Here is a 110,517-nt window from a genome sequence, read left to right as displayed (position 1 = left end):
CGTCGTCGCCGGCGATTTTCACCACACCCCGATCGGGGAGAAACGCTGCTTTCATTGGGAAAATCTCGAAAAATCCAATAAACGAGCCAGGAACCGAGGGTGAATCACGGCTGGCGGATATGACAGCTAAAGTTAAGCCGCTAAGATGCCGACAACAAGGCCCGCGCTCATCCTGCGCGCCATTCACAGGCTGTGACGAGACCAGATGACCCAGACATTCGATACGATTTTGAAGAACGGCACCGTCGTCAATCAGGACGGCGAGGGTGTGCGCGATATCGGCATTCGCAATGGCCGAATCGCGGCCATCGGATCGCTCGGTGCGGCCTCGGCCGCTGAAGTGATCGACTGCAAGGGGCTGCACATCCTGCCGGGCGTGATCGACACCCAGGTGCATTTCCGCGAGCCGGGCCTCGAACAGAAGGAAGACCTGGAGACCGGATCACGCAGCGCCGTGATGGGCGGCGTCACCGGCGTGTTCGAAATGCCGAATACCAATCCGCTGACCATCGACGAGGCGACCTTCACCGACAAGGTGAAGCGGGGTCATCATCGCATGCATTGCGATTACGCCTTCTTCATCGGCGGGACCCGCGAGAACGTGCAGGACCTGCCGGAGCTCGAACGCGCGCCCGGCTGCGCCGGCGTGAAAGTATTCATCGGCTCATCCACCGGCGCGCTGCTGGTCGAGGATGACGACAGCCTCCGCCGCATCTTCCAGGTCATCAAGCGCCGCGCCGCCTTCCACGCCGAAGACGAATATCGCCTCAACGAGCGCAAGAACCTGCGTATCGAAGGCGACACCCGTTCGCACCCGGTGTGGCGCGACGAGACTGCGGCGCTGATGGCGACGCAGCGGCTGGTCAACCTTGCGCGCGAGACCGGCAAGCGCATCCATGTTCTGCATATCTCGACGAAAGAAGAGATCGAATATTTGCGCGACCACAAGGACGTCGCGTCCTGCGAGGCGACGCCGCATCATCTGACCATGGCGGCGCCAGAATGCTACGAACGCCTCGGCACGCTGGCGCAGATGAACCCGCCGGTGCGCGATGCCAGCCATCGCGACGGCATCTGGAATGGCATCAGTCAGGGCATCATCGATGTGCTCGGCTCCGACCACGCGCCGCACACGCTCGAGGAAAAGAAGAAAATCTATCCGGCGTCGCCCTCGGGAATGACCGGCGTGCAGACGCTGGTGCCGATCATGCTGGATCACGTCAATGCCGGCCGCCTGTCGCTGGCACGCTTCGTCGATCTGTCGAGTGCAGGTCCCGCGCGGCTGTACAACATCGCCATGAAGGGCCGCATCGCGGCGGGCTATGACGCCGACTTCACCATCGTGGATCTGAAACGCACCGAGACCATCACCAATGACTGGGTAGCCTCGAAGGCCGGCTGGACGCCCTATGACGGTGTGAAAGTCACCGGCTGGCCCGTCGGCACCTTCGTGCGCGGCCGCCGCGTGATGTGGCAGGGCGAACTGGTCACGCCGTCGCAGGGCGAGACGGTGAAGTTCCTGGAGACGTTGAAGGCTTGAACTCTTCACCCTCCCCTGGTGGGGGAGGGTCGATGCGAGCGAAGCTCGCAGCGGGGTGGGGTGAAATCACGAGCGACGTAGTGTGTGGCCTCACCCCACCCCGTCTCGCATCCGCTTCGCGGATTGCTCACCGACCCTCCCCCCTTCAGGGGAGGGTAAGAAATCTTACTGCCGTGCCAGTGTCAGCGAGAACTCGCCATTGCGCACGCGGCCCGGAAGACCCTCGACAAACTTCGCCACGGCGTCTTCGCCATAGGTGCCGACGAGCTCGGCAAAGGCTGCGAACAGGCTGGCCTGCGCGAGGCAATCGCCATCGACGCCGTCATGCCGTGCTTCCGCCCAGGCTTCGTTGAGATAGCTCAGCGCGGCCTGCTTCTGTTCCTGATCCGGTAGCGGATCGCGGGCGGGGCGGTACGACAATGATTCGTTCATGAAATTCCCAAAACGGTCTTCGGTGCGCATCAAAGCGAAGCGCGCCTCGCAAGTTCGAATCGATATTTACCACGCGGAGCAGGTTCCGCGAGCGACATCTTTAAGAAAGGTTAACGACAGTGACTCACATTGTCCGACATTATGTTAACAGCGGGAACCGGTCATCTTGACCGGTTGAGGAAGCCTATGGACGCAAACAGTTTTTCGTCTTTCGCGAGTCCCGGCGACGCTGCGCGCGCAGCAGAGTTGCGACGCGTCAAGGCGATTGCGGCGCTGGTGCTGGCGAGCTGTCTGGTCGTGTTTGTCGGTGCAAAAATCTTGCTGTCGATTCATCCCGCGTTCGGATTCGTTGCGGCCTTCGCGGAAGCGGCCACTATTGGCGGATTGGCGGACTGGTACGCCGTTGTCGCGCTGTTCCGTCGGCCGCTGGGTCTGCCGATTCCGCACACCGCGATCATCCAGGCGAATCAAAATCGCATTGCGGACAAGCTGGGTGAATTCATCGAGGTGCATTTCCTCGAAGCCGGGCCGGTCGAGGCCAAACTACGTGAGGTGGATTTTGCGAGTTTCGTTGCAGACTGGCTGAGCGATAAAAAGCGTAGCGCGGATCTCGCGCGTTTCTTGCTGCGGCTGCTGCCGGAGGCGATGTCGGCGACGGAAACGTCTGGTCTCAAAACCTTCATCACGCGCCGCGTGATGACTCAGCTGCAGTCAGTTGATCTCGCGCCCATCGCTGCCGGCACCATGCGCGGCTTCATTCGCGATGGTCGCCATCAGGGCCTGCTCGACAATCTGCTCGGCGCCATGCATGGCGCGCTGACCGAGCCGGACACGCTGGCTGTCATCAAGAACAAGATTCGCGACGAGCTGCCGACGTTGCTCAAACTCTATCGCGCCGATGCGTTCCTGCTGAAGCGCATCGTCGCGTCGGCCACGACCTTCTTTGACGATGTACGCAAGGATCCAGCGCATCCGTTCCGTGGTGAGTTCGACCGCATGCTGCTCTCCTTCGTCGATCGGCTGGAGACCGAGCCCGGCTTCACCGGCCGCATCGATGGGTTGAAGCGCGATCTGCTGGCGCGCCCCGAGCTTGCCGAACTTGGGCGTAATCTCTGGAACAATGCGCGCAGCTTCATCGAGCGCAGTGCATCAGGTGAAAGCAATGTACTGGCACATCATCTGGCCAATGTGTTCGTCGAGGCCGGTGCAGCGCTGCGCGCCGATGCCGAGATGCGCGGCGAGATCAACCAGGGCATCGTCGTGGTGCTGCGCACGTTCATCGCCGATCAGAAAAGCGGCGTGTCGGGTTTTATCGCCGATCAGGTGAAGGGCTGGGACATGCAGCAGCTGATCGGTGTCATCGAAGTCAATATAGGCCGCGATCTGCAATATATCCGCTTCAACGGTTCGCTGATCGGCGGGCTCGCCGGGCTGGCGTTCTACACGATCGAATATCTGTTGCGACTGCTGTGAGAGCAATTCCGCATTGCGGAAAAGTGAGGCGCCGGGGGTATCGGGATGCGCTTGAACTGCCACAAACCCGACCTTAACTTGAGTGAACTGATATTTGCTTCGGTGCGTTGTGTGATTCCCTCCCTGTGAGGCTGCATTCAAATCAATCGATATGACCGGCCAACGCGCCGGCGAGAGGAAATCAGATGTCGGCTACGGCCCAGGCGCAACGTCCCCCATCGAAAACCCTGATGTTTCTTGAAGGCCGTGCGGTTCACGAATTCGGCGCCTTTCTCGGCGCGCTGCCGCTGCTGAATCTCGCGCCGCGTGGCGATGGTCATCCGGTACTGGTACTGCCGGGCCTTGTGGCTTCGGATGTTTCGACAGGTCCGCTCCGCACGTTCCTTAAGGGCCGCGGATATGCCGTCAGCGGCTGGAAGCAGGGCCGCAATCTCGGCCTGCGCGACGGCGTGCAAGGCAGCATGGTCGAATTACTGAAAGAGATGAACGAGACCCACGGCCGCAAGGTGAGTCTGGTCGGCTGGAGTCTCGGCGGCCTTTACGCACGCCAGCTCGCCAAGATGATGCCGGACCGCGTCCGCTCGGTGATCACGCTGGGTAGCCCGTTTGCCGGCCATCCGAAATCCACCAATGCCTGGCGTGTCTATGAATTCGCCAGCGGCAAACGTGCCGATGACACCGACGACGATTTCGCTGGTTCGCTTGCCGATACGCCGCCGGTCCCGACCACCGCGATCTACAGCCGCACCGACGGTGTCTGTGCCTGGCAGGGCTGCATGGAGAAGCCGACGGCGATGTCCGAGAGCATCGAGGTCGAGAGCAGCCATTGCGGGATGGGGCATCACCCCGCCGTCGTCTATGCAGTGGCGGAGCGTCTCGCGCAAAAGGAAGGTGCGTGGGCGCCGTTCGATCGCTCGGGCTGGCGCAGCCTAGTCTATCCGGACCCTAATAGGTAAAGGCGCGTCAGCGACACGCTCACTCTGCTGCTGTCGTCACGATCCTGATCTCAGATGTCAGTGTCCGGTGTACCGGGCACTTGTCAGCGATCTCCATTAGCTTTGCGCGCTGCTCGGCGTCGAGCTTGCCGTCGATCATGATGACGCGCTCGATCTGGTCGAGCATGCCGTCCTTGGTCTCGCAGTCCTCGCAATCCCTGGCGTAGATCTTCTTGTGGTTCAGCGTCACCGTGACGTGATCCATCGGCAATGCCTTGCGTTCGGCATAGAGCCGCATGGTCATCGCGGTGCAGGCGCCGAGTGCGCTGAGCAGCAGATCATACGGACCGGGTCCGGTGTCCTCGCCGCCGGCGGCGATCGGCTCGTCGGCGAGTATCTGATGCGGGCCGACAGTGATGACCTGCTGGAATTTGCTGGCGCGCGTCTCGCTCACCACCACCTTGCGCGGCTCTTCAGGCAGGCCCGCTACGGGCGTGACGGCGACGGCATCGAGATAGCGCCCGGCCCAGGCGGCGATGACATCGGCGACATAGATCGCGTCATGCTTTTGTGTAAGCAGATGATCGGCGCCGGCCAGCGAGACGAAGCTCTTGGGATGTTTGGCAGCGACGAAAATCTTCGTGGCGTTGTCGATGCCCACTGTGTCGTCGGTGGGCGCATGCATGATCAGCAGCGCCTTGTGCAGCCTGGCGACCTTGGCGATCAGATTGTGCTCGGCGATATCGTCGAGGAATTCGCGCCTGATGCTGAATGGCCGACCGGCGAGCTTGACCTCGACCTCACCCTTTTCGCGGATCGCGTCCACATGTTCGGCGAACATGTCAGTGACGTGAGCGGGATCGGATGGCGCCGCGATGGTGACAACGGCCTTGGCTTCCGGCATCTGTTCAGCGGCGGCGAGGATAGCTGCGCCGCCGAGACTGTGGCCGATCAGGATCGCGGGCGCCTGTCGTATCTCGCGCAAATGGTAGGCAGCCTTTACGAGATCGGCGACATTCGACGAGAACGTGCTATTGGCGAAATCGCCCTCGCTGGAGCCGAGGCCAGTGAAGTCGAAGCGCAGCACGGCGATGCCCTTGAGCGTCAGCGCCGCGGAGATACGCCGCGCCGCGAGCACATCCTTGCCGCAAGTGAAGCAATGCGCGAACAGCGCATATGCATGGACATCGCCATCGGGCAGGTCCAGCGCCGCCGCCAGCATATGGCCGGCCGCGCCGGGGAATTGAAAGCGTTCAGTTGGCACGGTGGGCTCCTGTCGGGACAGATGTCTCTTTCTACACCGATTCCACCCAATCAATCAGCGGGTACCCAACACCCCTGCGAAAATGAGGCCGAGCTGCCGCTCTCTTCGCGTTGCACCTCGGGTTGAACTTTAGTTCTGCGCGGCCGCTCGAGCACGCGCTTGCCGGCTTCCGATGTCGGTGCTAGATGTCGGGTCATCGTACAACTTTTGGGGTGCGCTGTCGATACAAGCTGATGGACGGCGGGCCGGCACGCTCCTAGAATTGTGACAAGATCGACCCCGCAAAGGGGCGAACGAGAATAATGGCCAACGCGCCGCATCGGGAAATTCACAGGGAGGATTTCGTCCATGAAGAGAAGAGATGTCGTCAAAGGCGGACTGGCCGCACTTGCCGTCGGAGCGACCGGCCTCGGGCGGCTTACGCCCGCGCGGGCGCAGACCAAGATGGTTCTGAAGGCTTCCGACGTCCATCCGCTCGGCTATCCCACGGTCGAATCCGTGGTCCGCATGGGCAAGAAGCTGGATGCCGCCACCAGCGGCCGGCTCACGGTCCAGATGTTTCCGTCCATGCAGCTTGGCGGCGAGAAGGAAGCCATCGAGCAGGCCCAGGTCGGCGCTCTGCAGATCGCCCGTATCTCTGTCGGTGCGGTCGGCCCCGTGGTCGATGACGTCAACGTCTTCAACATGCCGTTCGTGTTTCGCGATTCCAAGCACATGGAAGCGGTTCTCGACGGCGAGATCGGCACCGAGCTGCTGAACAAGATCACGGCCAATGAAAAAACCGGCCTGGTCGCGCTTGGCTGGATGAATGCCGGCTCGCGCAACATCTATAACAGCAAACGCCCGATCAAGACGCTCGCCGATCTCAAGGGTCTCAAGATCCGGATGATCGGTAATCCCTTGTTCATCGACACCATGAATGCGCTCGGTGGCAACGGCGTCGCCATGGGCTTCGATCAGGTGTTTAGCGCCATGCAGACCGGCGTCGTCGATGGGGCCGAGAACAACCTGCCATCCTTCGTGGCGCAGAACCACTTCCAGGTCGCCAAGTATTTCTCGATGACAGAGCATCTGATCATTCCGGAATTGCTGGTGTTCTCGAAGGCGTCATGGGCGAAGCTCACGCCGGACGATCAGGCGCTGCTGAAGAAATTCGGCCGGGAAGCGCAGCTCGAACAGCGCGTGCTCTGGTATGAGGCGGAGAAGACCGCGCTCGACAAGATGAAGGAAGTCGGCACCGACATCGTCACGTCCATCGACAAGCAGCCGTTCCGCGATGCCGTCAAACCCGTATGGGACAAATACGGCGCGAAATACGCCGAGATGACCAAGCGCATTGCTGCGGTGAGCTAGCGGCATGTTCTCAATGTGTCGTCCCCGCTTTCGCGGGGACGACAGGATAGGCCTGCGCTTCCGTCGCGTTACCTGAGGTCTTCATGTCTGACGTTGTTTCCAAACTGCCGGCTGCATCCAGTCATCACGCCGATACGGCCAGCCATGGTGCGGCTTACGCATTCCGCCGCGCCATGAACGCACTGTACTGGACCGGTGCCGTGTTTTCTTGCCTTGCGCTTGTGCTGATCTCCGCGATTATCCCTTGGGCGGTTTACACCCGCTACATTTTGAACAGCGCGGCGTCGTGGCCGGAGCCTCTGGCGGTGTTGCTGACGATAGCGGTGACTTTCATCGGCGCTGCCAACTGCTATCGTCAGCGCATCCACATGAACATGACGGTAGGTACCAACCTGCTGCCGCCTCACGCGCGTGTCGTAGCTGCTTTCATCAGCGAGTTGCTGATGGCTGCGGTGGCACTGTTCATGGTGATCTGGGGCATGAAGCTGGTGATGACCACCTGGGGCAATTCGGTAGATGAATTTCCCTGGTTGTCTGTCGGGATCACCTACATGCCGATCCCGGTTTCCGGTGCGATGATGTTTCTGTTTGTCGTCGAACGCTTGACCATCGGCCCGCCGCCGCAGGATGGCAGCGACGCACACATACCCCTCGACTAGCTTCACCGATCAGCTCCAGCCAGAACAAAGAAAATCCGAGATGGACATCGCCGTTCTTCTGCTCAGCATGTGTTTGTTCTTCGCCGTCGGCATGCCGATCGCCTTTGCGCTGGCGCTTTCCGCGCTGGTCGGCGCACTGTGGATTGATCTGCCCGTTGCAGCTGTGATGCAGCAACTCTCCAGCGGCGTCGGCAAGGTGTCGATGCTGACTGTGCCGTTCTTCGTGCTGGCCGGCGCCATCATGGCAGAAGGCGGTATGGCGCGAAGGCTGGTGGATTTTGCAGCCGTCGTGGTCGGCTTCACGCGCATCCGCGGCGGCCTATCCCAGGTCAATATTCTGGCTACGACCATCATGTCCGGAATCTCCGGCTCGTCGGTCGCGGATACGTCGGCGATTGGCTCGGTGATGATCCCGCAGATGGCGGCGAAGGGTTATCCACGGGTGTTCGCCACCAATGTGACCATCTCCGCCTCGGTCCAGGCGATCCTGGTGCCGCCGAGCCACAATGCGGTGATCTATTCGCTGGCGACCGGCGGCGTGGTCTCGATCACCAGCCTGTTCCTTGCAGGTATCGTGCCCGGGCTATTGCTTGGCTTCGCGATCATGTTGTTGTGTCTCTACTTTGCCTATCGCGATGGTCATCCGAAGGGCGAGCCGGTGCCAGTGAAGCAGGCGCTGAAGATGCTGGGGGATGCCACCTGGGGAATCGTCACGCTGGTAATTGTGCTCGGTGGCATTCTCACAGGCGTGTTCACGCCGATCGAGGCTGGCGCTGTGGCGTGCGTCTGGGCCTTCTTCGTCACGATGTTTATCTATCGCGACTACAAATGGTCCGAGCTGCCGATGCTGACCTACCGGACGCTCCAGACGGTGGCGATGGTGTTGACGCTGGTCGCGACCGCGTCATGCTTCGGCTATGTCGCTGCGATGATGCGGATGCCCGCGCATATGACCGAGTTCTTCGTCGCCATCTCGTCGAACAAATACGTGCTATTGATGTGGCTCAATATCATGCTGCTGATCCTCGGCACGGCGCTCGATCTCGCGCCACTGCTGCTGATCTGCACGCCGATCCTGCTGCCGGTGGTGAAGAGTTTCGGGATCGACCCCGTGCATTTCGGCATCGTGATGCTGCTCAATCTCGGCATCGGCCTGCTGACGCCTCCGGTCGGTACCACGCTGTTCGTGGGCTGCGCCATCGGCAAGGTCTCGGTGGACGAGGTGATGCGCGGGATCTGGCCGTTTTACTGGGTGATGTTCGCGGTCTTGATGCTGGTGACTTACGTACCGTGGTTCTCGATGGCGCTGCCGCACGCGTTCGGCTTCAGGTGAGCTACTGGACCGGATCGACTGACAACTGCTTGTAGCGTTCCTTGCCGTTCAGCAAATGCCGGCGCATCGCATCGCGAGCCTTGCGCGGCGAACGGGCGCTGATCGCATTGACGATGACTTGATGCTCCTTCTCGATGCTCTCGAGATAGCGCTTCTGCAATTCGACTTTGCCATCGAAGGTGCGGATGCTCTGGCGCGGGATGATAAGACCGCCAAGGAATTCCAGAAAACCGACAAAGCGCGCATTCTGCGTGGCGACAGCAATGGCGAAGTGGAAGTCAAAGTCCTCCTTCACCGCACGGTCGCCATTGGCGATGGCGCGGCTGAAGGTAGCCGCGGCCTTGGCAATGGCTCGGATCTGGGCAGCGGTGGCGCGCTCGCTGGCTATAGCCGCGGCCTCCATCTCGACGGCCGTGCGCAGTTCAAGAATTTCGATCACGCTGCCAAGCGAGCCCAGGCCGTCGGGGTCGATGGCATAAGGCTGCTGATCGGGCTCGCTGTTGACGAAGGCACCGGCGCCTTGCCGGGTGGTTACAAGACCCCGGGCGCGGAGTGCCGCGATCGCTTCGCGAACGACCGTGCGGCTGACGCCCATGGCCGCCATCATGGCCTGCTCGGTCGGTAGGCGCGCGCCTGCGGGCAAGCGGCCTTCGATGATCTGGGCAGCGATGCGCTCGACGACTTCCTCAGTACGGCGGCGCACGGGATTGAGCGGTCGCAGCAAAGGCGTGCCTGCGGCCCCATTGGTTGTCTTGCGCTTGGTGCGTGGCTTAGCTTGTCCGGTCATCGTACAACCGGGCTATCATCGCCGATGTCGCTGCGCAAGCTTGCGGCACGCGTCATTGCGCTGCACGCTCTTACATTGTTTCGAGTTCGGGCAGCTTGAGATCGCATTCGACCCAGGCGCCGTTAATGGTGAAGCGCTGGAACGGCGAGTCGGGCACCGGTGCCTGCAATGGGGCGAGGAACTGCGCGTCGGCGGGGCTGCGGAGGTGAAACTGGATATGGCTGGCGGAAAGGGCGTTGCGCGACAGCCAGATCATGCCGGAAAACAGCTCGATCAGCAGTTGTCCGTATTTATCGAGACCGGCACTCCCGAAGTCGTAGGCCGGCGACACGGTCATGAAACGGCAACGCAGCACGGGACCTTCGAATTTGGGCATCAGAAGTTTGCTGACCTGACAGAAAGCCTGCGGAACGGTGCCGTCGTAGAGACCGTACAACCCACCCTTGCCGCCCTGCATGACAGGGTCCAGCGCCGCGAAAATACCCTGGGTGTAAGTGGAGAAGTCTTCCTCGGCTGCCTCGGCAGCCTTCCGCCACTGCGACTTCAGTGAAGCCCAGCTTCTGTCGGCGTCGGTGATCGGCACGAGCCGCATCTCGAGGTCCCCCCGCCGATTTACACACGGCCGGATGCAACCCTAGCTATATACCCTCAAGATTTTGATAACGCGGGAACTTGGCGCCAGCGGCGTTTGCGCTCCCGCGGACGTCTACAGAGCGCATTCAGGCGCCAGCGGACTGTAGTCCGGCTGCAGCTGCGGCCACGATCGACGCCACCACCTGCTTCCAGGTCTTCGACGACTGCGGGCGATGAGACGAGGCTTTGAAGCGCATGGTCTTGTCCGGTTTGGCCGCACATATTGCTGCGCAGCCGAGCGTCCTCAGGGACGACATCCGGAAAATCGTGCCTTGCGCGGGGGAAGTCGATCCCCCGGCAAAAATAGCAATACCCGCGCTGCTCTCGTGCCGGACGGCGGTTGGCTTGTTCTCTGCCGGCAATGAACGGCAGTGAATTATTCTCGCTGCCTCAACCCATCGCGGGAGCTTGCTCCTGCACTGCCGCCGGTTCCTGGCAAACATCGACCCAGCTGGCCCCGGTCAGTTCGGCCATCCGTGCCGGGGACATCCGCACCGAACTGTTGACCGAGCCCGCCGCCGGCCACACCTCGGCGAATTCCTTCAGCGACACGTCGCAGTAGACTTGTAATGGCGTTGCCAGGCCGAACGGGCAGACGCCGCCGACCGGATGGCCGGTGAGGGCAACGACCTCGTCGGCCCCCAGCATGCGGGGCTTGCCGCCAAGTGCATCGCGTGCCTTCTTATTGTCGAGCCGCGCTGTACCCTTGGTCACCACCAGCACCACCCGGTCGCCGACCCGCACCGACAGCGTCTTGGCGATTTGGCCGGGTTCGACGCCCAATGCCTCGGCGGCGAGAAGGACCGTGGCCGAGCTTTTGTCGGTGACGGTGACGGATAATTCGGGGGCGTTGGCGGTGAGAAAGGCGCGGACGGACTCAAGGCTCATGATGCGGTCTCGGTGACATACCGCCACGCCCTCTCACATGTCGCCGACAAAGTGAAGTCACATCCGTGCATTGGGGAACTGGGGCGGCGCTGCCGCGCCATTCCCTCGCGCCGGTTTTGACCTTATACGGGCTCTTGTCTGGCTGACCGTGCCGGATGATGTTCTGGAGCCTACCCCTCGATGCTGCCGGCCTATGTGATCCATGCCAAGTCGTTGCCCGAGCGCACGGAGCATATCCAGCGCGAGCTCGACCGCGCGGGCATCAAGTTCGAGTGGGTGCTGGATTTCGATGCCGACGAGATCACCTCCGATGTCGATCGGGCTTATTTCGCCGAAGGCGCCGACCTCACGCTGCGGCAAAAATCCTGCGCGCTGAAACATGTGGTCGCCATGCAGCGCATCCGCGAGCGCGGCCAGGATCTGGCGCTGATCTTCGAGGATGACGCATTGCTGGTGCCGGATTTCTGCGACCAGTTGAAGCGCGTGCTTGATGAAGCCGAAAAGTGGCCGCGGCCGCGCATTCTGCATCTTGGCGCCGCGACCAATTTTTACACCCCGGCGTCGGAGTTGCGCCCGGGCCAGATCGTCTATCCCGGCAATCGCGTGCGCAATATGGAAGCCTATGTGCTGGGCGCGCCGGAGGCCTCGGCGCGACTTGACTGGATCGCGCGGCATCCCATGCACGAGCCTATCGACATCGCCTTTAACACCGGCGATCCTGCCATGGGCATCCCGTTCCTGTGGCCAGAACCGCCGCTGGCCGAGCAAGGCTCGCTTAATGGCGTGTTCAAAAGCTCGCTTGATCGCAAAGGGCATGCGCAATTGCAGCTGCGCATACAGTTTGCCGTGCAGAAATTCAGGCGGCGCTATTTGAAGCGATGGCTGAAGCTGAAGTAATTGGCGGCTTTCGCCCGGTCATCCGAATGCGCATTGCGCACAAGCGCGCCCAGCAGTCCCACTGCCAGACAGTACAGCATCCCTTGCGTCACCGCCGAGATGTGGCTGTTGAATAGAGAGCCAATCACGTTCTGCAACACGACCGCCTGGCCGAGGATGCTTGCATAATCGCGCGCGAGAAAAAGTCGTGCATGCGCGATCCACATGGCCCACAGCAGCAGCCCGCCGATCAGGCCGACCTGCAGCACCGTATGAAGCGTTTGATTGTGCGGATCGGGCGTGGCCTGGCCATAGGGCGACGGCTTCGTCGCCTCCATGCTCTGATACAGCGGCTTGATGCTCCCGGTGCCGTGACCGGCGATGGGCGAGGCCTTCACGAAGCCGACTGCCTTGCTCCAGAAATCCAGTCGCGATGCGGTCGAGATTGTTTCGCCACCGGCGGTCTGCCCGCTATTGGCGTTGATGTCCGAATTGATCTCTGCAATCCGGCGCTGGGCTTGTGGCGAGGTCAGCAGTGCGATGCCGATCACGATCATGGCTGCGACCGCGACCATGGCGGAGCGCCGCCAGCCGCCGGCATGGATGACGAATAGACCGAGCAATGCGGCGGCCATGATTGCGCCGGTCTTCGACACATAGATCAGGAAAATGTCGGCAAAGAACAGAAGCGCGAGCACGATCATCGCGATGGCGCGGCGGGTGTCCTGGACCCAGATGCGCATCGCGCCGATGGCCAGAGCGAAGGCACAAAGTGCGAAGCAGCCGGATTGAACCGCGTTGTCCTTGAAGGGCACGCCGGGCGCCTTGAACCAGCCCCACGGTCCCGTGGGCCACAGGAACGCAGCCCATGACAGGGCGAGAAGACAAATACTGGCGGCAAGAAAGCCATAAGCGATCTGTAATGCTTGTTTCGGCGTAAATGCCGTTGCCATCACCAGTGGGATCAGCAGCAGCTTGGCGTAGGGACCAACCCATCTGATCGCGCCGCTGAGCGGCTGCATCGACCAGAGCACGCCGACCAGGATCAATGCGAACAGCGCGACCGGCAGATAGGCCGCCGGCCTCCGCAACGTGGCGATGAAACGATCGCGGTCGAGTGTCAGCAGCGCGAGCACTGCAAAGATCGACACCGCGATAGCTTGACCGCTGGTTGAGAACGGCAGCGAGAAGCCGGTGGCAATGGCAGCGATCTGCCGGGCATCCGCAAGTTTGCGCGGCAGATCGTTGTTCGTCATATGCCCAGCAGTTTCCGTGCGTTGTTCTTCAGGACCTTCGGACGCACCTCGTCGCGAATGTCGAGCTTGGCGAAATCGGCCATCCAGCGATCCGGCATGATCACTGGCCAGTCGGAGCCGAACAGCATCTTATCCTGCAGGATCGAATTGATGTAGCGCACGAGGATCGGTGGGAAGTATTTCGGCGACCAGCCGGACAAGTCGATATACACGTTGGGCTTGTGGGTCGCGACCGACAGCGCCTCCTCCTGCCAGGGGAAGGAGGGATGCGCCAGAATGATCTTCATGTCGGGAAAGTCGACCGCAACGTCGTCCATATACATCGGGTTGGAATATTTCAGCCGCATTCCCATGCCGCCGGGCATGCCGGAGCCGACGCCTGTCTGGCCGGTGTGGAACAGCGCGATAGCGCCGCCTTCCTGGATCGCCTCATAGAGCGGATAGGCCATGCGGTCGTTGGCGTAGAAGCCCTGCATGGTCGGATGGAACTTGAAACCCTTCACACCGTATTCGGAGATCAGCTTGCGTGCCTCGCGCACGCCGAGCTTGCCCTTGTGCGGATCGATCGACGCGAACGGGATCAGCACGTCGGCGTTCTCTTTGGCGATCTCCAGCATCTCGTAGTTGTTGTAGCGGCGGAAACCGGTCTCGCGCTCGGCGTCGACCGGGAAGATCACCGCGGCAATCTTCTTGTCGCGGTAATAGGCGGCTGTTTCCTGCACTGTCGGCGGATGCTTGTGCGGCGACTTGAAATACTCGGCCATGCGGGCCTGGAAATCGTCATAACCGTCGTCGGCGTGGCAGCCGCATGGCTCTTCCGCATGGGTGTGGATGTCGATGGCGACAAGGTCGTCCGGATTGAGCAATTTCATGTCCCGCGTCTCCCGCACTTTCATCATTATCGTTGGCGGTTGCTCTAGCAAACCGGCCTGCTGAATGAAAGGCGCGGAACGCTGCCGACCTAGCCGGTGGAGAAGGACTGTGTCCGGATATCCTGCGCGGTGCGGCGGAGCGGGATCAGGTATTTCTCCTTTGCCGTCGCCTCGTCCATTGTGCCCGAGATGGCATTCACGCTGATCGCCGCGACGACCCGGCCGCCGTGGTCGCGGACGGGGACGGCGATGCCGCAGATGGCTGGATCGAGTTCACCATCGACCCAGCCATAGCCTTTGGCCTCGACGCGTTCGAGCTCGCGTTCCAGCAGCACGGGATCGGTGATGGTGCGTGGGGTGATATGTTTGAATTCGGTGGTGGCGAGATAGTGCGCGCGCTGGTCCGGTGGGAGGGCCGCCAGCAGGACGCGGCCGAGCGACACCACGTGGGCGGGTAAGCGGCTGCCGACGGCGAGATTGGCCGAGAGAATGCGCTGCGCCGGCAATCGCAGCGCATAGACGATCTCGGTCTCGTCCAGCACGGCCAGCGAGCAGGATTCGCCGATTTCGTTGCGCAGGTCTTCCAAAGCGCGTTGCGCATAACCCCAGTAAGGCAGTGCATTGAGGTAGGACAGGCCAAGCCCCAGCGCCCGCGGGCGTAGGCTGAAATAGCGGCCATCGGCTTCGCAATATTTCATCACGATCAGCGTCGCCAGCATCCGGCGCGCCGTCGCGCGGCTGAGGCCCGCGATCGCGGCGACTTCCGAGAGCGTGTGCCGGCCCGGTGGGCGACCCAGCGCTTCGACGGCCGCAAAACCACGGGCGATTGCCCGAACGAAACCGTCACTGTCTTTGGCCATGCACCATCCTACCGGTTCGGACTTGTCAGTCCCGGGAAACCGCGCCTATAGTTGTTCGTAAGGCGGCCATAAAGTTCGCCTGGTGAACGTTAGTGGAGAAGGCGCTATGGCGCAAGCGGAAGTTTTTGAAACCGATTTCTGGAAGGACGCGAACCTGCGCAAGGTCTGGGACGAGATCGTCCCGGGCGAGCCACGCAAGACGCTGCCTTATGTCCTGACGAAGGAGGCGATCCAGCTTTATTGCCGCTCGGTCGGCGAGAACCACCCATTGTATTTCGACGAGGCTTACGCGAAGGCGTCGCCCTATGGCGGTCTGATCGCGCCGCCATCGATCCACATTCTGCTGATGTTCTCCTGCACGCCGGCCGACGACTGGATGCGCACACCTGGCACCGTCAATGCCGGCCAGTCCTGGAGCTACAACATCCCGGCACGGCCCGGAGACACCGTCACCCTGCAGGCCCGCGCGCTCGACAAGTTCATCAAGCGCGAGCGGCTGTTCGTGGTCCACGACAACGTGTTCTTCAACCAGCGTGGTGACGTCATCTGTTCTGGCCGCGGCCAGACCATCCGCCCGATGTGAGTGTGGCAAGGAGATCAATCATGACAACCAGCTTTGACAAACTCTCCACCGGCGACACCATCGACGGTCCGAGCTTCGCAGTGTCGCGCGAGTCGATCCGGCTCTTCTGCGACGGATCGCTTGACTATAATCCGCTGCATCTCGACGACAACTACATGAAGAACTCGTTCGGCAAGACCAATTTCGGCGGCATCATCATGCATGGCATGAATAATTTCGGGCTGATCACCCGCATGCTGACCGACTGGGCCTATCCTGCGGGTGCAATCCATCGCCGTCTCGAAACGCGCTGGGTCAAGCCGGTGAAGCCTGGCGACACGATCCAGCCGGTTGGCATCATCAAGGCCAAGCAGACCACCGAAAAGTCGCGCTGGGTGCTGATCGACGTGCTGGTGAAGAACCAGGACGACGAGAAGGTCGCTGTCGGCGAGGCGATGGTTGAATTTCCGCTGACGGCCTAGTGGCTCAATGCAACGGCGTGCGGCATAGTCCGCACGCCGGACAAGAACAGGCAAGGGATCGAAATGAAGAAGCTCACGAGGCTCGCCCTGTCGTGTCTGGCGATGACTTTTGTCATGTTGTCGGGGGCGCTGGCGCAGAATTTTCCAGTCAGTCAGATCAAGATCATCGTGCCGTTTCCAGCGGGGGGCACGACGGACATCCTCGCACGGTTCGTTGCGCAATATCTGGGCGAGAAGCTCGGCGTCACTACGATCGTCGAGAACCGGCCCGGCGCATCGGGCACGATCGGTTCGGAAGTTGTCGTGAAGTCGCCCGCCGATGGCAGCGTGTTGTTGGTCACGGCCACGCATCACGTGATCAATCCGAGTCTGCGCAAGAGTTTGCCTTACGAGACACAGAAGGACTTCTCGCCGATCGCCCTGATCGCGACGGCGCCAAATGCGCTTGTTGTAACCAGGGACTTTCCGGCGAAGTCGGTCGCCGAGTTGATCGAACTGGCGAAGAAGCAGCCCGGCAAGCTGTCCTTCGGATCGGCCGGCGTCGGCGGCGCCAATCATCTGTCGGGCGAATTGTTTAAGCAGATGGCTGGAATCAATATCGAGCACATCCCTTACAAGGGGGCCGCGCCGGCGATGAACGACCTGATCGGCGGCCATATTCCGATCATGTTCGATACGTTGCCGACCGTTTTGCCTGCTGCCGAGGCGGGTAACATCCGCGTGCTCGCGGTCACCAGCCTGACCCGAGCGGCCTCGCTCCCCAACGCCCCGACCCTCGATGAGGCCGGCGTAAAGGGGTTCGAGGCGACCGCCTGGTTCGGCATGTACATGCCGCAGGCCAATGGGAGCCCGGCCTATACGAAGCTGGTCGCGGCCATGAGGGAGATCCTGGCGGCACCCGCGACCCGCGAGAAATTCGCCACCCAGGGCGTCGAGCCGGGCAAGCTGACGGGAGCTGAATTCACGGCTTTCGTCGATTCGGAGATCAAGAAGTGGGGGGCAGTGGTAAAAGCCGCGAATGTCCCGCAAGAATGATCCGCACGGGTTTGAGGGTCAGGTGGCTGTTCCCGGACCCTTAAGCCACCAAAATACCTGCAAATATCGATCCGGTGGTCGCCAGATGCCTGGATCGGATTGACAGTCCGGCGCCCGATGGCTTAGAAACCGCGGGTCCCGGGCGACTTGGTCGTCAGCGGGTTCAAGCTCATTTTCGCTGATTTCGGCCTGCTGCGCACGGCCTTTGACGTCAGTATCGCAAGCTATCAGGATTGACCGATGAAAGTCCGTAACTCGTTGAAATCGCTGCGTGGTCGTCACCGCGACAACCGCTTGGTCCGCCGTAAGGGCCGCGTCTACGTGATCAACAAGACCCAGCGCCGTTTCAAGGCTCGCCAGGGTTGAGTTGCTGAGCGGCCGGCATTGTGCCGGCTGGCCTCACGACATCACAGGTGTTTGACGCGCTGCTGCTTTGCAGCGCGTTTTTTCGTGTCTAGACTTGCAGCATGGCATTGAGAATCCCGGCCGCAGGTTTTGGAATTCTGCTGAGCGCATTTCTGGGCGCAGCACCCGTCTATGCGCAGGTGCGAGATCCGCAGGTCGTGACCCCGGATGCGCCGAAGAAGATTCCCGAGCCACCCGCCAAACTGCCGAAGGTCAATGCCGACAAGACGCGCGGCCTTGATTTCCTGTTTGGTGCGCTGAAAGCGGCGCCGGACGAAGCCAGTGCCAAACACGTCGAAGGCCGGATCTGGGCCCTGTGGTCGCAGACCACAAGCGACACGACCGCGCTGCTGATGACCCGCGCCAAGACGGCGCTGGACGCCAAGCAGGTCGATCTGTCGCTGCAATTGTTGAGCGCGGTGGTGAAGCTGCGCCCCGATTACGTCGAGGGCTGGAATCGGCGTGCGACGCTGTACTACCTGCAGAACGATTACACCCGGTCGCTGCAGGATATCGAGCAGGTGCTGATACGCGAACCCCGGCATTTCGGTGCTCTGGCAGGGCTCGGCATGATCATGCAGGAGCTGGGCGACGACAAGCGTGCGCTTGATGCGTTCCGCAAGGCGCTTGCGGTCAATCCGCATCTCGAAAAGGTGCCGGAGCTGGTCAAGACCCTGACCGAAAAGGTCGAAGGCCGCGATATCTGAGATTCCCTGAAAGTTGGGGCGCTTGCGGGACATCGCGGGAACATCGCCCTGCTTTGATGCATCCCTGCTGCCCGCGATGGAAAAACAAGACATCGTCGCCGGGGAACCAAACTTCTGACACAGGAAACGGGCGAAAAGGGCGTTTTCCGAGCCACAGGAAGGGACACCTTTTGGCGCCGAAGTCATTTCCGCTATTCGCTTTGCTATGTGTGTTGATGGCCGCACCGATGGCTGCTGTGACCAGCCCTGCGCTCGCGCAGAAAGCTGATGCGCCGCCGGCGCCTGCAGCTTCGACGCTGTCCCCCGATCAGGCCAAGGCTGCGCTCGACACATTGCAGGACGACGTCAAGCGCAAGGAGATGATCGATACGCTGCGGGCGATCGCCGCGGCGACACCCGCATCGCCCGAGAAGAAGCCTGCCATTCCGCTCGACGCCGACAGTCTTGGCGCGCAATTGCTGGTGACGATTTCCGATCAGCTCGGCGATATTACGCGCGAGGTCTCGACAGCCGTGCAATCGGTCACGCGCTTTCCGGCGCTATGGTACTGGCTACAGCGCAGCGCAAACGATCCCGCCACCTATCATCTCCTGTTCGACATCGCCTGGAAGCTTGTTGTCGTATTCGGCGGTGCGCTGGCGGCGGAATGGCTCATGGTCTGGCTGCTGCGGAGGCCGCAGGCCGCACTCGAGGCGCGCATTCCTTTCGTCGCCCGTGCGCCGTCCTCGCTCATCGAACGTGCCGATCCACCGTCGTCCACGGCCGACTTCACCGAGACGCCTGATCTCAACAAACGGCGGCGCAGCCTGACGCGGGCGTGGCAATCGCTGCTGCGGCTTCCCTATGTGGTCGGGCGTCTTCTCCTCGAATTGTTTCCGATTTTTGTCTTTACCGGCACAGTATCGCTGCTGCTCGGCACCCAGATCGGCGATGCCGGGATCACGCGTCTCGCGATCCTTGCGATCGTAAACAGCTATGTGGTGGCGCGTGCCATCATCTGCGCGATGCGCGCACTGTTCGGGCCGCTCGCTCTGTTCAGGGTGAAGGAGGAGACCGCAGCCTATCTCGAAATCTGGACGCGTCGCATCGTCGGCGTCGGCGCCACGGGCATCGCAATCGCCAATGTCGCCCTGATGATGGGTCTCTATCGCTCGGCGCATTTCGCGCTGATCAAGCTCGTGATGCTGGTCGTGCATCTGTTTGTCGTCGTCATCGTCCTGCAGTGCCGGAAGCCCGTTGCCGATGCACTCCGCGCGCCGATCGGCGCTACGGGCTTCCTGAGCGCGATGCGCAATCGCCTCGCCAGTCTCTGGCATGCGCTGGCGATCGTCGTCGTGATGGCGGCTTGGACCATCTGGGCGCTCAATATCCAGAACGGTTATTCATTGCTGCTGCGATACATCGTCGGCACGGTCATTGTCGCGCTGGTGGCCCGGCTCGTCTCGATGATTGCGCTGAGCCTCATCGATCGCGGTTTCCGCATCAAACCGGAAATCCTGCAGCGCTTCCCGGGTCTTGAGACGCGTGCCAATCGTTATCTGCCACTGTTGCGCAAGGTCGTCGCAACGATCATCGCGGTGATCGGCCTCGTTGCCTTGCTGGAAGTGTGGGGCGTCAATGCCATTGTCTGGTTCTATGGTGGCCAGATCGGCAGTCGGGTCGTCTCGGCTGTCATCACCGTCGGCATCGCTGCCGTTGTCGCTGCGGTTGTGTGGGAAGGTAGCAATGCGCTGATGGAGCGTCAGCTCGCGGCGCTGACGCGCGATGCTCATTTCGCCCGCGCGGCGCGTCTGCGCACGTTTCAGCCGATGCTGCGCACGACATTGCTCGGCGTAATCATTGCGGTGGTTGCGCTCACCGCGCTGAGTGAGATCGGTGTCAATGTCGCGCCGCTGCTTGCTGGTGCCGGCATTCTCGGCATTGCCATCGGCTTCGGTTCGCAGAAGCTGGTGCAGGACGTGATTACCGGCTTGTTTCTGCTGCTGGAAAGCACCGTGCAGGTCGGAGACAACGTCACGGTGTCGGGCCTGTCGGGTGTCGTCGAAAACGTCTCGATTCGTACCATCCGGCTGCGTGCCGGCGATGGTTCGGTCCACATCATTCCCTTCAGCGCAGTGACCACCATCACCAATGCCAGCCGCGGTGCAGGCAACGCGGCTGTCAGTGTCAGCGTCGCTTACAAGGAAGATACCGACCGCGCCGGCCAGTTGCTGAAGGACATCGTCGAGCAGATGCGCAATGAGGCAGCTTTCAAGCCGCTGATCCGCAGCGATCTCGAATTGTGGGGCGTCGACAAGGTCGATGGTTCGATGGCGACGATCGTCGGGCAGATCCGGTGTACCGATTCCGGCCGCTGGGCGGTGCAGCGCGAATTCAATCGCCGCATGAAAATCCGCTTCCAGGAAGAAGGTATCGAGATCGCGTCACCCGGACAGACCGTCCTGATGCAGTTGCCGCCGCCGACCACTGAAGCTGCAGAGGACAATGACGCAGATATCCAGCAGAGCAAGTCAGCGCAGCGCCGCGCGGGCTAGTGATTGTCGCGACTTTTCGAGGATGCGGCAGCTCCGGATTAGCCAAAGTTGCGGCTACGTGGGGCGCAATGGCAGCCGTATTCGCCATCCCGCCATGGCCTCTCTGGCAGATGGACGAGCCGGAAGACAAGGACAATCCAGAATAGGTGCGTCCGTCGATCTAGTGCAGGACGTTATTGCCGGGCCGGATAGCACCGAACTGGGGTGAAGCGGCATAGAGTTGCTGCAATTCCGCTTCCAGTTGTTCGTTGACCATCAGCAAAGCCTTGAGCGCGCCGCGCAAGTCGCCATTGCAGGTAGAAATGATTTCGTCGATCACAGCATCGGTTGGGCGGGCGGTCATGGGACTATCTCCAGTTCAGATCATGGCGTCAGTCCGCCGCCTGATCGTGGCGATAACCGGGCGGGAACGAATGCGTTCCTGTGGATAGCGTGGACAGTCCTTGCAGGCCGTTTGTCGCGGTCGCCGTGGCAAAGCCGCCAAACGCCCCCATATCCACAATATTGTTTCCCGCCACGGGCCTTTCCTCAGTGAGAAAATTTGTGATTGTGCTGCTCGCGCTACTCGTCGTTCCCATCGTTGTGTCGGCCGCCAGATACTGGATGGGTGATCGCTCGGTCGATTGGCAGAGCGCGGATCGTTCCAGCGCCGGCCTGTTGCCACCGCCCGCCGCGCATCCCGAGGCGCTGGTGCGCGTCTTCGCGGCGCGGACGGTGCGTTGGCGCGGTATCTTTGCGGTCCATAGCTGGATCGTCTTCAAGGAGAAGGGCGCGTCGCGCTATACCCGCTACGATTATACGGCGTGGGGCGAGCCGATCCGCCTGAATGGTTTTGCCGCAGACGGCCGCTGGTTCGGCGACGTGCCGACCGCTATCGCCTCCGCCGACGGCGATGCCGCCACCGCCATGATCCCGAAAATCCAGGCGGCCATCGCGAGTTACTCCTGGCGCTCTTATGGCGACTATCGGGCTTGGCCGGGGCCGAACTCCAACACCTTCGTCGCGGCAGTTTTGGCCGCCGTGCCGGAATTGCGGGTGGCATTGCCGCCCACCGCCATCGGCAAGGATTTCCCCTATGCCGGCAATGCCTTTGGCTGGACACCCTCCGGGACCGGCGTGCGCGCCACGCTGGGCGGCTATCTCGGTGTCACTGCAGGCTGGGTCGAAGGGCTTGAACTCAATCTGCTCGGTGCCGTATTCGGCCTCGACATCCGCCGGCCCGCGATCAAACTCCCGGGCATTGGTCGTCTTGGCGTCAGCGCGTAAATGGCGCGCGGCGCGAAACCCTCAGGGTACCGTCGCGTAGCTGGATCGTGCACAAAATTCCCCGGATATCGGCGATGATATCAGTCACTGTGGTGGCCGTGCTATGCGTGCTGGCAGTGGCCACGCAGGTCGGCGTGCTGGTATTCGAGCGTCAATATCCGCCAACGGGTGAGCTTGTCGACGTCACGGATGGCCGTCTGCATGTGGTGCAGATCGGACCGCGCGATGCATCCGACCTGCCGATTGTCTTCATCCACGGTGCCACGTCGAGCATGGAGACCATGCGGCTGCCGCTCGGCAATATGCTGGCAGAAAAACACCGCGTTATCCTGATCGACCGTCCCGGCTTTGGCTGGAGCATGCGTGACGATTTGTCGAACTCTTCTCCGGCGATGCAGGCGAGGATGATCGATGAAGCGCTCGGCAAATTAGGGATCGACCGGGCGATCGTCGTCGTACATTCGCTTGCCGGCGCATTGGGCGCGCTGATGGCACTGGACTATCCGCAGCGTTTCGCAGGACTGGTCATGCTGGCGGGTGTCACTCATCCCTGGCCCGGTGACGTTGGCATTTATAACGAGGTCGTCACCACTCCTGCCATCGGCAAGCTGCTGGCCTATACGATTACGCTGCCGCTTGGCTATTTCCTGACGGATATGGGCGGACGCGCAGTGTTTGCGCCGCAGCCGATGCCGGAAGGCTATATCGCGCAGACCGCGACGCAACTTGTACTGCGGCCGCGCAACTTCCTCGCCAATGCCTGGGATCTGGTAACGTTGAAATCTGCCGTCATGGCGCAGGCATCGCGCTATGCCGATATCAAAGCTCCGACCGTCGTGATCGCAGGCTCTGCCGACACCATCGTATCGCCGGAGATTCATTCGCGTCATTTCGCGAAAACCGTGCCGGGCGCCAAACTAATCGTGCTGCCGAACGTTGGTCACATGGTGCAAAATGCTGCACCTGATCTTATCATGAGGGAGATCGAGGGCATGATCTCGGCCGCTGACACAAAACCGAAGGCCGCCTTGCGCTAACCTCCCGTTCTATCGACTTCAACCCAAATTGAGGAGAATTGCATGACCACGACTTTCGGTTCGGCCAAATGGCAAGGTGGCATCAAGGACGGCAAGGGATCGATTTCCACCAAGAGCGGCGCGCTCAGCGACTATCCGTATGGTTTCGCCAGCCGCTTCGAAGGCAAGCCGGGCTCCAATCCTGAAGAGCTGATCGGCGCGGCCCATGCCGCCTGTTTTACCATGGCGCTGTCGCTGATCCTGGGTGAAGCAGGGTTCAAAGCCGACAATATGGAAACCAAGGCCGATGTGACGCTGGAAAAGCAGGGTGACGGCTTCGCGATTACCAAAGTGCACCTCACGCTCTCGGCCTCTATTCCCGGCGCCGACAAGGCGAAGTTCGACGAACTCACCGCCATGGCAAAGGCCGGCTGCCCGGTGTCGAAGGTGCTGAACGCAGAAATCACGCTCGACGCGACACTGGTGTAGTTCTCAGGGTCTTGGCACCTGCCGCGCACTCCCTCGCCCCGCTCTTGCGGGGAGAGGTGGGGTGAGGGGCTCTTCGATCCGTGAGTGAAGTGCGTATGGTGGGCTTTGTGCGATGCCCCTCACCCGCCGCTAGACGCGGCGACCTCTCCCCGCAAAGCGCGGGGAGAGGTTAAGCAAGTGAACTACATATCCGCGTCGTTTGGCCCGACATAAGCGATGCGGACCATGTTGGTCGCACCTGGTGTGCCGAGCGGCACGCCAGCGACAATGATGACCCGCTGGCCGGCTTTGGCGAAGCCGTCACGGAAGGCGATGCGTCCGGCGCGATCGACCATGTCGTCGAGGTCCTTCGCATCCTCCGCCACCACGCAGTGTACACCCCACACGACCGAGAGCTTGCGACCGGCGGCGAGGTTCGGCGTGATCGCTACCACCGGCGGCTTCGGCCGCTCACGGGCGACGCGCACGGCGGTGGATCCTGAGCTGGTCCAGCAAATGATCGCAGACAGGTCCAGCGTTTCTGCGATCTGTCGTGCGGCGTCCGCAATGGCGTCACCGACGGTCGGCTCGGGTTCGGGGCGCTGGGCCATCAGCACGGTGCGATAGGTCGGATCGCGCTCTACTTCCTCGCCGATGCGGTTCATCGTTGAGACGGCTTCGACCGGGAATTTGCCGGCGGCGGATTCGGCCGACAGCATGACGGCGTCCGCGCCTTCATAGATGGCCGTTGCCACGTCGGAGACTTCGGCGCGCGTCGGCACCGGACTCTGGATCATTGACTCCAGCATCTGCGTAGCGACGACGACGGGTTTGCCGGCGCGGCGCGCCATGCGCGTCATGCGCTTTTGTAGACTTGGTACCCGTTCCAGCGGCAGTTCGACGCCGAGATCGCCGCGCGCCACCATCAGCGCGTCGGACGCTTCCAGAATGGAGTCGAGACGGTCGATCGCCTGCGGCTTCTCGATCTTCGACATGATGGATGCGCGGCCGCGCACCAGCCGCTTGGCTTCATGCACGTCCTCGGCGCGCTGCACGAAGGACAGGGCTATCCAGTCGATGCCGGTCTCGAGTGCGGCTTCCAGATCCAGGCGATCCTTCGGCGTCATGGCCGACACCGGCAGGTCTGTATCGGGCAGGCTGACGCCCTTGCGGTCGGAGATGCGGCCGCCGACCACCACGCGCGTCACCGCGCGGTCGTTCGATGTCTCCTCGGCAATCAGCCGCAGTTTGCCGTCGTCGATCAGCAGCGCATGGCCCGGGCGAAGTGCAGCGAGAATTTCCGGATGCGGCAGGTGCACGCGGGTGGCGTCGCCGGGCGCGGGATCGGAATCCAGCACGAAGCTCTCGCCGTTCTTGAGCTGCACACCGCCTTCGGCAAAGGCGCCGACGCGCAGCTTCGGGCCCTGCAGATCGACCAGAATGCCGATCGGGCGGCCGTAGCTGCTCTCGACATTGCGGATGGTCTTCACCAGCTCGCGCATCTTGTCATGCGGCGTGTGGCTCATATTGATGCGGAACACGTCGGCACCAGCCTCGAACAGCTTGCGGATCATCGCGCTGTCCGAGGAGGCAGGGCCGAGCGTGGCCAGAATCTTGATGCGGCGTTGACGTCTCATTGTTTGCCTCCCGGCGGTACTGATGGCGGCAGGGTCGTTGACCCGCCCGGGGGCGCGCCACCTGGCGTGTTGGGCAGACCGGGGAAGCCCGCGCCGGGGGCGCCCGGAGGCGGTCCGGTCGGCCCCGGAATGCCCGGCAGCTTCGGCGGTTGTTCGTTGGTTTCGGTCAGTTGCACCGTCCAGGCGCGCTGTTCGCCAGTGTCGACCTCGAAGAAGCCGGTCCGGTCAAAGCCGCGCGCGAGGCAGTTTTCGGTGCCCTTGATGGTGAATTCCTTGTCGCGGGAGCACATGAAGGCCTGACCCGACCACTCACCGCCCCGGTCGTAATCGAGTGCGTAGATATAATAATACCGCGCAACCAGGGTTCCGCGCAGCAAGGTCTCGCAGGCTCGCGACGAGACATTCCACCAGCCCTCGGTGGTCCAGCCTTCGGCATCCTTGTAGCCCAGCGCGATCCCGACCCGGCTCGAGGTGTTGTTGCACAGCCGGAAATCAGCCGCCGCGGGGGTCGCCCACAGGCACGACAGGGCCAGCGCCAGCACCGGCAACAGGCCGGCGAGGGGGACGCGTCGAAAGGGGCGGGAATGGGAATCTCTTGCGGTCATGCGGCGAAGCTATCTCAATTCGTTGACGATTTCGCTTGACCCGGCGGGCCTGTCAACGGTCGCGGAACCAATTCTGTCCCGTCAGGCGGTTTGCGTTGTGATATGGCAAAATCTGTGACAGCGCCCATGTTACACGAAGACGACAGGCCGGTATCGGGTGCAACAGCGAGACCATTCATGGCGATTGACGACAAGATCCAGACCGAACTCGAGGCCGCCGCCTTTCGCAGGCTGGTTGACCATTTGCGCGGTCGCACCGATGTGCAGAATATCGATCTGATGAATCTGGCCGGCTTCTGCCGGAACTGCCTGTCAAACTGGCTGAAGGACGCTGCCGACGCCAAGGGCGTGGCGATGACCAAGGATGAGAGCCGCGAAGCGATTTACGGCATGCCTTACGAGACCTGGAAATCGCTGCATCAGGCCGAGGCCAAACCCGAACAAATTGAGGCCATGAAGAAAGTGCACAGCGGGCACTGACGATTTCTCGTCTTTTTGAGGCATGAAATCAAAGCTGTGGGGGCGCTGTGGATGACCGCGAAGGCGCCTTGACGCAAGGCGCCGTGGTCTTGAGTGTCATTTCCTTAAGATTAATGCGCGCATAACGCTGCGCACTAAACCCACCCCATATCCGCTTAAAGCAACATCAGTTCACCAGGAGTTTTCGATGGCCACCTCTGCTGCGTCCGTGCTGGACGATCAGGCGACACATTCTTTCGCCAAGGATCAGCTCAAGGCTATCGTCGAGCGTATCGAGCGCCTTGAAGAAGAAAAGAAGACGATCTCCGACGACATCAAGGACGTCTATGGCGAAGCCAAGGGCAACGGCTACGACGTGAAGGCGCTGCGCACCATCATCCGCATGCGCAAGCAGGACGCCAACGAGCGTGCCGAGCAGGAGACGATCCTCGAGACCTACCTGCAGGCTCTGGGAATGTTGTAAGGCGCTTAGCGCGCCAATACTCAGCCAAACACTCAGGTGTCATACGCGGCCAAAAGCGCGAAGCGCGTCTTCGCGCTAGACGACCCGCGTATCCATCTAGCCACAAAAAATCGATGGATGGCCGGGTCAAGCCCGGCCATGACACCATTATAGTCTGAGAAATTCGCGCGTTTAACGCAGCGACGCCGTGCGCATCACAAATGCTGTCGTCGCAAGCGAGGCTGTTGCCGAGCCGGTGAAGCGCTCGCAGACCAGACCGAGCTGCGGATCATCCGAGAAAGTCATCGCCACCACCGCCTGCGGCTTGACGAAGTGTGCGCGCAGGATGGTCATGTCGCCGTCGCCCATCACTGAGGCTGACATCGACGTGGTGGCGCTCGGCGCGAGGATCATTGCTCGCATCCAGACATGGTTGTCGGGAATGACTGCTGCGGTCAGCCGGGTCGCTACGGTGACGGTGCTGTTCTGGCCTTGAGCGCCCTTCACGACGACGGTCGTGATGTTATTCACCGCCATCGGGTTCTTGGCCACGGAGGCCGGACGCATGCTGCGTGGGATCGGCGCGCTGGCGGCAACGACATTGGCGCGATCAACCGGGGAGTTGGCCGGCGGCGCATAGGCCATCGCCTTGGCGAAGCTGGACTCGGTGGCGGCCGGCTGCGGATCGACCACATTGGCCAAGGCCTGGCGTGCGGTGATCGCGGCGACCTGCTGCGGCGTGGCCTGTTTCGGCGCCGGCATATCATCCCAGAAGCCGCGGGCATTGATAATATCGGCCGGCGTCTGCGGCCGGTTGTCGGCCTTGGTCGCGGGCGCCGGAATCGGTGCCTTCGGGCGCGGTACCGGAACGGTCTCGGTGTCAGCCGATGCGAGCTGATAGGTTGCCGCTGCGGCCGGCTTGGAGCGCGGCATCGGAATGGGGTCCGAAGACTTCGCCTCAGCCAGCTTCGTTTCGGCCTGCTTCGTGTCGACCGGTTTCGCAGGCATCGCGGCGGCCATCATGCCGACAGGCGATGGCTTGGCGGGTGCGATCGCGGCCGCTGCGCTCTCGTCTTCGTCGTCATTCGACTTGCCACCACGGAACAGCGAGGCGAACAGGCCCGGCTTGCTCTTGGCGAAAGCTGCACTATCGCCATCGCCGCGCTTCTCGATCTCAGCCATCGCCAGCTGATAGCCTGCCAATGGACGGCCGTCGGTAGGGAGATGCACGGTGCGGCCGTCGGGGAAGACGCGCGCCAGCTGGTCATGCGTCATACGCGGCCAGTGACGGATGCTGCCGGTGTCGAGATGTACGAAAGGCGAGCCGGAAGTCGGATAGAAGCCGACGCCGCCGCGCTGCAGGCGCAGGCCGGCGAAGCGGATCTTTTCCAGCGCCACGCCGGGAATGAAGAAGTCCATCGCATGGCCGAGCATATGCTGGCTGGCGCGAGCGACGCCGGACGAGCGGCGGCGGAGCATGGCGTTGGTGGTGGGAGAGCGATAGGCGGAGATAATCTGGATCGGCGCCTTGCCGTCGACGTCGCGGTAGACCTCCCAGAGGATGTCGAACAGGCGACGATCCATGTTGGTCTGGTCCTGGCTGCGCCAGTCGCGGAGGAAGTAGTTGATCTTCTTCATCCCGTCGTCGTCATAGCGGCCGTTGCGCTTGAACGTGACGGTGAGGTCTTCGCCTGAATGGGTGTGGTGGAACGAGAGGGTGCGGGTTTCGTCGAGAGCGGTGGCGTTATGGACGGAGCTGGCGCCTGCCATCAGCAGAACTGACGCGAGGCCGGCATGAAAGCCAGCGCGCGATGTTCGCAATCTCGTTTTGCGTGCGAAACCGCTCAGCACGTATGAACCCACCCAAGTCGACAACTCTCTCGCTACCCCATGCGGCGACAGAGAGTGAACGTACTCTTAAAACGGGAGGGTTAACCGAGATTTACAACCCATCCCCCCAAGCGGGCTTTTCAGCCAGCCATTAAACTTAACCCATTGAGTATGGCGAAAAATAGCCCGCTGCCGGGTTCCAGATGGACGATGGTTAATCTGGATAAAGGGCGAAACGTAAAAAGGGCTCCACCGGAAGGTGAAGCCCTTGATAAGTCTTCAGAATATTAGCGCCGACGTCGCAGTTTAGCGGGTTACCGTGCGGCGCGGCTTCTGGCCGGGTGCCACCGGTTGAGGTGCCGGGGCACCGCCGCCGAACAGGCGCTCGAAGAAGGACAGGCCGCCATTGCTGGCCATGCGCGAGCCGTTGTCGTTGAAAGCCACGCCCTGCGGGATATCCGCGCGCGGGCGCGAATAGCTCGGCTGGGCCCGGGCAACGACCTGTTCCAGATCCTTGTTCTTGCCTCCGCGGAGCAACTGCATCATCTGCGCGTCGCGTCCGTAGATATCCTTGCGCAGCTGCAGCTTGCCAGCGTCATCGACGAAGGCGGTCTGGTAAGTGATGTTCACCGGGATCGGCGTCGGGAATTTCAGATCGATCTCGCTGCGGCCATACATGCCGCGAACCTTCTCCGGCGTGTAGTGCTCGTTCGGCATCGTGATGTTCAGCAGCGTCGCGGCGTATTGGTCCGGATTCTGCACGCGCATGCAGCCGTGGCTGAAGGCGCGCTCGTCGCGGCCGAACAGGTTCTTGTCCGGTGTATCGTGCTGATAGACGAGGAACTTGTTCGGGAAATTGAAGCGGATGCGGCCCAGCGCGTTGGCTTCACCGGGCGGCTGCGCAATGTGGATGCTGCCGTCGGAATTGCGCGTCAGCTTCAGGCCCATGCGGTCAAGCACCGTCGGGTCCTGCTGCAGAGCGGGCAGGTATTCGTTGTAGATGATCGAGGGCGGCACGTTCCAGGTTGGGTTGACCGTGATGTACTTCATCGTCTCGGTCATCAGCGGCGTGGCGTGATTGCCCGGCTTGCCGACGACGACGCGTGTGGTCCAGACCTGCGCGCCGTTCTGCATCACTTTCAGCGTATAGTCCGGGATGTTCAGCATCACATAGGCATTGCCGACTGCGGACGCGCCGAGCTGGCGTGGCAGCCAGCGCCAACGCTCCATGTTGACCAGCACCGTATCGATGTGGCGGTCGCGCTTCGGCGAATTCATCGCGCGCACGGTCGCCTCGTCCAGTACGCCGGTGGCCTTCAGATCGTTGCTGGCCTGATACTTGCGAACGGCTTCGGCGACGGCAGCGTCGTATTTGGTCTCGGCCGGATTTTCGACGTTGAGGCGAGCGCGCAGCAACGGCACGCGCGGGTCGTCCGTCACGGTCGGGTTCGGATTTTTCTTCGTGGCCTTGGCGAAACGCAGCGCCGGGCCTTCGCCGATCGGCTGTACGGGCATTGCGGTTTCGCCGCGCAGTTCAGCGAGCTTCTTCTTCAGCTCCTGATAGCCCTTGTGCGGCGGGTTGTAGGCGTCGAGGGTTGCCGAAGCGTTCTTCGCCGTCGAGATATTGGCGAGCACTTCCGCCGGATCGGTCGGATGCTCCGGATACATGATGTCGCCAGTCACCTGCGACCAGTGCATGCGGCCGCTCTGTGCCTGGCGGGCGTAATCGAGCATGCTGGCGGTGAGCTTCAGCTCCGCCTCGGCGAGCGCATCGGGCGTATTCGCCGCGGTGAAATCCGGCACGGGATAATCGGCGGTGTCGAGGCCGTCAGAAGCGGCGTCCTTGAGGCGCGCAATGACGCCCTTGGCGGCAGGGGTCGTTGCGCCAGCCTGGGTCCAGATCGGTGCGAAGTCACGTGCGGTGTAGAACTTCTCGACCGCGGCGCGCTCGCCCTTGCGGTCGAAATAGCGCGTGGACTTGGCGCCGAACATATCGCGCAGTTTCTCGGCGACGGGCTGATCGCTGGACGCAACGGTGGTCGCGGGCTTGGCGATGTCCTTGGCGACATCCTTCGGCGGCTCGGCTGCGGGCGCAGGAGGTGCCACAGCAGTCGCGGCCGGCGGTGTCGCAGCGGCGGGCGCGGTTACAGCCTCGCTCGGCTTCACATCCGCAGGCGCTTGCACGGCCTCGGTTGCCTTTGGCGTATCGGTCGAGACCGAACCAATGGTCTTCTCGGACGCCTTGGTTGCATCGGGCACGGACGCCGTGGTGTCGGCCTTCGGCGCCTCGGCCTTGAAGTCGGCAGCGGTCGGCGGGGCAACATTGGCGGGCTCGGGGCGCGGCACCGCCGCATCGATGGCGAGTTCGGAGACACTGTCGCGGGGCGCTGCGCTCTGGGCAGCAGCTGCGGCGCCAGCGGAAACCGTCAGGAATGTCGCGGCCACGGCCATCAGCACGCGGTCGAATCCCGAGCGGCCCTTGGAATAGTCTCGCATTCTCGCACCTCGTTAGGTGAGCTGTTCCGGCATGGAACAGTTCTAGTCTGACATCATCAGCTTCGGTTGAAGCAGTCGCGCTGTTTTGCCTGCTCGCTCCGATTCAGAGCGCTTCCTGTGCAGACGATACACGCGCCCGGCACAAGCGCTAGCGCTTGTCGGACAAGTCACAACAAACTGACCTCAACCTCCCCGGTTTGCAACGCATACCGAGGTTTCACCGATGCTTTTGACTTTGTGTGTCACCAGACCGCAACGGTTCAAGTTCCATAGCGATCGCAACAACATGTTCAATCGCGTGGGAGGCGAGAAGTTCAGTTCGACGGTGCGGAATCCGCAATCGATGAATCTTTCTCCGCTGCCTCATCGAGCTTGCGGTAGAGCGTCGACCGGCCGATTTTGAGGCGCCGTGCAACTTCCGACATCTGACCGCGATAGTGCGCAATGGCAAAGCGGATGATCTCGGATTCGAGCTCTTCCAGTGCCCTTACCTCGTTCTCCGCTGTCAGCATGGACAGGCTTCCGGCGGCGAGCGATATCGGGGCTGCGTCGATGCCCGGTACCATGGTCGGCGCCATCGTGTGGAAGACGGGGTCTACAATCAGCGGCGCGACCGCCGATGCCACGATCGATGGAGCGTACGCGGTCGTTTGCGGGAAGTCGGCCAGTCCGAGTTGATCGCCTTCGCTCATCACCACGGCGCGGTAGACGGCATTTTCCAGCTGCCGGATATTGCCCGGCCAGTCGAGCTGCGTGAGCATCGTCATGGCGTCGCCGGCGATGCTGGTAATCGGCCTGTTCTCCTCGGCGCAGAAACGCGCCAGGAAATGCCGCAGCAGGTACGGAATGTCCTCGCGGCGCGCCCGGAGCGGCGGCACCGTGAGCGGCAGCACATGCAGGCGATAGAACAGATCTTCGCGGAATTGCCCGGCTTTGACGAGATCGAGCAGCTTGCGGTTGGTAGCCGAAATGATGCGGACGTCAACCTTGACCGGCTTGCGCCCACCAACGGCCTCGACCGAACCTTCCTGAAGCGCGCGCAGCAGCTTCACTTGCGCCGATAGCGGCAGCTCGCCGACTTCGTCGAGAAACAGCGTGCCGCCGTGAGCCTCGACAAACTTGCCGAGATGCCGGTCGGTGGCGCCGGTAAAGGCGCCCTTCTCGTGGCCGAACAGGATCGACTCCACGAGGTTGTCGGGAATGGCGCCGCAATTCACGGCCACGAACGGCTTGCTGCTGCGTTCGCCCGAGCCGTGGATGGCGCGCGCGATCAATTCCTTGCCGACGCCGGACTCGCCTTCGATCAGCACGGGGATCGTAGAGGTCGCCGCCTTGCGTGCGGTGCGCAGCACGGCGTCCATGCCGGCATTGCGTGTGACGATGTCGGCAAAAGTGAGCTTGCCTTCGCGGCTGTGCCTGATGCGCTGCAATTCGCCTTTCAACGCACTGGTATTGAGCGCATTGCGCAGGCTCACCTGCAGACGTTCGACGCCGACAGGTTTGACGACGAAATCATGTGCGCCGGCACGCATGGCGGACACAACATTCTCGATACCGCCATGGGCAGTCTGGACGATGACCGGGATGCTGAGGCCGCTATCGCGGATCTTGTCGAGCACGCCCATGCCGTCGAGGCCGGGCATCATCAGGTCGAGGACCAGAGCATCGATGGCGGCCGCTTCGGGATCAATCAGCCGGGCCATGGCAGCGTCGCCGCTATCGACCGTGATGGCCTCATAGCCGCAGCGCTGCACCATGTTTTCGAGGAGGCGGCGCTGGACGGCGTCGTCATCTGCGATGAGGATTCGTTCGGCCATGGCAACTCCAGAGCGGGTATGTCCCGATTTGAGCCACCATGGCGATCAAAGCCTTAATGCTTTCATAACACCGGGGCGAGGTAAGCCGTCGCATAGGGCCAGACTTCGCGGGCACCGCGATAGATCATGTCACCCGCCACATAGAGAATGATGGCGAGGCCGACATAGGCGATCCAGCGGTGCTTCTGCAGCAGCTTGGCGATGAAGGAGGCGGCGAGACCCATCAGCGCGATCGACAGCACGAGGCCGAAGATCAGGATGCTCGGGTGTTCACGCGCGGCACCGGCGACCGCGAGCACGTTGTCCAGCGACATCGACACATCGGCGACGGTGATCTGCCAGATCGCCTGGCCAAGCGTCTTGCGCGGGCCGTTGGCCGTGCCATCGGCATTGAGCTGGTTCTCGAGCGCGTCGAGATCGTGCTCATGCCCGGCGCGCAATTCGCGCCACATCTTCCAGCACACCCACAGCAAGAGGATGCCGCCAGCCAGAAGCAGGCCGATGATCTGCAGTAGTTGAACGGTAATGCTGGCGAAGCCGATACGCAGGATGGTGGCGGCGATGATGCCGATCAGGATGGCTTTGCCGCGCTGTTCCTTGGGAAGGCCGGCGGCCGCAAGGCCGATCACGATGGCGTTGTCGCCGGCGAGGACCAGGTCGATCATCACGACCTGGAAAAGTGCAGTCATAGCTTCAGCGGTGAAGAACTCAGTCATGTGGGCCACTCCGTATGAACGTCCAGTCCGACATCACAGTTCGGGTGAACTGCCAGAGGGGCCCGGGCCAGGACGTGCTTGTTAAAAGTCGTGCTTTGCAAACATGCGGGTTTGATCCCGCGGTTGATCCGATCCGTTACTCGGGTTGATCGGAGAGGGTGACAAGCCGAACCATCTGGTCGGGCTCGATGAGAATGGTGATGCCGACCCCGATGAAGGTCAGGACGCCGGCGACATCGAACCAGGTCGCGCGCCGCGCGAAGTTCCGCGGAATCAGTGCGCCACCGGCCATCAATGCTGCAAGTGCGAATAGCAGGGTGGCGACCATCGGCGCCAGCGCATCGAGCGAGACAAATGCGCGCAAGGCCAGTGCCGCGGTCAGCGCCAGCAAAAGGGTTGCGGCAAACAGCTCCTTGACCCGGTGAGGGGCAGGAGGCGCATAATTGCGGCCAATGCTGTTGCGATCCGTAAAGGCCATCGTTGTCCTGTCGGGTATCGTTTCATCCCGTCCGCAACGTTCTTGCAGCTCGACGGTCGTGCTACAGGAAGTCGTCAGATCTTTAATTCACGCTGGATAGTTTCGTAATCATGAAACGTGGCGAAAATCAAGAGGATTTCGCTGGAGTGCAGCGCGGCAAAGCCTTGCCGGAAGCGCGGCAGTTGCGAAAACAGGCTGGGGATTGGCTAAAAGCGCGACGCGCGGAAGCCGGGTTGTCGCAGGTCGATCTCGCCGCAAAACTTGGTCTCAAATATTACACGTTCATCTCGCAGGTTGAGAACGGCTTCAGTCGGGTGCCCACCGAAACGATGGAAGCATGGGCCATTCAGCTCGGTCTGGAGCCGGCCGCCTTCGCAAAACATTTGCTGGTCTATTACGAGCCGGAATTGCACCGGCTGCTGTTTGGAGCACCCAAATGAACGTCATCGCATTTCAGCGCAAACCGCTGCAGGGCGCGTGGAGCGAGACCGAGCTCGCAACGCTTGCCGACACGATCAATCTCGGGCATCGCGGCCGCGAATGGGAGACTGGCATCACTGAGAACGGCGATGCGCAGCTCTATCTGCTGGGACCGCAGCCGGAGCAGGCCTGCGAATTGTGCGTATCGCGCGTGGATGGCCAGTACATTCTCGAAGACGGCACCGGGCGCTTGTTGTTCGAGCATCGCAGCCTGCCGCTGGTGGCGGCGCATGCCCGCACTGCGCTGCGCGGGACGCGATGGTGGCTTGTCGCACGGATTGTCATGGTGTGGTGTACGATTCGCCATATGCTTCATGACGAGATCGAACCCTTGATGACCGAGGGCGAAGAACTGCTTGTCCATTTCGCTCCGCAGCTCGCTGCTTTCGTGTGACGGCTGCATCCAACCGAAAGTATTCATGACGAAATCTGCGACTGCCCGAACTGCCAAGCCTGCTCGAAAGACCGCTTCTCGCAAAACTGTTTCGCGCAAATCCGCTCCGGCCAAAAAAGCGGTGAGCAAGCTGACGTCGAAATCATCGGCCAAATCGCCGGGGGGCAAGCTGCCGGAATGGAATCTTGCGGATCTCTACACGGCGATCGACGCGCCGGAGATTGCCGGGGATCTCGACAAGATTGATGCCGAATGCGCGGCATTCGAAGCCGATTACAAGGGCAAACTCGCGGAAGAGACGGCTAAGCCCGGCGGTGGTGTGTGGCTCGCGGGCGCTGTTCGCCGTTATGAGGCGATTGACGATCTCGCCGGCCGGCTCGGCTCCTATGCCGGTCTCGTCCATGCCGGCGACAGCGTCGATCCTGCGATTTCGAAATTCTACGGCGACGTCTCCGAGCGCATCACCGCGGCGTCGGTGCATCTCCTCTTCTTCGGCCTAGAACTCAATCGTGTCGACGATGCCGTGATCGAGCAGGCGATGCAGACGCCCGAGCTTGGCCACTACCGGCCGTGGATCGAAGACAGCCGCAAGGACAAGCCCTATCAGCTCGAAGACCGCGTCGAGCAGCTGTTTCACGAAAAGTCCCAGACCGGTTATGGCGCCTTCAACCGCCTGTTTGATCAGACAATCGCGGGGCTTCGCTTCAAGCTCGGCGGCAAGGAGCTGGCGATCGAGCCAACGTTGACCATGCTGCAGGACCGCGCGCCGGCCAAGCGCAAGGCGGCCGGGCAAGCGCTGGCGAAAACCTTCAAGGCCAATGAGCGCACCTTTGCGCTGATCACCAACACGCTGGCCAAGGACAAGGAAATCTCCGACCGCTGGCGCGGTTTCCACGATATTGCGGATTCCCGCCATCTCAACAATCGCGTCGAGCGCGAAGTGGTGGACGCACTAGTATCATCGGTGCGCGCGGCCTATCCGCGGCTGTCGCATCGCTACTATCAGTTGAAGGCGCGCTGGTTCGGCAAGAAGAAGCTCGCCCATTGGGACCGCAACGCGCCGCTGCCATTCGCACCGACCGGCACGATTCCATGGTCGGATGCGCAGGACATGGTGCTGACCGCCTATGGCGCGTTTTCACCCGACATGGCCAATATCGCCAAGCGCTTCTTCACCGATCGCTGGATCGATGCGCCGGTGCGCCCGGGCAAGGCGCCCGGAGCGTTCTCACATCCGACCACGCCGTCGGCGCATCCCTATGTGTTGATGAACTATCAGGGCAAGCCGCGCGACGTGATGACGCTCGCCCACGAACTCGGCCATGGCGTGCATCAGGTGCTCGCCGCCCGCAACGGTGCGCTGATGGCGCCGACGCCGTTGACGCTGGCCGAAACCGCCAGCGTGTTCGGTGAAATGCTGACCTTCAAGCGGCTGCTGTCGCAGACCAAGAGCGCCAAGCAGCGTCAGGCGCTGCTCGCCGGCAAGGTCGAGGACATGATCAATACGGTGGTCCGGCAGATCGCGTTCTATTCATTCGAGCGCGCTGTTCACACCGAGCGTCGCCACGGCGAACTCACGGCGCAGCGGCTCGGCGAACTCTGGCTCAGCGTGCAGACCGAAAGCCTCGGGCCCGCGATCGAGATCAAGCCGGGTTACGAGAACTTCTGGATGTACATCCCGCACTTCATCCATTCGCCGTTCTACGTCTATGCCTATGCCTTCGGCGATTGCTTGGTGAACTCGCTCTATGCGGTCTACGAGAACGCCCAGGAAGGGTTTGCGGATCGCTACCTCGCGATGCTCGCCGCTGGAGGCACCAAGCACTATTCCGAATTGCTCAAGCCCTTCGGCCTCGACGCCAAGGACCCGACCTTCTGGGACGGCGGCCTCTCGGTCATCGCCGGGATGATCGATGAGCTTGAAGCGATGGGGTAGGCGTACGTAAAACATTTGTTGTACGTACGCGAGCTTTCTGTTATACATTCCGTACAACAGGGAGTTGGACCTATGAATGGAGCTGCCCGGAATCCCGAATTCGAGGCAACGGCGCTTCAAATTCGTAAAATTGGTAATTCGGTGGGAGTGATTTTGCCGAAGGAATTGCTCGCGCGCCTCAATTTGAAGGAGGGCGACAAATTCTATCCGGTTGAACAGCCAGACGGAAGCTTGCGGCTGTCTCCCTTCAATCCGAAGCATGCGCGGACGATGGAAATCGCCCGCAAGGTGATGCACGAATACAGGGATACATTCGCCGCGCTGGCCAAATGAACGCGACATTCGAGCCATTGTGGCTTGATGTCGATGAAGTAATCGACATGCACGCGGAACAGCTTGCTATGTTTGGTGGTCCCGAAGGTGTTCGGGACCACGGCCTCCTTGAGTCGGCAGTGCTACGGCCGATCAATCAATGGCATTACGGCGAGACTGATATGGCGGCGCTTGCTGCAGCTTATGGATACGGTCTCGCCAAAAATCATGCGTTCGTTGATGGCAACAAACGCATCGCCTTTCATGCGATGATGGTGTTCTTGCGCATGAATGATATCTCGTTCGCCCCAGATCCCGGCGAAGCTACAGAGATCATCCTTGCCCTTGCTGCCGGCGAAGTCAGCGAGCAATCGCTCACGCGCTGGATTCGGGACAACTGGCCGGCCTGACGCACTGCGGTATGTAAAGATTGCCGTGGTATGCCAGCAACCGTTGCTCTCCATATCCAATTGCGCTAATTCCGTGGCAACATACGAAATACGAGGCGGGAGACCCTGATGTCCGATCACAGCGAAGTCGCTTACACCACGGCCGATGGCAACGACTATCCGGCGCATGAGCAGACCTATGAGGGCTTTCTCATGCTGGTGAAGTGGGGCACCATCGGCGTCATCGCCATCGTGGCCCTGATGGGCATCTTCCTCACCTGATCTATCGCCGATTGCGCCGCCCGACTTGGGTGGCGTCCTGTCCTATTTGCTCACGCGCGTGCCTTGCGCCGCCGGAGGCCCCATGAAGATTGCCGTTGCCAAGGAAATCGATCCGTCCGAACCGCGCGTGGCGATCTCGCCCGACACGGTGAAGAAGTTCAAGGCGCTCGGCGTCGATGTGGCGATTGAGCCTGGCGCCGGCATCAAGTCCGGCCTACCGGATTCGGAATACACGGCCGTGGGCGCCACCATCAGCGCCGATGCGGTGAAGGACGCCGACATCGTCATCAAGGTGAAGCGTCCTGAGGTGTCCGAACTAGCCGGTTACAAGCGCGGTGCGCTGGTGATCGCGATCATGGACCCCTATGGCAACGACGCGGCGCTGAAGGCGATGGCGGATGCCGGCGTGTCGGCCTTCGCGATGGAGCTGATGCCGCGCATCACCCGTGCGCAGGTGATGGACGTGCTGTCGAGCCAGGCCAATCTCGCCGGCTACCGCGCCGTCATCGAGGCCGCCGAAAGCTTCGGCCGCGCTTTCCCGATGATGATGACAGCCGCCGGCACCATTCCGGCCGCCAAGGTGTTCGTGATGGGCGTCGGCGTTGCCGGCCTGCAGGCGATCGCGACCGCGCGCCGCTTGGGCGCGGTGGTCACCGCGACGGATGTGCGTCCGGCCACCAAAGAGCAGGTCGAGAGCCTCGGCGCGAAATTCCTGGCCGTGGAAGACGACGAGTTCAAGAACGCGCAGACTGCCGGCGGTTACGCCAAGGAAATGTCCAAGGAATATCAGGCCAAGCAGGCCGCGCTCACCGCCGAGCACATCAAGAAGCAGGACATCATCATCACCACCGCGCTGATCCCGGGCCGGCCTGCGCCGCGTCTGGTCACCGCCGAGATGGTGGCGTCCATGAAGCCCGGTTCGGTGCTGGTCGATCTCGCCGTCGAACGCGGCGGCAATGTTGAAGGCGCCAAGCCCGGCGAAGTCGCTGACGTCAACGGCATCAAGATCGTTGGTTATACCAATGTCGCCGGCCGCGTCGCCGCCTCGGCGTCGAGCCTCTATGCGCGCAATCTGTTCTCGTTCATCGAAACGTTGGTCAACAAAGAGACCAAGGCGCTCGCGGTGAACTGGGACGACGAACTGGTCAAGGCAACAGCCTTGACCAAGGACGGCGCCGTCATTCATCCGAACTTTCAGCCGAAGACCGCTTAAGGAGCGCTGCCATGGATCATGCCTCGCTGGTCAGCCCGTTCGTCTTTCAGCTCTCGATCTTCGTGCTCGCCGTGTTTGTCGGGTATTTCGTGGTGTGGTCGGTGACGCCCGCGCTGCATACGCCGCTGATGTCGGTGACCAACGCGATCTCCTCGGTGATCGTGGTCGGCGCGCTGCTCGCGGTCGGCGTCAATATGGTCGGCAGTGGCGGCGCCTTGGCGCGCGGCTTCGGCTTCGTCGCGCTGATTTTTGCATGCGTCAATATTTTCGGCGGCTTCCTGGTCACGCAGCGCATGCTTGCGATGTACCAGAAGAAAAAGAAGTAAGGGCAGCCCGATGAACGCCAATCTCGCCGCACTGCTCTATCTCGTCGCGGGCATCCTCTTCATCCTGTCGCTGCGCGGGCTGTCCAGCCCGGCGTCCAGCCGCCAGGGCAATTTCCTCGGTATGGCCGGCATGGTCATCGCCGTGGGCACCACGCTGGCCGCGCATCCGCCGGCCGATGCGCTCGGCTGGGTCCTGGTGATCCTCGGTATCGCCATCGGTGGCGGCATCGGCGCGGTCATCGCCAAGCGCGTGCCGATGACCTCGATGCCCGAACTGGTCGCGGCCTTCCACTCGCTGGTCGGCATGGCCGCTGTGCTGGTTGCCGCCGGCGCGTTCTATGCGCCGGAAGCCTTCGGCATTCTCGATCCGGTGACCAAGAAGATCGTCGGCGCCAGCCTCGTCGAAATGTCGCTCGGCGTCGCCATCGGCGCGCTGACCTTCACCGGCTCGGTGATTGCGTTCGCCAAGCTCTCCGGCCGCATGAGCGGCTCGCCGATCATCCTGCCGGCGCGTCACATCATCAATATCGCGCTCGCCCTGGCGCTGGTGTTCTTCATCTTCGGTCTGGTCCGTTCGGGCAGTGCGGTCGACTTCTGGCTCATCACCGTCATTGCGCTGGTGCTCGGCGCGCTGCTGATCATCCCGATCGGCGGCGCTGACATGCCGGTCGTGATCTCGATGCTGAACTCCTATTCCGGCTGGGCAGCTGCCGGCATCGGTTTCACGCTGGGCAATTCGGCGCTGATCATCACCGGCGCGCTGGTCGGCTCGTCGGGCGCGATCCTGTCCTACATCATGTGCCACGCGATGAACCGTTCCTTCATCTCGGTCATCCTCGGCGGCTTCGGCGGCGAGACCGCGGCGGCCGGTGGTGGCTCGGGCGAACAGAAGCCGGCCAAGCTCGGCTCGGCGGACGACGCGGCCTTCATCATGAAGAACGCGCAGAAGGTCATCATCGTGCCCGGCTATGGCATGGCGGTGGCGCAGGCCCAGCATGCGCTGCGCGAAATGGCCGACACGCTGAAGAAGGAAGGCGTCGAGGTGAAATACGCCATTCACCCGGTGGCCGGCCGTATGCCGGGCCACATGAACGTGCTGCTGGCGGAAGCCAATGTGCCTTATGATGAGGTGTTCGAACTCGAGGACATCAATTCGGAATTCGCGCAGGCTGACATCGCCTTCGTGATCGGCGCCAACGACGTCACCAATCCGGCGGCGGAAGACGACAAGACCTCGCCGATCTACGGCATGCCGGTGCTGCAGGTGTGGAAGGCCGGCACCGTGATGTTCATCAAGCGCTCGCTGGCGTCCGGCTATGCCGGCATCGACAACCCGCTGTTCTATCGCGACAACACCATGATGCTGCTCGGCGACGCGAAGAAGGTGACGGAGAACATCGTCAAGGCGATGTAAGTCCCACCCTGATGACCTTCATCAAAACGCCCGGCTACTAGCCGGGCGTTTTTTGTTTGAAAGGTCAGCTCGCAGCGTCTTCCTTTGGCAAGCGATACAGCGCGCACAGCTTGTTGCCGTCGGGGTCGCGCAGATAGGCCAGATAAAGCTTCACGCCACCTTCGCGGATGCCCGGCGGTTCTTCGCAGGTGGTGGCGCCATTGGCGATACCGGCGGCGTGCCAGGCATCGGCTTCTTCCTGCGATTTGGCGAGAAAGCCGATGGTGCCGCCATTGGCAGCGCAAGCAGGCTCGCCATTGATCGGCTTCGACACCGAGAAAGTACCGGTCTTGGTCCGCCAGAAAACCCGGTGGCGATCGACGGCGCCGGGCGGGACGCCCAGCGTGCCGAGCAGCTTGTCATAAAACGACTTCGCGGCTTCGAGGTCGTTGGTGCCGATCATGACATGTGAAAACATCTCGCTTCCTCTCCCGGTTTCTTGCAAACTCACCTTCAGGTGATACGCAACTATACGCATCATATGCAGTTTGGCGAGACGGCATGATCCCGCCGCGCAATCGGTTTTGTGGGTCTGCAATAGCGGCGTGTCGCTTGCTGCCGAACCCGTTTTCAATCAGGACACTTGCTTGATGTCAGCACATCCCATGCCCAGATCGTCCTGGATTTTCCCCACGTTGGCCGTTCTGCTTTTTATCGCGACGTCAATTCCTTCGCTCGGGATCGGATTCACGGAGACGACTGCTGGCATTGTGTTCGCGGTTGTTCTGCTGGTCATCCTGTTCGGCACGGTGTTCGCCGCCGTGCATCATGCCGAAGTCATCGCACACAAGATCGGCGAACCGTTCGGCACGCTGTTGCTGACACTGGCCGTGACTATCATCGAGGTGGCACTGATCGCCTCCATCATGCTGGGTGACAAGGCCGTCCCGACGCTGGCGCGCGATACTGTCTTCGCGGTGGTGATGATCGTTTGCAACGGGTTGGTTGGCATCTGCATCCTCGTCGGAGGGTTGCGTTACCGAGAGCAGGATTTTCAGGTCACGGGGTCGAATATTTATCTCAGCGTACTGATTGTAATGGCGACGATCACGCTGATCCTGCCGAATTACACCCTGACCACTCCGGGACCGTTCTACTCGAACGCACAGCTCGCTTTTGTCAGCGTCGCCACCATCATGCTCTATGCGGTGTTTCTCTACACACAGACCATCCGACATCAGGATTACTTCGTTGCAGACGGAAGTGGCGAAGGTGCCGCAGGCGGGCATGTTTCCAACCGTCTTCTTGCCGTCAGCGCCGTTTTGCTGCTGGTCTCGTTGCTGGCGGTGGTGCTGCTGGCGAAGAAATTCTCGCTGGTGGTGGATGCCGGCATTGAACGGATCGGCGCGCCGGAAGCCTTTGCCGGTATCCTCGTGGCGCTGCTGATCTTGCTGCCGGAAAGCGTCGCCGCCATTTCTGCCGCGCGTGGCAACGATCTGCAGAAGAGCATCAACCTCGCACTCGGTTCATCGCTCGCCACCATCGGACTGACGATACCTGCGGTTGCGGTGGCAGCCTATGCGTTGAACAAGGAACTGGTGCTCGGTCTCAGTGCGCAGAAGATGGTGCTGCTGGTGATGACGTTCGTGCTGAGCATGCTGACCTTTGGCACCGGACGCACAAACATCCTGTTCGGGCTGGTTCACTTGGTGGTGTTTGCGGTATTCATCTTCATGGTGTTTGTGCCGTGACCACTTTGGAGAATGAGACGATGCTCGCTGCCCAGTCCGACGTTCAGCAGGACACGCCCGAAGTTCGCGTCACCGAATGGCGACTCGCGCCTGGCGCGGCGACTGGTCACCACACCCATGGGATGGACTATGTGATCGTTCCGATCACCACGAGCGTGATGACCATCGTTGCGCCGGACGGCACCCGTTCGCAGGCGCCGATCACGACCGGCAAATCCTATTTCCGCAAGGCAGGCGTCGAGCATGACGTTCTGAATGAAACCGACAAGGAAATCGTGTTTCTCGAGGTCGAGGTTAAGAAAGCTTAACCTTGTCTGCCTCCAGCGGCTGCCGATTCATCGTGTTTAGCCTGCTGAGGACGACCTGAAACAATTCAATGCGACGGATTGGAACTTTGCCTTCGATCCGTCGCGATTGATCCCTGAATCAGCCTCAAATTCCCAGCATGAAGCAGCTTGGGGAAGAGGTCGGTTCATGCTGCACAAGTATCTCTCGAAGTTCACCATCGATATCTTGCCGTCGATTCTGGCGACGATCGTGGGTGCCTATATCGTCAATCACTACATCATCCCGAAGGCGAGCCCGGATCGCCCCGCTGCGGCTGTCGCATCGACGCCTGCGGAGCAGAAACCTGACACCAAGGCAGCGACAGCCAAGCCCGCCGAGAATTCTGCCGACCTCGCCAATCTGCCCGAATCGGCCCCGGCCAAGGCCGGCGACAAGCCGGTGGTCGAGAAGGCCAGCATCGAAAAGCCCGAGGCGGCCACGACACCCGAGCCGCGCCGCCATCAGCCGGCATTGCGCGAGAAGGCAGCGGCCAAGCCCGCGCCGGCTCCAGCGGCGCCTGCGTCCGTCCTTGCCACCGTGGGCACCGCGCCGGCGGCAAATGCCAGTGCCGATGAACGCCGCGACGCCAACGATCTCGCCCGTGCTGCCATCGAGCGCCTGAACCGCAGCGAGCCGCGACCCCAGGAAGCTGCCCGTACGGCTGAGACCCCGCGCGCTCCGGAGGCGCCGCGGGTGCAGGAAGCCGCGCGGACTGTTTCCCCTCCGTCGATGCAGCAGCTGCCGCCGCCAATCGTGGTGGCGACGCCAAGCGTCGAGAAGCTCGATCCCATGCCCTCGCAGGCCGAACGCCCCGAAGTACGTCGCATTCGTCCGCCCGGTGACATCCCGACGCCGCAGCCGATGGATCTGCAAGCGGATGCTGCTGGCACACCGCGATCTGAGCGCACCAACGTGGCCGAAGATGTGCTGTCTGCGGCAAAGTCGGTGTTCAATTCGGTGATCCCGCGCCCGTTCGAGCGGTAAGGGAAACGGTGGATTTTCCGCGCGCCGCTCTCACGCATGCAGGGCGACGTCGTATTGGTATCAGCCTGACTCCTGCCAGCTTTAGCTAGCCCGCGCGTCCACCCGTGCGGGCTAGGCCGTTCCGCGCGGCATCGTCCTTCGGGCGCAGCGCGACCGCGCGGCTGTAGGAGTCTGCGGCCTTGGCCCTGTCGCCAAGCTTCTCATAGGTCGCGCCGCGGGTCAGCCAGACCTGCGCATTGCCCGGTGCTACCTGCGAAGCCTCGTCGAGATCCGCTGCGGCTTCCTGGTTTTTGCCGAGGGCGAGATAGCATTGCGCGCGGCCGAGCAGGGGATCGGCCTGCTGCGGCGTCAGGCCGTTGGCCGACGTAAAATCCGCGATGGCAAATTCATATTTCTTCTCGGACTGATAGAGCAGCCCGCGTTGGTAGAAGGTCTGCGCACTGTGCGGATCGAGGTCGAGTGCCTGATTGAAGGCCAGCAGCGCGTCATCGGGTTTGCCGGATTGTGCGAGCGCCTGCGCGCGCGCAGCGTGGATCTGTGCATCCTGCGGATTGGTCTTGCCGGAATTCGCGGGCGGCGGGGGCGCCAGAGCCGTGGTCTTCGGTTCGTCCTTGTCAGACCCTGGTGTTAGTGACGACAGGTTGAACGAGCATCCGGTGCCGCACAGACCCGTAACGATAAGGGCAATCGCGGTAAGGCGGCGGGCGCCGAAGCGGGACGGGGACTTGCGGACGGGACATTCCATGCAGGGCCAATCTCACGCAGCGACCAATGACCTATTGGTAGCGCGACATCGGGCAAAATGCACCCGATCAAGACCAGCGCGCCAAGGAAGTAGTTCGGGCAAAAAGCAACTGCGCAAAAAAATAACGCGGGCTTTGGCCCGCGTTATCAAACTCGGTGGATGAAGTGTGCTTAGCGCGCCGGACGCGGAGCGCCTGCGCCGCCAGCGCCGGGACGGCCGCCACGATCGGCGCCAGGACCCGCGCCGAACACCGGCTTCGGCTTCATCGGCAGCAGGCCTTCGCGCTGCAGCTTCTTGCGAGCCAGCTTGCGTGCGCGACGCACAGCCTCAGCCTTCTCGCGAGCCTTCTTCTCAGAGGGCTTCTCGTAGTGACCGCGGAGCTTCATCTCGCGGAAAATACCCTCGCGCTGCATCTTCTTCTTCAGCGCCTTGAGAGCCTGATCGACGTTATTATCGCGAACGAGAACCTGCACGCGGCATCCTCTTTTCAATTGATCGGATTTGAATTTCGGTAAAGTGAAGGGCCGACAAAGGCCATGCCCTTAACCTCAAGGGCGCCGATGTACCAGATGAAATGGCGAATGTCCACCTTGCGGCGCCGTCATTTTAACCTTCTGGGCCGGGAAAATAACGTATTTTTTCCGAATTTTCCCGGGTGGGGATAGGGCAGGTTCCCTGTCTCGACAGGTATTGGAGCACGGACGCATAATTCCCGCGGCGACTCAGCCGGGACGCCGATTACGACCGGAGAGCATCATGAATGGGAAAAAATACGCGGCCGAGCTGATCGGCACCTTTTGGCTCACATTTGCAGGCTGCGGCAGTGCCGTAATCGCGGCAGCATTTCCGCAGGTCGGTATCGGTCTCGTCGGCGTCTCGTTGGCCTTCGGCCTCAGCGTCGTGACCATGGCCTATGCCATCGGCCACGTTTCGGGCTGCCATCTCAATCCTGCGGTCACCGTGGGCCTTGCGGCAGGTGGACGTTTTCCCGCCGGCCAGATTCTCCCTTATGTGATTGCGCAGGTCGTCGGTGCGGTTGCAGGTGCGGCCGTGTTGTATGTCATCGCCAGCGGCGCTGCCGGTTTCGACCTTGCCAAGGGCTTTGCGTCGAACGGCTACGGCGATCATTCGCCCGGCAAATACAGCATGGTGGCGGGCTTCATCATGGAGGTGGTGATGACCATGATGTTCCTGTTCATCATCATGGGCTCCACACACGGCAAGGCGCCTGCGGGCTTCGCGCCGCTGGCAATCGGGCTTGCGCTGGTGATGATCCACCTCGTCAGCATTCCAGTCACCAACACGTCGGTGAATCCGGCGCGCAGCACCGGGCCGGCATTGTTTGTCGGCGGCTGGGCACTGCAACAGTTGTGGCTGTTCTGGGTGGCACCGCTGGTTGGCGGTGTTCTCGGCGGCGCGATCTATCGCTGGCTGAGTGACGAGCCCACTGGCGTGGTGGAAGGCAAGGCGACCGCCTGACGAATGAGGAGGTGAAGCCGGCGCCGTTACGTCGCCGGCTTCACTTCAACCACGTGGCCCATCTTGCGGCCGGGCTTCGGTGCGCCCTTGCCATAGAGATGCACGGTGGCGCCGGGGACGGTGAGCCACTTGCCGTAGTCGAGAATATCGTCGCCGATCAGGTTGATCATGGTGACCTGGCCGTGGCGGACGGGTTTGGCGAGCGGCCAGCCGGCGATGGCGCGGATGTGCTGTTCGAATTGCGACACCGAGGCGCCATCGAGCGTCCAGTGGCCGGAATTATGCACGCGCGGCGCAATTTCGTTCACGACAAGCGTCGCGCTGTCCTTACCGGGCACGACAAACAGTTCGACGGCAAAGACGCCGACATAACCCAGCGCAGTGCCGATCTTCTCGGCGATCTCACGCGCCTTTGCGGCAAGCGTGTCGGAGATGCGTGCGGGCGCATAGGAGAATTTCAGGATGTGATCGCGGTGCTCGTTTTCGGTGACGTCGAAACATTCGACGTGACCGTCGGCGCCGCGTGCAGCGATGACCGAAACCTCGCGTTCGAACGGCACGAAGGCTTCAAGGATCGCGGAATTGGTGCCGAGATCCTTCCAGACCTGATCGAGATCGTCACCCTCGCGGATGATTGCCTGGCCCTTGCCGTCATAACCGAAGCGACGCGTCTTGATGACAGCTGGCAGACCGATCTTCTTGACCGCTGCATGGAGCTCGCCAGCGTTCGCAACGCCTGCGTAACCGGCTGTGCCGATACCCAGTGACGTTACAAAATCCTTCTCGGCCAGACGATCCTGCGTGGTCTGCAGGATTGTCTGTGCGGGCAGAACCGGGCGCCGCGCGTCGAGGATCATCGCGGTGGCGGCCGGCACGTTCTCGAATTCGTAGGTGATGACGTCGCAATCACTGGCGAACAGTTCGAGCGCCTCGACATCCGCATATTCAGCGCATGTCGCGTTCTGCACGACATCGAAAGCCGGCGAATCCGGATCCGGTGAAAAAACCTGACAGCGGAGGCCGAGGCGCGCTGCGGACATCGCCAACATGCGACCGAGCTGGCCGCCACCGAGAATGCCGATCGTATCGCCCGGCTTGAGAACCTTCGTCACCACAGCGCTCACGCCGCACCTTCCGGCTTTTCAGCCACGGCATCGGTCTGCGCCTTGCGCCAGGCGGCGAGCTTTGTCGCCAGTGCCGTATCGTGCAGCGCCAGCACGCTCGCTGCGAGCAGTGCCGCATTGATCGCGCCGGGCTTGCCGATGGCCAGCGTGCCGACGGGCACGCCGCCCGGCATCTGTACGATCGAATAAAGCGAGTCGACGCCGGATAGCGCCTTGGATTCCACGGGCACGCCGAATACCGGGAGTTCCGTCAGCGCCGCGGCCATGCCGGGCAAATGCGCAGCGCCGCCGGCACCGGCGATGATGATCTGGAAGCCCGCCGCCTTGGCGCCCTTGGCGAATGCGACCAGCCGGTCCGGCGTACGGTGGGCCGAGACGATGCGCGCCTCATGGGATACGCCGAGCGCGGTCAGCGTTTCGGCGGCGTGGCGCATGGTTTCCCAGTCCGACTGGCTTCCCATAATAATGGCGACGGGCGCGGTCATTCCGTATTTTCTTTCGCGAATCCAGAAAGATAGGCTGGAAATACAATGTCGTCCCCTTGCGTGGCAAGGAGCGTGGCAAACATGATCTCGTCTTGGTGAAGACTGGCAAGCCTTGTAACAAATCCCGTGCAAAAGAAAACCCGAACGCCTGCTGCAAAGTCGGTCAAACGTTCCATGAAGCCGGCAGTTCGGGGTTCCAAGGCGTTGGTGTCGCTGCCGAAAAGCCGCGCGTCGGCGGCAGCGCTCACGATTCGGCGGCTGGAAGCGCAACTCACACAGGCGGAGGCGAAGATTGCCGAATTGCGCGCTTCGGCGGAAACCGATTTCCTGCTCGACATTCTCAACCGCCGTGGATTTGCCCGCGAGCTGACCCGCGCCGTGGCGATCAACCAGCTCACTTTCGTTTTCCGCGACATCAACGTGTCGGCTGGCGCCTCTGCAGGCGTCGCACTGCTGAGTCCTGATGCCGATGGCGAAGCCGCGTTGGTTCAGGCCGACAGGGCGATGTATGTGCGCAAGACCGCGCGACGTGTGAAAGTGTAGTTAGCCGATCGCCGGCGTTGGCGCCTTCACAACGCGCTGAGGTCGCTTGGCACTTCGCCAAAGGCGCGGATCACCTGGGCGTCGCCGAACTCGCCGATCATCGCATCGCCGGTACGGCTGAAGGCCAATGCGCCGATTGAACCTGGCGCACGGGACAATAGTTCGGCGCGGCGGATGGCGCCGGATGCGCTCTGACATTCCTCGGCGGCACCGGCGGCCGGCGAACCAGAGTCGTCGTGCAGGAAGGGCAGTGCGACATAATAGGTGATATCGGCCATGGTGCCCTCACGAGTCGATTGATCTCGGCACAAGAATGTTCTTATTTTGTTCTTATTGTCAAGTTTCGACAGCGCCTCGTTTGCAGTCGCCCCATTTCGCTCCTGTTAGGCCGCAATAGCTGGCTTGCGCAGTGCGAGCGTCACGTCGGCCAGCGCGAGCGCCATGGCGATCAATTCGCGGAGCCCAGCAGTTCACCGCGCCACAATGCGATGCTGGCCAGAATTAAGTCTGGCTGTCGTGCCTACGATGCCGCGCGAAAAGAGCGGCGGCCGTCGCGAAGCAAGGTTTTGATGATGGGCCAGCTCAACGCCCAGCCTACCGCAGTCACCGTGACGCAAAGAAAGCCGATCCATCGATCGTCACGCGTTGAGTTCGCAGCCTTGGCCGTTCTTCAACCAACAGCCACAGCGCGACGCGTTGTCTCAGGCAATAATATCCGGGGTGATCTGGTCTTCGATAAAGGAGATCCGGTCTTTCAGTTGAAGCTTCCTCTTCTTCAACCGTTGCAGTCGCAAAAGATCGGGTGCCGGTGAATGCTGCAAGGCATCGATAGCGGCGTCGAGGTCGCGATGTTCCTGCTGCAATCGGGCGAGTTCTAACGGGAGTTCGCGATCTTCGTCGTCGTTCATGTTTCTAGCTGACTGGATTCGCAAGTCATTTGCGAGGAATTTCTAGGATGACTATCGCCGGTGCAGGCGCACCACGCAAGCCGTCCGGTTCCATGTTTTTGCGGCGCGATCAGGTCACGATTCGTTTCACACGATACCTGAAACTCAAAATACACTTTTCAATACCCATCGACAGATGTCCACTGTCATGTAGAATTCATCGTCCAACCGAACGTATCCTGAGGTTCAATCCTACCGAGGAGTTTTCGAATGGCACTACAGGCGCATCTCGTCGAACTGGAACGCAAGCACAAAGTTCTCGAAAGCGAATTGCACGAAGCGCTCGTGCACCTGTCTACCGACGATCTCCGCATCGTCGAACTCAAGCGTCGAAAACTGATGGTCAGGGACGAAATCCAGCGTCTCAAAAACGGGGCCAGCGAAACGGTGCACTGATCAACGGCTGCACTGATCAGCGAACGATAAATCACAGCATCGACATCGTCGTCTACGTCACTGCTTTCGCGTAGGTGCGATGACGTCTTCCCCTCATCCCGCGATAGGTTTGCGACGAAGCTCCAGTATTCGGTTGGCCTGGATCGCTTCGCCTGCAACCTTTCGCGTTCAATGTCCCGCCATCTCAGCCACGTAGTCCGCGATGGCCAGCGATGATGTCAGCCCCGGTGACTCGATGCCGAACAGGTTGATAAGGCCCGGCACGCCATGGGTCTGGGCACCCTGGATCATGAAATCCTGCACCGCGACTGCGGGCGGCACGATCTTCGGCCGCATTCCGGAGTAGCTTGGCATCAATGCGCCGTCCGGCAGACTCGGCCAGTAGCGCCTGATGGCCGGATAGAACCTCTCTCCGCGTGCCGGATCGACCGTGTAGTCGATATGATCCACCCACTCGACGTCAGGGCCGAAACGCGCCTGGCCGGCCAGATCGAGCGTGAGATGCACGCCGAGGCCGCCCGGTTCCGGCACGGGATAGATCAGCCGCGAGAACGGTGCTTTCGCATTGCAGCTGAAGTAGCAGCCCTTCGCCAGATAAGCGGGCGGTATCAGGTCGAGCGGCATGCCGTCGAGCATGCGAGCGATCGCGGTTGCGGACAGGCCTGCTGAATTGATCAGCATGTCGCAGGCTAGTGTCATCGGAGCTTCGCCGCCGACATCCAGTTCGAAACCGTCGGCGGTGACCCGGCCACGTTCCAGGGGCGCGAGGAATGCGAAGGCCGCGCCCGCGGCTTCCGCTTCACCGCGCAGCGACAACATGTAGCTGTGGCTGTCGACGATCCCCGTGGAGGGGGACAACAGCGCGGCTTCGCAAGCCAGTGCCGGCTCCAGCGCCCGTGCCTCTGTCCCGGATAATTGCTTGAGGTCAGCGACGCCATTGGCTTCGGCATGCGCTTTGATCGACGCCAGTTTGGCTATCTCCTCCCGACGTGTGGCGACGATCAGTTTCCCGGAGTTGCGATGTGGGATGCCGCGATCGCGGCAATAATCATAGAGCGCCTGTTTTCCAGCGACGCAGAGCCGTGCCATCAGGCTTCCGGCCGAATAATAGATGCCGGCATGGATGACCTCGCTGTTGCGCGACGAGGTCACGGTACCGATCGCGTCCGCGGCCTCCAGCACGATGACCTCGCGTCCCGCTTCCGCCAGTCGCCGGGCGATCGCAAGACCCACAACGCCGGCGCCCACCACCACGCACTCAACCTTGTCCATGTCGCGTCCGATAGTTTGCTGCGCCGGTCAGCTGCGGTTCGACCTTGCGCATGTGGCGCATTAGTAAAACATTAAGCATCACAGCTAATTACCACCAAATTTCGCCGCATTCTGCAGGTGCGACGATACGTATTTACCTGATCCACATACCTGTAACCAAACACTCACGCTGCGAATACGCGGGTGTGTAATGACTGGCAAGATCGGGCGATCAGACAGCAAGGCGGCAGTGTCCGTCATCGCAGTCGCGTGCCTTCTCGGCAGCATTGCCGGAGCCCACGCAGAATCCCCGGCGGTTCATTATATCAGTGAGCTCGACCCGCAAATGATCTGGCAGATCCTCATCGGTGGATTTGTCGCGCTGGCATTTCTCGCCGCCATTGTGCTGTGGGTCGCCTCGGCGCTGCGCAATGTGCGTCGCGAGCAGCATCGTCGCAATGCGTTTGTCGGTTCTGCCCTCAATCATCTCGGCCAAGGCATCGTGATGCTCGACGACCAGAAGCGGGTCGTGTTTTGCAACGATCGCTATCTTGAGATCTACGACCTGACGCGCGCCGACATCACCAAGGATATTACCGGTCCAGAATTGCGTGAGTTACGCCGCCAGCGTGGCAAGCTCGATCTGGCCACCCAGAGCTTCTACGAGCAGACTGTTTCCGCCGGCGAGTACATTGCCGAAATGCCCGGCGGGCAATCCGTTCACGTCAAGTTCAGCCGGCTTCCCAATGGCGGCGCCATTGGGATTCATGAGGACTGCACCGAGCAGCGTTTTCTGCAGCGCGAGCTTGCGACCACCAAGCAATTCCTCGAATCTGTCCTTGATCACGTCCCGATCTGCGTCGCGGCCAAGACCATTGACGATGGCCGCTATATCTTCGCCAACCGGGCTTTCGAGACCTTCTCTCGGCTCTCGCGCGATAAGATCGTCGGCAAGCGACCGGATCAGATATTCTCCGCACAGTCTGCGAAAGCGATTGCCGAAGCCGATGCCCTGGCAGTGGAAACGCGCAGTCAGTGTCGCAGCGAGTTCAATGTGGAGATTGGCTCAGACCTCCGCACGCTGGATAGCAATCGCGTGATTGCCTTTAACGAACGCAATGAGCCGGCATTTCTGATTGCGCTGTTCGAGGATGTGACCGACCGCAAGTCGCTGTCCAAGGAACTGGAGAACGCCAAGAAATTCCTTGAGACCGTGCTCGACAACATTCCTGTGTCGCTGATGGTGCAACAGATCAGCACCGGTCGTTATCTGTTCGCCAATCGCGGCGCAGAAGTCATTCTGGGTCGCAAACGCGAAGACGCTATCGGTCTGACTGTTCCCGAAATGCTTCGCCCGGAAGAAGCGAAGCTGATCGTCAGCCGGGATCAGGCGGCGATCAGGGGCCGAACACCGATTGCGGAAGAGCATCCGATCAGCACGCGCGACGGATTGCGGCTGTTCCTGACCCGGCGGGTCACCGTGCTCGACGAAGCAGGCGAGCCGCAATATCTGATCAAGACCCACGAAGATGTCACCGACCGCCGCCAGACCGAGGCGCGGATGGCGCATATGGCCTATCACGACGGCCTGACCGATCTGCCGAACCGCCCGGCCTTTTTGCAGGCTCTGTCGCAGATGATCGATGCCTGCGGCGAAACCTCCGAGGAATTCGCCGTGCTGTCGATCGATCTCGACGGCCTGAAGGAGGTCAACGATGTCTTCGGCCATGCCATCGGCGACAAGCTGCTGGTCGAAGTGTCGCGTCGCATCGATTCAGCCGTAGGCGGCGGCGTTGTGGCGCGGCTCGGCGGTGACGAGTTCGGCGTAATCATCGACGGCGCGCAGCCCGCGGCTGGGCTGTTGATCGCAGAGCGGATCGCCGCGGCCCTTGCGGAGGAATTCCCGATCGACGGCAAGTCGGTGCGTACAGGCGTCACCACGGGCATTTCGCTGTTCCCGCGCGATGGCCATGACCCGGCCGCGTTGCTGGCGAATTCCGGCGCGGCGCTGTTCCGTGCCAAGTCGCAGTCGCGCGGTTCGATCAGCATCTTCGAGCCGCAAATGGACCAGCAACTGCGCGATCGCCGCGTGCTGCATCAGGACCTCTCGGCCGCGATCCGCAATGGCGAATTGTCGCTGCACTACCAGCCCCAGGCACGCGCCGGCCAGACCGTCGTCGATGCCGACATTACGGGCTTCGAGGCACTGGCGCGGTGGATTCATCCGACCCGCGGTTTCGTGCCGCCCGGAGACTTCATTCCGTTGGCCGAAGAAAGTGGCCTGATCGTTGAGATGGGTGAGTGGATCCTGCGCCAGGCCTGCCTTGAGGCCGCCTCGTGGCCGGTCCCGCTGCAGATCGCGGTCAATCTGTCGCCCGCGCAGTTCATGCATGGTGATCTCGTCGGCCTCGTGCATTCGATCCTGCTCGAAACCGGCCTGCAGCCCGGTCGCCTTGAGCTGGAAATCACCGAGGGTGTGCTGATCGAGGATTTCGATCGCGGCGTCGCGTTGCTGCGGCGGTTGAAGGCGCTCGGCGTGCGCATCTCTATGGACGACTTCGGCTCCGGCTATTCCTCGTTGACCTATCTGCAGGCATTCCCGTTCGACAAGATCAAGATCGACCGCGCTTTCGTGATCAATCTGGGGCTCAATCCGCAGTCCGCCGCCATCGTGCGCGCGGTCATCGGGCTGGGCCATGGCCTCGACGTCGCGATCGTTGCGGAAGGCGTCGAGACCCACGAGCAACTCTGCTTCCTCGCCAGCGAAGGCTGCGACGGCGTACAAGGCTACTTCATCGGGCGTCCTGCCCCGATTGCGCAATATGCTGCGCTGGTCGGACGGATTGCCGCCGCTGCGCCCGCCGCGCGCATGGTCGGTTGAGCGACAGGCCGTTGCGAAGTGCTGATGTTGTTGAGCCCGCGGCGTTCCGCGGCTAGCTTGCGGTTATGACGAATCTCACTGCGACAGTCGCGGATCCGGCGGCCAGCGATGCGCCGGTCATCGCCTATCCCACGCCCTTGCTGCGGATCGACGGCGTCACCAAAAAATTCGGCGCGCATAGGGCAGTCGACGATCTCTCTTTGGACATCAAGGCCGGTGAATTCTTTGCGCTGCTCGGCCCGAGCGGCTGTGGCAAGACCACGTTACTGCGCATGTTGGCTGGTTTCGAAGCGCCGGACACGGGCAAGATCGAGTTGAACGGCGAGGATATCGCCGCGGTCTTGCCGCATCAGCGGCCCGTCAACATGATGTTCCAGAACTACGCGCTGTTTCCGCATCTCAACGTGCGCGACAATATCGGTTTCGGTCTCAAGAGCGCTGGCCTGACGCGTCTCGGCATCGATACGCGGGTTGCCGAGATGGTGGCGCTGGTCAAGCTCCAGGGACTGGAGAAACGCCGACCGGATCAATTGTCGGGCGGCCAGAAACAACGCGTGGCGCTCGCCCGGGCGCTGGCGCGGCATCCGCAATTGTTGCTGCTCGATGAGCCGCTGGCAGCTCTCGACAAGAAACTGCGCGAGGAAACCCAGGTCGAATTGATGGCGCTGCAGCGCCAGCTCGGCACCACCTTCGTGATCGTCACCCACGATCAGGAGGAGGCGATGACCATGGCCGACCGCATCGGCGTCATGAATGAAGGTCGCCTGCAACAGGTCGCGACACCGCGACAGCTCTATGAGGCGCCGGCATCGCGCTGGATCGCGGAGTTCGTCGGCGACATCAACATCATCGAGGGCGGTATCACGCACCGTGACAGTCATCGCCTGACCATTGCAGGCCGCGATGTAGGAACCCTGTTTGCGATCGAGCCGCGACAGCCTGTCGACGATGCGGTCATCTGCGTTGCGATCCGCCCGGAGAAGATCCGGTTGTCGCGTCGCGGGCCGGCAACAGACCTCGTCAATAGCGGCGCCATGAACAGCCTTGAGGGTGTCATTTCCGACGTCGGCTATCTCGGCGGTCGCTCGCTCTACAAAGTGAAGCTCGACCGCGGCGCCACATTGCTGGTCGCTCTCGCCAATACAGCGCGGCTCGATGTCGATGCCTATTCGATCGGCGAGCGCGTTGCGGCGTGGTTCGCCCCCGATGATTGCGTGGTGCTGGTTCAATGAGCCGCAATCGCATCTTTACGGCGCCGGCGCGGCTGGCTGCGATCCCGCCTTATGTCTGGATGGTGCTGTTCTTCCTGGTGCCGTTCGGCTTCGTCTTGAAGATTAGCCTGTCGCAGACAGCCATTGCGCAGCCGCCCTACACGCCGGTTTTCGGGCTGTCCGAAGGGATCGCCGGGTTGAAGGCCTCGTTTACTGCCCTGTCGCTGGATAATTTTCGGCTGCTCGTTTCGGACAATCTCTATCTTGCGTCCTATCTGCGCAGTGTCCTCGTCGCCGTCGTGTCGACCTTGATCTTGCTCGCGGTCGGTTATCCCATCGCCTATGGCATGGCGCGTTTGCCGCGACGCTGGCAGGGCATTGCGATGATGCTGGTGATCGTGCCGTTCTGGACCTCGTTCCTGATCCGCATCTATGCCTGGATCAACATCCTGCAGCATGACGGCTTGCTCAATAAGGTCCTTCTTGCGCTGCACGTCGTATCGACGCCAATCGTGTGGCTCTCCACCGACAGTGCGATGTATCTCGGCATCGCCTATTCCTATCTGCCTTTCATGATCCTGCCGCTCTATGCCACGCTGGCGAAGCAGGACCCGTCGCTGATCGAGGCCGCCGCCGATCTCGGCGTCTCGCGCATCGACGCCTTCTGGCTGGTGACGGTTCCCTTGTCCCTGCGCGGCGTCGGCGCCGGGGCACTGCTGTGCTTCATCCCGATCATGGGCGAATTCGTCATTCCCGATCTGCTCGCCGGATCGAATGCGCTGATGATCGGCCAGACACTGTGGCTCGAATTCTTCACCAACAAGGATTGGCCGGTCGCCTCTGCCACCGCCATCGTGTTGCTTGGACTGCTGTTGATCCCGTTATTGGTCTATGACCGGCTGCAGCGCCGGCAGCTGGAGGCGCGCTGATGACCGTGCATCCGCTTCGCCTGTCGCGCTTCAATGTCACGTCGCTGGTGCTTGGCCTGGCGTTTCTCTATCTGCCGATCGTCATTCTGGTCATCTATTCGTTCAACGCCTCGCGGCTGGTGACGGTATGGGGCGGCTGGTCGACGCGCTGGTACACCGAATTTTTCAATGACCGCGCGATGCTGGACGCTGCCTGGATGAGTCTTCGCGTGGGTGTCATGTCAGCAACACTGGCAACGCTGCTCGGCACTTTGGCCGCGATAGCGTTGACGCGTGGTGCGGGATTTCGCGGCCGAATGCTGATGTCCGGGATGCTCTATGCGCCGCTGGTGATGCCCGAGGTGATCACCGGCCTGTCACTGCTGCTGCTGTTCGTGGCGCTGGATGCCGGGCGCGGCTTTGTCACGGTGACCATCGCCCACACCACACTCACCATGTGCTTCGTCGCCGTCGTGGTGCAATCGCGCCTCGCGGGGATTGATCGCAGCCTCGAGGAAGCGGCGATGGATCTCGGCCGCGATCCGCTCCGCGCATTTATAGCCGTCACGTTGCCGCTGATCTGGCCGGCCATTGCCGCCGGCTGGATGCTGGCCTTCACGCTGTCGCTCGACGACCTCGTCATCGCCAGTTTTACGACCGGGCCGGGTTCGGCGACGCTACCGATTAGGATCTATTCGGAAGTGCGTCTTGGCGTGAAACCGGAGATCAACGCCATCTGCACGCTGATCGTCGGGTTCATCGCCGTCGTTATCGTGCTGGCATCGCTGGTGTCTAAACTGTCGAGCGCCCGGGGCGAAAGCGCCGCGCCGTTGTAAGGCAAAAAGTTAGTTCGCCTTTGGTGCTGCATCCGCAGGTGCTGCCGCCGCAGGTGCATCGGCGGGCTTATCCGGCTCTGCTACCGGCGCCTGTTTGGGCACGCCCGTAAAGCGCTCGATCACCGAGCGTACGGCGTCGCGGGTCTTGCGATCCTTCACTGCATCCAGCAAAGGCGCCGCACCCGGCGATCGGCGGATCAGGCTTTCCGGATCGGGAAAGATCAGCGGATCATCCCACGGGCCCTGGATCACGAAAGGCAGCTCGAAGCCGCCGGTGCCGTTGGTTGCCGGATTGAGACTGGCAATGCCCTTGAAATCATATTCACGTGAGGGCACCGACGCGGTACCGGTCAGCGTCAGTTTCGCAGCGGGACCATCGATCCGGATATCCTGCGCGGTGGCGATGCCGTCGTTGAATTTCACGGACATGTTGAGCGTGTTGAACGGCGTCGAACCCGAACGGAAATTGCCGGCGCCGGACAGCGGACGTCGCTCCAGCCTTTTCAATAGCTGTTCGACGTTGAAGCCGCTGATGGCGCCGTCATGACCGGTCAGCGTCGCGGTGCCGTCAAGCGATTGCGCGAGACCGAAGGGCGATGAGCCCGAGGCCTCCAGCATCATGCTGAGATTGCCGCGGCCGGTGAGCTTGTTGACGCCGAACAGATCACTGGCACAGGCCTGCAGGTCGACATCGCTGAACTGGAACTGGGCCTTCACATCGGCCACGGCATCGGAATGGGCAACATTGAACGAACCACGGACGATGCCGCCATACATCTGCGCTTCACCCACCGACAGCGCCAGTGTGCCGCCGCGCAGATTGGCGCCGAGCGCGGTGCGGCCAAGCACTGAGGAGCCGACGGTGACCTTGGCGGCCGACAGGCGCATGTCGAGATCGGTGGTGGACAGCGCGTTTAAGTCGAACAGCTGCCGATTCCAGTCACGGGCGCCGGAGGCCAGCAGCCGCACGGTAGACACATAGGGCGTGAAGTCGAGTGCGCCGGCAGCCAGGGTGGCCTGCAGCGTCTGACGGCCGGTGTTGCTGTAGGTCATGACGCCTTCGGCGCTGTTGCCGTCGAGTTCGACATTGACGTTGGTCAGCGCGATCGACGGGCCCACCAGGCTGGCACGCGCCTTCAGGGCAAAACGGCCGAAACCGCCGGAGCCGGGCGGTGCCTGACCGACCCAGCGCAGCGCATTGCGCAGCGACATGCTGTCGGCAGTCAGCGTGCCTTCCATGACCAGACTGGCCTTGTTGGCGACGGTGCCGTCGAATGCCAGCTTGATCGGCGCACCGGCGATGCGGGCCTTCACGCCTGAGCGTTCGCCGGACAGCGCCGCAATGAAGTCGCTGACGCTGAGGCTGCCGTCGATGCGTTCGCCGCGCCAGTCGAACTGGCCGGTTGCAGCGAATGAGCGCGAGATCGATGGCCAAGCCAGTGAGAGGTCGATGTCGCCGAGACGCTCGGTGTTGTGCGGGTCCTGATAGTGCAGCACGCCGTCCTGGATGCGGATCTCGGAGAAGGATAGTGGCTGTTCAGCGCCCGGCCTCATGGTGCGGGCGATGGACTCGATGAATGGCGTCCAGTTGCTTTCGCCGGAGGCCTCGCGGATCACGCGGATACGTGGCCGCAGCATCATCATGTCGGCGATCTCGAAGCGCTGCAGCAGCAGCGGCAGCAGCCGCAGATTGGCCGTCAGCACATCGACGGTGAGAGCAGGATCGATCGAGCCGCCGCCTTTCAGGCCGACATCATGAAACGAGACATAGCTGCCGGGAAAGACCGAGACATCCACCGCGCCGTTGACGACGAAATCCAGCCCGGTCACGGCGCGGATCTGGGCCTCCACGGCATGACGCAGCGTATCGCGGTTAAGCAACCACGACATGGCAAACAGCCCGATCACTGCAACACCCAGGAGCGCCGCAATCGGCATCCCCAGGCGTCTTATTCCTTGGGCACTCGTCAATGAACTATCCGGGTTGGTTGGTGGTCACACATAGCGGGGCGGCATCCATGTGCGCCCACGTCCAAGGTCCTCAATTTGAAGGGTTTTCTTGACGCTTTCAAGGCCATAGCGGGGGTGATGGGGTCGCAGTCCCCCGCGATTGACCTGCCGCGGAGTTTCCGCCTAATAATCCACGACATAGCCGCCCGCGCCCGCTGGGTTCTCAGCGCATTCCTGCATCAGGTCGATTCCCATGAACAAGGTCTACCCCGACGCCAAATCGGCACTCGATGGCATTCTCAAGGACGGCATGATGATCATGTCCGGCGGCTTCGGCCTCTGCGGCATTGCCGAGGACCTGTCGGACGCTTTGCGCGATTCCGGGGTCAAGGACCTCACCGTGGTGTCCAATAACGCCGGCGTCGACGGCATCGGCCTGTCGCGCCTGCTGGAAACCCGCCAGATCAAGAAGATGATCTCGTCCTACGTCGGCGAGAACAAGCTGTTCGCCCAGCAGTATCTGGCCGGCGAACTGGAACTCGAATTCTCCCCGCAGGGCACCTTGGCCGAGCGCATCCGCGCCGGCGGCGCCGGCATTCCCGGCTTTTACACCAAGACCGGCGTTGGCACGCTGATCTCGGAAGGCAAGCCGACCATGGAATTCAATGGCGAGACCTACATGCTGGAGCGTGGTCTGTTCGCCGACATTGCTATCGTGCACGCCTGGAAGGGCGATACCGCCGGCAATCTCGTCTATCGCAAGACCGCCCGAAACTTTAACCCGATGATGGCGACCGCCGCCAAGATCACCATTGCCGAAGTCGAGCATCTGGTGCCGGCCGGCGAGATCGACCCGGATCACATTCACACCCCCGGCATTTTTGTGAAGCGCATTGTCGAGGTCGGTACCGGCAAGAAGCGGATCGAAAAAGTTACCTCGCGTCAGCGTCCCGCGTAACCGCCAAAAGCAAAAACAGGAGAGAACGATGGCTTGGACCCGTGATCAAATGGCAGCGCGCGCGGCTAAAGAACTGCGCGACGGATATTACGTCAATCTCGGCATCGGTATTCCGACGCTGGTGTCGAACTACATTCCCGAAGGTGTCGACGTTCAGCTGCAGAGCGAGAACGGCATGCTCGGCATGGGCCCTTTCCCCTATGAGGGCGACGAAGATCCGGATCTCATCAATGCCGGTAAGCAGACCGTCACCGAACTGCCGGAGACCAGCTATTTCTCGTCGGCGGATTCCTTCGGCATGGTCCGCGGCGGCCATATCGATCTGTCGATCCTCGGCGCCATGCAGGTCGCCCAGAATGGCGATCTCGCCAACTGGATGATCCCGGGCAAGATGGTGAAGGGCATGGGCGGCGCGATGGATCTCGTCGCCGGCGTCAAGCGCGTCGTTGTCGTGATGGAGCATTCGGCCAAGGACGGCGCCAAGCTGCTGAAGAGCTGCAATCTGCCGCTCACCGGTGAGCGCGTCGTCGACATGGTCGTCACCGATCTCGCGGTGTTCACCATTGACAAGCATGGCAATGACGGCATGGCCCTGATCGAACTCGCCGATGGCGTGACGCTCGATGAGGTGAAGGCCAATACCGAAGCTGAATTCCGGGTCGCGCTGACCAATACCTGAACGATTGCGCGTTCCGAACGTTGACATGATGCCCGGCCTCGTGCCGGGCATTCGTGTTAGTATCTGCCTTCTCATCTCTTTAGTTGAGCATGATCTTTCGGAAAACCGGTTTCCACTTTTCCGGGTCATGCTCTAGGAAGCCGACATGCGCGCCAGTCTCGAAGACCGCTTCTTCCTGCTTCTGATCGTCGTGGTCACGCTGGCCTTCGGTTGGATCCTGAGCTCGTTCTACAGCGCGATCCTGTGGGGCGTCGTCATCGCGATCATGTTCGCACCGATGCACCGGCGTCTGGAGCGCCGGATGCCGAAGCATCCAAATTCGGCAGCTCTGCTCACCGTAGGTCTGATCGTGTTGATCGTGATCTTGCCGTTGACACTGGTTGGCGCATCGCTGGCGCAGGAAGCGGCTGTCGTTGTCGGCAAGATGAAATCCGGCCAATTCAATCTCGGCACGTTTCTGCAGCAGATACTCGATGCCGTCCCGCAATGGGCGAGGGGACTGCTGGATCGCTTCGGCGTTGCCAATCTCGGCGGCATGCAGGACAAGCTGACTGAGGGCCTCGTCAAAGGCAGTCAGTACTTTGCATCGCAGGCGCTCAATATCGGTCAGAGCACTTTCGACTTCATCATCAATCTCGGCATCATGCTCTATCTGCTGTTTTTCCTGTTCAAGGACGGCGAAGCGTTGTCGCGGCGTGTGAAGAATGCGATCCCGCTGCGGCCGGAGTTGCGTGATGATCTGATGGAGAAGTTCACGGTGGTGATCCGCGCCACGGTGAAGGGCGGCATTCTGGTGGCGCTGGCACAGGGCGCGCTCGGCGGGTTGATCTTCTGGATCCTTGGCATCAATGCCGCGTTGCTGTGGGCTGTGCTGATGGCGTTCCTGTCGCTGTTGCCGGCGGTGGGTGCTGGCCTCGTCTGGATGCCGGTCGCGCTCTATCTGCTGGCTACGGGCTCGGTCGTTCAGGGTGTGATCCTGATCGCCTATGGATTTCTTGTCATCGGTCTGGTCGACAACATCCTGCGCCCGATGCTGGTCGGCAAGGACACCAAGCTGCCGGATTATCTGGTGCTGATCGCGACGCTCGGGGGCATCGATGCGCTGGGCCTCAATGGCTTTGTCGTCGGTCCGGTGATTGCTGCAATGTTTGTTGCGGGCTGGGCGATCTTTGCGGAGTCACGCAAAAGCGGTCAGGTCCCGATCGCGTAAGCGCGTTACACCGGCCCCTGAGGCACATCTGCAAAACGTGTCAGCCAGACCACGGGGCCGATGCTCGCGGCGACGATGAGAAGTGCGGCCAGGGCGCCTTCTTCAAAACTGCCACGACTGGCATATTGATAGATCGAAGTCGCCAGCGTTTCGACATTGAGCGGTCGCAGTAACAGCGTTGCTGGCAGCTCCTTCAGGCAGTCGACAAAGATCACGATGACGGCGCCGAACAATGCCGGACGCAATAGCGGCAGTTGAATCACGCGCAGCGTGGTGATTGCCGGTGCGCCGGCGGCGCGGGCGCTGTCGTCGTAATCGACGGGGATGTGCTCGAAGCCGGCCTTGATGAAACCGGTCGGCACCGCCAGGAACCGGATCACATAGGCGATCACCACGGCGGCGCCAGAGCCGACCATGACAAGCCCGGGCGAAGCGAGACTGAGCCATCCGGCGAGCTTGCTGAATCCATTGTCGATGAACAGCACCGGCGTCAGCAGACCCAGCGCCAGCACCGTTCCGGGCAGCGCATAGCCGGTCTGGGCGACAGCGACCGACAGGTTAGTCAGCCGCGAAGCACGCCAGCGCTGAGCGACGATCACCACGAGCCCGAGAAGCAGCGCGGCTCCCGTGGCAATTGCGGCCAGCGCAATGGTGTGGCCGGCATCGCGCCAAACCGTCGTTTCCATCGACAGCAGACCGCGGCGCAGGCTTTCACGCAGCAGATAGAGCAAGGGCACGGCGAAGCCGAGCAGGGCAGGGATGAGACAGGCGGTGAAAGCAAGCCATCCGCGTGCACCCGTCAAAGGCGTGCGCGGTGCCAACCGCGGATTCTCCGAAGAGAATTCCACGCTGCCTTCGCGGCGGCCGAAGCGCTCGATGGCGATCAGCACCGCGACGATGGCGAGCATGAACAATGACAGCTGCGCAGCACCTGCAAGGCTGCCGCGGTTGAGCCAGGTCGTGAAAACCGAGACGGTGAGCGTGCGAATGCCCAGATATTCGCTGGCGCCGATATCGTTCAGCGTTTCCAGCGATACCAGCGCGAGGCCCACAGCGAGGGCGGGGCGCGCCATCGGTAGCGAGACACGGCGGAACGTCGTCCAGCGGCCCGCACCGAGTATCTTCGCAGCTTCAGCAAAATCGGCGCTGCGATGCTGGAACATCGCGCGGGCAGAGAGATAGACGTAAGGATACAACACGATGCCGATCACGAAGATGCCGCCGGGCAACGAACGCAGGCCCGGCAGCCACTTGATGGCATCTGGCAACGACATTGCCGTTGCCAATGCGCGATGGACGAGGCCCAGTGGCTCGAACAGGTCCACATAGACGTAAGCGGCGAGATAGGTCGGAATCGCCAGCGGCAGCGGCAAGAGCCAGAGCATGAGCGTGCGGCCGGGGAAATCGTGCGCCGAGACCAGCCATGCGGTGCCGGCACCGACTGTGAGCGTAACGATACCGACGCCGATCAGGAGGGCTGCGGTGTCGCGCAGCGCTTGCGGTAATACATAGGCAATCAGATGCTGCCAAAGCTCAGGCTCCGGCTGCAGCGCGAGTAATGCGATGCTGATCACGGGCGCTGCCACGAGGAGTGCGGTGGCAACTGCGACGAGAATCGCGAGCGCTTCGGTGCGGGAAGGCCTCACGGGCGTGCATGCCCACGTGGGCACTCTCCGCATGTCATCCCCGCGAAGGCGGGGATCCATACCCCAAGGAGAAGTAAGTCAGAAATTGCCGTAGCCACAGCGCCCTACCGAGAGTTCGGTGCGTATGGGTCCCCGCCCCGTGTGCGCTGCAGGCACACAGGGCGGGGACAACATACTGATAGGCTGTGCATCATCGCAGCCTACGGAGCAATAGCCGGGCTCAATTATCAAACCCGACCTGGTCCACCAGCGTCGACGCGGCTTTGCGGTTGGCGGCAATCTTGGCGATGGGCATCGGATCGGCATTGAGCTTGCCGTAGCCCGCGATGGTCGGATTGATCGTGATGCCGGCGCGCACGGGATATTCGTAATTGGCGTCGGCATAGACCTGCTGGGCATGCTCGCCTGCGAGCCATTCGATCAGTTTCATGGCATTGGCCTTGTTCGGCGCATGTTTGGCCAGCAGCACGCCGGACAGGTTCACATGGGTGCCGCCGCCTTCGAAGGTCGGCAGGATCACCTTGGTGGCTTCCGCCCATGGCTTCTTGTCGGGATCGGCATTCATCATCAGCGCCCAGTAATAGGTGTTGCCGATGCCGAGATCGCATTTGCCGGCCGCAACATCTCGCGCGGTCTCGCGGTCGCCGCCGGACGGCTTCTGCGCCAGATTGGCCTTGACGCCGCGCAGCCATTCTTCGGCCTTGGCCTCGCCGTGCTTGGCGACATAGGCGGCGAACAGCCCGTTATTGTAGATGTGCTGGCCGGAGCGTATGCAGATCTTGCCCTTCCACTTCGGATCGGCGAGATCTTCATAAGTGATGGCGTCCTGCTTGACGCGGTCCTTCGACGCATAGATCACGCGGGCGCGCATCGAGATGCCGGCCCAGTGGCCGTCGGGATCGCGATATTGCGCCGGCACGACCTTCTCGATCACCTCGGATTTCATCGGCTGCGTCACGCCCGCCTGCACGGCCTCGTCGATGCGGCCGATGTCAACCGTCAGCAGCACGTCCGCCGGGCTGTTGGCGCCTTCGGCCTTCATGCGCTGCTCGAGGCCCGAGCTCGCCGAGATCACATTGACCTTCACGCCGGTGTCCTTGGTGAAGGCCTCGAAGATCGGCTGCACGAGCTTGGTCTCGCGATAGGTATAGACATTGACCTCTTCGGCCGCCTGCAGCGCGGATGAGCCAAGGGCGGCGAAGAGGACGGCGGTGGCAAGGGCGTGATGCTTGATCATGAAATGGCTCCGGCAAGGGGCGTATCTACAATGTCAGGTGGAGTAGCGCAGTGGGCGTTCGAATGTCAGTGACTGAACGTCGCGTGGACAAAAGATTAGATTGATTCCAGATTTGAAAGTGGGCCGCAGATAAGCAACGGCTTACCTGCGGCCCGAGATGAGAGATCTTAGAAGTTAGCCGTCACCGAAGCCCGGAACGCACGCGGCGAGCCCGGCGTGATGTTGTTGGCCGCATCGGCGGTGGCGTAGTAGCTGGTATCGAACAGGTTCTCGATGTTCAGCTGGGCACGCCACGTCTTGTCGAGCCGGAAGTAGATTGCGGCATCGACGCGGGTGAAGGCTTTCAGCTTCACAGTATCATCCGACGTGGCGAAGAAGTCGTCGTAATGGATGACACCGAGGCCGGCGCCCCACATCTCGTTGAACTGATATCTGTTCCACATGGTGAAGGTGTTGAGTGGCACCAGGCCGACGCGGTTGCCCGGGACGATTGTGGCGGAGCTGGCATCGACGATGCGCGCATCGGTGTAGGCGTAGCCGCCGGTGACCTGCCACTGATCGGTGACATAGCCGGTTAGGCTGAGCTCAGCACCCTTGGTGTTGGTCTTGCCAAGGGCGACGACCTGGCCGCCCACGATGAACCTCTGGTTCTCCCGGTCGAGGTCGTAGATTGCCGCGGAGGCCTGCAGCCGTGGGGTGATGTCCCACTTCACGCCGACTTCGTTATTGATGAACTTCTCCGGCACGGTGACGGCGAGCGATGGCGTCAGCGAGCTGAACTGGTCGCCGGCGCTTGGCAGATACGAAATGCTGTAGCTGCCATAGACCGAGACGTTGTCGACCGGCTTGATAATCACGCCGGCGCGTGGCGACACCAGGTTATCCACGCGGCTGTCTACGGTGCCGCCCGGATTGAGGTTCTGCGACGTGAGGTCGAAGCGATCGTAACGAACGCCGCCGATGAACTGCAGGTAACGGCTGACCTCGATCTGGTCCTGAATATAGACCGATGCGATGTCGAGCGTCGCATAGGAGTTGTTGTCGGAGGCGTTGTTGTGGATGAACGACCACGGGGCAAAGGTGGTCGGGCTGGACGCGGGAACGAGCAGGGTCGTGCCGCCGTTGATCTGGCCGGTGTTGCGGAGGCTGAAAGTGTTCTGCCGTCCGAACTCGGTACCGAAGACAATCGTGTGCAGCACGGGGCCGGTATTGGTCTTGTAGGTCCAGTCGGTTTGATTGAAGAGGTTTTCGCGCTGAGCAAGGTTGTTGTAAGCCGAGATTGACGCGATACCGCCCGGTGTGACGAACGTCCCCGTGGTCGGGAAGACGTTCTGGTAGAATTTGTCGTAATTGGCATAGCGCGACGAATTTTTGACCGAGAGACCGTTGTTGAAATCGTGGTCGATGACGGCGTTGGCAATGTGGACGTCCTGCTTCGAATAGCTCTGGTCCGGATTGCCGAAGAAGGTCGAAGCATTGGTTGCGAATGGCACAGTCGGGCGTGCATTCGTGGGCGCCGGTATGGTGCCCTGTGCCGGGATGCCGCGATCCGCGGTGCGGTCGTCATGCAGATATTCGTAGCTGAGCTTGACCTTGGTATCCTCGCCGCGGATCGTAACGGTCGGATTGATGCCATAGCGCTCGAGATGGCCGTAGTCGCGATAGGTTCCGGAATTCTCGTACATTGCGTTGATGCGCGATGCGACATTCTCGTTCACGGCGCCGCCAGTATCGATGGTGACGCGCTTGCTGTCGAACGATCCGCCCTGAACTGTCACTTCGCGGATCGAAACGCCATCGGCTTCCTTCTGCACGCGATTGATGACGCCGCCGCCGCCGCCGCGGCCGAAGATCATGGCATTCGGTCCCTTCAGGACCTCGATGCGCTGGGTGTTGTAGAGATCGCGGAAATACTGCACGTCGTCGCGGATTCCGTCGATAAAGAAGTCGGCATTGGTGCGCTGGCCGCGGATGACGACGTCATCGCGATTGCCTTCGCCCTGATGCGGTACGACGCCCGGCACATAGCGAACCGCTTCGCCGATGCTGCGGAAATCCTGATCCCGGATGAATTCCTTCGTCAGCACCGTGACGGATTGCGGCACGTTGAGGAGCGCGGTGTTGGTTTTGGTGCCGCTCGAAATATTGCGAGTGATGTAGCCGACCTGGCCGGACTGTGCGTCCTGAGGGTTGACGCTGAGCGGCTGGCGAACCGGCTGCGGCGCAATGGGGCGCGTCCGGGCGACGCGGCCGGATGCGGCGCGCTGCGGCTGGGCACGGCGTACGCGCGGCGCGCTAGGAGCGTCGACCTGCACCGGCGGCAATGTCGATGCGCCTGAATTCGCATTCTGTGCAATCGCCGGCTCTGCGATGCAAAATCCCGTCGCGATCATGGCTGCCGCGCTCGTCGAAATCAGAAAAGCTTTGCGCGCCGCCGTGCCGCGCTCCCCGATAGAAGTCCTGGAAGTCATTACTACGCCCCTGAAATATTCTCCGCTCATGCAAATGCCGGCGGTCCTTGTGCTTCCTCGGAAACACTTGGACACATCTGCAATTCGGAGTATTAGGCGCGAATTAGATGGCGTTTAGAATAAATCGAACTTCGAGGGATATGCCCAGGGTGTGTGATCTACGCACCAATGGCGTCTAGATAATTTGTAATCGTTCTAAACGAGGAGCGGCGGCTAGCCTGCGCCAAACGATTGGTCACTGGACAAGCGCTGCAATGCGCGTAAGCGCCGCAGTCACCGACACTTGGGATAAGGGAATATCGGGATGCCTCCGATGTTGTCTGACTGACTGGCTTTCCGAATGTCCCGCAGGCACGAGATTGAATGATGCGCGTTCTACTGATCGAAGACGATGCCATGTTCGGCAAGGCGCTGGTGCGCGGCCTGAGCGAGAATGGCATGAGCGTCGACTGGGCGCGCAATGGCCGCGATGGCTTCGCCGCGATGGACCGGTCGGAATATGCGGTCGCACTGATCGATATCGGTCTTCCCAAGATGTCCGGCCTGGACGTGCTCAAGGCGAAAAGAAAAGCCGGCATGACCACGCCGGCCCTTATCATCACCGCGCGGGATGGTGTGTCCGATATGGTGGCGGGCCTCGATCTCGGCGCAGACGATTACATCGTCAAGCCGTTTGAATTGCCGGTACTGCTCGCGCGCATCCGCGCAGTCACGCGCCGCGCCAATGGCCGCGTGGTATCGCTCATGACGTCTGCGGAGATCACGCTGGATCCATCGACGCAGGTGGCGACATTCCGCGATATCAAGCATCTGCTGTCGGTGCGCGAATTTGCGGTACTGCAGGCCTTGATGGAACGGCCCGGGCAGATTCTGTCGCGTAGCCAGATCGAGAGCCGGATCTACGGCTGGGGCGAGGAAGTGCAGAGCAACGCGGTCGATGTGCTGATTCACGGGCTGCGCAAGAAATTCGACAAGGACATTGTCCGCAATGTCCGCGGTGCGGGCTGGATGGTCACCAAGGAGGGCGCATGACGTCGTTGCGAAAGACCGTGATGACTTACGTCACGGGGCTGCTCATCTTCGTCGGTGTCGCTGCGGCCATCACGTCCTATTATTTCGTCAAATACGAGGTGAACAGCTTTCAGGACAACGCTCTTCACGAGGTTGCGCTTACGGCGGGCATGGTGTTCCGGCATGATATCGAGCCGCGGATCGATGCCGAGCTGGAAGATCAGCTGGTGATCCAGATCTGGGATCAGTCGAAACAGCCCGTTCACCGTTCAGGCCCTTCAGTCGATATCCCGTTTCAGTCGGAACTCGGCTATGCCGACGTGACCGCGGGTGGAGAACGCTGGCGCGTGTTCAGGTCGCGCGACGCGACGCATGCGATCCAGGTCGCGCAGCGCTGGAGTGCGCGCGAGGAAGTGGCCGCCTATGCGGCCGCAGGTGCTGCGGTGCCATTGATCGCGGCCATTCCAATCGCATGGCTGATGATCTGGTGGGCGGTCAAGCGCGTGCTGTCCGGGCTTGGAACGCTGTCGGCCGATATCGGCCAGCGAAGCGCCGATGCGAAGGGCGCGCTAAGTCTGAAAGGCGTTCCGGTCGAAGTCGCTCCGCTGGTGGCAGCCATGAATTCGCTGATCGAGCGACATCAGACCGCGCTGGAGACACAGCGCCGCTTCGTGTCAGACGCGGCACATGAATTGCGGACGCCGCTCGCGGCGCTTCAGATCCAGATCGATAATCTGCGGGCACGGGAGCTCAATGGGCCTGAGCGTGAAATAGCGCAGGATCTGCTCGACGGGATTCGAAGGGCCTCCTATTCGGTCAACCAGTTGATGACCATGGTTCGCGCCGATGCCGGCATCGAAAGCGAAGCCGAAGTCGTCGATGCGGAGGCCTTCGTGCGACTGGTGGTGTCCGGTTTCGTGTCCATCGCCGAGGCCAAGGGTGTCTCACTCGCGATCGAGCCGGGGACGCGTGATGAATTGAATGTTCGTGCCGCCGATCTCCGGCTGATCGTCTCGAACCTGCTCGACAATGCGGTGCGTTACACGCGCGCCGGCGGCGCGGTCGGCATCAAGGCTGTGCGCCGAGGCACGGATTTCGTCATCGAGGTGATCGACAACGGATGCGGAATACCGGAATCCGCCGTGCCGTATCTCTACGACCGCTTCTTCCGTGCGGCGCCGATGGATATCGATGGCACCGGGCTCGGATTGGCGATTGCCCGGACGGCGGCGGATCGTAACGGCTTCAGCCTCGATATCGCAAACCGCGACGACGCTCAGGGCGTCAGGGCTGCCGTCTCGATCCCACTCGGAGACGTGTCGAACGAAGTCAGGCAGTTCGAAGCCGCGTAATCGCGTTACGCGTCGTCATCTGGAGCGGCATCAGCGAGCGCACGCAATGTCTCGGGCTCACGCAGCACGATGCGCTGCCGGCTGCTTTCGATCAGCCCGCGCTGTTCCCATGTACTGAGCGTGCGGCTCACGGTGAAGACCGTGGCGCCGGTCATCTCAGCGATATCCTGACGGCTCAACTGGAAATCGATCTCGATGCCTTGTGCTGTCTTGCGGCCTGATTGGTTCACCAGTCGCAGCAAGGCGTGGGCGACGCGCTGCTCAACCTGCTGGGTCGACATTTCGACCACGCGCGTATGAGCCTCCTGCAACCGGCTACCGACGGTCTTGAGCGTATTGGCGGTGAGGGCGGGATAGTCGGCAACCAGCCGCGTCCAGATCGTGGCAGGCCACACCAGAACCACGCTGTCATCCACCGCCGTTGCGGTTGCCGGATAGGTTGCGAGCCCCATCGCCTGACCGATCCCAAAGATCTCGCCGGTCGCGACATAGCGCACGATCACCTGTTCGCCGGCGGGCGTCATCTTGGTCGCGCGGATATGGCCATGGAGCAGCAGATAAAACGAGTGGACGTCCTCGCCCTGCTCGAAAATCACCTTGTTCTTCGGGACGCGGATCGAATGCGCCTCGCGCAGGATCGCCTCGCAGGCTGCGGTGTCGAGACTCTCGAACAGCGGCAGATGCGCGACCATGGAGCTGTCGACCGCCGACATGCGTTCTCCGTCAAATTCCCGTTCCGGCCACTTCTAGACCGTGATTGCGGGCGTCGATCAAGCGGAAGTTTGCGCTGGCGCAATGTCGGGGCCGGGCGGCAGGCCTAATTTGGCGCATCCGGCTGAAATGACCGGAGTTTACGGAGAAATACGATGCGCAAGGCTCTTATGCTTGCAACCGCCGCCGTCCTTTTCGCTCTGACAGCCGCCGCTGGCGCTGCGGAGGTCGAGGTCAAAATGCTCAACAAGGGCGCCGACGGCGCCGCAATGGTGTTCGAGCCCGCATTGGTCAATGTGCAGCCCGGCGATACCGTGAAATTCGTGTCGACCGACAAGGCGCACAGCGTTGAATCGGTCAAAGGCATGCTACCCGCCGATGCGACGCCCTTCGTTGGCAAGATGAGCCAGGACCTCGTGGTGACCTTCGACAAGCCCGGCGTCTACGGCGTGAAATGCGCGCCGCATTACGGCATGGGCATGGTGGGACTGGTGGTGGTCGGTACGCCAACCAACGCGGCCGAAGCCAAGGCGGTGACCCATCCCGGCAAGGCCAAGACAGCGTTCGCGGCGCTGTTCGAGAAAGTGGCTGCGAAGTACGCGCTCCAAACGGGAGAGTGACGATGACGCTTCTTCGTGTTCGTTCCATCGCCGATTGGCCGTTGCTCTCGGCCGGCTTCCGCCCCTTTTTCCTGCTCGGTGCGTGTTATGCCGGCTTGGGAATTCTGGTCTGGATGCCGGCCTTCCATGGCCGGCTGGCGCTGGCCACCGGTTTTGCGCCGCGCGACTGGCACATTCACGAGATGCTGTTCGGCTTCATGTCGGCCGTCGTCACCGGCTTTCTGTTCACGGCCATTCCGAACTGGACCGGCCGGTTGCCAATCCGCGGCTTGCCTTTGCTCGGGCTGGTCGTCCTCTGGATCGCGGGACGGATTTGCCTGACGTTTTCGGCCTATACCGGCTGGCTCGTGGCGATGCTGGTCGATGTGAGTTTCCTGACGCTGGTCGCTGCCGCTACAACCCGCGAGATCGCGGCGGGCCGCAACTGGCGCAATCTGCCGGTGGTCGGCATCGTCGCGTTCCTGCTGGTCGGTAACATCGCCTTTCATGTTGAAGCTCATCTTGCGGGCGCCGCAGACGTCAGCATCCGGATCGGTGTCGCGGTCGTTGTGTTGCTGATCTCGCTGATCGGCGGGCGGATCATTCCGAGCTTCACCCGCAACTGGCTGGTGCGTGAGAATCCCGGTCGGCTTCCAGTGCCGTTCGCACGTTTCGACATGGTTGTCATTGCCGTCAGCGCCGCCGCGCTGGCGCTGTGGATCGCGCGGCCCTTTGGCGAATTAACGGGAGCGGCTCTCGCGCTGGTCGGCTTGCTGCACATCATGCGTCTTGCGCGCTGGGCCGGCGATCGCACCTCGCGCGAGGGCCTGCTGCTGATCCTGCATATTGGTTACGCTTTCGTGCCGCTGGGTTTTCTGCTGAATGCCGCAGCGGCAGCAGGATGGGTCGCGTCGAGCGCCGGCCTGCATGCATGGATGGCAGGTGCGGCCGGCGTGATGACGCTGGCTGTCATGAGCAGGGCAACACTGGGGCATACTGGCCAGGCACTGCACGCCTCACGCACCACGCTGATGATCTATGCTGCCATCATCGTGGCGGCACTGGCACGGATCGGCGCCGTGATCGAGCCCGCTTACAGTCCCCCGCTGCTCCATGTTGCGGCATTGGCATGGGTCGCGGCCTTTATCGGCTTCGCCGTCTCATTCGGCCCGCTGCTGATCGGTTATCGCAAGCCGCGCCGTTCCGACGCGGCGATGGCGCTCGGTCGCTAAATCGGAGAAGGCCACTCAGGCCTTCATCGCCGCATTTGAAAATGCCACCTCGATCAGCGTGCCCGAGCTTGGCGCGGTCTTGATCTGGAAGCGCGCGTTGTTGGCTTCGACGAGGGCCTTGGTCAGCGACAGGCTGACACCCGAACTCTCTGAAGAATCAGCCGGCGTCGCACTCCGGAACGGCTCCATCGCGGCGGCGAGTTCGTTGTCGTTGAGGCCGTGACCGGTGTCGCGGACGCGCAGTACGATCTCACCGAAGTCCGACAATGCGGTGGAGACGATCACCTGACCGCCGGCATTGGCGAGATGGATCGAGTTGCCGATCAGATTCAGCGTGATCTGCCGCAGCGCACGGGCGTCGGCAACGACGGTCGGCAGCAGATGCGCCAGCGAGGTACGGATGATGATGCGGCCGCGATTGGCCTGCGGCTGCATCACCGCGACGCATTGCTCCACCATCTCGTTGAGGTTTTGCGTGGTGAAAGCGAGGTCGATCTTGCCGGTCTCGATGCGTGACAGATCGAGCAGATCGTTGACGATCGCGATGACCCGTTCACCCGAGGCGCGAATGTCTTTCATGTATTCGACATAGCGCTCGTTGCCGAGTGGGCCGAAGCGCTGGTCGACCATCACTTCCGCAAAGCCGATGATGGCATTCAGCGGTGTCCGGACCTCGTGGCTGATCCGCGCCAGCACATCCGCCTTGGCCGTTGCCGCACGATCGGCCTGGCGGCGTGCATTCAGCAGTTCGGTTTCGGTCTTCTTCGTCTGCGTCAGGTCGCGGAACACGGCAAAGAAGTTCGGCCCATCCGTGCGCGTGCGGCCGATGGTCATCGACAGCGACACGAGGCCGCCGGCGCGCACCTGGCCCAGCACCTCACGGCCATGATCCATCAGGCTGGCTACGCCGGATTCCTTGACGCTTGCGAGATAGTCCTGCACCACGCGGCGGCTTTCTGCAGCGAACAGGTCGGTCAGATTCCGCTGCGTCAGTAATTCGCCGCTATAGCCGAACAGCGCCTCGGCGCTGCGGTTGCAGGAATTGATATTGCCTTCGGCGTCGAACATGATGACGCCTTCGGCCGTGGTATCGAGGATCGTGGCCAGATCTTCGGCATCGATATGGCCCGCGGGCAAGGGTGCGTCCGCAACGGGCGCAGCGATCGTAACAGGGGCGGCGACAGGCTCTGCCTTGGGCGGAGCGAAAATCAGCGCATGCGCCGGCTCGTTGTCCCATGAAATCGTGTACAGGCGCGCTTCGGCGGGCACTGTGTTGCCGGACTGGTCACCGCCTGAAATCGTGACGGCGGTGCCGTCATCCGAGGTACTGGCCGCAGACGAAACATCAGCTCCGACATAAAGCGCATCGAGGCCACCTGCTTCTTCCAGTGCGTTCAGGCTTGGATAGTTCATCCGGGCGAGGAAGGCGGGATTGGCGAATAGCAGGCGATCGAGGCGATAGATCAGGACGCCGACCGGCATCAGGTCGAGCAGCATCTTGTCGCGCATCATCTCGCCGCGTGGTGCAGCCGGTGGCGTTGTCAGCCAGGCAGCCTGTGACGCCGCTTCAGTTGGCTGAGACAAGGTCTGGGTAGCCGTCGGTGCATCGTCCGTCTCGCTGTCCGCTTCGGGTGTGTTCGTGCTCGTGATCAGTCCCGTTTCCGACTCAAGCCGCGCCGACAATTGCCGCGCAAGCTCGTTGAAGGCGCTGTTCTCGACAGGCGTCAGTGCCGGCGATCTGGGATCGCCTGGTCGAAATGGCACGACGTTCTCGGGTGGTTGCACGGTGCTGTCCGGTGTGGTTGGCGGTGGTGTCTGTTCTGGTATCGGGTTGGTGGTGAGGGCAATCGGTTCATCGAGACTGTCGCCGACAGGGCCCGCCTGCGCGACATCGGCGGATAATGGTCGGGGCGGTGGATCGCCGATGTGATCATGTCGACGTTGCTCGGCGAGCCGCGTCATTCCATCGAGGTCACGGCAAACACCGAAACCGCGATAGCCGGTGAAATTGCGCTCGCGATCGAACAGCGGCAGGCCAGAGAGTTCGACAGGCAGGCGGCCACCGCCATCCACCGGCCAGAGCAGCGTGATGCCACTCCATGTCTGCTGCGTGGCCATCGCCTTGACGACGTGGCTGTCGGGATCGAGGTTGAATTCGGCTGTGAGATCGTTCCACTTGTGGCCAAAGCTTGCCGCTGTGCGCGGGCCGATCAGGTGGATGAACTCGTCGGAGTTCAGTGTGAAACGCTTCTCCGCATCGATCTGCCATACGAAACGGAGCGGCGTCGTGCGCCGCTCGATCTCTGGCAGCGCAACGGACGCAGGTTGGTCGGCAACGGCTTCGACGGCGGGCGACTGCGCATCAGTCTCAGTCGGTGCGTCGGCATGTGCGATGGTTTCGGCGATCACCTCTTCGAGATGTACGTCGCGATCGATCTCGGCTTTTTCCGGCTCGATCGGAGCGTCGATGTCGATAGCGTTTTCGCTCGGGTCTTTTGCCCCGGTGGCCTCATCGAATTCGACAAACAGGTCACTCGGCTCTGCAAGGGCGCTCTGTGGTTCAACGCTGGCTTCCGGCTCTGCCGGAGCCTCGAGTTCTTCTTCGCTCGGCGCCGGATGCACAGCGCCCGGCGCGATCAGCGCCACCAGTCCGACATCGGCGCCACTGCCCACGCGCTGCAGTACCATGCGGCCAAAGCCGATAGGTGTTTCGATGCGGCCGTCCTTCAGCGCGCCGTCGCGCGCATGATCGAGGCCGGCATCGGAGAGATTGCGAAAACCAAGCAGCGCCCGAGCCATTTCGTTGGCGCCGACGAACAGGCCGTCGCGTGCAAAGGCGGCGATAGGAGTGTCGATTCCCTCGACGAGATTTTGCAGACGTTCGACCAGCGGCATGCCGCGGCCACCGAGCGGCTCCGCTGCGACAACGAGAATGCCGCTGCCGCCATCGGGAAATTCAAGCTGCGAGCAGGCGCAGGTCATCAAACTGCCCAGCGCCGCGCCGAAGCCGCGTAGGCGCTCCAGCCGCATTGCGCCACTGGCCGGCAGCCGTGAGCCGAGCTGGGCTATCTGGCGGCGATGGGTATCGGCGGGGCCGAAAGTCCTGGCAAACAGGTCCGCTGCATTACGGGCGCCGAACAGTCGCGCGCCGACCGGATTGGCCCACAGCACACGGGTGCCGTCGCGCGACCACAGCCAGACCGGCTGGTTGCTGGTGGCGTGTACGGCTAGCCGTGCATCGCCAACGCCCCGCAACTGAAAATCCGCATTATTCATCGGCACTTCATGACTGACTCGTTGGGCGCCCGTCCGGTATCCGCGTCACAGATTGCGGGCCAAACGATGACATCCTTAATAATTCGTTAGTATCGCCCGCGCGGACGCGCAGGTCCACGTCCCCCGCCCATTCCAGCAGGCCAAAGCAGCAATAACGTTAATCCGCTCCGAGGGTTCGGCATTCTGCCGAACGGAGGGGCTGGGCCATGCGTTGGCAGTTGCAAAACAAAAACAAAGGTCCACGATGGGATCGGACGAGGACGGGACGCCGCGTCACATCGGCGATGCCAAGCTCGGCTAGATTGCAGTGGGCGACACGGGAGACGGGGCCGTGGATGGCTTCGTCAATGCAAAATGGAGCGGGACATGACCGACCAATTCGAAATTCCGAAGGAAATGCGCGCAATGGCCGAAGCCAGCTTCGACCAGGCCAAGCAGGCATTCGAGAAGTTTCTGGCCAGCGCCCAGAGCACGGCGTCGTCGATCGAAAACCGCGGTGAGACCGTGCGCGCCGGCGCCAAGGATGTCAGCACCAAGGCGATCGCCTATGCCGAGAAGAACGTCGCTGCGTCGCTGGATTATGCCCAGCAATTGCTGCACGCCAAGGATCTCGGCGACGTCATGCGGCTCCACAGCGAATACGTGCAGTCGCAGATGAAGTCGTTGGCAGAGCAGGCCAGCGAAATGGGCCAGATCATGAGCCGCGCTGCCATGGACGCCGCCAAGCCCAAGAGCTGACCGACCCCTGCGCTCTCCGTTCTGCAATCAATGGTTGATATTCAGCGAGTTCCATGACGTGGGCGCGCATTCGATCCGGGTCTCATGCGATTCTGCGGTGCAATATTCTGTTGCGCCGCACAATTCCGACATGATATTGCGGTAAGCACAATGACGCATCGCTGATGGCGATGCCGCTCTGTTTCCCGCCAGCTGATGAAAGGCACCGGTGCCTTTCGCAGCCTCCACGGGTTTATTGATTTCACCCCCCACCACGAAGGATGCACGCTATGGCCGAATCGACCGATCCGTTCTCATCTTCCGTTATCCCGTTCCAGGTGCCGGAGCAGGTCCGCGCGTTCGCCGAAAAGGGCGTCTCGCAGGCGCGCGAGGGTTATGCCAAGTTCAAGGATGCTGCCGAGACCCATAACAGCACGGTTGAAGCTGTGTTCGGCACGGCCACCAAGGGCGCTGCCGAATATTCGGCCAAGTTGCTCGACATTGCCAAGACCAACACCAATGCGGGTTTCGACTTCGCCCAGTCGCTGATCGGCGTGAAGTCGCCGTCGCAGGCGATGGAGCTGTGGACCGCTTTTGCGCGCAGCCAGGTTGAAACCTTCACGGGTCAGACCAAACAGCTGGCCGAACTCGGCCAGAAGATCGCCACCGAGACCGCCGAACCGATCAAGACCGGCGCTTCGAAGCTGTTCCAGCCGGCTGCCTGAGCCGATCGCACCGCCAAATAATCGAAAGCCCGGGCCGCAAGCCCGGGCTTTTGTTTGCGCCAAAAATCATCATCGCGGCCTTGCCAAAGTGATGCGTTGCACCTAGTTTCCCGCCTGTTCGGGACCCCCTGATTTTGGGGCCGGTCAGGATGCAGTTGTAGCTCAGTTGGTTAGAGCGCCTGTTTGTGGAGCAGGAGGTCGGTGGTTCGAGACCACCCAACTGTACCATACAAATCAATCATTTAGCCGATTCGAGCCTGGCCGTTGCTTTGCGCTGCGGCAATGTCTGACCGCTTGGGTCGGGCCGGCAATGCCGGCGCGCCGGTCAGATCACTCAGCGCGCCCACGATCTGGCTCGGGGGCTGTAAGGTTTCCGCACAAACAGCCCTCCTCCGGGCAACTCGACGTCGTAAATGCCCGCGTGCTTCCGCAGGCCGGTCGTGGAACTCGATTGCCATCGTTCCGTTGGCTTCCCAACGACAGGGAGGCAATCATGATCGACGCTGATATCAGCAATACCGCTATTGCGATGATGTGCGACATCGCGCGCGCCTCCGGGCTCGATCTCAATGCCGAAAAACGTGCCGTGCTTGACGGGCTGATTGCCCAAGGGCTTGTCGAGGTAATCGATCAAGCCAAGCCGGCAGCGGGGCCGAAATTTAGGATCACGTTGAAAGGGCAGCAGCTCCTTGACGAGCGCGGCGTTGGCGTCAACGAGGCCTGATGCGGGTTTCTGCGTTGCTGTTACTTGCCTTTGCAGAGGACGTCGCTGACCCCGCCGAGAACCGCCTTGGTCCAGATTGCATAGCCGGCATCATTCAGATGAACGCCGTCGGTTGTGTATTTCGCCGGCATGGACGGGATGGTGATAAGGCTCGCGCCAGCATCGCCGGCGATGGTTGGTAGCAAGGCGTTGTAGTTGTCGATCGCCTGGTCGTTGATGCGCGCGCTATCGGATTTACCGCCTTCAACAGGTGTCACCGTCGCGATGGCCATTCGTGGAGCCGTGGATTTCAGCGTCGCGAGCAAAGCGAGATAGTTGGTCTTGTATGAGTCGGCGTTCACAGGGACCGCAGCATCGTTGAGTCCGAGGGAGACGACGACCATGGCGGCCTGTTTCCCACCAAGTGCTTTTGTCAGCATGGCATCGAGACCGCTCGATGTCGTTGATCCGTCGATTCCGGCATTGACGATGGGCCGACCGCAGACGGCACGGGGGAAGGTTGCGCGTTTGACGATGCTGTCGCCGAGGATGATGACGGGATCATCGACCTGTTTCAATGCTGCCCTGATCAGAAGTGGGCGCGGCGGCGTCGCGTCATTTCCTTTGGGCCATGCCGCCCAGCCGCACAATCCCACGAAGCCGATAATGCCAATACGGGTCCAGTTCATGATCGTGGACCGCCCGCGCAGGTTCGGAGTATCGCTTTTGTCTCACTGTTCATCTTGGACCGTCTCTCGCACGAGGTCGCGACGGGGCAACGGCGCCGCGATGTTCGGGAGAAACTACAGGGCCGGCGCGAAGGCAAGCCCGATCCCCGTCATGTCCACCTTGCCAAGCTGGCAATCGTCTCCGACACTCCCAAGATAACGTGCAACCAGGGGGGACTAATGTCGGTACGTCCAGGGATTTTGAGCGGGTCGCTTGCCATGTCACTCATGATCGGCGCGTCGTTCTTGGCGACGTCGTCACAAGCCTATACCGACGATCAGCAACAGCTCTGCACCGGATGCCTTTCGGCTCTGCAGTGCAGCCATTCCTGATGTGGATCGCGTGACGGCCTGCATGATCCAGAAGCGGGCGCAATTGAGCCCGGGCTGCGCGCAATTCTTTCGGGCAACGCCGGTCAGCACGCGCAAACCCACGGTCAAGTCGCGAAGGGCGAAAAAACCGACTCGTCCGAGCTGATCAGGCTTCGCTCTCACGTGAACCGACGTTTAGTCAGCGTGCAGAACGGCGTGATCTCGCCGAGTCGCTGCACCGTGACGCCATCGATCGTGGCAAAAAAGTGAACCCGTGACAAACTGACACGTTGGGTATCACGACACGAAACAACATCTCCAGACCACGAGGAGCGTCATTTTGAGCAGCGAAACCAATATCGACTACAAGGCCGAACTCAATCGGCACCTTGCATGGTTCGAAACCAAACTTCCGCCCCGACCGGCTCGATTTGTAGGTTGGTTGCGCAAGCCCTCATCGAAGCTCATTCGATTCCCGCTTGGCATTTTGCTGATTATCGGCGGGATTTTCAGCATTCTTCCCGTGCTGGGCCTCTGGATGCTGCCGCTCGGACTCATCCTCATCGCGCAGGATATTCCGCCGCTGGAAAAACCGGTGGCGCAGTTTCTCGGTTGGCTTGAGCGAAAGTGGATCGAACGTCAGCGCGCGAAGGGCATTGCTATCGAAGGTCCGGACTCAACTCGTTCCAACGGCGCTGATAGCAAGATTTGAGCGCCTGACTTGATACCAGAGTGCGACAAAGTGGCGACAAGCGTACTACACCTGACTCATTTCGGGCCTGTTGCGCCGCACTGTGTGACTCAAAAACCAACATTCCAAACAAATCAGGCACATATCCTTGAATTACGCGTAAATATGACTTTAACGAATCAGCAGACTGATTCATTTTCGCCTCCTGGGGTCAATCTGGAGGCCAACATATGAACGTCATAGTTTTCGCATCGCGTAAAGGCGGCTCGGGGAAGAGTACCCTGGCTGCACATCTTGCTGCTCAAGTTCATAAATCAACGAAGCCTTGCTTGCTCATCGACGCGGATCCGCAGGGTTCGTTGACGCTGTGGCACAAGCTGCGGGGAACAAATGAACCGCCGCTGAAGATCGCAAATCGCAGCGTGACCGAAATGGTTGCCGCCGCGAAGCGTGACGGTTTTGAATGGGTGTTCATCGACACCCCGCCGAACACATCGGCTGTGGTCGACGATGCCATCAAGAACGCGACCATGGTGATCATTCCTGCGCGTCCCGGCGTGTTCGACGTCGACGCCGTACAGGCGACGATTCAGTCCTGCCGTTCGGCCCGCAAGCCATATGCGGTTGTCATCAACGGTGCGCCGGCACGCCGTGACGATTCCGAAAGCCGTATCGTGACGATCGCCCGCGAAGCGCTCGCCAAGTTCAAGGCTCCGGTGTGGTCCGGTCAGATCACCAACCGTGCAGATCTCCTGCTCGCGCTTGGCAACGGCGAAGGCGCCCGCGAATATCAGGCAGAAGGTCGCGCAGCCAGCGAGATCGGGAAGCTGTGGGCGGCGATCGAACGTTCGATCAAGGCTATTCGCGGCAACGGATCGGCGACCGGCGCGATGCACAAGCAGGCGGCCTGATAGCCGTTCTGCTCTTTTGACCCCAGAAAAAGCGCGCGAGACTTTCGCGCGTTTTTTGTCGTTGGTATGACCGCGACGGTGGGGTGTTCACGCCTATGCTGAAATGGCGATATCTCCGGCGGGCGAGGTCACCCCTTGGGTGACTTCACGGAAATTGTCTATGTCAGCCGGACGGCCGAGCAGATAGCCCTGCGCCTCGTCGCATTTCTCGTCGCGCAGGAATGCGAACTCCGCTTCGGTTTCCACGCCTTCGGCGAGCACCGGCAGCCCAAGCCCGCGGCCGAGGCCGAGGACGGCGCGCACGATTGCTGCTGCTTGGCTGTTGGTGTTCACCGACCTGATGAACGATCCGTCGATCTTGATCTTGTCGAAAGGGAATGCGCGCAGGTTCGACAGCGACGAGTAGCCGGTGCCGAAATCATCCATGGCGATGTGAACGCCGAGCGCCTTGATCCGGCGGAGTGTCAGCAATGCGCGATCGAAGTCGCGGATCAGCGCAGTCTCGGTGATCTCCAGTTCGAGCCGATGCGGGGGCAGGCCGGTTTCCAGCAAGACCTCATGGACGGTTGCGACAAAGCTATCGTGGTGGATCTGAACCGCCGAGACATTGACCGCGATGGTCAACGGATGCTTCCACGTCGCCGCTTCACGGCAGGCGGCGCGCAGCACCCATTCGCCGATGCCGAGAATGGCGCCGGTGTCTTCCGCAATCGGAATGAAGATGTCGGGGCGAATATTGCCGCGGACGGGATGGTTCCAGCGCAGCAGTGCCTCGAAGCCGATCACACGGCCCGACTCCATGGTGCCCTGGGGCTGATAGACCACTTTCAGCTGATTGGCATCGATGGCGTTGCGCAGATCGTGTTCGAGCAGCCGGCGGTCGCGCACGGCTTCCCCCATTGCAGGTTCGAAGAAGCGCCATGTCGCGCGGCCTTCGGATTTGGCGCGGTAGAGCGCGGTGTCGGCGCAAGCGAGCAACGTGTCGCGATCACTGGAGTCGTCGGGGCAGAGTGCGATACCGACACTGGCGGTGACGCTGCCGAGTTCGAAGGTGGCATCCTTGCTCCGGAACGCTTCCAGTATCCTGTCGGCGAACTGACTCGCAGCTGCGGGCGAGGTCAGGTTCGGCAAGAGAATGGCGAACTCGTCGCCGCCAAGACGCGCCATCATCTCGCCTTCGCCAAGCAGGGCGGTGATGCGTGCCGTTACGCTCTTGAGGACCTTGTCGCCGGCGGCGTGGCCGAACAGGTCATTGACCTGCTTGAACTGATCGAGATCCAAAGCGAGTACGGCGAGCGGGCGGTCCTTGGATAGTGTCGCAATCTCCTGATCGATTCGATCATGGAACGTGCCGCGATTGGGTAGTCCGGTCAGGGAGTCGTAGTGGGCGAGATAGCGGATGTGCTGTTCGGCCTGCTTGCGTTCGCGGAGGTCACGTACGGCGATGACCTGATGTGGCTTCCCCGCAAAGTCGATTCCACGCAGGATCAATTCAACTGGGATCGTCTGGCCGTTGCGCTGTCGCAGATTCGCTTCCACCGATTTGTCAGGCTGGCTCATGATCTGAGTCCGCGTATCGCCATCGGGGAAGCAGTCTTGCAGACGCCCGCCAATCAGCAATTCAGCGGACGATCCCGCCAGCGCGGCGAAGGACGTGTTGACCGTGACGATCGTGTCGCCGTCGCACACCAGCAGGCCTTCGACGGCAGCATTGGCGAGTCCGCGCATGCGGTCGGCTTCGAGATCGGAGCGGCGGTGATCACGGATATCCAACACGATGCCGGCCAGCGCCAGGCCAATGATGGCGAAGCTGATCAATGAGACGCCAAGTGCGAGCCATCCGGCGGGAATGGTGAGCGGCGAGACGGCGATGGTGGGATCCGGGGTGATCGTGACCGCGCTCATCGCCGTGAAATGGTGACTGCAGATCGCGAGCGTCAGCAGCAGCGCGCCGCTGATCTTCCAGCGCAGGTTGGTGCCATGCACCCCTACCGGAAGCGCGATCGCACCGAGCACGGCTCCCAATACGATCGAGACGATGACGAGCGTCGTATCCCAGTCGATGCGCGCTTGAAGTTCGAAGGCGGCCATGCCGGTGTAATGCATCGCCGCGATGCCGCCCGCGACGACCGCGCCGCCGATCCAGAGGCCGGCACGAAAATTCGGGATCAACGACACGGCAAGGCCGGCGCCGGTCAGCAGCAGCGCGGCGATCAGCGAGACGACCGTAAGTACAATATTGTAGCCGCTCGGCATCCCCGGCGAGAACGCCAGCATCGCTACGAAATGCGTGGCCCAGATGCCGAAGCCCGTGGAGATCGCGGATACCGCGAGCCAGACGAGGCGCATCTGGCCTGTGGCGCTTCGCGCATGACGGAGCAGGTTGATAGCAGCGAGGGACGCGATCGCGCAGATGATGGCCGCGAGTCCGACGAGCCTGAAATCATGGGCATTGGCGATGCAGTTATAGATCGTAAGCATGTACAGATACCGCGCGCGGGATTACCGCAATTGCGCGGGACGTTAGATATAAGTACGTAAAGACACGTAAATACCGGCGATCGGCGCTATTAGATCGTCCCGTGTGCTATCGCTGCGCATGCTTATCCAGTCGTAAATTTTGCGGATATTCGCCGGCTCTTGATGACCTAAAGGTGTAGTCGCATTTCAGCGCCACCCTCACCGGGCAAAAAACGTAACGACTGATCAACCGTTTTCCAACATCGCGCCCGCTCGTCGCATTCGCGTCACCGGTCGACGCGACTGACCACGTCCATCAACTCGGCGATCTTGCGGCGTTGGTCGGCCTTGTCGCCTGACGAGATCGCGTGCTCAACGCAATGCGCGACATGATCTCGCAGGATCTCCTCTTCGACCCGCCGCAAGGCTGCGCGGGCCGCGGCGATCTGCGTAACCACATCGATGCAATAGCGGTCGGCCTCGACCATGCCGGCAAGGCCGCGAACCTGGCCCTCGATCCGTTTGAGGCGTTTTAAACAGGACGTCTTGATCTCGCTGCGCATGAGGTTCATATACCCCCATAGGGTATATGTTTCAAGAGGCGAGGTCGCGATGGCGGAGACAACTCACACGCATACGGGGCACGATGCCCACGCCGGTCACACGCATGGCGCATGCTGTTCGCATGGTCACCATCACGCCGAGGCTGCGCCGACCAAAGTGCTCGATCCGGTCTGCGGCATGACCGTCGATCCCGCGACTGCCAAGAACCGTCTGATTTATCAGGGCCATGAGTATTTCTTCTGCAGCGCGCGCTGTCGCGAGCGGTTCAATGCGAATCCCGAGAGTTTCCTGAAGTCGAAGGAGCCCGCGCCGCCCGCACCAGCCGGCACCATCTATACGTGCCCGATGCACCCGGAGATCCGTCAGGAAGGACCCGGGAGCTGTCCGATCTGCGGCATGGCGTTGGAGCCGGAGCAGGTCTCGCTCGACGACAAGCCCGATCCTGAACTGATCGACATGACCCGGCGCTTCTGGATCGCGCTGGCACTGACATTGCCGGTGTTCGTGCTCGAGATGGGCGCGCATCTCGGCCTGATGCAGCTGGTATCGCAGACCACATCGAACTGGATCTCGTTGGTGCTGGCGACACCCGTGGTGCTGTGGGCCGGCGCGCCGTTCTTCGAACGCGGATGGCGCTCGGTGGTGACGCGCAATCTCAACATGTTCACGCTGATTGCTATGGGTACCGGTGTGGCCTGGATCTACAGCGTTGTGGCCACCTTCGCGCCCGGTCTGTTTCCCGACACGTTCCGTGACCATCACGGTGCAGTGGCGGTCTATTTCGAAGCCGCTGCTGTCATCACAGTGCTCGTTTTGCTCGGACAGGTGCTCGAGCTGCGTGCGCGCAATCAGACGTCAGGTGCTATCCGCGCGCTGCTCGGTCTTGCACCGAAGACCGCGCGGCGCATCGGCAAGGACGGTGATGAGGACGTCGCGCTCGACGCCATCGCCATCGGCGATTTGTTGCGCGTAAGGCCGGGCGAGAAAATTCCGGTCGACGGTGTCGTCACCGAGGGGCGTTCGTCGGTGGATGAATCCATGGTCACCGGCGAGTCCATGCCGGTGAGCAAGGCCGAAGGCGCGCGCGTCATCGGTGGCACCGTCAACCAGAGCGGCGGCCTCGTGCTACGGGCCGACAAGATCGGCCGTGATACGATGTTGTCGCGCATCGTCGACATGGTCGCCAAGGCGCAGCGCTCGCGTGCACCGATCCAGCGTCTCGCGGATCGTGTCGCCGGCTGGTTCGTGCCGGCCGTGCTGGCCGCGGCGGTGATCGCATTCATCGCCTGGGCGACATTCGGGCCGGAGCCGCGGCTCTCGTTCGCGCTTGTTGCTGCGGTCACTGTGCTGATTATCGCGTGCCCCTGCGCGCTCGGTCTCGCAACGCCCATGTCGATCATGGTCGGCGTCGGCCGCGGCGCCCATGCCGGCATTCTGGTGCGTGACGCGCAGGCGCTGGAGCGCCTGGAAAGCATCGACACCATCGTGATCGACAAGACCGGCACGCTGACGGAAGGCAAGCCGAAATTGGTGAGCATCTCGCCGGCGGAAGGGTTCAACGAAAGTGAGATTCTGCAACTTGCTGCAAGTATCGAACGTTCCAGCGAGCATCCGTTGGCGCAAGCCATCGTCAATGAAGCAAAGCAACGCAATGTGGTGCTGAGCGATGCCAGTGACTTCGCCTCGCCGTCCGGCAAAGGCGTATCGGGTGTGGTCAATGGCAAGCGCGTTGCGCTCGGCAATGCGATGCTGATGGACGAATTGAAAGTGGACACGACGCGCTCCGACGGCGTCGCCGAACTGGCGCGGCAGAACGGTGCGACTGCCATCTTCGTGGCCATTGATGGCAGCGTCGCCGGCGTGATGGCGATTGCCGATCCCGTGAAGCCATCGGCGCAGGACGCGTTGAAGAAGCTGCGCGCCGACGGCCTGCGCATCGTCATGCTCACCGGCGACAATGCGACGACGGCTAAAGCCGTCGCAAAGACACTGGGTATCGATGAGGTCGAGGCGGGTGTGTTGCCGGAGCGCAAGAGTGACGTGGTCACACGTCTGCGCGGCGAAGGCCGCCGGGTCGCCATGGTTGGCGATGGCGTCAACGATGCACCTGCGCTGGCTGCTGCGGATGTCGGCATCGCCATGGGGACCGGCACCGATGTCGCGATCGAGAGTGCTGGCGTGACGTTGCTGACCGGCGATCTGATGGGGCTGGTGCGCGCGCGCGAACTATCAAAGGCTGTGATGGGTAATATCCGTCAGAATCTGATTTTCGCCTTCATCTACAATGCGGCCGGCGTGCCGATTGCGGCCGGTGTGCTGTATCCGATCTTCGGCATCCTGCTGTCGCCGATGCTCGGCGCTGCAGCGATGGCGCTGTCCTCGGTGAGCGTGATCGGGAATGCGCTCCGGCTGGCGAAAGTGAAGCTGGACTGACAATTCGCGGGCGCAAAAAAAAAGCCGGACTCAAACGAGTCCGGCTCTGAGGTATTGGCCTCGAGAGGCCGACACAATCACCTTCCAAGAGGGATTACTGAGACTTCGCACCACTGGAGGAGGGGGACAAATGCGCAGCGCAAAATCTCAGCGTCTGAGAAGTATGATCCCTGAAGGTGGCATGCAGCAACGCATCACTTGGCATGTCTGACATGCTGGGAAGCGTGGGCATATCTGCCCTGAAATATTGCGGGTTAGGACGGCCAGCGCTGCGCCTTGCTGACGATGAAGTCGCGGAACACCTGCACACGGGCGACCGTCTTCAACTCTTCGGGATAGACAAAATAAGTGTCGAGTTGAATCGAGTCCGACTCGCTGAAGAGCTGAACCAGACGATCGTTTTCTTCGACCAGGTAGTCCGGCAATGCTGCAATGCCCAAGCCCTGCTGGCAGGCGCGCATCAGGCCCAGAATATTGTTGACCTTGAAGTAGGGTTCGCGCGGGCCGGAGCCGTTGCGCCCGGCATCGATCAGCCAGCTGCGGTTTTGCAGGTGCGGGGACACCTGGGCGTCGCTCAGCATGATAATGCGGTGCCCGTCGAGTTCGTCGAGGGTGCGCGGGGTGCCGAAATGCTTGATATATTCCGGCGAGCAATAAGCGTGGAATCCCATGGCGAACAGCTTGCGCTGGATCAGGTCCGGCTGGGTCGGCTTGCGGGTGCGGATGGCCACATCGGCCTCGCGCATCGACAGGTCGAGTTCCTCGTCGGTGACGATCAGCGAAATGCGGATTTCCGGATAGAGCGCGGTGAACTCGCCAAGGCGTGGGATCAGCCAGTTGATGCCGACGCCCGGGGTTGTGGTGACCTTGAGGTCGCCGCTCGGCCGCTCGCGGCTGTCGGTCAGCTTTGCGCGGGCCGCCTGGAGCTGCATGAACACGTCATGGGCGGTGCGGAACAGCAGGTCGCCCTGTTCGGTGAGGATCAGGCCGCGGGCGTGGCGGTGGAACAGCGAGACCGCCAGTTCCTGCTCAAGCGCGCTCACCTGTCGTGAGACTGCCGATTGCGACAGGCCCAGTTGCTCGCCTGCATGCGTGAAGCTCCCCGCTTCCGCCGCCGCGTGAAACACCTTCAGCTTGTCCCAGTCCATATCTGTAAATCCGTCGCGGGTTCGTTTGATCATCATTCGGCCGCTGCGCGGTCATGAGCATGCGCGGCAAGATAGCGTTCGGCTTCGAGGGCGGCCATGCAGCCCATACCGGCGGCGGTGACCGCCTGCCGATAGGTTTCGTCCGCCACGTCGCCGGCGGCGAACACGCCGGGCATCGAGGTTGCGGTGGAATTCGGAGCCACTTCGACGTAGCCCGAGGGCTTCAGCTTGATCTGGCCCTTGATGAGTTCGGTCGCGGGCGCGTGGCCGATGGCAATGAAGACGCCGTCAGCTGACACCTGAGTGATGGCGCCGGTCTTGACGTTCTTCAGGCGCACATGGGTGACCTTGGCCGGGCCTTCGGTGCCGCAGATCTCATCGAGCGCCGAGTCCCAGACCACCTTGATCTTCGGGTGCTTGAACAATCGCTCCTGCAGGATGCGTTCGGCGCGGAAATGGTCGCGGCGATGCACGATGGTGACCTGGGAGGCGAAATTGGTCAGGAACAAAGCTTCCTCGACGGCCGTGTTGCCGCCGCCGACCACGATCACTTCCTTGTTGCGATAGAAGAATCCGTCGCAGGTGGCGCAGGCGGATACGCCGCCGCCCTGGAATTTCTCTTCCGAGGGGATGCCGAGCCACCGCGCCTGCGCGCCGGTGGCCAGGATCACGGTTTCGGCCAGATAGACATCGCCGCTGTCGCAGGTCAGGCGGAACGGGCGCTGGCTCAGATCCATGTCACTGACCAGATCGGTGACGATCTTGGTGCCGACGTGATGCGCCTGCTTCTCCATCTGCTCCATCAACCAGGGACCCTGGACGACGTCGGCGAAGCCCGGATAGTTCTCGACATCTGTCGTGATGGTCAGCTGGCCGCCGGGCTGAATCCCCTGGATCAGGACGGGCTCGAGCATCGCACGTGCGGCGTAGATAGCGGCAGTGTAGCCAGCCGGGCCTGAGCCGATGATGACGACTTTGGCATGGATGGGGGCGGCCATGGTCGAGTCCCTTTCTGAAGGGAAATTGGTCATTGCTGAGGCGAAATGTGCCGGCGAACACGTCGCTGCGGCGTCGAAAGTCTTGTCTGCTAGTGTAGAATATCTGGCGAGCCATGCAAGAATTGCAATTCGTCCCGGCAATTTTTCCCCCGGAGACACTTAATTTCTGCGATGCACGCGCAATAAAATTGCGCAAGTTGCGGCTCCTGCGCTAAGAGAGTTCAAACGGTTTCTTTGAATACCAGCCAGGATCCGCGCCGCGTGCCGAAAAGCCTAGACGACATCGACCTCAAAATTCTCAGCGAAATCCAGGCCGACGGCCGAATCACCAATGTGGAACTCGCCAAGCGCGTTGGCATCTCGCCGCCGCCCTGCCTGCGGCGGGTCCGGACGCTGGAAGAGGCTGGCTATATCCAGGGCTACCGCGGGTTGCTGGATCCGCGATTGCTCGGTTTCGACGTTACCGTGTTTGCCTCGGTCCACCTGTCGAGCCAGGCCGATGCCGATCTCAAGGCGTTCGAGGATTTCGTCCGCAAGGAGCCGTTGGTGCGGGAGTGCTGGATGCTGTCGGGCGAGATCGACTTCATCCTGAAATGCGTGGCGCCAGATATGGCGACCTTTCAGGATTTCGTCGGCCATCTCACGGCCGCACCGCATGTCCGCAACGTCCGCACGTCCTTGGTCTTGCAGAATTCGAAATACGCAGCCGCGGTGCCGCTCGAGCTGAGGGCCGCGGATTAGCAGCGAGCGCTAAAAGCAAAGGGCGCCCACCTTGCGGTGAGCGCCCTTTTTTATTGCCGTGATGTCGAGCTTAGCTCTTCTTGCGCAGTATCGCGTCGAGGCTGATCGGGCCTCCGCCTGACGTCGCAAGATAGAGGCAGGAGAAGCAGAACAGGATGGCAGCGGTGCCGCCGTTGAGCAGCGGCAGGAAAACCGGATCCGCGCCTTTAAACATGTGACCGAGGAAGTAAGCGAAAGCCATTTCGCCGGCGAGGATGAACGCAACTGGGCGCGTGAACAGGCCGAGCAGCAGCAGCGCACCGCCGACGAGTTCAAGCGTTGCCGCGACCTGGATCAACGGCGGGATATTCGCGAAATAGGGCAGAACCGGAAATTTGAAGATCTTGGCGATGCCATACTGCAGCAGCAGCAGGCCCGTGATGAAGCGGAAAAGGCTTAGTGCAGCAGGCTGAAATTTAGCGAAGGCTTGGTCCATGTCATTAGTCCCCCTGTGATGACCATCGTTTCTAGCATTACTGCAATGCAAAATGCTGGTCACTCTCGTGTGAAAACACGTGAGCTGTGGAAGTATTCCAGAAGTTTTCGTGAGTAGCGATGGCTGGATACCGCCATCAGGGGATAATAAAAAAGCCGCGCATCATGCGCGGCTTTCTTGTTTCGCGTTGAGCGCTGTCGATCAGCGCCACTCGACCTTGGTGATCTCATAGGCCTTGGCCCCGCCGGGAGCGACGACTTCGACCGATGCGCCTTTGCTCTTGCCGATCAGCGCACGCGCCAGTGGCGAGGTAATCGAGATGCGACCTTTCTTGGCATCAGCCTCGGGCTCGCCGACGATCTGCCAGACTGCCTTCTTCTCGGTGTCCTCATCGATCAGCGTCACGGTCGCGCCGAACTTGATGGTATCGCCGGACAGCTTCGAGATATCGATGATATCGGCGCGGGCGAGCTTGTCCTCGATATCGCTGATGCGGCCTTCATTATGCGACTGCTCTTCCTTGGCGGCGTGATACTCGGCATTTTCCGAGAGGTCGCCATGGGAGCGCGCTTCGGCGATCTGCTCGATGATCCGCGGACGGTGCACCGACTGACGTTCCTTCAGCTCGACCTCCAGCGCAGCGTAGCCACCTGCTGTCATCGGGACCTTCTCAACCATTCTCTTCGTCCTCTAACGTCATGCGGAACGCGGCGGCGCGCGCATGAAACCATTCGTTCTGCAAGATGTCGGCTTGGCTGCGCTTGCAGCCAGTTCAGACGCCGGCTTCGAGTGCCGAAACAAAACAAAGACGCGACCGGTGAGTTCCGGTCGTGCCTTGCCTAGCTGATCTCGTCGGACCTGCAGTCCGCCCGAATTCAGGCTTCGGAAAAGTAACTCTGCAATGTGCGGACCTCAAGGTCCCCGCCCAGATAGGCCCGGACGCCCTGTGCAGCCGCCACGGCACCCGAAAGAGTGGTGTAATACGGTACTTTATGCAAGAGGGCAGCCCGCCGCAGCGAGCGGCTGTCCGCCAGGGCCTGCGGCCCGTCGGTGGTGTTCAGAACCAGCTGAATCTCGCCATTGGTGATGGCATCGACGATGTGCGGCCGGCCTTCCAGCACCTTGTTGATCTTCTCGGCGGGGACGCCGTTGTCGACCAGGAAGCGCTGGGTCCCCGATGTCGCGAGCACCTTGAAGCCGTTCGACGAGAGCAGCTTCACGGCATCGAGAATGCGCGTCTTGTCGCTTTCGCGCACCGACACGAACACGGTGCCACTGCGCGGCACGCGGGTGCCGCCGCCGAGCTGGCTCTTGGCGAAGGCGATTTCGAACGAGCGATCGATGCCCATCACTTCGCCGGTGGAGCGCATCTCCGGGCCGAGCACCGTATCGACGCCGGGGAAGCGCGCGAACGGGAAGACCGATTCCTTGACGCCGACATGGTCGAGCTTGCGCTTCTTCAGATTGAAGTCGGCGAGCTTCTCGCCGGCCATGATACGCGCGGCGATCTTGGCCACCGGCATGCCCATCACCTTGGCAACGAAAGGCACGGTGCGCGACGCGCGCGGATTGACTTCGAGCACGTAGATGTCGCGATCCTTGACCGCGAACTGGACGTTCATCAGTCCGACCACGTCGAGGCCGAGCGCCATGTCGCGGGTCTGACGTTCGAGCTCGGCGATCATGTCGTCGTCGAGCGAATGCGGCGGCAGCGAGCAAGCCGAGTCGCCGGAGTGAATGCCGGCTTCCTCGATATGCTCCATGATGCCGACGATGAAGGTATCCTTGCCATCGCACAGGCAGTCGACGTCGACTTCGATGGCATCCGACAGATAGCGATCGAACAGCAGCGGATTGGTGCCGAGCACCGTATTGATCTGGCCGGTCTTGTCGTTCGGATAGCGCGCCTTGACGTCGCCAGGCACCAGCTCCGGCAGCGTGCCGAGCAGGTAATCGCCGAGCTGGCTTTCCTCGCGGATGATCTGCATCGCGCGGCCGCCGAGCACGTAGGATGGACGCACCACCAGCGGCAGGCCGAGATCGGCTGCGACAAGGCGGGCCTGTTCGACCGAATAGGCGATGCCGTTCTTCGGCTGCTTCAGCTTGAGCTTGTCGAGGATGCGCTTGAAGCGATCGCGATCTTCGGCAAGATCGATGGCATCCGGCGAGGTACCGAGGATCGGCACGTCGGCGGCTTCCAGCGCGCGCGCGAGCTTCAGCGGGGTCTGGCCGCCGAACTGCACGATCACGCCGTGCAGCGTGCCGTTCTGACGTTCGGTGTCGATGATTTCGAGCACGTCTTCGGCGGTCAGTGGCTCGAAATACAGGCGATCCGCGGTGTCGTAGTCGGTCGACACGGTCTCCGGATTGCAGTTGACCATGATGGTTTCGTAGCCGGCGTCGGCGAGCGCGAAGCAGGCGTGACAGCAGCAATAGTCGAACTCGATGCCTTGGCCGATACGGTTCGGGCCGCCGCCAAGAATGATGACCTTGTTCTTGTCCGACGGCTGACTCTCGTCAGCGAAGGCGCCTGCGAAGGACGACTCATAGGTCGAATACATGTAAGCGGTCGGCGAGGCGAATTCGGCGGCGCAAGTGTCGATGCGCTTGAACACCGGTCGCACATCGAGCGAGCGGCGCAGGGTCTTGACGTCGGCCTCGGTCTTGCCGGCGAGCACGGCGAGGCGCGCGTCGGAGAAGCCCATGGCCTTCAGCGTCCGCATGCCGAAGGCGTTGGCGGGCAGGCCATTGGCCTTCACCTTGGCTTCCATCTCGACAATGCCGCGCATCTCGGCGAGGAACCACGGATCGATCTTGCAAGAGTTGAAGATCTCCTCATCGGTCCAGCCCAGACGCATGGCCTGACCGACTTGCAACAGACGGTCCGGCGTCGGTGTACCCAGAGCAGCGCGGATCGCGTTCTTGTCGTCGCCGCGGCCGAGATCCTCGATCTCGATTTCGTCGAGACCGGTCAGGCCGGTTTCAAGTCCGCGCAGCGCCTTCTGCAAGCTTTCCTGGAATGTGCGGCCGATGGCCATCACTTCGCCGACCGACTTCATCGACGTCGTCAGCGTGCGCGATGCGCCGGGGAATTTCTCGAAGGCGAAACGGGGAATCTTGGTGACGACATAGTCGATGGTCGGCTCGAACGACGCAGGCGTTGCGCCGCCGGTAATGTCGTTGGCGATTTCATCGAGTGTGTAACCGACAGCGAGCTTCGCTGCGACCTTGGCGATCGGGAAACCGGTGGCCTTCGAGGCCAGCGCCGACGAGCGCGACACGCGCGGATTCATTTCGATCACGACCATGCGGCCGTCGGCAGGATTGACGCCGAACTGCACGTTGGAGCCGCCGGTCTCGACGCCGATCTCGCGCAGCACCGCCAGCGAGGCGTCGCGCATGATCTGATATTCCTTGTCGGTCAGCGTCAGCGCCGGCGCGACGGTGATGGAGTCACCGGTATGCACGCCCATCGGATCGAGATTCTCGATCGAGCAGATGATGATGCAGTTGTCTTTTTTATCGCGGACGACTTCCATCTCGTACTCTTTCCAGCCGAGCACTGACTCTTCGATCAGCACTTCGTTGGTCGGAGACGCGTCGAGGCCGCGCTCGATGATGTCGAGGAATTCTTCGCGGTTATAGGCAATGCCGCCGCCGGTACCGCCCATGGTGAAGGACGGGCGGATGATCGCGGGCAAACCAATTTCAGACAGCGCCATCAGCGCCTGGCCGAGGGCATGCTCCTGATAGCGCTTGCGGCGGTCGCCTTCATGCAGCACCCACTGCCGCTCGTGCTCGGCCAGCGCGTCGCCGGTCAGCTTGGCTTTTTCGGCCTGGTGCTGCTCGCGGTATTGCTTCTTCAGCGCGGATGCATTGGCGAGCCGCGACTTCGGCGTCTCCAGGCCAATCTTCGTCATCGCCTCGCGAAACAGCTGGCGGTCTTCGGCCTTGTCGATCGCTTCGGCGGTGGCGCCGATCATCTCGACGTCGAACTTCTCCAGCGTGCCCTGCTGGCGCAGCGACAGCGCGCAGTTCAGCGCGGTCTGGCCGCCCATGGTCGGCAGTAGCGCAAAACCCTTGGAGCGGTCGCCGCGCTCTTTTTCGATGATCTTGGCGACGATCTCGGGTGTGATCGGCTCGATATAGGTCGCGTCCGCCAGTTCCGGGTCCGTCATGATCGTGGCCGGATTGGAATTGACCAGAACGATCCGGTAGCCCTCTTCCTTGAGCGTCTTGACGGCTTGTGTGCCCGAATAGTCGAACTCGCAGGCCTGGCCGATCACGATAGGACCGGCGCCGATGATCAGGATGGTGGATATGTCGGTGCGTTTTGGCATTTAAACTCGCGGTGGTGACAAATCGGCACAAAAAAAGGGCGCGCATACGCGCGTCCCTCGGGCCCGGGCGCCAAACCAGCCATTGACCCCTCAGGGAGCCATAGGCCGATCCTCGCGCGCGGCTGTCTTTAGACCACTATAACGGGGCGGGGAAGGCTTTTGAAGGTGCCATCAACCGGCAATTTGGGCCGGTTTCGGGCGCTTCAGAAGGTGTCCGGCGAGGACGAGCGCGAGGGCTGCCGCCTCGGCGCAGCCGCCGATCCAGCCGAGGTGGTTGGAGCTCAATGTCGACAGCACCACGCCGCCCAACGCGCTGCCGGCGGCAAAGCCGATATACATGGCCGAGGCGTTCAGCGAGAGCGCGATGACCGAGGCTTCCGGCGTGACGCGCACGAGATGTGCGACCTGTCCGGGATAGAACATCCAGCCGGCAATGCCCTGGGTAAAAATGAAGACCAGAAACAGCACGCCCGCAGTGGCGGGCGGCGCGAATGTCAGGGCCACCGATTGCAGCGTCAGTGACAGCATCATGCCGATCAGGCCCAGCGTCGAGGTCCGGAGCGGCCCGATACGGTCGGACATCGCGCCGCCCAGGGTATTTCCGATGGCCGCGGCGACGCCAAAGACCAGCAGTGCCAGACTGATTCCGTTGGCGTCAAAGCCGAGCCGATGCAGCGGCACAGCCAGATAGGTGAATGAGGTAAAGCCCCCGAGGCCCCACATGCAGGTTACGGCAAGGGTTTTCAGCACTTCGGGATGGCGCGCAACGGCGAGCCTCTGACCGAGGGTGGCAGCAGTGCGCGGCAAACCGCGGGGCAATCCCAGCAGCAGCCCGGCCAATGCGACGGCGCCGAGCGCTGCGACCATCACGAATGTCGACCGCCAGCCAAAATGACTGCCGACCCAGGTTCCGAGCGGCACGCCCAGAACCGTCGCCACCGTCAGGCCGGAGATCACCAGCGACGCGGCGCGGCCACGGCGTTCCGGTGCAGCGATCGCGATTGCGACGGCCATGGCGGTCGGCATGCACAGTCCGGCGCCCACGGCCATCAGCATGCGCGACAGCAGGAGCGTGCCGAATGTGGTCGCAACGGCCGCCAAAAGATTTCCGACGATGAAACAGACCAGCGCCAGCGAGACGACGGTGCGGCGGTCAAAATTGCTGAACAGCACAGCCAGGATCGGCGAGCCGATGGCATAAGTGATGGCGTAAACGGTGACCAATTGTCCCGTAGCCGCCAACGTGACGTTCAGGTCCGTTGCCATGATTGGAAGAAGACCAGCAATTACAAATGCTTCGGTCCCAATCGCAAATGCCGCAAGGGCCAGCCAGAAAACGCTCATCGCCAAATCCTTAGTTCAAGGTCTGTTGAACTATTGATGCGGCGGTGCAGAATGTCAAATGGTTCAAGAAATATTGAACATTGCGGCAGCCGGCCGGAATCAGTATTGAGGAGTCATGAGCCGCATTCTCCCGCATCCCACGCGCGAACAGATCGAATTGCCTGGCGTGATGGATTGCCTGAGCGATCCGATCCGGCTGGCGATCGTCTACAATCTGGCCAAACGCGAGAAAGAGGTCGGAGAATTGCGCTGCGGCGATTTTTACGGCCTCAGCGGCAAGTCCAATCTCGCCTATCATTTTGCGAAACTGCGCGAGGCCGGCCTGATGGAAACGCGCGCGGTGGGGACGGCGAGGTTGATGAAACTGCGCCGCGAAGATCTCGAGAGCAGATTTCCGGGTTTGCTGGATGCGGTGCTCGCATCGGCTGAGCGCGATGCCGAGCGCCTGCAGCTTCCGGTGCTGGAATTCACCGAAGCCTGACAGCGCCGACCCACTGGTAAATGTCTGAAAGGTTGGAGGCCCAGCCTGGACTTGAACCAGGATAAAGAGCGATGCATCGCCCCCGCGTAGACATTTCCGCCACCGGGCCGAGCACAATGTTACCGATCACGGGGTGGCGATCCACCTCAAGTTTTGTAAACCGTCCGTTAACCTTAATCGTCCGTTTGCCCCAGCCGATACCTCAGAATGCGTGATGGGCGACAAAGGTCATGCGCGAGGAATTGTGGCCGATATTGACCGGCGCCCGCGAGGCCCGGAAACCGGCCGCGGTCAGCTTGGCCAGCATCTCCGCCTCGCTGTAGCGCTGCAGGCCGACCTTGGTGCGCAGCTGGCGGTAGTCCGAGAGGGCCGTGCGCACGAGGCCCACGAAAGCATCCCAGAGAAAGCCGTGTTCCCGGGCGAGCTTCAGCAACGCCATGACGTCGGTCGCCATGCCGACATCGGGCTGCAGGATGTCGCCGACTACCAGCTTGCCGCCAGGCGCCAGCAGCCGCTTGATGATCGCAAAGGCATCGTCGAGTTCGGGGCCTGTCATGTACTGAGCCACCGAATTCATGACAGCCAGGTCGATCGACTGCGCCGTCATGTTGCGCAACTCTTCCAGCGACCGGACCCGGATTTTGGTGTTGGGCGCGAAGCGGGCGACCAGTCGGCCGCGAACGCCAGGCGCGGGCTCTGCCAGGATCAGCTTGCTGCAGGCATTGGCCACTTTGGCGGCCGAGAGTGCTTCGCCGCAGGCGTAGTCGAGCACGACGGCATCCTGAGAGGCGATGTAGCCAATGATATCGCGGGCGATGACCTCGAAATGCACGTCACGATGCAGCTTGCTCGCATAAATCGTATGCGTGGAATCGTAATAATCGATCCAATCTTCCATCGTCTGCCCGGCCCGATTGTTGTTCCCGTGTCGGGAACCCCTATATTTGTGATGCGTTGAAACGGTCTAGAGCGTTTTCAGGCGCGTGGGAAACCGCCTTTCCTTCAAGAACCGCAGTTTTCGGAAATTTGCAGTGCTTTCCGTCAAGACCACTCCGATTTTTCCTGAAATCTTCCGCCCTGACGACAACCCTCCAGCCATCAAATCATCCGACACGGGAAGGTAAGTAACGTGAGCACCAAGACATCGAAAATCGCTGCCGAAATGAATACCCCGACTGACCTCTCAGCCGACGCCGTGGAGAAGGTGGCCAAGGCGCTGAACGGGTTGCTCGCCGACGCTTTCGCGCTTTACCTGAAGACCAAGAATTTTCACTGGCATCTCAGCGGGCGCCATTTCCGCGACTATCACCTGATGCTCGACGAGCAGTCCGACCAGATTTTTGCGACGACTGACCCATTGGCAGAGCGCGTGCGCAAGATCGGCGGTCGCACGCTGCGTTCGATCGGCGAAGTCGCCAAGCTGCAGACCATCAAGGACAATGACGAGGCTTATGTGCCGCCGGTGGAGATGCTGCGCGAGCTGATGAACGACAACAAGAAGATGGCAGCGGCGATGCGCAAGGCTCACGAGGTCTGCGACGACGCCAAGGACATCGCCAGCGCCAGCCTGCTTGAAAACTACATCGACGACACCGAGCGCCGCACCTGGTTCCTGTTCGAGGCGTCGCAGCAGGAAGGCGGCAACGAGGCGTAAGCTTCGTTCCCGATTGAATATGTCAAAGCGCCCGCTTCACAGCGGGCGTTTTCATGTGGAGATGCTGCCGTTGTTCGGCACAAGCGCTGGGCCGCGGTTATTCAGGCTGAATACCGAGCTCCTGAATCGTCTTGCCCGTGGCGACAAGCTCGGCGTCGAAAAAGCGCTTCGCGCCCGCAGGCGTCACCACGTCACCGGAGGCGACATCGAAGCCTAGCACGGGCGCGCGCTCCTGCACGTCCGGCGATTTCAGTGCCTGCGCAATCTCGGCACTGAGTTTGTCGACGATCTCGGCAGGTGTCCCGGTCGGGGCCATCATCATGAACCAGCCTTGCAGATCCGCGCCCTTCAACGTCTCGGCAATTGCGGGCACATCCGGCAATGAATCGACGCGCTTGTTGCCGGCAATGGCGAGTGCCCGCAGCGTACCGGCCTTGATGAAGGACTCAGCCACCGATGCGGACTGGATCGTCACCTGGGTGCGTCCGGTCAGGCTGTCCTGGATCGCGTTGGTGATGGTGTTGTAGGGGACCAGGACGAAACTGATGCCCGCCTGCTTGTTGATGGTCTGTGCGATCAGGCCGGAAATGTTGCGCGCGCCGTCGACCGCCATGCTCAGGGAACCGGGGGCGGATTTTTCGAGCGCAATCAATTCCGCAAGCGTCTTTGCTTTCACTTCGGGATTGACGAGCAGCACGTGGTTGCTGCGCGCCACCATCGCCACCGGCACGAAATCCTTCACGGGATCGTAGGGCAGCTTCTTGAACGTATAGGGATTGGTGACCAGCGCCGCCGACGTCGCGAACAGGAAGGTGTAGCCGTCGGGCGCGGCGCGCGCGACCGTCTGTGCGCCGACGAGGTTCGCGGCGCCCGGGCGGTTCTCAACGATGAATTGTTGTCCGAGCGAGCGGGAGAGTTTTTCGGCGACGATGCGGCACAGCACATCCGGGCTGTTGCCCGCCGCCTGCGGCACCACGATCGTCACCGGCTTTTGCGGCCATGATTGCGCGTGGGCGGGCAGCGAGAGGCAAAGAATGCCACCGGTCAACAAGATACGACGGGACAATGTGAGCATGAACTTCCTCCTGAAATGGTTGGCCTGCGATTTCTGATCGCTTGTTGAGGCGTGCTTTTTGAACGAGCGGGTCTTTGTCGTGCGAAGCAGCCCGCGGCGCTGGCGGTGCGGGCTGCCGCTTGCATCAGGCTTCGTCGGCCACGCCGTTGCGCAGCACACCTAGCCGATCGATCTCGACTTCGACGATATCGCCCGGCTTCAGCCAGAGCGGAGGCGTGCGCTTGGCGCCGACGCCGCCCGGCGTGCCGGTGGCGATCACGTCGCCCGGCTCAAGACGGGTGAAGGACGAGCAGTATTCGATCTGACGCGGGATATCGAAGATCATTTGATCGATGGTGGCGTCCTGCACGACCTGGCCATTGACGCGGGTCTGCAGCCGCAGCGGCGCCACGTCGCCGAGTTCGTCCGGCGTCATCATCCAGGGGCCGAAGCCGCCGGTCTCCGGAAAATTCTTGCCGGGCGTGAACTGATGGGTGTGACGCTGGAAATCGCGCACGCTGCCTTCATTGTAGCAGGCGTAACCGGCGATATGGCTCCACGCATCGGCCTGCGTGATGTGGCGGCCGGGCTTGCCGATAATGATGGCGAGTTCGCCTTCGAAGTCGAGGTGGGTCGAGACCTTCGGCCGGATGATATTGGTGAGATGACCGGCCTGACTGTTGGCGAAGCGGCCAAACACCGTGGGATTGTCGACCTCGGCGCGTCCGGTTTCCTTGCGGTGCATCTCGTAGTTCAGGCCGATGCAGAGAATCTTGTCCGGATTCGGAATCACCGGCAACCAGGTAATATCAGCCGTCGGGATACGTTTGGCCTTGTCCGCTGCATCACGCACCACGGACAGAGCGTCGGCTGCAATGACGGATTTGAGATCGGGATAGCGCGCTCCAAGAACCGCGCCGATGTCGAGTGCCTCGTCGCCCTCGATCACACCCCAGGTCTTGCTGGTGCCGATCTGAAAACTTGCCAATTTCATCGTGATGTCCTCGCTGTGGAAGCTGCGTGTCCGTGGGGAATGGTGGTGTGGCGACGCTGTGCGGCCGGCGTGATCATCGGAGCCGCTCAGCAAGATCGGTGAGCAGCGCGTCGAGTGCGCTGGTCTCGCTGGCGACGCCGAAGACGTAATGGTCGGGTCTGACGACGGCGGCATGGCAGCCGTGGCGATCGAACCAGGCAGCGAGAACGCCATCTTCTTCAGTAAGTACGTCATCGGCGGAGGGGCCGATGCGAATTGGCCTGATGTCCAGCCGAGTCAGGATCGCTCGCAGATCGGGACTGAGCTCCAGTTCGTTGCGCATATCGAGCACAAGCCGCCATCCAGTGCCGGCGACGCTATCGAGACGGCGCCGTCCTTCTGCAGTCCTGATCCAGGGCTGTGGAAACAACGTGCCGTGTGCCGTGTGGAGGGGAAATGCCAGTAGTCCCGTCTGCAAGGGCGGCACGATTTCCTGACGGGTGATGGTGCGGGGTTGGCCGCCACCCTCCGCAAGAATGCGCTCGTCGCGTGCTGCTGCGGCGTCGGGATCGCGTTCGCAGATCACATGACCGATGGCCTTGATGCGGGAAGTGAGCTGGCGCACATGCTCGCCGCGCTCCTCGCCGTAGCTGTCGAGCAATTTTGCATTGGATTGTCCGCGGAGTACGCGGTCGAGCTTCCAGACCAGATTGCCGACATCGCGGATACCCTGGCACATACCCTGGCCGATGAAGGGCGGCTGCTGATGTGCGGCATCGCCGGCGAGGAAGATGCGGCCGCGTCGCCATTCCTTCGCGACGAGCGCATGAAACCGGTAGCTCGCAGCACGCCACAGCGTGGCATCATCAGGCGTGATCCAGCGCGCAAGCAGTCGCCAGACTTGCGCGGCCGTTTCCATCTCGCGCGGATCTTCGCCGGGCAGCAGCATGATTTCGAAGCGACGATGATTGCCGGGGCCGATGATGAAGGTCGTGGGCCGCGACGGATCGCAGAATTGCGCCGCGGTCTGCGGCAGTCTGCTGAGGGAGGCGTCGTTGACCTGAAGATCGACGACAAGCCAGGGCTCATCGAAGACAAGATCCTCGAATGCGATGCCAAGCTGTTGCCGGGTGCCGCTCGATGCGCCGTCGCAGGCGATGACGTAGTCGGCGGTGACGTCGCGCGTCACGCCGCGGTCGTTCCGCAAATGCAGCGTCACACGGTCGGTCGGTTGCGTGAAGCCGAGCAGTTCGGTGCCCAGCTCGACCTCGACGCTGTCATAGGCCGCGGCATGTTCGCGCAAGGCAGCTTCGACCGGTGGCTGCGTGAACACCATGCTGGGCGTGTAACCGAGCGGATAGGGCTCCGCGACCATGTCGATGCGGCGGATCAGCTGCCCCTTGGCACCGAAATGCTGGGAGGCGGGGAACGGAGCAACGTAAGGCAGCACGCGCTCTGCCGCGCCGAGATTGTCGAGCAGACGCAGGATCTCATGATCGATCGCGATCGCACGCGGCTTGTCATAGACCTCTAGCTGACGGTCGATGGCCAGCGTGCGGATGCCACGGTCGCCAAGAAGACTGGCCGCGACGGCGCCCGATGGGCCATGACCGACCACGACGACCTGAAAATCATTCTGCTGCTGTTCGGATGAAAGCGTCACGCGGCACTCCAGTCGGCATAAGGAACCGCGGTCTGTGCTGCCTTGACGTGATCGGCTTTCGGTGGGGCGATACCCCAATGATCGGTGCGGCCGGGTGGCCAGACCCATTCCGACGGCCCGCGCACCACATAGCTGTCATCGACCTGCAGAACCTCGGCGGTGTATTCGATCACGGTCCCGACCGGATCGATGAAATAGGCAAACACATTGTCGCCGGGGCCGTGGCGGCCGACGCCCCAGGCAATGGGAAAGCCGGCATCGATCATGCGACCCGAGCCGCGCATCACCGCTTCGAGATCCGGCATCAGGAAGGCGACGTGGTTGAGCCCGTTCACGGCAGCGTCGGCGATGACGATGGCGTGGTGGTCGCTGTTGCAGCGAACGAAGGCCATGATCTTCGAGCGGTCGGTGAGACGAAAGCCGAGCGCCTGTTCGTAGAACGCGGCGAGATCATCGACAGCGGTGCTGTTGATGTTGACATGCGCGAGACGCGTCGGCCGGTTGGCCGATGACGGAGCTTCGGCATGTTGCAGGTCGCCATGAACGAAGCGCATCACGCCGCCGTCCGGCGCGCGAATGCTTATGATCGTTCCGCCATCGGGCTCCGGATTCGGAGCCGGGACTGAGAGCAGCGTGGCCCCGTGCTTCACCGATGTTGCAGCGATCGTTTCGAATTCTGCATCCGAATGCAGCCGGAACGTGATGGCCCGAAGCGCGGGGCGATCGCCCTGCCGCAAGGCGACGACATGGTGATCGGTACCGCTGGCGCGCAGATAGCTGACGCCTTCGTGGCGTGTCACGAGGTCGAGCCCCCACACAGAGGTGTAGAACTGCTCGGATTGCAGCAGATCCGGCGTATCGAGATCGACGCTGCGCAGGGCGGAGATCGGGAAATGGGTCATTGCGAAGCCTGCTCGTCAAGACCGAGGAAACGTCTTGCATTGGCGTGAAGGACGAGATTGCGCGTGGCCTCGTCGCTGATGGCCGATGCGGCGCGCGTTGCCGGCGTGCGATCGTGAAATGCGAACGGGTAGTCTGTGCCGAGGATGATCTGCGTCGCGCCGAACTTGGCGATCAGGTGCAGCAGCGTGGGATCGTCATAGACCAGCGCATCGTAATAGAGGCGGCGTGCCTGCAGGGTCGGCGATTCCTGGATGCTCTCCTGCAGCACGGGGAACACCTGATAGCCCTCCTGAAGCCGCGGCAGCAGCGACGCGAGCGTGCCGCCGCCGTGGCTGAACGCCATGCGCAGGCGCGGGTGGCGCAGCAAGAGGTTCGAGGTGATGACGGATGCGGCAGCGAGGCCGACATCGGTCGGATAGGCCAGTACCTGCTGTAATTGCGCCGGGCCGACGAGGCGGTCCATGCCGCAGGGCCGCAAGGCGTGGACGAACACCGCCATGTCGAGCTTCTCGACCTCGGCGAAGAATCCGTCGAAGTCGGGAGACCCGATCGGCTTGCCGTTGATGTTGCTGCCGATCTCGATGCCCGCAAAGCCGAGTTCGTGTTTCAGCCGATGCAGCTCGGTGATGGCGCGGTCGATGTCCTGCAGCGGTACCGCGCCGAGGCCGACAAGCCGGCCACCGGAATGCATGACCATCTCGGCCATCTGGTCGTTGATGTAGCGGAGCAGGTCACCGGCCGGTTCGGGCTCCATCCAATAGGACAGCAGCTCCGGCATCGGCGAAATGGCCTGCACGCCGAGTCCCATCTCCGCCATATCAGCGACGCGCTTGGCGACATCCCAGCAGCGATCCGACACCGTGCGATAGACGCGGCCGGCCATCATCACATGCTTGTGGCAGGGTTTGGCATCCGCCATCGACGGCCAGTCGGCTGGCACTGCTGCGCCCATATAGGACGGGAAGGAGGCGGGTACGACATGCGCGTGGATATCGATCCCGCAGCTGCATGTGGAGATGGCGCTCATGGCTGTGACCGGGCCATGCGCGGCCGGACGGCTGCAAAAACTGCCGATGCCTCAGGCGCTTGCGGAGCCTTGCCATACATTGTCGCGCCTCCCGGCCAGTCATCTCTCAGGACCTTGGGGAACTAATATCTATAGAAATCTTATCGTACAACAAAAATTTATATATTTTTATGAAATCAGAAAAAGTGTATAGAAATCGCAGCCGACAGGCAGATGATTCCGGGATCTGGGAACGTGGACACAACATCACTTGAATTGGCTTCGCCGCCGCCGTCCTCGACCCAGGCCAGCACGGTCTATGACCGGCTGCGGGAGGACTTGCTGTCCGGACGGCTCGAGCCGAGCCGGAAACTCCAGATGCGTTTTCTGACCGAACTGTATCAGACCGGTCAGACGCCACTCCGCGAGGCGCTCAACCGGCTGACCGCCGATGGTCTGGTGGAGTGCCGCGAGCAGCGCGGATTCTATGTCGCGGATATCAGCCGCAGCGAACTGGCCGAACTGACCAAGACCCGGTGCTGGGTCGAGAGTCTGGCGCTGCGGGAATCCATGGCGGCCTCGACGCCGCAATGGGAGGAGCAGCTTCTGCTCGCGCAACATCGCCTCGGGCGAACCCCGCGCTCGCTCAATGCCGAACACTTCGAAGACAATCCGGAATGGGAGCGGCTGCACCGCGTCTATCACCGCACCTTGATCGGGAATTGCGGTTCGCAGTCCCTGATCGCGTTCTGCGGACAACTCGCCGACCAGCTCTACCGCTATCGACGTCTGTCGATCCGCAAGGCATTCCCGTCACGCCATGTGACGGACGAGCATCAGGCGATCATGACTGCTGTTTTGAGCGGCGATGCGGACCATGCCGTGGATCTGCTCACCGCGCATTACAGGCAGACCGCTGAAGTCATTCTCCAGGACAAGCAGATCTTCTCAGAACTGCACGAGGGCGAAGACGCCGCATCGTAGAGGGCACGGACGCAGGCCGAGCAAGCGCCTCTGCGGGCATGAAAAAGGCCTCGCGACGCATGCAAGGCCTTGGAAACATGTCTGCAAGATTTGGTAGGCAGAAAATTTGGTAGCGAGGAGTGGACTCGAACCACCGACCCCAGGATTATGATTCCCGTGCTCTAACCAACTGAGCTACCCCGCCACGGCATCCGGAGGGGACAAATTGTCCCCCGGCGAATGCGCGGCATATAAGAAGTCGAGGGACTCGATGTCAAGCAAAGTAGCGCCTGAAATCGGTACCTGAATAGATGTTCCCGCAACCCGGTCGCTGATTTGGAGATCGGGCAGCTATCGCCGCCCGATCAGGCACTTATGGCCACGTCTAGCCGCCGTCGAAGGCCTTTTTCAGGGCGGCCAGATCGAGTTTGACCATGCCCATCATGGCCGTCATGGCACGCTTGGCGCCCTCGCCATTCTCGCTGGCAAGCATTTCAGTAAAGCCGTTCGGCACGATCTGCCATGGCACGCCCCAGCGGTCGTTGATCCAGCCACAGGCGTTTGCCTTGCCGCCACTTGTCAAAATGGCGTCCCACACACGATCGACCTCGGCCTGGTCTTCGCAATGGATGGTGAAGGACACGGCCGTGCTGAATGTGGCGGGGCTGCCGCCATTGAGGCCAATGAAGCTTTGGCCGGCCAGCGTGAAGCCGACCACCAGCACGTTGCCTGCTTTGCCGCCGGGATAATCGATCGGGGCGCGCTGCACGCGATCGATGGAGGAATTGGGCACCAGCGAGCAGTAGAATCTGGCGGCTTCCTCGGCCTCGGTCTCGTACCAGATGCAGGGTGAGATCTTTGACATCGCTGCTATCCCTCTCTCGATCAGGCCTGAGCCATCGCAGATTGCGCGGCGGCCATGTCCATCCACATCACTTCCCAGATGTGACCGTCGGGATCCTCGTAGCTGCGGCCATACATGAAGCCGAAATCCTGCGTGGGTGTTGGATCGGCGCTGCCGCCCGCACCCACGGCCTTCTTCACGAGACCATCGACTTCGTCGCGGCTGTCGGCGGAGACGCAGATGAGCACTTCGCTCGATGTCTTCGCGTCGACGATCTTCTTCGAGGTGAACTGGCGATATTTGTCGTGCGTCAGCAGCATCGCGTGAATGGTGTCGGAGAACACCATGCAGGCGGCGGTATCGTCGGAGAATTGCGGGTTTTTGGTCGCGCCGACCGCTTCATAGAAGGCGACCGCGCGGGGCAGGTCGGTGACGGGCAGGTTGACGAAGATCATTTTGCTCATCGGATGGCTCCTGTGGGTACGCTCTGGGTGTTCTCTTTGGTGACTGTCCCGCATAGGACGCGTGGGCCCGCCGCGATCCGACATCACCGACAAAATTTTCTCAGTTATTTTTGCAGGCGGAATTTCTTGTCCGCGGCGATCAATATGTCAGCCGGGCGATCTCCGCGTGCAGACGGAATGTCGCATGGCTCATCCTGATTGCGAATTGCGGCGGCGGTGAAATCATCGTTGATTGCCAAAGACGCAAGATGCGTTCGCAGTCGGTTCGAAACATGTCCTTTTCCTGGGTTTGTTCCGGGCTAGACTGAACGACAATAAAAATACAGCCGGTCCGGGCATCACCCCCGGAATCGCAGAGGGAGAAATACATGTTGCAACGCAATCGCTTTGCCTTGTCCGCTGCTGTCGCGCTCGCCGCGGCTGCCACCATGTTCGGTGGTGCAGTCCAGGCGCAGGACTATCCGACCAAGCCGATCACACTGATCGTGCCATGGCCCGCCGGTGGCTCCACCGACATCTCGATGCGCGCGATTGCAGACGCCGCGTCGAAGCATCTCGGCCAGCCCATCGCCATCGACAACAAGGGCGGCGGTGGCGGCACGGTCGGCCCGGCCACCATGGCCGCCGCCGCGAAGCCGGATGGCTACACCATCTCGCAGATCCCGATCACCGTGTTCCGGCTGCCGCTGATGCAGGAAGTCTCGTGGAATCCGGACAAGGATTTCAGCTACATCATCCATCTCACTGGCTACACCTTCGGCATCACCACCAATGCGGAATCGCAGTTCAAGACCTGGAAGGACGTGGTCGATTTCGCCAAGGCCAATCCCGGCAAGGTGACTTACGCGACGCCGGGCACCGGCACCTCGCTACATGTCGGCATGGAGCAGATCGCGGCACTGGCCGGAATCAAGCTCACGCAGGTGCCGTTCAAGGGCGGTGCTGAAACCAACGCCGCGGTGCTCGGCAATCACACCATGCTGCAGGCGGATTCCACCGGCTGGCGGCCGCTGGTCGATGCCGGCAAGCTGCGTCTGTTGATGGTGTGGACCGACAAGCGGTCGCCGAATTTCCCGGATGCGCCAACGCTGAAGGAGAGCGGCTATCCGATGGTCTATGACTCGCCGTTCGGCATCGCCGGGCCAAAGGGCATGGATCCGAAGATCGTCGCCAAGCTGCATGACGCCTTCAAGAAAGCCATCGAGGATCCCGCCGTCATCGCGACGCTGGCGAAATACGACATGGTGCCGAACTACAAGAACACCGAGGACTACAAGAAATTCGTTGTCGAGGTCACCAATTCCGAGCGCAAGGTGATCGAGGGAATCGGGTTGGGCAAGAAGCCGAATTGATCGTCGAATAGCGACGTCAGGCGCATGCGATGGGGTCCATCGCATGCGCCTTCATTTCATGTCGATGTCCCGGGACAGAAACGATGACTGACCAAACCCGCCCGCCATTCCGGCTCAACAATTCAGAACTCTGGACCGGCGTGCTCGGCATTGCGCTTGGCGTGTTCGTCATTCGCTCCGGCCTCAAGCTGAAGCTCGGCACCATCAACGATCCCGGCTCCGGCTTCATGCTGTTCTATATCGGCCTGCTGATGTGCGCTTTCGCGCTCACCATCATTCTCGCTTCGGTAACCGAAGGCGGACCGACCTTTGGCTCGCGATGGGAAGGTGCGAGCTGGGGCAAGCCGGGCGCGATCATCGTCATCCTCTCGGCCTATGCTTTCGCGCTCGAGCCACTGGGCTTCCTGATCTCGACCATCCCGCTGATGCTGGTGTTGTTGCGCGTGATCGATCCCGTGCGCTGGACGCTGGCGATCCCGCTCGCGGTGCTGGCGCCTGTTGGTGTGTGGTGGGTGCTGAAACGCGGCCTGCTGATCCAATTGCCTTCGGGCATGTTTGAAATCGGCTGACGGGAAACACAGATCATGGATGTTCTCGTCAATGTCATGCACGGCTTCGGCGTCGCGCTGCAGCCCGTCAATATTCTCTACTGCTTCATCGGCGTCTTCATCGGCACCCTGGTCGGCGTGCTGCCGGGCATCGGGCCGATCTCGGCGATGTCGCTGCTGCTGCCGGTGACTTTGTCCGGCACGCCGGAGTCCGGCATCATCATGATGGCCGGCATCTATTACGGCTCGATGTATGGCGGTTCGACCACGTCGATCCTGGTCAACATTCCCGGCGAGGCGGCATCCGTCGTCACCTGTATCGACGGCCATCAGATGGCGAAGCAGGGCCGTGCCGGTCCGGCGCTCGGCATCTCCGCGCTTGGCTCCTTCATCGCCGGCACGTTCGCGCTGGTGATGCTGATGCTGGTGGCGCCGTCACTCGCCTCGGTCGCCATTGCCTTCGGTCCCGCCGAATATGCCAGCCTGATGGTGCTCGGCCTCGTGGTGCTGACCTTCCTGACACAAGGCTCGATGGCCAAGGCGCTGCTAATGGCCTGTATCGGCATCGTGCTTGGCCTCATCGGCCTCGACAGTATCACGGCACAGCCGCGGCTGACCTTCGGCCGGATCGAGCTGATCGATGGCATCGGTCTGGTGCCCGTGGTGATGGGTCTGTTCGGGCTCGGTGAGGTGCTGCTGAACACCGAGCAGGTGATCAAGCGCGACATCATCAATGCCAAGATCACGCAGCTCCTGCCCAACAAGGAAGACTGGAAGGCCAGCGCCGGGCCGATCGGGCGCGGCACCATCCTCGGCTTCTTCCTCGGCATCCTGCCGGGCGGCGGTGCCGTGGTCGCGTCCTTCGCGTCCTATGCGCTGGAGAAGCGGCTGTCGAAACATCCGGAACGTTTCGGTCATGGCGCCATCGAAGGCGTTGCCGGACCTGAAGCGGCGAACAACGCGGCAGCAGGCGGTGCCTTCATTCCGCTGATGACCCTCGGCATCCCACCGAATGTGGTGATGGCGCTGCTGCTCGGCGCTTTCGTCATTCACGGGTTGCAACCCGGCCCGCTGCTGATCACGCAGAACCCCGAACTGTTCTGGGGCATCGTTGCCAGCATGTATATCGGCAACCTCATGCTGCTGGTGCTGAACCTGCCGCTGATTGGCATGTGGGTGAAGCTGCTGAAGCTGCCTTATAATGTGTTGTTCCCGCTGATCATCCTGTTCACGATCATTGGTGTCTATTGCAGCAGCAACAATGTGTTCGACGTCTATGTCATGATCGGCTTCGGCGTGATCGGCTACTTCATGCGCAAGTTCGGCTATGAGCCCGCGCCGCTGGTGCTGGCCTTTGTGCTTGGTCCGCTGCTGGAGAACAATCTGCGCAAATCACTGATCCTGTCGCAAGGCAATCTCATGACCTTCATCGAGCGGCCGATCTCGGCGGCGTGTCTTGCGCTGGCAGTGGTGCTGCTGATCGCGCCGCTGTTACCTGCACTGCGCAAGAAGCGCGAGATGGTCGCGCTCGACGAGGGCGCGTAGCCGGGAGGCATTTGTCATGGACACTGAACTGGCCAGGACATTCCTTGCAGTTGTGAGCGCCGGCAATTTCGTGACCGCGGCGGAGAAGCTGCATGTCACACAGTCCACGGTCAGCGCGCGCATTCAGACACTGGAGCAGTTGCTGCGCGTGACGCTGTTCGTTCGCAACAAGGCCGGTGCGACGCTGACGCCGGCAGGCCGCCAGTTTCAGAAACACGCGTCCACGCTGGTGCGAACGGTGGAACATGCGCGGCAGGATGTCGGAATTGCGAAAGGCTTCAGCGGGACGCTGACCGTCGGCGGTCGCATCGGTCTGTGGGAGGAGCATCTGCTGCACTGGTTGCCGCTGATGCGCGCGAAGCATCCGGATATCGCGATCCGCGCCGAGAGCGCTCTCGAAGCCGAATTGATGCAGGGCCTCGTCGAAGGCAGGATCGATATCGGCGTGATGTATACGCCGCAGAGCCGGCCTGGCCTCAAGGTCGAGCAGTTGTTCGATGAACAGCTCATTCTGGTCTCGACCAGCACGCACAGTGCGCCGGAGCCGCAGTCGGGTTACGTCTATATCGACTGGGGCCCGGAATTCTACGCACGCCACATGGCGCTGTTTCCGGATTTCGCCGGGCCATCGCTCACCGCCAATATCGGCTGGCTCGGGCTGCAGCATGTGCTGGAGAATGGCGGCTCCGGATATTTCCCGCGCCGCATCGTTGCACCCCAGCTGAAGGCTGGGCGGCTGCATGCCGTCGCCGATGCGCCGGAATTTTCGATGCCAGCCTATGTCGTCTATCCCGGCGATCGCGACGATGCGATCATCGCCGAAGCAGTCGCACTCATGCATCGCCTCGCGCGTGACGCGGCCAACAAAAAGCCCGCGCCTGCAGGGCAGGCGAGGGCGCCGAAACGTCCGGCAACGCGGACGTGATGCGGGGCTGAGGCGCGCCTAGGTGCCGGACGGATATCCCGATGTCGCAACGATCGCCGCGATCTGATCGGCGCTATGCCGGGAACGCTTGGTGGCTGTCAGGCGTGCGATGATCGCCGCAGCAAAGGCGAACAGCGCGAGAGCGACCGATACGTCGGGGTGGATGATCGTTTTCATGGTCGGCTCCTGCATCATCGAGGGGCGGCATCGCTCCTCGGGTTCCTTCGAGCGTAGGACTGCCATGAATTTTGACAAACGAATATTATTGGCGATTGAAATCGAATTTGTCGATTTTAAATCGACCCGAGCCGAATGACGTCGCAATTGTCGGAACGTGGATCGTATCGGCAGCCTGTTGCGGCCTGCATGGCAACGGCATCGTCACACGATGAGGGCCACGCCTGAGAACAGCAGCAGGACGAGAATGGTGCGTCGGAATGTGGCGTCCTGCACGTTGCGGAATGCAAAGATTCCGAGGCAGACGCCCGCGGCCAGGGCGGGAAGGCTGTAAGCGAATTCGCTGACGATATTCGGCGACAATTGCTGCCGGGACAACATCAGGACGAGCGAGAAGATCTGCATCACGGCGATGAACGGCTGTACGAGGCCGCGCTGTTGCGCTTTCGGCACGCCGTTCAGGTCGCACCAGATGGTTGGCAGGGCTCCGGGCATCGCCGTCAGTCCGCCGACGAGGCCGCCGCCGAAACCGATCATGACATTTCGATTTCGAGTCATCCGGTTCAGATGCGTGAGTGGCGGCCGGAGCAGCATATATGCGGCATAGATCGCGATCAGTGCGCCAAAGCCTTCCTTGAGAATGCGCGCATCGGCGGTCTGTAGCAGCCAGATAGCAAGCGGTGCACCGAGAACACCGCCAATGACAAGCGTCAGGCTCTCCTTCCAGGCAATGCTGTCGCGGAGGGCCCAAAGATTCGTTGCCTGAACGGCGACGCTGCAGGCCATCATCAATGGAACGGCCTCGATCGGTGGCAGGATATGCAGCAGGAGAGCGCCCGCAACGGCCGAGAATGCGAAGCCGGCCAGACCGGACACGAATGCTCCCAGGAATACGGCGGCGCTGAGAATGATGAATGTAGATGAGGTCATTCCTAGCCCAGCCCCTTGCCTAACGCGCCATCCGGATATGGCAATGGTGATGCGACGACGGCCGGATTCGCGACGAACGGAAGGGTCCTGCGCGGCAGGAGCGTCTTGCGCAGGAGGCGGTGGGTCCAATCGCCGTCGCTACGTTCGATGGCATAGCCAAGCGAGCAAGCGAGTTTGCGGATGCGATCGTTCGTGCCGAAGATCGTGCCGTACAGTTCCTGCGCGCCTCGCTGGGCCGCCAGTGCCTCCACCCTCGCTAGCAATGCACGACCGATGCCGCATCCCTGCACGGCGTCGTCTACCGATAGGGCGACTTCCGCGGTGGCGGCGCATACGGCCTCACCGACGATGTGATGCGATTTCTCCGATTGCGTCGTGGCAATCACGCAGAAGAAGGCGCTGCCGGTACCGCCGATGATGCGATCGATGTGGCTGATGGATTGATCGGCCACATTTCCGAGGAAGCGATTGTAGCGCGAGGGTTTCGACAGCGCTCTGAAGTAGCATTGCAATGGGGCAGCGTCGCTCGGACGTGCCAGTCGCAGGTTGATCGCGTGATTGGTCATGTTGCTCCGGAACGAATGCGATTGCGGTGATGGCGTTGAGCGACCTGTTTAGGTCGCGCCGCTATCGCAATGCGTCCGCCGATCGGAGGAGATCTCTGCAAGAAGGATGTGGCCATG

General features: G+C 61.6%; 112 protein-coding genes and 2 tRNA genes (1 of these 114 running past the window's edge). 59 read left to right on the top strand and 55 right to left on the bottom strand.

Annotation, left to right across the window (positions count from 1 at the left end):
- On the bottom strand, positions 1-55 hold the 5' end (the start) of the coding sequence (gene ygfZ, locus AC1DUY_RS06815) for a CAF17-like 4Fe-4S cluster assembly/insertion protein YgfZ (RefSeq protein WP_184512033.1). 830 nt of this gene lie to the left of the window's left edge; 55 of the gene's 885 nt are visible here — the first part of the coding sequence; it begins with the start codon at positions 53-55; its stop codon lies beyond the left edge, outside the window.
- A 150-nt stretch (positions 56-205) separates the two neighbouring features.
- Between ygfZ and AC1DUY_RS06810 the strand changes: the two genes are divergently transcribed.
- Positions 206-1,540 (top strand): dihydroorotase, encoded by a 1,335-nt coding sequence (locus AC1DUY_RS06810; RefSeq protein ID WP_439065043.1) that lies wholly within the window; start codon positions 206-208, stop codon positions 1,538-1,540.
- Between the two features lie 165 nt (positions 1,541-1,705).
- On the opposite strand, the gene AC1DUY_RS06805 is transcribed toward AC1DUY_RS06810, so the two are convergent.
- The gene (locus AC1DUY_RS06805; RefSeq protein ID WP_478113178.1) at positions 1,706-1,972 is read right to left on the bottom strand and encodes a hypothetical protein; all 267 of its coding nucleotides are present in this window, start codon (positions 1,970-1,972) and stop codon (positions 1,706-1,708) included.
- 186 nt (positions 1,973-2,158) lie between these two features.
- Between AC1DUY_RS06805 and AC1DUY_RS06800 the strand changes: the two genes are divergently transcribed.
- Complete coding sequence (locus AC1DUY_RS06800; RefSeq protein ID WP_478113176.1) at positions 2,159-3,445, top strand: DUF445 domain-containing protein; 1,287 nt, start codon at positions 2,159-2,161, stop codon at positions 3,443-3,445.
- Between the two features lie 185 nt (positions 3,446-3,630).
- Positions 3,631-4,401 (top strand): esterase/lipase family protein, encoded by a 771-nt coding sequence (locus AC1DUY_RS06795; RefSeq protein WP_478113174.1) that lies wholly within the window; start codon positions 3,631-3,633, stop codon positions 4,399-4,401.
- A gap of 19 nt (positions 4,402-4,420) precedes the next feature.
- On the opposite strand, the gene AC1DUY_RS06790 is transcribed toward AC1DUY_RS06795, so the two are convergent.
- Positions 4,421-5,644 (bottom strand): bifunctional alpha/beta hydrolase/OsmC family protein, encoded by a 1,224-nt coding sequence (locus AC1DUY_RS06790; RefSeq protein WP_478113172.1) that lies wholly within the window; start codon positions 5,642-5,644, stop codon positions 4,421-4,423.
- 348 nt (positions 5,645-5,992) lie between these two features.
- Between AC1DUY_RS06790 and AC1DUY_RS06785 the strand changes: the two genes are divergently transcribed.
- From AC1DUY_RS06785 to AC1DUY_RS06775, 3 genes are all read left to right on the top strand, one after another.
- Complete coding sequence (locus AC1DUY_RS06785; RefSeq protein ID WP_231079206.1) at positions 5,993-6,997, top strand: TRAP transporter substrate-binding protein; 1,005 nt, start codon at positions 5,993-5,995, stop codon at positions 6,995-6,997.
- Between the two features lie 83 nt (positions 6,998-7,080).
- Positions 7,081-7,656: a TRAP transporter small permease gene (locus AC1DUY_RS06780; protein ID WP_089265859.1), complete on the top strand. Its 576-nt coding sequence runs from the start codon at positions 7,081-7,083 to the stop codon at positions 7,654-7,656.
- Between the two features lie 40 nt (positions 7,657-7,696).
- Positions 7,697-8,989 carry a TRAP transporter large permease gene (locus tag AC1DUY_RS06775; RefSeq protein WP_089265860.1) on the top strand — a complete coding sequence of 431 codons (1,293 nt, stop codon included), beginning with the start codon at positions 7,697-7,699 and terminating at the stop codon, positions 8,987-8,989.
- 1 nt (position 8,990) lies between these two features.
- Here AC1DUY_RS06775 and AC1DUY_RS06770 read toward each other — a convergent pair whose 3' ends face one another.
- The 4 genes from AC1DUY_RS06770 to AC1DUY_RS06755 form a co-directional block, all read right to left on the bottom strand.
- On the bottom strand, positions 8,991-9,776 hold the full coding sequence (locus tag AC1DUY_RS06770) for a FadR/GntR family transcriptional regulator (RefSeq protein ID WP_089265861.1): 786 nt from the start codon (positions 9,774-9,776) through the stop codon (positions 8,991-8,993).
- A 70-nt stretch (positions 9,777-9,846) separates the two neighbouring features.
- Entirely contained in the window at positions 9,847-10,368 is a 522-nt protein-coding gene (locus AC1DUY_RS06765; RefSeq protein WP_478113169.1) for a hypothetical protein, read from the bottom strand.
- Between the two features lie 127 nt (positions 10,369-10,495).
- Entirely contained in the window at positions 10,496-10,666 is a 171-nt protein-coding gene (locus AC1DUY_RS06760; protein ID WP_478113167.1) for a hypothetical protein, read from the bottom strand.
- A gap of 133 nt (positions 10,667-10,799) precedes the next feature.
- A complete protein-coding gene (locus AC1DUY_RS06755; protein WP_175367807.1) occupies positions 10,800-11,297 on the bottom strand; it encodes a YbaK/EbsC family protein in 498 nt (165 codons plus the stop codon).
- A gap of 180 nt (positions 11,298-11,477) precedes the next feature.
- On the opposite strand from AC1DUY_RS06755, the gene AC1DUY_RS06750 reads away from it, so the two are divergent.
- Positions 11,478-12,194: a glycosyltransferase family 25 protein gene (locus tag AC1DUY_RS06750; protein ID WP_089265863.1), complete on the top strand. Its 717-nt coding sequence runs from the start codon at positions 11,478-11,480 to the stop codon at positions 12,192-12,194.
- Here the strand turns inward: AC1DUY_RS06750 and AC1DUY_RS06745 are convergent.
- From AC1DUY_RS06745 to AC1DUY_RS06735, 3 genes are all read right to left on the bottom strand, one after another.
- A complete protein-coding gene (locus AC1DUY_RS06745; RefSeq protein ID WP_478113164.1) occupies positions 12,164-13,429 on the bottom strand; it encodes an O-antigen ligase family protein in 1,266 nt (421 codons plus the stop codon). The two genes, AC1DUY_RS06750 and AC1DUY_RS06745, sit on opposite strands and share 31 nt — an antisense overlap.
- Positions 13,426-14,301, bottom strand: a complete 876-nt coding sequence (locus tag AC1DUY_RS06740) for an amidohydrolase family protein (RefSeq protein ID WP_089265865.1) — start codon at positions 14,299-14,301, stop codon at positions 13,426-13,428. Before AC1DUY_RS06740 ends, AC1DUY_RS06745 begins: the two co-directional genes overlap by 4 nt.
- 89 nt (positions 14,302-14,390) lie before the next feature.
- On the bottom strand, positions 14,391-15,161 hold the full coding sequence (locus AC1DUY_RS06735; RefSeq protein ID WP_089265866.1) for an IclR family transcriptional regulator domain-containing protein: 771 nt from the start codon (positions 15,159-15,161) through the stop codon (positions 14,391-14,393).
- A gap of 106 nt (positions 15,162-15,267) precedes the next feature.
- Between AC1DUY_RS06735 and AC1DUY_RS06730 the strand changes: the two genes are divergently transcribed.
- The 6 genes from AC1DUY_RS06730 to AC1DUY_RS06705 all read left to right on the top strand — a co-directional run bounded on the left by AC1DUY_RS06730 (position 15,268) and on the right by AC1DUY_RS06705 (position 20,886).
- Entirely contained in the window at positions 15,268-15,744 is a 477-nt protein-coding gene (locus tag AC1DUY_RS06730; RefSeq protein WP_478113161.1) for a MaoC family dehydratase, read from the top strand.
- 20 nt (positions 15,745-15,764) lie between these two features.
- Entirely contained in the window at positions 15,765-16,205 is a 441-nt protein-coding gene (locus tag AC1DUY_RS06725) for a MaoC family dehydratase (protein ID WP_093757152.1), read from the top strand.
- Between the two features lie 63 nt (positions 16,206-16,268).
- Positions 16,269-17,240 carry a Bug family tripartite tricarboxylate transporter substrate binding protein gene (locus AC1DUY_RS06720; protein WP_478113158.1) on the top strand — a complete coding sequence of 324 codons (972 nt, stop codon included), beginning with the start codon at positions 16,269-16,271 and terminating at the stop codon, positions 17,238-17,240.
- 240 nt (positions 17,241-17,480) lie between these two features.
- Positions 17,481-17,606: a type B 50S ribosomal protein L36 gene (gene ykgO, locus AC1DUY_RS06715; protein WP_055038661.1), complete on the top strand. Its 126-nt coding sequence runs from the start codon at positions 17,481-17,483 to the stop codon at positions 17,604-17,606.
- A gap of 101 nt (positions 17,607-17,707) precedes the next feature.
- Complete coding sequence (locus AC1DUY_RS06710; protein WP_116663200.1) at positions 17,708-18,352, top strand: tetratricopeptide repeat protein; 645 nt, start codon at positions 17,708-17,710, stop codon at positions 18,350-18,352.
- A gap of 215 nt (positions 18,353-18,567) precedes the next feature.
- Positions 18,568-20,886, top strand: a complete 2,319-nt coding sequence (locus AC1DUY_RS06705; protein ID WP_478113155.1) for a mechanosensitive ion channel domain-containing protein — start codon at positions 18,568-18,570, stop codon at positions 20,884-20,886.
- A 160-nt stretch (positions 20,887-21,046) separates the two neighbouring features.
- Here the strand turns inward: AC1DUY_RS06705 and AC1DUY_RS06700 are convergent, their stop codons facing one another.
- Both AC1DUY_RS06700 and AC1DUY_RS06695 read right to left on the bottom strand, forming a co-directional pair.
- Positions 21,047-21,229, bottom strand: coding sequence for a hypothetical protein (locus tag AC1DUY_RS06700; protein WP_068728843.1), 183 nt, complete (start codon positions 21,227-21,229; stop codon positions 21,047-21,049).
- Between the two features lie 28 nt (positions 21,230-21,257).
- Positions 21,258-21,404 (bottom strand): hypothetical protein, encoded by a 147-nt coding sequence (locus AC1DUY_RS06695; protein WP_478113153.1) that lies wholly within the window; start codon positions 21,402-21,404, stop codon positions 21,258-21,260.
- 25 nt (positions 21,405-21,429) lie between these two features.
- Here AC1DUY_RS06695 and AC1DUY_RS06690 point away from each other — a divergent pair, with 25 nt between their 5' ends.
- The 3 genes from AC1DUY_RS06690 (at position 21,430) to AC1DUY_RS06680 (ending at position 23,657) form a co-directional block, all read left to right on the top strand.
- The gene (locus tag AC1DUY_RS06690) at positions 21,430-22,152 is read left to right on the top strand and encodes a DUF3750 domain-containing protein (protein WP_478113151.1); all 723 of its coding nucleotides are present in this window, start codon (positions 21,430-21,432) and stop codon (positions 22,150-22,152) included.
- Positions 22,153-22,226: 74 nt separating this feature from the next.
- Positions 22,227-23,189 (top strand): alpha/beta fold hydrolase, encoded by a 963-nt coding sequence (locus tag AC1DUY_RS06685; RefSeq protein WP_478113149.1) that lies wholly within the window; start codon positions 22,227-22,229, stop codon positions 23,187-23,189.
- 42 nt (positions 23,190-23,231) lie between these two features.
- The gene (locus AC1DUY_RS06680; RefSeq protein WP_175367812.1) at positions 23,232-23,657 is read left to right on the top strand and encodes an OsmC family protein; all 426 of its coding nucleotides are present in this window, start codon (positions 23,232-23,234) and stop codon (positions 23,655-23,657) included.
- Positions 23,658-23,839: 182 nt separating this feature from the next.
- Here AC1DUY_RS06680 and pyk read toward each other — a convergent pair whose 3' ends face one another.
- The gene (gene pyk, locus AC1DUY_RS06675; protein ID WP_089265874.1) at positions 23,840-25,273 is read right to left on the bottom strand and encodes a pyruvate kinase; all 1,434 of its coding nucleotides are present in this window, start codon (positions 25,271-25,273) and stop codon (positions 23,840-23,842) included.
- Positions 25,270-25,878 carry a DUF1036 domain-containing protein gene (locus AC1DUY_RS06670; RefSeq protein WP_439078374.1) on the bottom strand — a complete coding sequence of 203 codons (609 nt, stop codon included), beginning with the start codon at positions 25,876-25,878 and terminating at the stop codon, positions 25,270-25,272. The genes pyk and AC1DUY_RS06670 overlap by 4 nt, the downstream gene beginning before the upstream one ends.
- 177 nt (positions 25,879-26,055) lie before the next feature.
- Here AC1DUY_RS06670 and AC1DUY_RS06665 point away from each other — a divergent pair, with 177 nt between their 5' ends.
- A complete protein-coding gene (locus tag AC1DUY_RS06665) occupies positions 26,056-26,358 on the top strand; it encodes a DUF1244 domain-containing protein (protein WP_089265876.1) in 303 nt (100 codons plus the stop codon).
- A gap of 187 nt (positions 26,359-26,545) precedes the next feature.
- Complete coding sequence (locus tag AC1DUY_RS06660; RefSeq protein WP_068728829.1) at positions 26,546-26,821, top strand: DUF2312 domain-containing protein; 276 nt, start codon at positions 26,546-26,548, stop codon at positions 26,819-26,821.
- 171 nt (positions 26,822-26,992) lie between these two features.
- On the opposite strand, the gene AC1DUY_RS06655 is transcribed toward AC1DUY_RS06660, so the two are convergent.
- From AC1DUY_RS06655 to AC1DUY_RS06635, 5 genes are all read right to left on the bottom strand, one after another.
- Complete coding sequence (locus AC1DUY_RS06655; RefSeq protein WP_439078373.1) at positions 26,993-28,651, bottom strand: peptidoglycan L,D-endopeptidase MepK; 1,659 nt, start codon at positions 28,649-28,651, stop codon at positions 26,993-26,995.
- Positions 28,652-28,936: 285 nt separating this feature from the next.
- Positions 28,937-31,126, bottom strand: coding sequence for a L,D-transpeptidase family protein (locus AC1DUY_RS06650; protein ID WP_478113145.1), 2,190 nt, complete (start codon positions 31,124-31,126; stop codon positions 28,937-28,939).
- Between the two features lie 314 nt (positions 31,127-31,440).
- Complete coding sequence (locus AC1DUY_RS06645; RefSeq protein WP_184512015.1) at positions 31,441-32,943, bottom strand: sigma-54-dependent transcriptional regulator; 1,503 nt, start codon at positions 32,941-32,943, stop codon at positions 31,441-31,443.
- Between the two features lie 62 nt (positions 32,944-33,005).
- Positions 33,006-33,659, bottom strand: a complete 654-nt coding sequence (locus AC1DUY_RS06640) for a TerC family protein (protein ID WP_089265880.1) — start codon at positions 33,657-33,659, stop codon at positions 33,006-33,008.
- A 136-nt stretch (positions 33,660-33,795) separates the two neighbouring features.
- Positions 33,796-34,137 (bottom strand): hypothetical protein, encoded by a 342-nt coding sequence (locus tag AC1DUY_RS06635; protein WP_093757132.1) that lies wholly within the window; start codon positions 34,135-34,137, stop codon positions 33,796-33,798.
- A 110-nt stretch (positions 34,138-34,247) separates the two neighbouring features.
- Between AC1DUY_RS06635 and AC1DUY_RS06630 the strand changes: the two genes are divergently transcribed.
- The 9 genes from AC1DUY_RS06630 (at position 34,248) to AC1DUY_RS06590 (ending at position 40,883) form a co-directional block, all read left to right on the top strand.
- Positions 34,248-34,577, top strand: a complete 330-nt coding sequence (locus AC1DUY_RS06630) for a helix-turn-helix domain-containing protein (RefSeq protein ID WP_089265882.1) — start codon at positions 34,248-34,250, stop codon at positions 34,575-34,577.
- Positions 34,574-35,011, top strand: coding sequence for a hypothetical protein (locus tag AC1DUY_RS06625; RefSeq protein WP_089265883.1), 438 nt, complete (start codon positions 34,574-34,576; stop codon positions 35,009-35,011). The genes AC1DUY_RS06630 and AC1DUY_RS06625 overlap by 4 nt, the downstream gene beginning before the upstream one ends.
- 25 nt (positions 35,012-35,036) lie before the next feature.
- Complete coding sequence (locus AC1DUY_RS06620) at positions 35,037-36,947, top strand: M3 family oligoendopeptidase (protein WP_478113141.1); 1,911 nt, start codon at positions 35,037-35,039, stop codon at positions 36,945-36,947.
- 72 nt (positions 36,948-37,019) lie between these two features.
- Entirely contained in the window at positions 37,020-37,280 is a 261-nt protein-coding gene (locus AC1DUY_RS06615) for an AbrB/MazE/SpoVT family DNA-binding domain-containing protein (RefSeq protein ID WP_120287136.1), read from the top strand.
- A complete protein-coding gene (locus tag AC1DUY_RS06610) occupies positions 37,277-37,669 on the top strand; it encodes a type II toxin-antitoxin system death-on-curing family toxin (RefSeq protein WP_120287135.1) in 393 nt (130 codons plus the stop codon). Before AC1DUY_RS06615 ends, AC1DUY_RS06610 begins: the two co-directional genes overlap by 4 nt.
- A gap of 108 nt (positions 37,670-37,777) precedes the next feature.
- A complete protein-coding gene (locus AC1DUY_RS06605; RefSeq protein ID WP_089265886.1) occupies positions 37,778-37,930 on the top strand; it encodes an aa3-type cytochrome c oxidase subunit IV in 153 nt (50 codons plus the stop codon).
- Between the two features lie 82 nt (positions 37,931-38,012).
- Positions 38,013-39,143: a Re/Si-specific NAD(P)(+) transhydrogenase subunit alpha gene (locus AC1DUY_RS06600; protein ID WP_120287134.1), complete on the top strand. Its 1,131-nt coding sequence runs from the start codon at positions 38,013-38,015 to the stop codon at positions 39,141-39,143.
- 11 nt (positions 39,144-39,154) lie between these two features.
- A complete protein-coding gene (locus AC1DUY_RS06595; protein ID WP_089265888.1) occupies positions 39,155-39,469 on the top strand; it encodes a proton-translocating transhydrogenase family protein in 315 nt (104 codons plus the stop codon).
- Between the two features lie 10 nt (positions 39,470-39,479).
- A complete protein-coding gene (locus AC1DUY_RS06590) occupies positions 39,480-40,883 on the top strand; it encodes an NAD(P)(+) transhydrogenase (Re/Si-specific) subunit beta (RefSeq protein WP_439065030.1) in 1,404 nt (467 codons plus the stop codon).
- A gap of 64 nt (positions 40,884-40,947) precedes the next feature.
- Here the strand turns inward: AC1DUY_RS06590 and AC1DUY_RS06585 are convergent, their stop codons facing one another.
- The gene (locus tag AC1DUY_RS06585) at positions 40,948-41,340 is read right to left on the bottom strand and encodes a VOC family protein (RefSeq protein WP_089265890.1); all 393 of its coding nucleotides are present in this window, start codon (positions 41,338-41,340) and stop codon (positions 40,948-40,950) included.
- A gap of 172 nt (positions 41,341-41,512) precedes the next feature.
- Between AC1DUY_RS06585 and AC1DUY_RS06580 the strand changes: the two genes are divergently transcribed.
- The 3 genes from AC1DUY_RS06580 to AC1DUY_RS06570 all read left to right on the top strand — a co-directional run bounded on the left by AC1DUY_RS06580 (position 41,513) and on the right by AC1DUY_RS06570 (position 43,924).
- Complete coding sequence (locus AC1DUY_RS06580) at positions 41,513-42,613, top strand: calcium:cation antiporter (protein ID WP_320445496.1); 1,101 nt, start codon at positions 41,513-41,515, stop codon at positions 42,611-42,613.
- 20 nt (positions 42,614-42,633) lie between these two features.
- Positions 42,634-42,921 carry a cupin domain-containing protein gene (locus AC1DUY_RS06575; protein WP_068730343.1) on the top strand — a complete coding sequence of 96 codons (288 nt, stop codon included), beginning with the start codon at positions 42,634-42,636 and terminating at the stop codon, positions 42,919-42,921.
- A 166-nt stretch (positions 42,922-43,087) separates the two neighbouring features.
- Positions 43,088-43,924, top strand: coding sequence for a hypothetical protein (locus tag AC1DUY_RS06570; RefSeq protein ID WP_478113135.1), 837 nt, complete (start codon positions 43,088-43,090; stop codon positions 43,922-43,924).
- Positions 43,925-44,009: 85 nt separating this feature from the next.
- On the opposite strand, the gene AC1DUY_RS06565 is transcribed toward AC1DUY_RS06570, so the two are convergent.
- Both AC1DUY_RS06565 and rpsU read right to left on the bottom strand, forming a co-directional pair.
- Positions 44,010-44,669, bottom strand: a complete 660-nt coding sequence (locus AC1DUY_RS06565; RefSeq protein ID WP_478113133.1) for a tetratricopeptide repeat protein — start codon at positions 44,667-44,669, stop codon at positions 44,010-44,012.
- A gap of 170 nt (positions 44,670-44,839) precedes the next feature.
- A complete protein-coding gene (rpsU, locus tag AC1DUY_RS06560; RefSeq protein WP_089265892.1) occupies positions 44,840-45,142 on the bottom strand; it encodes a 30S ribosomal protein S21 in 303 nt (100 codons plus the stop codon).
- A gap of 283 nt (positions 45,143-45,425) precedes the next feature.
- Here rpsU and aqpZ point away from each other — a divergent pair, with 283 nt between their 5' ends.
- A complete protein-coding gene (gene aqpZ, locus AC1DUY_RS06555) occupies positions 45,426-46,148 on the top strand; it encodes an aquaporin Z (RefSeq protein ID WP_093757126.1) in 723 nt (240 codons plus the stop codon).
- A 26-nt stretch (positions 46,149-46,174) separates the two neighbouring features.
- On the opposite strand, the gene AC1DUY_RS06550 is transcribed toward aqpZ, so the two are convergent.
- The 3 genes from AC1DUY_RS06550 to AC1DUY_RS06540 are packed head-to-tail and all read right to left on the bottom strand — an operon-like array spanning position 46,175 to position 47,933.
- Complete coding sequence (locus AC1DUY_RS06550) at positions 46,175-47,260, bottom strand: 5-(carboxyamino)imidazole ribonucleotide synthase (RefSeq protein ID WP_439059855.1); 1,086 nt, start codon at positions 47,258-47,260, stop codon at positions 46,175-46,177.
- Between the two features lie 8 nt (positions 47,261-47,268).
- On the bottom strand, positions 47,269-47,757 hold the full coding sequence (gene purE / locus AC1DUY_RS06545) for a 5-(carboxyamino)imidazole ribonucleotide mutase (RefSeq protein WP_068728790.1): 489 nt from the start codon (positions 47,755-47,757) through the stop codon (positions 47,269-47,271).
- A complete protein-coding gene (locus AC1DUY_RS06540; RefSeq protein ID WP_478113129.1) occupies positions 47,754-47,933 on the bottom strand; it encodes a hypothetical protein in 180 nt (59 codons plus the stop codon). Before AC1DUY_RS06540 ends, purE begins: the two co-directional genes overlap by 4 nt.
- Here AC1DUY_RS06540 and AC1DUY_RS06535 point away from each other — a divergent pair.
- Positions 47,932-48,300, top strand: coding sequence for a hypothetical protein (locus AC1DUY_RS06535; protein ID WP_478113127.1), 369 nt, complete (start codon positions 47,932-47,934; stop codon positions 48,298-48,300). The genes AC1DUY_RS06540 and AC1DUY_RS06535 overlap by 2 nt on opposite strands.
- A gap of 26 nt (positions 48,301-48,326) precedes the next feature.
- On the opposite strand, the gene AC1DUY_RS06530 is transcribed toward AC1DUY_RS06535, so the two are convergent.
- Together AC1DUY_RS06530 and AC1DUY_RS06525 are read right to left on the bottom strand one after the other, a co-directional pair.
- Positions 48,327-48,578 (bottom strand): hypothetical protein, encoded by a 252-nt coding sequence (locus AC1DUY_RS06530; RefSeq protein WP_478113125.1) that lies wholly within the window; start codon positions 48,576-48,578, stop codon positions 48,327-48,329.
- 423 nt (positions 48,579-49,001) lie between these two features.
- Positions 49,002-49,208 (bottom strand): YdcH family protein, encoded by a 207-nt coding sequence (locus AC1DUY_RS06525; RefSeq protein ID WP_068728782.1) that lies wholly within the window; start codon positions 49,206-49,208, stop codon positions 49,002-49,004.
- Positions 49,209-49,457: 249 nt separating this feature from the next.
- Between AC1DUY_RS06525 and AC1DUY_RS06520 the strand changes: the two genes are divergently transcribed.
- Positions 49,458-49,643 carry a YdcH family protein gene (locus AC1DUY_RS06520; protein ID WP_068728781.1) on the top strand — a complete coding sequence of 62 codons (186 nt, stop codon included), beginning with the start codon at positions 49,458-49,460 and terminating at the stop codon, positions 49,641-49,643.
- Between the two features lie 168 nt (positions 49,644-49,811).
- Here AC1DUY_RS06520 and AC1DUY_RS06515 read toward each other — a convergent pair whose 3' ends face one another.
- Positions 49,812-50,915, bottom strand: coding sequence for an NAD(P)/FAD-dependent oxidoreductase (locus tag AC1DUY_RS06515; RefSeq protein ID WP_478113123.1), 1,104 nt, complete (start codon positions 50,913-50,915; stop codon positions 49,812-49,814).
- Between the two features lie 190 nt (positions 50,916-51,105).
- On the opposite strand from AC1DUY_RS06515, the gene AC1DUY_RS06510 reads away from it, so the two are divergent.
- The 4 genes from AC1DUY_RS06510 (at position 51,106) to AC1DUY_RS06495 (ending at position 56,730) form a co-directional block, all read left to right on the top strand.
- Positions 51,106-53,775 carry a sensor domain-containing protein gene (locus AC1DUY_RS06510; RefSeq protein ID WP_478113121.1) on the top strand — a complete coding sequence of 890 codons (2,670 nt, stop codon included), beginning with the start codon at positions 51,106-51,108 and terminating at the stop codon, positions 53,773-53,775.
- 65 nt (positions 53,776-53,840) lie between these two features.
- Positions 53,841-55,007, top strand: coding sequence for an ABC transporter ATP-binding protein (locus tag AC1DUY_RS06505; RefSeq protein ID WP_478113119.1), 1,167 nt, complete (start codon positions 53,841-53,843; stop codon positions 55,005-55,007).
- On the top strand, positions 55,004-55,915 hold the full coding sequence (locus AC1DUY_RS06500) for an ABC transporter permease (protein ID WP_478113117.1): 912 nt from the start codon (positions 55,004-55,006) through the stop codon (positions 55,913-55,915). The genes AC1DUY_RS06505 and AC1DUY_RS06500 overlap by 4 nt, the downstream gene beginning before the upstream one ends.
- Positions 55,915-56,730: an ABC transporter permease gene (locus AC1DUY_RS06495; RefSeq protein WP_478113116.1), complete on the top strand. Its 816-nt coding sequence runs from the start codon at positions 55,915-55,917 to the stop codon at positions 56,728-56,730. Before AC1DUY_RS06500 ends, AC1DUY_RS06495 begins: the two co-directional genes overlap by 1 nt.
- Positions 56,731-56,739: 9 nt before the next feature.
- On the opposite strand, the gene AC1DUY_RS06490 is transcribed toward AC1DUY_RS06495, so the two are convergent.
- Positions 56,740-58,668, bottom strand: a complete 1,929-nt coding sequence (locus AC1DUY_RS06490; RefSeq protein ID WP_478113115.1) for an AsmA family protein — start codon at positions 58,666-58,668, stop codon at positions 56,740-56,742.
- A 265-nt stretch (positions 58,669-58,933) separates the two neighbouring features.
- On the opposite strand from AC1DUY_RS06490, the gene AC1DUY_RS06485 reads away from it, so the two are divergent.
- From AC1DUY_RS06485 to AC1DUY_RS06475, 3 genes are all read left to right on the top strand, one after another.
- Positions 58,934-59,638, top strand: a complete 705-nt coding sequence (locus AC1DUY_RS06485) for a CoA transferase subunit A (RefSeq protein ID WP_068728766.1) — start codon at positions 58,934-58,936, stop codon at positions 59,636-59,638.
- A gap of 28 nt (positions 59,639-59,666) precedes the next feature.
- A complete protein-coding gene (locus AC1DUY_RS06480) occupies positions 59,667-60,317 on the top strand; it encodes a 3-oxoacid CoA-transferase subunit B (protein ID WP_068728764.1) in 651 nt (216 codons plus the stop codon).
- A 145-nt stretch (positions 60,318-60,462) separates the two neighbouring features.
- On the top strand, positions 60,463-61,527 hold the full coding sequence (locus AC1DUY_RS06475) for an AI-2E family transporter (protein ID WP_478113113.1): 1,065 nt from the start codon (positions 60,463-60,465) through the stop codon (positions 61,525-61,527).
- Positions 61,528-61,532: 5 nt separating this feature from the next.
- On the opposite strand, the gene AC1DUY_RS06470 is transcribed toward AC1DUY_RS06475, so the two are convergent.
- From AC1DUY_RS06470 to AC1DUY_RS06460, 3 genes are all read right to left on the bottom strand, one after another.
- Positions 61,533-63,206: an ABC transporter permease gene (locus tag AC1DUY_RS06470; RefSeq protein WP_478113111.1), complete on the bottom strand. Its 1,674-nt coding sequence runs from the start codon at positions 63,204-63,206 to the stop codon at positions 61,533-61,535.
- 187 nt (positions 63,207-63,393) lie between these two features.
- Positions 63,394-64,410, bottom strand: a complete 1,017-nt coding sequence (locus tag AC1DUY_RS06465) for a Fe(3+) ABC transporter substrate-binding protein (RefSeq protein ID WP_478113109.1) — start codon at positions 64,408-64,410, stop codon at positions 63,394-63,396.
- Positions 64,411-64,577: 167 nt separating this feature from the next.
- Positions 64,578-66,881 (bottom strand): TonB-dependent receptor, encoded by a 2,304-nt coding sequence (locus tag AC1DUY_RS06460; RefSeq protein ID WP_478113107.1) that lies wholly within the window; start codon positions 66,879-66,881, stop codon positions 64,578-64,580.
- Positions 66,882-67,247: 366 nt separating this feature from the next.
- On the opposite strand from AC1DUY_RS06460, the gene AC1DUY_RS06455 reads away from it, so the two are divergent.
- Both AC1DUY_RS06455 and AC1DUY_RS06450 read left to right on the top strand, forming a co-directional pair.
- Positions 67,248-67,913: a response regulator transcription factor gene (locus AC1DUY_RS06455; RefSeq protein WP_089266246.1), complete on the top strand. Its 666-nt coding sequence runs from the start codon at positions 67,248-67,250 to the stop codon at positions 67,911-67,913.
- Positions 67,910-69,244: an ATP-binding protein gene (locus AC1DUY_RS06450; RefSeq protein WP_478113105.1), complete on the top strand. Its 1,335-nt coding sequence runs from the start codon at positions 67,910-67,912 to the stop codon at positions 69,242-69,244. The genes AC1DUY_RS06455 and AC1DUY_RS06450 overlap by 4 nt, the downstream gene beginning before the upstream one ends.
- A gap of 5 nt (positions 69,245-69,249) precedes the next feature.
- On the opposite strand, the gene AC1DUY_RS06445 is transcribed toward AC1DUY_RS06450, so the two are convergent.
- Complete coding sequence (locus AC1DUY_RS06445) at positions 69,250-69,957, bottom strand: Crp/Fnr family transcriptional regulator (protein ID WP_478113103.1); 708 nt, start codon at positions 69,955-69,957, stop codon at positions 69,250-69,252.
- Between the two features lie 153 nt (positions 69,958-70,110).
- Between AC1DUY_RS06445 and AC1DUY_RS06440 the strand changes: the two genes are divergently transcribed.
- Both AC1DUY_RS06440 and AC1DUY_RS06435 read left to right on the top strand, forming a co-directional pair.
- The gene (locus tag AC1DUY_RS06440) at positions 70,111-70,575 is read left to right on the top strand and encodes a pseudoazurin (RefSeq protein ID WP_478113101.1); all 465 of its coding nucleotides are present in this window, start codon (positions 70,111-70,113) and stop codon (positions 70,573-70,575) included.
- 2 nt (positions 70,576-70,577) lie between these two features.
- Positions 70,578-71,786, top strand: coding sequence for an NnrS family protein (locus tag AC1DUY_RS06435; RefSeq protein WP_478113099.1), 1,209 nt, complete (start codon positions 70,578-70,580; stop codon positions 71,784-71,786).
- A 15-nt stretch (positions 71,787-71,801) separates the two neighbouring features.
- Here the strand turns inward: AC1DUY_RS06435 and AC1DUY_RS06430 are convergent, their stop codons facing one another.
- The gene (locus AC1DUY_RS06430; protein ID WP_478113097.1) at positions 71,802-75,062 is read right to left on the bottom strand and encodes a PAS domain-containing protein; all 3,261 of its coding nucleotides are present in this window, start codon (positions 75,060-75,062) and stop codon (positions 71,802-71,804) included.
- Positions 75,063-75,428: 366 nt separating this feature from the next.
- Between AC1DUY_RS06430 and AC1DUY_RS06425 the strand changes: the two genes are divergently transcribed.
- From AC1DUY_RS06425 to AC1DUY_RS06410, 4 genes are all read left to right on the top strand, one after another.
- Complete coding sequence (locus AC1DUY_RS06425; RefSeq protein ID WP_115033036.1) at positions 75,429-75,800, top strand: phasin; 372 nt, start codon at positions 75,429-75,431, stop codon at positions 75,798-75,800.
- A gap of 269 nt (positions 75,801-76,069) precedes the next feature.
- Complete coding sequence (locus AC1DUY_RS06420; protein ID WP_068728746.1) at positions 76,070-76,504, top strand: phasin; 435 nt, start codon at positions 76,070-76,072, stop codon at positions 76,502-76,504.
- A 151-nt stretch (positions 76,505-76,655) separates the two neighbouring features.
- A tRNA-His gene (locus AC1DUY_RS06415) sits at positions 76,656-76,732 on the top strand.
- A gap of 265 nt (positions 76,733-76,997) precedes the next feature.
- Positions 76,998-77,228: a hypothetical protein gene (locus AC1DUY_RS06410; RefSeq protein WP_184511980.1), complete on the top strand. Its 231-nt coding sequence runs from the start codon at positions 76,998-77,000 to the stop codon at positions 77,226-77,228.
- A gap of 20 nt (positions 77,229-77,248) precedes the next feature.
- On the opposite strand, the gene AC1DUY_RS06405 is transcribed toward AC1DUY_RS06410, so the two are convergent.
- Positions 77,249-77,896 carry an SGNH/GDSL hydrolase family protein gene (locus AC1DUY_RS06405; RefSeq protein ID WP_478113094.1) on the bottom strand — a complete coding sequence of 216 codons (648 nt, stop codon included), beginning with the start codon at positions 77,894-77,896 and terminating at the stop codon, positions 77,249-77,251.
- A gap of 691 nt (positions 77,897-78,587) precedes the next feature.
- Between AC1DUY_RS06405 and AC1DUY_RS06400 the strand changes: the two genes are divergently transcribed.
- On the top strand, positions 78,588-78,959 hold the full coding sequence (locus AC1DUY_RS06400) for a hypothetical protein (protein WP_244499613.1): 372 nt from the start codon (positions 78,588-78,590) through the stop codon (positions 78,957-78,959).
- Between the two features lie 209 nt (positions 78,960-79,168).
- Complete coding sequence (locus AC1DUY_RS06395; RefSeq protein WP_068728738.1) at positions 79,169-79,849, top strand: ParA family protein; 681 nt, start codon at positions 79,169-79,171, stop codon at positions 79,847-79,849.
- 93 nt (positions 79,850-79,942) lie between these two features.
- Here AC1DUY_RS06395 and AC1DUY_RS06390 read toward each other — a convergent pair whose 3' ends face one another.
- Together AC1DUY_RS06390 and AC1DUY_RS06385 are read right to left on the bottom strand one after the other, a co-directional pair.
- Positions 79,943-82,330 (bottom strand): EAL domain-containing protein, encoded by a 2,388-nt coding sequence (locus AC1DUY_RS06390; protein ID WP_478113091.1) that lies wholly within the window; start codon positions 82,328-82,330, stop codon positions 79,943-79,945.
- 266 nt (positions 82,331-82,596) lie between these two features.
- Positions 82,597-82,872, bottom strand: a complete 276-nt coding sequence (locus AC1DUY_RS06385) for a metal-sensitive transcriptional regulator (RefSeq protein ID WP_089266249.1) — start codon at positions 82,870-82,872, stop codon at positions 82,597-82,599.
- Positions 82,873-82,921: 49 nt separating this feature from the next.
- Between AC1DUY_RS06385 and AC1DUY_RS06380 the strand changes: the two genes are divergently transcribed.
- Positions 82,922-85,306 (top strand): heavy metal translocating P-type ATPase, encoded by a 2,385-nt coding sequence (locus AC1DUY_RS06380; protein WP_478113089.1) that lies wholly within the window; start codon positions 82,922-82,924, stop codon positions 85,304-85,306.
- A 254-nt stretch (positions 85,307-85,560) separates the two neighbouring features.
- Here the strand turns inward: AC1DUY_RS06380 and AC1DUY_RS06375 are convergent, their stop codons facing one another.
- Positions 85,561-86,454, bottom strand: a complete 894-nt coding sequence (locus tag AC1DUY_RS06375) for a LysR family transcriptional regulator (protein ID WP_089266250.1) — start codon at positions 86,452-86,454, stop codon at positions 85,561-85,563.
- A 32-nt stretch (positions 86,455-86,486) separates the two neighbouring features.
- Positions 86,487-87,452 (bottom strand): thioredoxin-disulfide reductase, encoded by a 966-nt coding sequence (gene trxB, locus AC1DUY_RS06370; protein ID WP_093757106.1) that lies wholly within the window; start codon positions 87,450-87,452, stop codon positions 86,487-86,489.
- A gap of 261 nt (positions 87,453-87,713) precedes the next feature.
- Here trxB and AC1DUY_RS06365 point away from each other — a divergent pair, with 261 nt between their 5' ends.
- Positions 87,714-88,193 (top strand): Lrp/AsnC family transcriptional regulator, encoded by a 480-nt coding sequence (locus tag AC1DUY_RS06365; RefSeq protein ID WP_068730339.1) that lies wholly within the window; start codon positions 87,714-87,716, stop codon positions 88,191-88,193.
- Positions 88,194-88,263: 70 nt separating this feature from the next.
- Here AC1DUY_RS06365 and AC1DUY_RS06360 read toward each other — a convergent pair whose 3' ends face one another.
- The 4 genes from AC1DUY_RS06360 to AC1DUY_RS06345 form a co-directional block, all read right to left on the bottom strand.
- Positions 88,264-88,668 carry a DoxX family protein gene (locus AC1DUY_RS06360; protein WP_093757105.1) on the bottom strand — a complete coding sequence of 135 codons (405 nt, stop codon included), beginning with the start codon at positions 88,666-88,668 and terminating at the stop codon, positions 88,264-88,266.
- A 201-nt stretch (positions 88,669-88,869) separates the two neighbouring features.
- Complete coding sequence (gene greA, locus AC1DUY_RS06355; RefSeq protein ID WP_068728727.1) at positions 88,870-89,346, bottom strand: transcription elongation factor GreA; 477 nt, start codon at positions 89,344-89,346, stop codon at positions 88,870-88,872.
- A 197-nt stretch (positions 89,347-89,543) separates the two neighbouring features.
- A complete protein-coding gene (gene carB / locus AC1DUY_RS06350; protein WP_231079290.1) occupies positions 89,544-93,008 on the bottom strand; it encodes a carbamoyl-phosphate synthase large subunit in 3,465 nt (1,154 codons plus the stop codon).
- A gap of 171 nt (positions 93,009-93,179) precedes the next feature.
- On the bottom strand, positions 93,180-94,352 hold the full coding sequence (locus AC1DUY_RS06345) for an MFS transporter (RefSeq protein ID WP_478113085.1): 1,173 nt from the start codon (positions 94,350-94,352) through the stop codon (positions 93,180-93,182).
- Between the two features lie 115 nt (positions 94,353-94,467).
- Between AC1DUY_RS06345 and AC1DUY_RS06340 the strand changes: the two genes are divergently transcribed.
- Positions 94,468-94,833, top strand: coding sequence for an ArsR/SmtB family transcription factor (locus AC1DUY_RS06340; protein ID WP_089265920.1), 366 nt, complete (start codon positions 94,468-94,470; stop codon positions 94,831-94,833).
- A gap of 202 nt (positions 94,834-95,035) precedes the next feature.
- On the opposite strand, the gene AC1DUY_RS06335 is transcribed toward AC1DUY_RS06340, so the two are convergent.
- Positions 95,036-95,731, bottom strand: a complete 696-nt coding sequence (locus AC1DUY_RS06335; protein ID WP_439059835.1) for a class I SAM-dependent methyltransferase — start codon at positions 95,729-95,731, stop codon at positions 95,036-95,038.
- Between the two features lie 264 nt (positions 95,732-95,995).
- Here AC1DUY_RS06335 and AC1DUY_RS06330 point away from each other — a divergent pair, with 264 nt between their 5' ends.
- On the top strand, positions 95,996-96,487 hold the full coding sequence (locus AC1DUY_RS06330; protein ID WP_089266251.1) for a Dps family protein: 492 nt from the start codon (positions 95,996-95,998) through the stop codon (positions 96,485-96,487).
- Positions 96,488-96,584: 97 nt separating this feature from the next.
- On the opposite strand, the gene AC1DUY_RS06325 is transcribed toward AC1DUY_RS06330, so the two are convergent.
- From AC1DUY_RS06325 to AC1DUY_RS06305, 5 genes are all read right to left on the bottom strand, one after another.
- Positions 96,585-97,562, bottom strand: coding sequence for a Bug family tripartite tricarboxylate transporter substrate binding protein (locus AC1DUY_RS06325; RefSeq protein WP_478113084.1), 978 nt, complete (start codon positions 97,560-97,562; stop codon positions 96,585-96,587).
- A gap of 124 nt (positions 97,563-97,686) precedes the next feature.
- Positions 97,687-98,535: a fumarylacetoacetate hydrolase family protein gene (locus AC1DUY_RS06320; RefSeq protein ID WP_439065012.1), complete on the bottom strand. Its 849-nt coding sequence runs from the start codon at positions 98,533-98,535 to the stop codon at positions 97,687-97,689.
- A 73-nt stretch (positions 98,536-98,608) separates the two neighbouring features.
- Entirely contained in the window at positions 98,609-100,177 is a 1,569-nt protein-coding gene (mhpA, locus tag AC1DUY_RS06315) for a bifunctional 3-(3-hydroxy-phenyl)propionate/3-hydroxycinnamic acid hydroxylase MhpA (protein WP_478113082.1), read from the bottom strand.
- Positions 100,174-101,079, bottom strand: coding sequence for a VOC family protein (locus AC1DUY_RS06310; RefSeq protein WP_478113080.1), 906 nt, complete (start codon positions 101,077-101,079; stop codon positions 100,174-100,176). The genes mhpA and AC1DUY_RS06310 overlap by 4 nt, the downstream gene beginning before the upstream one ends.
- Positions 101,076-102,107: an amidohydrolase family protein gene (locus AC1DUY_RS06305; RefSeq protein ID WP_478113078.1), complete on the bottom strand. Its 1,032-nt coding sequence runs from the start codon at positions 102,105-102,107 to the stop codon at positions 101,076-101,078. The genes AC1DUY_RS06310 and AC1DUY_RS06305 overlap by 4 nt, the downstream gene beginning before the upstream one ends.
- A 234-nt stretch (positions 102,108-102,341) precedes the next feature.
- On the opposite strand from AC1DUY_RS06305, the gene AC1DUY_RS06300 reads away from it, so the two are divergent.
- Entirely contained in the window at positions 102,342-103,070 is a 729-nt protein-coding gene (locus tag AC1DUY_RS06300) for a GntR family transcriptional regulator (RefSeq protein WP_231079308.1), read from the top strand.
- Between the two features lie 107 nt (positions 103,071-103,177).
- On the opposite strand, the gene AC1DUY_RS06295 is transcribed toward AC1DUY_RS06300, so the two are convergent.
- From AC1DUY_RS06295 to AC1DUY_RS06285, 3 genes are all read right to left on the bottom strand, one after another.
- A tRNA-Met gene (locus AC1DUY_RS06295) sits at positions 103,178-103,254 on the bottom strand.
- 180 nt (positions 103,255-103,434) lie between these two features.
- Positions 103,435-103,914, bottom strand: coding sequence for a VOC family protein (locus tag AC1DUY_RS06290; protein WP_478113074.1), 480 nt, complete (start codon positions 103,912-103,914; stop codon positions 103,435-103,437).
- Between the two features lie 20 nt (positions 103,915-103,934).
- The gene (locus AC1DUY_RS06285; RefSeq protein ID WP_093757095.1) at positions 103,935-104,357 is read right to left on the bottom strand and encodes a VOC family protein; all 423 of its coding nucleotides are present in this window, start codon (positions 104,355-104,357) and stop codon (positions 103,935-103,937) included.
- Positions 104,358-104,725: 368 nt separating this feature from the next.
- Between AC1DUY_RS06285 and AC1DUY_RS06280 the strand changes: the two genes are divergently transcribed.
- The 4 genes from AC1DUY_RS06280 to AC1DUY_RS06265 all read left to right on the top strand — a co-directional run bounded on the left by AC1DUY_RS06280 (position 104,726) and on the right by AC1DUY_RS06265 (position 108,727).
- Entirely contained in the window at positions 104,726-105,709 is a 984-nt protein-coding gene (locus AC1DUY_RS06280; RefSeq protein ID WP_478113072.1) for a tripartite tricarboxylate transporter substrate binding protein, read from the top strand.
- Between the two features lie 83 nt (positions 105,710-105,792).
- The gene (locus tag AC1DUY_RS06275) at positions 105,793-106,278 is read left to right on the top strand and encodes a tripartite tricarboxylate transporter TctB family protein (protein WP_231079312.1); all 486 of its coding nucleotides are present in this window, start codon (positions 105,793-105,795) and stop codon (positions 106,276-106,278) included.
- Between the two features lie 15 nt (positions 106,279-106,293).
- Complete coding sequence (locus AC1DUY_RS06270) at positions 106,294-107,802, top strand: tripartite tricarboxylate transporter permease (RefSeq protein WP_478113069.1); 1,509 nt, start codon at positions 106,294-106,296, stop codon at positions 107,800-107,802.
- A 16-nt stretch (positions 107,803-107,818) separates the two neighbouring features.
- Positions 107,819-108,727, top strand: a complete 909-nt coding sequence (locus AC1DUY_RS06265) for a LysR family transcriptional regulator (RefSeq protein ID WP_478113067.1) — start codon at positions 107,819-107,821, stop codon at positions 108,725-108,727.
- A gap of 18 nt (positions 108,728-108,745) precedes the next feature.
- On the opposite strand, the gene AC1DUY_RS06260 is transcribed toward AC1DUY_RS06265, so the two are convergent.
- The 3 genes from AC1DUY_RS06260 to AC1DUY_RS06250 all read right to left on the bottom strand — a co-directional run bounded on the left by AC1DUY_RS06260 (position 108,746) and on the right by AC1DUY_RS06250 (position 110,400).
- Entirely contained in the window at positions 108,746-108,904 is a 159-nt protein-coding gene (locus AC1DUY_RS06260; protein ID WP_170849580.1) for a hypothetical protein, read from the bottom strand.
- Positions 108,905-109,108: 204 nt separating this feature from the next.
- Positions 109,109-109,834: a sulfite exporter TauE/SafE family protein gene (locus AC1DUY_RS06255; RefSeq protein WP_478113065.1), complete on the bottom strand. Its 726-nt coding sequence runs from the start codon at positions 109,832-109,834 to the stop codon at positions 109,109-109,111.
- A gap of 2 nt (positions 109,835-109,836) precedes the next feature.
- Entirely contained in the window at positions 109,837-110,400 is a 564-nt protein-coding gene (locus tag AC1DUY_RS06250) for an N-acetyltransferase family protein (protein WP_478113064.1), read from the bottom strand.
- Between the last annotated feature and the right edge of the window lie 117 nt (positions 110,401-110,517).

Source organism: Tardiphaga sp. P4_G1, assembly GCF_056401215.1.
This window is presented reverse-complemented; position numbering and strand designations above follow the sequence as displayed.

Bases quoted from the DNA above. Each gene is read 5' to 3' on its own strand.
- AC1DUY_RS06810 (WP_439065043.1), top strand. From the start codon at position 206: ATGACCCAGACATTCGATACGATTTTGAAGAACGGCACCGTCGTCAAT.
- AC1DUY_RS06805 (WP_478113178.1), bottom strand. From the start codon at position 1,972: ATGAACGAATCATTGTCGTACCGCCCCGCCCGCGATCCGCTACCGGAT.
- AC1DUY_RS06800 (WP_478113176.1), top strand. From the start codon at position 2,159: ATGGACGCAAACAGTTTTTCGTCTTTCGCGAGTCCCGGCGACGCTGCG.
- AC1DUY_RS06795 (WP_478113174.1), top strand. From the start codon at position 3,631: ATGTCGGCTACGGCCCAGGCGCAACGTCCCCCATCGAAAACCCTGATG.
- AC1DUY_RS06785 (WP_231079206.1), top strand. From the start codon at position 5,993: ATGAAGAGAAGAGATGTCGTCAAAGGCGGACTGGCCGCACTTGCCGTC.
- AC1DUY_RS06780 (WP_089265859.1), top strand. From the start codon at position 7,081: ATGTCTGACGTTGTTTCCAAACTGCCGGCTGCATCCAGTCATCACGCC.
- AC1DUY_RS06775 (WP_089265860.1), top strand. From the start codon at position 7,697: ATGGACATCGCCGTTCTTCTGCTCAGCATGTGTTTGTTCTTCGCCGTC.
- AC1DUY_RS06770 (WP_089265861.1), bottom strand. From the start codon at position 9,776: ATGACCGGACAAGCTAAGCCACGCACCAAGCGCAAGACAACCAATGGG.
- AC1DUY_RS06765 (WP_478113169.1), bottom strand. From the start codon at position 10,368: ATGCGGCTCGTGCCGATCACCGACGCCGACAGAAGCTGGGCTTCACTG.
- AC1DUY_RS06760 (WP_478113167.1), bottom strand. From the start codon at position 10,666: ATGTCGTCCCTGAGGACGCTCGGCTGCGCAGCAATATGTGCGGCCAAA.
- AC1DUY_RS06755 (WP_175367807.1), bottom strand. From the start codon at position 11,297: ATGAGCCTTGAGTCCGTCCGCGCCTTTCTCACCGCCAACGCCCCCGAA.
- AC1DUY_RS06750 (WP_089265863.1), top strand. From the start codon at position 11,478: ATGCTGCCGGCCTATGTGATCCATGCCAAGTCGTTGCCCGAGCGCACG.
- AC1DUY_RS06745 (WP_478113164.1), bottom strand. From the start codon at position 13,429: ATGACGAACAACGATCTGCCGCGCAAACTTGCGGATGCCCGGCAGATC.
- AC1DUY_RS06740 (WP_089265865.1), bottom strand. From the start codon at position 14,301: ATGAAATTGCTCAATCCGGACGACCTTGTCGCCATCGACATCCACACC.
- AC1DUY_RS06735 (WP_089265866.1), bottom strand. From the start codon at position 15,161: ATGGCCAAAGACAGTGACGGTTTCGTTCGGGCAATCGCCCGTGGTTTT.
- AC1DUY_RS06730 (WP_478113161.1), top strand. From the start codon at position 15,268: ATGGCGCAAGCGGAAGTTTTTGAAACCGATTTCTGGAAGGACGCGAAC.
- AC1DUY_RS06725 (WP_093757152.1), top strand. From the start codon at position 15,765: ATGACAACCAGCTTTGACAAACTCTCCACCGGCGACACCATCGACGGT.
- AC1DUY_RS06720 (WP_478113158.1), top strand. From the start codon at position 16,269: ATGAAGAAGCTCACGAGGCTCGCCCTGTCGTGTCTGGCGATGACTTTT.
- ykgO (WP_055038661.1), top strand. From the start codon at position 17,481: ATGAAAGTCCGTAACTCGTTGAAATCGCTGCGTGGTCGTCACCGCGAC.
- AC1DUY_RS06710 (WP_116663200.1), top strand. From the start codon at position 17,708: ATGGCATTGAGAATCCCGGCCGCAGGTTTTGGAATTCTGCTGAGCGCA.
- AC1DUY_RS06705 (WP_478113155.1), top strand. From the start codon at position 18,568: ATGGCCGCACCGATGGCTGCTGTGACCAGCCCTGCGCTCGCGCAGAAA.
- AC1DUY_RS06700 (WP_068728843.1), bottom strand. From the start codon at position 21,229: ATGACCGCCCGCCCAACCGATGCTGTGATCGACGAAATCATTTCTACC.
- AC1DUY_RS06685 (WP_478113149.1), top strand. From the start codon at position 22,227: ATGATATCAGTCACTGTGGTGGCCGTGCTATGCGTGCTGGCAGTGGCC.
- AC1DUY_RS06680 (WP_175367812.1), top strand. From the start codon at position 23,232: ATGACCACGACTTTCGGTTCGGCCAAATGGCAAGGTGGCATCAAGGAC.
- pyk (WP_089265874.1), bottom strand. From the start codon at position 25,273: ATGAGACGTCAACGCCGCATCAAGATTCTGGCCACGCTCGGCCCTGCC.
- AC1DUY_RS06670 (WP_439078374.1), bottom strand. From the start codon at position 25,878: ATGACCGCAAGAGATTCCCATTCCCGCCCCTTTCGACGCGTCCCCCTC.
- AC1DUY_RS06665 (WP_089265876.1), top strand. From the start codon at position 26,056: ATGGCGATTGACGACAAGATCCAGACCGAACTCGAGGCCGCCGCCTTT.
- AC1DUY_RS06660 (WP_068728829.1), top strand. From the start codon at position 26,546: ATGGCCACCTCTGCTGCGTCCGTGCTGGACGATCAGGCGACACATTCT.
- AC1DUY_RS06650 (WP_478113145.1), bottom strand. From the start codon at position 31,126: ATGCGAGACTATTCCAAGGGCCGCTCGGGATTCGACCGCGTGCTGATG.
- AC1DUY_RS06645 (WP_184512015.1), bottom strand. From the start codon at position 32,943: ATGGCCGAACGAATCCTCATCGCAGATGACGACGCCGTCCAGCGCCGC.
- AC1DUY_RS06640 (WP_089265880.1), bottom strand. From the start codon at position 33,659: ATGACTGAGTTCTTCACCGCTGAAGCTATGACTGCACTTTTCCAGGTC.
- AC1DUY_RS06635 (WP_093757132.1), bottom strand. From the start codon at position 34,137: ATGGCCTTTACGGATCGCAACAGCATTGGCCGCAATTATGCGCCTCCT.
- AC1DUY_RS06630 (WP_089265882.1), top strand. From the start codon at position 34,248: ATGAAACGTGGCGAAAATCAAGAGGATTTCGCTGGAGTGCAGCGCGGC.
- AC1DUY_RS06625 (WP_089265883.1), top strand. From the start codon at position 34,574: ATGAACGTCATCGCATTTCAGCGCAAACCGCTGCAGGGCGCGTGGAGC.
- AC1DUY_RS06620 (WP_478113141.1), top strand. From the start codon at position 35,037: ATGACGAAATCTGCGACTGCCCGAACTGCCAAGCCTGCTCGAAAGACC.
- AC1DUY_RS06615 (WP_120287136.1), top strand. From the start codon at position 37,020: ATGAATGGAGCTGCCCGGAATCCCGAATTCGAGGCAACGGCGCTTCAA.
- AC1DUY_RS06610 (WP_120287135.1), top strand. From the start codon at position 37,277: ATGAACGCGACATTCGAGCCATTGTGGCTTGATGTCGATGAAGTAATC.
- AC1DUY_RS06605 (WP_089265886.1), top strand. From the start codon at position 37,778: ATGTCCGATCACAGCGAAGTCGCTTACACCACGGCCGATGGCAACGAC.
- AC1DUY_RS06600 (WP_120287134.1), top strand. From the start codon at position 38,013: ATGAAGATTGCCGTTGCCAAGGAAATCGATCCGTCCGAACCGCGCGTG.
- AC1DUY_RS06595 (WP_089265888.1), top strand. From the start codon at position 39,155: ATGGATCATGCCTCGCTGGTCAGCCCGTTCGTCTTTCAGCTCTCGATC.
- AC1DUY_RS06590 (WP_439065030.1), top strand. From the start codon at position 39,480: ATGAACGCCAATCTCGCCGCACTGCTCTATCTCGTCGCGGGCATCCTC.
- AC1DUY_RS06585 (WP_089265890.1), bottom strand. From the start codon at position 41,340: ATGTTTTCACATGTCATGATCGGCACCAACGACCTCGAAGCCGCGAAG.
- AC1DUY_RS06580 (WP_320445496.1), top strand. From the start codon at position 41,513: ATGTCAGCACATCCCATGCCCAGATCGTCCTGGATTTTCCCCACGTTG.
- AC1DUY_RS06575 (WP_068730343.1), top strand. From the start codon at position 42,634: ATGCTCGCTGCCCAGTCCGACGTTCAGCAGGACACGCCCGAAGTTCGC.
- AC1DUY_RS06570 (WP_478113135.1), top strand. From the start codon at position 43,088: ATGCTGCACAAGTATCTCTCGAAGTTCACCATCGATATCTTGCCGTCG.
- AC1DUY_RS06565 (WP_478113133.1), bottom strand. From the start codon at position 44,669: ATGGAATGTCCCGTCCGCAAGTCCCCGTCCCGCTTCGGCGCCCGCCGC.
- aqpZ (WP_093757126.1), top strand. From the start codon at position 45,426: ATGAATGGGAAAAAATACGCGGCCGAGCTGATCGGCACCTTTTGGCTC.
- purE (WP_068728790.1), bottom strand. From the start codon at position 47,757: ATGACCGCGCCCGTCGCCATTATTATGGGAAGCCAGTCGGACTGGGAA.
- AC1DUY_RS06535 (WP_478113127.1), top strand. From the start codon at position 47,932: ATGAAGCCGGCAGTTCGGGGTTCCAAGGCGTTGGTGTCGCTGCCGAAA.
- AC1DUY_RS06540 (WP_478113129.1), bottom strand. From the start codon at position 47,933: ATGGAACGTTTGACCGACTTTGCAGCAGGCGTTCGGGTTTTCTTTTGC.
- AC1DUY_RS06530 (WP_478113125.1), bottom strand. From the start codon at position 48,578: ATGGCCGATATCACCTATTATGTCGCACTGCCCTTCCTGCACGACGAC.
- AC1DUY_RS06525 (WP_068728782.1), bottom strand. From the start codon at position 49,208: ATGAACGACGACGAAGATCGCGAACTCCCGTTAGAACTCGCCCGATTG.
- AC1DUY_RS06520 (WP_068728781.1), top strand. From the start codon at position 49,458: ATGGCACTACAGGCGCATCTCGTCGAACTGGAACGCAAGCACAAAGTT.
- AC1DUY_RS06515 (WP_478113123.1), bottom strand. From the start codon at position 50,915: ATGGACAAGGTTGAGTGCGTGGTGGTGGGCGCCGGCGTTGTGGGTCTT.
- AC1DUY_RS06510 (WP_478113121.1), top strand. From the start codon at position 51,106: ATGACTGGCAAGATCGGGCGATCAGACAGCAAGGCGGCAGTGTCCGTC.
- AC1DUY_RS06505 (WP_478113119.1), top strand. From the start codon at position 53,841: ATGACGAATCTCACTGCGACAGTCGCGGATCCGGCGGCCAGCGATGCG.
- AC1DUY_RS06500 (WP_478113117.1), top strand. From the start codon at position 55,004: ATGAGCCGCAATCGCATCTTTACGGCGCCGGCGCGGCTGGCTGCGATC.
- AC1DUY_RS06495 (WP_478113116.1), top strand. From the start codon at position 55,915: ATGACCGTGCATCCGCTTCGCCTGTCGCGCTTCAATGTCACGTCGCTG.
- AC1DUY_RS06490 (WP_478113115.1), bottom strand. From the start codon at position 58,668: ATGCCGATTGCGGCGCTCCTGGGTGTTGCAGTGATCGGGCTGTTTGCC.
- AC1DUY_RS06485 (WP_068728766.1), top strand. From the start codon at position 58,934: ATGAACAAGGTCTACCCCGACGCCAAATCGGCACTCGATGGCATTCTC.
- AC1DUY_RS06480 (WP_068728764.1), top strand. From the start codon at position 59,667: ATGGCTTGGACCCGTGATCAAATGGCAGCGCGCGCGGCTAAAGAACTG.
- AC1DUY_RS06475 (WP_478113113.1), top strand. From the start codon at position 60,463: ATGCGCGCCAGTCTCGAAGACCGCTTCTTCCTGCTTCTGATCGTCGTG.
- AC1DUY_RS06470 (WP_478113111.1), bottom strand. From the start codon at position 63,206: ATGCGGAGAGTGCCCACGTGGGCATGCACGCCCGTGAGGCCTTCCCGC.
- AC1DUY_RS06465 (WP_478113109.1), bottom strand. From the start codon at position 64,410: ATGATCAAGCATCACGCCCTTGCCACCGCCGTCCTCTTCGCCGCCCTT.
- AC1DUY_RS06460 (WP_478113107.1), bottom strand. From the start codon at position 66,881: ATGACTTCCAGGACTTCTATCGGGGAGCGCGGCACGGCGGCGCGCAAA.
- AC1DUY_RS06455 (WP_089266246.1), top strand. From the start codon at position 67,248: ATGCGCGTTCTACTGATCGAAGACGATGCCATGTTCGGCAAGGCGCTG.
- AC1DUY_RS06450 (WP_478113105.1), top strand. From the start codon at position 67,910: ATGACGTCGTTGCGAAAGACCGTGATGACTTACGTCACGGGGCTGCTC.
- AC1DUY_RS06445 (WP_478113103.1), bottom strand. From the start codon at position 69,957: ATGTCGGCGGTCGACAGCTCCATGGTCGCGCATCTGCCGCTGTTCGAG.
- AC1DUY_RS06440 (WP_478113101.1), top strand. From the start codon at position 70,111: ATGCGCAAGGCTCTTATGCTTGCAACCGCCGCCGTCCTTTTCGCTCTG.
- AC1DUY_RS06435 (WP_478113099.1), top strand. From the start codon at position 70,578: ATGACGCTTCTTCGTGTTCGTTCCATCGCCGATTGGCCGTTGCTCTCG.
- AC1DUY_RS06430 (WP_478113097.1), bottom strand. From the start codon at position 75,062: ATGAATAATGCGGATTTTCAGTTGCGGGGCGTTGGCGATGCACGGCTA.
- AC1DUY_RS06425 (WP_115033036.1), top strand. From the start codon at position 75,429: ATGACCGACCAATTCGAAATTCCGAAGGAAATGCGCGCAATGGCCGAA.
- AC1DUY_RS06420 (WP_068728746.1), top strand. From the start codon at position 76,070: ATGGCCGAATCGACCGATCCGTTCTCATCTTCCGTTATCCCGTTCCAG.
- AC1DUY_RS06410 (WP_184511980.1), top strand. From the start codon at position 76,998: ATGATCGACGCTGATATCAGCAATACCGCTATTGCGATGATGTGCGAC.
- AC1DUY_RS06405 (WP_478113094.1), bottom strand. From the start codon at position 77,896: ATGAACTGGACCCGTATTGGCATTATCGGCTTCGTGGGATTGTGCGGC.
- AC1DUY_RS06395 (WP_068728738.1), top strand. From the start codon at position 79,169: ATGAACGTCATAGTTTTCGCATCGCGTAAAGGCGGCTCGGGGAAGAGT.
- AC1DUY_RS06390 (WP_478113091.1), bottom strand. From the start codon at position 82,330: ATGCTTACGATCTATAACTGCATCGCCAATGCCCATGATTTCAGGCTC.
- AC1DUY_RS06385 (WP_089266249.1), bottom strand. From the start codon at position 82,872: ATGCGCAGCGAGATCAAGACGTCCTGTTTAAAACGCCTCAAACGGATC.
- AC1DUY_RS06380 (WP_478113089.1), top strand. From the start codon at position 82,922: ATGGCGGAGACAACTCACACGCATACGGGGCACGATGCCCACGCCGGT.
- AC1DUY_RS06375 (WP_089266250.1), bottom strand. From the start codon at position 86,454: ATGGACTGGGACAAGCTGAAGGTGTTTCACGCGGCGGCGGAAGCGGGG.
- trxB (WP_093757106.1), bottom strand. From the start codon at position 87,452: ATGGCCGCCCCCATCCATGCCAAAGTCGTCATCATCGGCTCAGGCCCG.
- AC1DUY_RS06360 (WP_093757105.1), bottom strand. From the start codon at position 88,668: ATGGACCAAGCCTTCGCTAAATTTCAGCCTGCTGCACTAAGCCTTTTC.
- greA (WP_068728727.1), bottom strand. From the start codon at position 89,346: ATGGTTGAGAAGGTCCCGATGACAGCAGGTGGCTACGCTGCGCTGGAG.
- carB (WP_231079290.1), bottom strand. From the start codon at position 93,008: ATGCCAAAACGCACCGACATATCCACCATCCTGATCATCGGCGCCGGT.
- AC1DUY_RS06345 (WP_478113085.1), bottom strand. From the start codon at position 94,352: ATGAGCGTTTTCTGGCTGGCCCTTGCGGCATTTGCGATTGGGACCGAA.
- AC1DUY_RS06340 (WP_089265920.1), top strand. From the start codon at position 94,468: ATGAGCCGCATTCTCCCGCATCCCACGCGCGAACAGATCGAATTGCCT.
- AC1DUY_RS06335 (WP_439059835.1), bottom strand. From the start codon at position 95,731: ATGGAAGATTGGATCGATTATTACGATTCCACGCATACGATTTATGCG.
- AC1DUY_RS06330 (WP_089266251.1), top strand. From the start codon at position 95,996: ATGAATACCCCGACTGACCTCTCAGCCGACGCCGTGGAGAAGGTGGCC.
- AC1DUY_RS06325 (WP_478113084.1), bottom strand. From the start codon at position 97,562: ATGCTCACATTGTCCCGTCGTATCTTGTTGACCGGTGGCATTCTTTGC.
- AC1DUY_RS06320 (WP_439065012.1), bottom strand. From the start codon at position 98,535: ATGAAATTGGCAAGTTTTCAGATCGGCACCAGCAAGACCTGGGGTGTG.
- AC1DUY_RS06310 (WP_478113080.1), bottom strand. From the start codon at position 101,079: ATGACCCATTTCCCGATCTCCGCCCTGCGCAGCGTCGATCTCGATACG.
- AC1DUY_RS06305 (WP_478113078.1), bottom strand. From the start codon at position 102,107: ATGAGCGCCATCTCCACATGCAGCTGCGGGATCGATATCCACGCGCAT.
- AC1DUY_RS06290 (WP_478113074.1), bottom strand. From the start codon at position 103,914: ATGTCAAAGATCTCACCCTGCATCTGGTACGAGACCGAGGCCGAGGAA.
- AC1DUY_RS06285 (WP_093757095.1), bottom strand. From the start codon at position 104,357: ATGAGCAAAATGATCTTCGTCAACCTGCCCGTCACCGACCTGCCCCGC.
- AC1DUY_RS06280 (WP_478113072.1), top strand. From the start codon at position 104,726: ATGTTGCAACGCAATCGCTTTGCCTTGTCCGCTGCTGTCGCGCTCGCC.
- AC1DUY_RS06275 (WP_231079312.1), top strand. From the start codon at position 105,793: ATGACTGACCAAACCCGCCCGCCATTCCGGCTCAACAATTCAGAACTC.
- AC1DUY_RS06270 (WP_478113069.1), top strand. From the start codon at position 106,294: ATGGATGTTCTCGTCAATGTCATGCACGGCTTCGGCGTCGCGCTGCAG.
- AC1DUY_RS06265 (WP_478113067.1), top strand. From the start codon at position 107,819: ATGGACACTGAACTGGCCAGGACATTCCTTGCAGTTGTGAGCGCCGGC.
- AC1DUY_RS06260 (WP_170849580.1), bottom strand. From the start codon at position 108,904: ATGAAAACGATCATCCACCCCGACGTATCGGTCGCTCTCGCGCTGTTC.
- AC1DUY_RS06255 (WP_478113065.1), bottom strand. From the start codon at position 109,834: ATGACCTCATCTACATTCATCATTCTCAGCGCCGCCGTATTCCTGGGA.
- AC1DUY_RS06250 (WP_478113064.1), bottom strand. From the start codon at position 110,400: ATGACCAATCACGCGATCAACCTGCGACTGGCACGTCCGAGCGACGCT.